Source organism: Nonomuraea sp. NPDC049269 (assembly GCF_043197155.1).
GTDB lineage: Bacteria > Actinomycetota > Actinomycetes > Streptosporangiales > Streptosporangiaceae > Nonomuraea.
Genome location: NZ_JBICSO010000007.1, coordinates 722,445 through 819,217 on the forward strand (window position 1 = coordinate 722,445; position 96,773 = coordinate 819,217).

Genomic DNA, 96,773 nt, shown 5'->3' on the forward strand with positions numbered 1-96,773 from the left:
GCACGGAGAGGGAACGGGCGGCTCGGAAGCGTGCGGCAAGCGGGTGTCCAGGCCAGAAGCGCGCAAGGGCACGGGTAGGTGAGAGGCACGTCAGGGCCGTGCGGGTAAACGGTGAGCGCGTACGAGCGGGCGAGGAAGGCGTCGCGGGCACGCGGGTGGGCGAGGAGGGCGTCGCGGGCACGCGGGTGGGCGAGGAGGGCGTCGTGGGCGCGCGGGTGGGCGAGGAGGGCGTCAGACGCGGCCTGGTGGGTGAGGAAGGTGTCAGGAGCGGGCGGGTGAGCAAGGGGTGTCTGCGTATGCGCGCGAATCTGGAGCCTGCCAGAAGGGCCGCTGCGGACCCGATGGCCAGGATGGAGACGATCAGGCTCGTTGTTGGGGAGAAGCTCAGCAGGGTGAGGGCGGTGGCCCAGGCGGCCAGACCGGGGAGAGTCAGGGACCAGGAGTGGGGGGAGGCGGGAAGGTCGTGGGGCATGTCAGACGCGTACCTTTCCCTTGATTTCCTCGTACTTCTTCGCGCCGATGCCGCTGACCTCGCGCAGCTGGTCGATGCTGGTGAAGCCGCCGTGCGTGGTACGGAAGTCGGCGATGCGGGCCGCCAGGACCTCGCCCACCCCGGGGAGTTGCTCCAGTTGGTCGGGGGTGGCCGAGTTGAGGTCGAGTGTTGTGGTGGCGGGGTCTGCTTGGGTGGGGGCGGATGGGGCGCCTATGACGATCTGTTCGCCGTCTACGAGACGTCTGGCCAGGTTGACCGAGGATGTGGCGGTGCCGCGCTGGGGTCCGCCGGCGGCTGTCACGGCGTCGGCCACTCTGGCTCCCATGGCGAGGGTGTAGAGGCCCGGCTTGCGGACCTTCCCGGTGATGTGGACGGTCACCTTGGCCGTGGGAGATGGATTGGAGGGCACCGGTGGGCTGGGGATCGGGGCGGGGAGGGGCTCCGGGGTGGGTTGGGAGCGCCACGCGATCACGCCTGCCACCACCGCGGCCAGGACAGCCAGGGCAATCAGGATGCGCAGACCTGGCTTGCCAGGGTCGAGGGAGGCGGGGGGCCTGGTGGTGACGGCCTGGCGGAAGGCTTCGAACGAGGGTGGGATGGGGGCCCAACCTGGCCTCAGGGTCGGGTCATGCGGCAGCGAAGGTGGGCCTGATCCCAGGGGCGGGTCGTGCGGGGGCAGCGGGCGATCCGACCCTGGTGGCGGGTCGTGTGGGAGCGGTGCGCGGCCTGATCCCAGAGGTGACTCAGGCGGGAGCGGGGGCCGGCCTGAGCCCATGGGCGGGTCATGCGGATCTTGGAGTGCGCCGCCGGGCAGGCTGGGGCTGGTGATGGACCGTAGGCGGGACTCGGCGATGGTCCGCTCGGCTGTCGCATCGTGGTTGCGCACGGCAGCGAAGGTACGAGACCGGCTGGGGGTCGCAGAGCGGTGAACGAGGTTCTGGGGACAACCGAGGCATGGCGGGCCAGCCTGTGGACGACATGGTGAACGGCCTGAAGGAAGTGGCGGGTGGTCAGGCGTCCGTGGTCAGTACGGCTAGTCGGCTGAGGCGACCGTCAGTCCCAGCATCCCTGGCCCCACATGTACCCCGATAACCGCCCCAACCTCCACCACCCGCATCTCCACGATCCCGGGCAGCCGCTTGGCCAGTCGTTCCGCCAGCCCCTCCGCCCGTCCCAGCGCCCCCAGGTGCTGCACCGCCACCCGCACCTCCGCCTCGCCCTCAGCGGCCGCCACCGCCAGATCCTCCAGCCGCGCGATGGCCCTGCCCGCCGTCCGTACCTTCTCCAGCAGCGTGACCCGCCCGTCCACAAGGTGCAGCAGGGGCTTGATCATCAGCGCCGAACCCACCAGCGAGGCCGCCGTCCCGATGCGCCCGCCGCGCCGCAGGTACTCCAGCGTGTCGGCGTAGAAGTACGTCCGGGTACGCGCAACGCACCGCCGGGCGGCAGCCGCCACCTCCGCGAGCGATCCGCCCGCCGCGGCCGTACGGGCGGCGGCGAGCACCGGGTAGCCGAGCCCCATGGCGATCGACCGGCTGTCGATGACCTCCACCGGCACCGGGCACTCCGCGGCGGCCAGCAGCGCGGCGGAGGCCGTACCGGAGAACTCACCCGACAGGTGGATCGAGACCACGCCCGAAGCGCCGCCGGCCGCCAGCGACGCGTAGCACGAGGCGAAGTGAGCGGGTGCGGGTCTGGAGGTGGTCGCCGACGACAGGTCTCCGGTGAATAAGTTCTCGTCGTATGACAAACCACCGGAAGTCACCTGTACAGGTACAAAAGCGACACCAGGCATCGGAGGTAGGTAAGCTGTTGAATCTGTGACCACGAGCACCGATGGCGGCATAGTCCGAGATTAACTACTGAACCGGGGTTCCACCCCGCCAGACCCGGCGCGGCTTGAGGCCGAAGGACCAGGCGAAGGCGCCCTCGTGGTCGGCGTCCCACTGGACGATGTCGGCCAGGCGGCCGGGAGCCAGGACGCCGCGGTCGGGCGCGCCCAGCACGGTGGCGCCGCCGAGCGTGGCCGCCCGCAGCGCGTCGTTGACGCTCATCCCGAACGCCGACACCGCCATCGCGATGACCAGGGACATCGAGGTGATGCCGCAGTAGCCGGGGTTGTGGTCGCTGCCGAGCGCGATCTGCACACCATGCTTGATCATCTGGCGGACCGGCGGCAGGTGGCCGCGCTGGAGCGCCGTCGCGGGGCAGACCACGGCGGGCACGCCGTAGCGGGACATGATCGCGATGTCCTCTTCGGACATGTGGTGCAGCCCGTCGGCGGAGGCGCAGCCGAGCTCGGCGGCCAGCTGGACGGCGCCGCGGCGGCTGAAGAGGCCGGCGTGGATGCGCGGCAGCAGGCCGACGTTGCGGCCCGAGGCGAGCACCCAGCGGGACTCCTCGGTGGTGAAGTGGCCCTCGTCGCAGTAGACGTCCACGCTGTCGGCACCGGCGGCGGCCGCGTCGGCGCACCAGGCGCCCACGGCCTCGACGTATTCGCGCTGCCGGCCGAAGTATTCCGGTGGCACCACGTGCGCCGCGAGGAAGGTGACGTGCACCCGCGGCATCATCGGCTCCTTCTCCAGCTCGCGCAGGAGCCGCACGTCGGCGAGCTCGCCGTCGCGGGTGAGGTGATAGCCGGTCTTGGCCTCGACGGTCGTGGTGCCGCTGAGCAGCCAGCCGCGCAGCCGCTCACGGACGCCGTTGCACAGGGTCCACGGGTCGGTGCCGCGGGTCACGGTGACGGTCGAGCCCACGCCGCCGCCCGCCGCGGTGATCGCCGACGAGGTGGAGCCGCCGGTGCGGATCGCCAGCTCGGCGTAGCGGTTGCCCGCGTAGACCGGGTGGGTGTGCGCGTCGATGAGGCCGGGCGTGACGAGTGCGCCACCCAGGTTTTCGACGTGGTCCACGTCGACGATGTCGTCAACGACACCGGGCACGCTCTGCGGCAGATCGGGCGCCCGCCCGACCCACGCGATCCGGTCGTTGTGTACGAGGATGGCCGCGTTGCTGAGAACCTCGTTGCCGGTCCAGAGGCGGCCGATATTGGTCAGAAGCCGAACGGTCACCGCATCACCGCCCCGCGGGATCCCCCAGGCGAGCACAGCACCCAGCAGCGCACGGCTGACGCCGCGCCCACTGAGTCGGCTCCGGGTCCGGACGACATGGGGGGTCTCCTGCTCTCATCCGCTATGGCTGTGCGGTGACCGTATCGCCGGACTCATGATCCGGCGATTTCAGTTCAGTTACGTTATTTCACAGGTGGGCTTGCTGTACAGGGTTATTCGGAAGAAAGCCCACTCTTCCCAACCGCCACTCGACCCCATTGAACCCCTGTGGCCCCCGCACGCGACCTCACTCACAGCAGCGATCATGCGAAACCCGCGCCATTAGTGTCGTAAGACTCGGCTTATCCTAGCAATCCCAGCGTTCAGGGACCACTGCCGCCTTTGGGCAGCCCTGCAGTGATTTTGGCGGAGCTGCCCGCTTGCGACGCCTAAGAGACGCGTTCGACAGGCTTGCCGGCCCGCTCCAGTTCCTGGAACAGGCTCGGGAGCACGCGTGCGTGCAGGATCGTGCCGTCCGCCACGTGGTCCACCGAGAGCACCTCGCCCTCCTTGTGGGCCCGCGAGATCAGGTCGCTCCTGTCGTACGGCATGAGCAACAGGACCTCGTGGTCGAGCCTGGGCAGCTCGCGTTCGATGAGCGCCATCAGCTCGGCGATGCCGGCACCGGTGCGCGCCGAGACCACGATGCTGTCGCGCTCGCGCCTGGCGATGCGGTCCAGCACTTCCTGGTCAGCCGCGTCGGCCTTGTTGATCACCACGATCTCGGGCACGTCGGAGGCGCCCTCGATGTCGGCGAAGACCTCGCGTACGGCGGCGAGCTGGCCTTCCGGATCGGGGTGCGCCCCGTCGACCACGTGCAGGATCAGGTCGGCGTCGGCGACCTCCTCCAGCGTGGAGCGGAACGCCTCGATCAGCTGGTGCGGCAGGTGGCGCACGAAGCCGACCGTGTCGGCGATCGTGAACAGCCTGCCGTCAGGCGTGTGCGCCCGGCGTACGGTCGGGTCGAGGGTGGCGAACAGCGCGTCCTCCACCAGCACTCCCGCACCGGTGATGCGGTTGAGCAGGGAGGACTTGCCGGCGTTGGTGTAACCCGCGATCGCCACGGCCGGGACCTCGCGCCGGGTGCGCCGGTGGCGCATCGTGTCGCGCGAGGTGGACATGCCGCTGATCTGGCGCCGCAGCTTGGCCATGCGCTCGCGGATGCGGCGCCGGTCCAGCTCGATCTTGGTCTCACCGGGGCCGCGGCCGCCGATGCCGACGCCGCCCGCGGCGCGTCCACCCACCTGCCTGGACAGGTTGCCACCCCAGCCGCGCAGGCGGGGCAGCAGGTATTGGAGCTGGGCCAGCTCGACCTGAGCCTTGCCCTCACGGCTCTTGGCGTGCTGCGCGAAGATGTCGAGGATCAGCGCGGTGCGGTCGATGACCTTCACCTTGACCGTCTCCTCCAGCTGGCGGAGCTGGCCAGGGGCCAGCTCGCCGTCGCAGATCACGGTGTCGGCGCCGGTCGAGTCGACCACGTCGCGGAGTTCGAGCGCCTTGCCCGAGCCGATGTAGGTGGCCGGGTCGGGCTTCTGGCGGCGCTGGATGAGGCCCTCGAGGACCTCGGAGCCCGCCGTCTCGGCCAGGAGCTTGAGCTCCAGCAGGGAGTTTTCAGCGTCTTCGGCCGTGCCTGAGGTCCAGACGCCGACCAGGACGACCCGCTCGAGCCGCAGCTGCCGGTATTCGACCTCGGAGACGTCTTGGAGTTCGGTGGAGAGGCCCGCCACGCGGCGTAGCGCCTGGCGCTCCTCGAGGTCCATCTCGCCGGTCTCGAACTCGTCGCGCGCGGAGTATTCGTGCATTCGTGTCATCTCTAATAGGCAACGTCTGAACACCGGAGTGTCTTCCCCGATGGTGACATGACATCCCTGACGCCATCACCTGGTTATCCGGGCAACACGCTCGCGTCCCCCGAGCCCGTGGTCAGCGACACCTTGTGCGGAGAGGACGGGTCCTTCTTGACCGAAACCGTCGCCTCGCCCGATCCGACCTCGGTCTTCACATCATAGGCACCGTCCGGAACGTGCAGGATGGCCTCGCCGGAGCCGCTCTCCATCTCGACGCTGTCGGGCACGGTGGCGAACTTCACCTCGACGTCGCCGGAACCGGCCTCAGCGAAGATCTTCTTGCCCCCGAGGCCGGTGGCGTCCACGTCGCCCGAGCCGGCGGACGCCTCGATCTGCCCGGTCAGCTGCCGCATCGTGATGTTGCCCGAGCCCGCGTCGGCGTCGATCTGCAGACCCTTGGGGACCTCGATCTTGTAGTCGACGCTGCAACTGCCCCAGTCCTTGTTGCAGTCGTAATACACAGAGAGCGTGTCACCGTCGACCTTGTGCTGGGCCCTCGGCTTCTCGTTGCGCCACTGGAGGGTCTCGGTGACCCGCACGGCCGCCCCGTCGTACTCCGTGATCACGGAGTCGCCGGACTCGTTCCTGACGTGCAGCTTGGCCACCTTGTCCGTGACCTGGTACGTGACGGTGTCCTGATTGGTCGGGCCACCGAGACTCTTGAGCCCGCAGCCCGTCAGCAGCAGCGCCGAGGCGAGAAGGCCGCCCGCGATCACGATTGTCTTCATGCCGCAGATCCTCGCGCGCGCAGGCCTTGGCGCACATCGGGGTTTCCCCCCGAACCCCTCCCAGGGGAACCCCCACCTTTGACCCGGGACCACCCATGAAGTAACTTCGCTTCCATAATCCAGAACTGATTTTCCACATCATGGAAGAAGGGGCTCATGGAGATCACCGGCCCGATGCTCGACCGGTTCGACGAGGTCCTCACGCCGGAGGCGCTCGCCTTCGTGGAGAGTCTCCAGCGAGAGTTCGACGCCACGCGCCAGGAGCTGCTGGAAGCCCGGCAGGTACGGCAGACGGAGCTGTCGGCGGGCGGCCGGCTCGACTTCCTGCCGGAGACCAAGGCGGTCAGGGAGGGCGACTGGAGCGTCGCGCCCCCGGCTCCGGGCCTCGAGGACCGCCGGGTCGAGATCACCGGCCCGGTCGACCGCAAGATGACGATCAACGCGCTCAACTCCGGTGCCAAGGTCTGGCTCGCCGACTTCGAGGACGCCAACTCCCCGCTCTGGGCGAACTGCGTCAGCGGCCACCTCAACCTGCGCGCCGCCCTCGACCGGACGATCGACTTCGAGACCGGTGGAAAGTCATACTCACTCAAGCCCGACGCCGAGCTGGCCACGATCGTGGTCCGGCCGCGCGGCTGGCACCTCGACGAGAAGCACGCCCTGGTGGACGGGCGGCCGGTGTCGGCCTCGCTGTTCGACTTCGGGCTCTACTTCTTCCACTGCGCCCAGCGGCAGCTGGACAAGGGCCGCGGCCCGTACTTCTACCTGCCGAAGATGGAGTCGCACCTGGAGGCGCGACTCTGGAACGAGGTGTTCGTCCGCGCGCAGGACCTGCTGGGCATCCCGCAGGGGACGATCAGGGCGACCGTGCTGATCGAGACGTACCCGGCGGCGTTCGAGATGGAGGAGATCCTCTACGAGCTGCGCGAGCACTCGGCGGGGCTCAACGCGGGCCGCTGGGACTACCTGTTCAGCGTGATCAAGAAGTTCCGCACCAGGGGCCGCGAGTTCCTGCTGCCCGAGCGCAACGCGGTCACGATGACCGCGCCGTTCATGCGCGCGTACACCGAGCTGCTGGTGCGCACCTGCCACAAGCGCGGCGCGCACGCGATCGGGGGGATGGCGGCGTTCATCCCCTCGCGGCGCGATGCCGAGGTGAACGCCATGGCCCTGGAGAAGGTGCGCGCCGACAAGACGCGCGAGTCGGGCGACGGCTTCGACGGCTCCTGGGTGGCGCACCCCGACCTGGTGCCGATCTGCCGCGAGGTGTTCGACGGCGTGCTGGGCTCGCGGCCCAACCAGCTCGACAGGACGCGCGAGGAGGTCTCGGTCTCGGCCGCCGATCTGCTGGCGGTCTCCGAGACGCCGGGCGTGATCACCGAGACCGGGCTGCGCGGCAACGTGGACGTGGCGCTGCGCTACCTGGCCGCCTGGATGGGCGGGCTCGGGGCGGTGGCGATCCACAACCTCATGGAGGACGCGGCCACGGCGGAGATCTCCCGCTCGCAGATCTGGCAGTGGATCCACAACGACATCACGCTGTCCGACACGGGCGCGACGGTGACGAAGGAGCTGGTCGAGCAGATCATCGCCGAGGAGCTGGCGAAGATCGCGGCCGAGCCCGGCTACGACGAGCGGCTGTACGAGCAGGCCACGGCGCTGTTCAAGGAGGTCGCGCTGGACGACGACTTTGCCGAATTCCTGACACTCCCGGCGTACGCCCGCATGCCGTAAAGGATGATGATAAGAAGGGGGGCGCCATGGTCGACAAGCTGCTCGACGAGCTGACGGCCGCGCTGCACGCGCTGCTGCCCGCCGACTCGGTTATCACCGACCCGGTACGCCTGCGCACCTACGAGTGCGACGGCCTGACCTACCACCGGGCCACGCCGGGCGTGGTCGTGCTGCCGGAGACCGCCGAGCAGATCTCCGGCGTGGTCCGCGCCTGCAACGACTTCGGGGTGCCGTTCGTGGCCCGCGGCTCCGGCACCGGGCTGTCGGGCGGGGCGCTCCCCCGCGAGGACGGCGTACTGATCGTCACCTCCAAGATGCGCCGCGTCCTGGAGATCGACCTGCCCAACCGCAGGGCCGTCGTGGAGCCGGGCGTCACGAACCTGGCGATCACCGAGGCCGTCCGCGACCAGGGCTATTACTACGCCCCCGACCCGTCCAGCCAGCAGATCTGCTCGATCGGCGGCAACGTGGCGGAGAACTCCGGCGGCGCCCACTGCCTGAAATACGGCTTCACGGTCAACCACATCGAAGCCTGCGAGATCGTCACCCCCGACGGTGACCTGGTGACGCTCGACCGCATGGACCCCGGCTACGACCTGCTCGGCGCGTTCATCGGCTCCGAGGGCACGCTGGGCATTGCGACCAAGATCACGGTACGGCTGAGCCGTACCCCCGAGTCCGTCATCACCGTGCTGGCCGCGTTCGAGAGCATCGAGCAGGGCGGGCAGGCCGTGTCGGCGATCATCGGCGCGGGCATCGTGCCGGCCGCGATCGAGATGATGGACGCGCTGTCCATCGAGGCGGCCGAGGCGGCGGTGTCCTGCTCCTATCCCGAGGGTGCGGGCGCGGTGCTGATCGTCGAGCTCGACGGGCCGGAGCAGGAGGTCGTCCGGCAGTTCGAGCGACTTCAGGAGATCTGCTCGGGGGCGTTCGAGCTGCGGGTGGCCGACGACCCGGCCGAGCGGGCGGCGATCTGGCGGGGCCGCAAGTCGGCGTTCGCGGCCGTCGGCCGGATCAGCCCGGCCTACATCGTGCAGGACGGCGTGGTGCCGCGCACTTCCCTGCCCAAGGTGCTGGCCGCCATCGACCGGCTGTCGCAGGAGTACGGGATCAGGGTGGCCAACGTCTTCCACGCGGGCGACGGCAACCTGCATCCACTGGTGCTGTTCGACGACGCGGAGCCGGGGGCGGGCGAGCGGGCCGAGGCGGTCTCCGGCGCGATCCTCGACCTGTGCATCGAGCACGGCGGGTCGATCACCGGTGAGCACGGGGTGGGCACGGACAAGGCGAAGTACATGCCGAAGATGTTCTCGGCGGACGATCTCGACACCATGCAGCTCGTCCGCTGCGCCTTCGACCCGAAGAGCCTGTCGAACCCGGGCAAGATCTTCCCCACTCCGCGGCTGTGCGGGGAGGTGCCCGGCGTGCGCAAGGGCGTCCATCCGCTGGTCGCCTCGGGGCAGGCGGAGCAGTTCTGATGGAGGCGCTGCGGAAGACCGGCGTGACGGTCAGGGAGGCCGGGCCGGACGACGCCGTGGGCGGGGTGCGCCCGAGCGTGGTGGCGCTGCCCGAGTCGGTCGAGGAGATCGCGGCCGTGCTGCGGGCCTGCGCCGAGCAGGACCTGGCGGTCGTGCCCGCGGGCGGCGGCACCAAGCTGCACTGGGGCCCGCCGCCCGAACGGTGTGACGTCCTGCTCGACCTGTGCTGCCTGAACGAGGTCATCGAGCACGCCGCGGGCGACCTCGTGGTGAAGGCCCAGGCCGGGGTGACGATGGACGCGCTGGCTGACGCGCTCGCCACGCAGGGCCAGGAGCTGGCGCTGGACGTGCCGTTCGCCGACGGCGCGACGGTCGGCGGCACGCTGGCCGCCGCGACGGCCGGGCCGCGTGCCTTCCGCTACGGTACGGCCCGCGACCTGCTCATCGGCATCACCGTCGTCCTGCCGGACGGGACCGTGGCCAAGTCGGGCGGTCGGGTGGTCAAGAACGTCGCGGGCTACGACCTGGGCAAGCTGTTCACCGGCTCGTACGGCACGCTGGGCGTCATCGCCGAGGCCACGTTCCGGCTGCACCCGCTGCCCGCCGACCGGCGCTATGTCGTGGCTGCGTTCGAGTCGCACGAGCGCGTCCAGGAGGTGGCCGCGCTGCTCGCCGCGTCGCAGGCCGAGCCGAGCGCGGTCGAGCTCGACTGGCCCGGTGGGGACGCGCCGTTCACCCTGGCCGCACTGGTCGAGGGCACGGCTGCCGGGCAGCGGGCGGAGGCGCTGCGCGAGGCGATGGGCGCGGGCACCGTCACGGACGAGGCGCCGGCCTGGTGGGGGCTGATCACGGACGACGAGGTCCTGCTTGAGCTGCGCTTCCCGCCGGCGCGGGCGGGCGAGGTCCTGGAGGCGGTACGCGGCACCGGGTTCGCGCTGCGCGGCTCGCCGGTCGCGGGCCGGGTCCGGCTGGAGCCCGGAGGACACGCCACAGGCTTCGCGGGTGTCGTGTCCGGCCTGCGGGAGCGCCTGGCGCCGCTGGGCGGCCGGGTGACCGTGCTGGCCGCGCCGGAGGAGAGTGTGGACCGGTGGGGACCGGTGAGCGCGCTGCCGCTGATGCGGCGGGTCAAGGAACGGTTCGACCCGGGGCGCAGGATGTCTCCCGGCCGGTTCGTGGGAGGCATCTGACATGACATCCGGCATCGACCCCAAGCTGATCAACGACTGCGTGCACTGCGGTTTCTGCCTGCCCACCTGCCCGACGTACGTGCTGTGGGGCGAGGAGATGGACTCGCCGCGCGGCCGGATCCACCTGATGAAACAGCACGTCGAGGGCACCCCGGTGACCCCGGCGATGGCCGGCCACTTCGACGCCTGCCTCGGCTGCATGGCCTGCGTCACCGCCTGCCCGTCGGGCGTCCAGTACGACCAGCTGATCGAGCAGACGCGGGCCGAGGTCGAGCGGGTCCACGTGCGCGACCCACGTGAGCGGGCGGTCAGGGAGATCGTGTTCAGCCTGTTCCCCTACCCGCGCAGGCTGCGGCTGCTGCGCCCGGGGATGTGGCTGGCCGAGCGGATGGCGCCGTTCCTGGCGCGGGTGCATCCCAGCCTCGGGGCGATGGCCGGGCTGGCGCCCAGGGTGGAGCACAGGCAGCGGCTGCCGCGGCTGGTCCGGGCCAGGGGGCCGCGCCGGGCCGTGGTCGGCATGCTCACCGGGTGCGTGCAGGGCGAGTTCTTCCCGCAGGTCAACGCGGCCACCGCGCGGGTGCTCGCGCTGGAGGGCTGCGACGTGGTCATCCCGCCAGGACAGGGCTGCTGCGGGGCGCTGAGCGTGCACTCGGGTCGCGAGGAGCAGGCCAGGCGGCTCGCGCGGCGCACGGTCAGGACGTTCACCAGGGCCGGCGTGGACACGGTCGTGGTCAACGCGGCCGGGTGCGGGTCGTCGATGAAGGAGTACGGCCGGCTGCTGGGCAGGGAGCCGGGGTTCCGGGTGCTGGACCTGTCGGAATACCTTGCCGAGCTGGGACCGGTGGCGGACCGGCATCCGCTGCCCGTGACGGTGGCCTACCACGACGCCTGCCACCTGGCCCACGCGCAGGGGATCCGGGCCCAGCCGCGCGAGCTGCTGAAGGCGATCCCGGGGCTGGACCTGCGCGAGGTGCCGGAGTCGGCCATCTGCTGCGGTTCGGCGGGCACGTACAACATCTTCCAGCCCGAGGCGGCCCGCGACCTGGGCGACAGGAAGGCCAGGTCGGTGGCCTCGACGGGCGCGGAGCTGCTGGTGTCGGCCAATCCGGGCTGCACGATGCAGATAGCCGCCGCGATGCGGCGCGGCGGCGCGCAGATCAGGGTGGCGCACACGGCCGAGGTGCTGGACGCGTCGCTGCGCGGGGTGTCCCTTTGACCGGACGGGGGTTGGGCGGGTGAGCGTGCAGTCGGTCGAGCGGGCGCTCGACGTGCTGGAGGCGCTGGCCGAGCACGGTGGTGAGGCGGGGCTGTCGGAGATCGCGGCCAAGACCGGGCTGCCGTTCGGGACGATCCACCGGCTGCTGCAGACGCTGCTGGCCCGCGGCTACGTACGTCAGGAGTCGGACCGGCGCTACGCGCTGGGCGGCGGCCTGGTGCGACTGGGTGGCATCGCCGAGAGCATGGTCGGCGTGTGGGCGCGGCCCTACCTGTCGAAGCTGGTGTCGCTGTCGGGAGAGACGGCGAACCTGGCGGTGCTGGAGGGTGACTTCATCGTCTATGTGGCGCAGGTGCCCTCGCCGCGCAGGCTGCGGATGTTCGCGGAGGTCGGCAGGCGGGTGCTGCCGCACAGCACGGCCGTGGGCAAGGTGCTGCTGGCGGGGCGGCCGGCCGATGAGGCGGTCGCGGTGTTCGTACGGACCGGCATGCCGCGCCGCACCCCGAACACGATCACCGACACCGAGGGCATGCTCACCGAGCTCGGCCGGGTCAGGGACCGGGGTTATGCGATGGACCTGGGCGAGGAGGAGCTGGGCGTGCACTGCCTGGCCGTGCCCGTGCACGACGGGAACCGGGTGGTGGCGGCCATGTCGGTGTCGGGCCCGGCGGAGCGGATCGACGCCCTCGACCGGGACGAGCTGGCCGCGGCCATGCGCAAGCTCGCGCTCGACTTCGGCGCCGAGCTCAGCCCGGTGGCCGGCGCGGGCTGACCAAGCCGGCGGATCGGCTATTACCGTTGACCGCATGTGTAGAAGCATCAAGACCCTGCGCCCGCCGTACACCGAGGACGTGACGGAAGACGACGTACGGGCGGCGGCGCTGCAGTACGTACGCAAGATCTCCGGCTTCCGCGCGCCCGCCGCGCACAACGCCGAGGCGTTCGACCGGGCGGTCGAGACGATCACCCGGGCGTCGGAGGAGTTGCTGGCGGCGCTACAGGTTCGCGGAGGGCGTTGACACGGTCGCTCTGTGCAGGAAGTGTCCCCGGTGTAACCGCATCGATCGCCAGGGGGCATCCCATGATCAGTGGGCTGTATCAGGGTAGGGACGGGGACTCGCGCCTCGAACTCCGGGTGGACGTCGACGGGGCGCGGCCCACGGGGAGGGTGAGCGGAGATCTGTTCTCCGTGGCGGGCGCGACCACGTCATACGCCGGCTCGTTCGTGGTGAACACGGCCTCGGCAACGGCCGAGGGCGCCGGGACGAAGATCACGGGGCGGGGCGCGTTCTCGTTCGACACCCCGGCGAAGGACGTGACGGTCACGATCAGCGGCACGGTGGGCACCGCCAGGATCGCCGGGCAGACCTACGAGCTGACGTTCTCCGGCCGCCACTTCCGTACCGTGCTCCTGGAGCAGGACTCGGTGGCGGGCACCCGGCCGTTCGAGAAGTACGGCACCGGGACGCTGCCCGGCCCGGCGGGCTCACCGGCGAGGGAGCTGAGCGTGGCCGCCGCCTACGACGAGGCGGGGATCCGCCTGACCGTCAACCCGCCCGGGGTGATCCCGGTCGACGGGTCGGGCGCGGACCTGGCGTGGGACGACGCCGAGCTGCATCACGCGATGACGCAGCAGTTCAGCGCGTTCGGGGAGGCTCCGGCCTGGCGGGTGTGGCTGCTGGTGGCCAGCAAGCACGTGGGCGGTTACCGGGGCATCATGTTCGACTACGACGACGCGCACCAGCGGCAGGGGTCCGCGGTCTTCTACGACGCGATCAAGGGCGACACTCCGCAGGCGCAGCGCGCGCAACTGCGTACGTACGTGCACGAACTCGGCCACGCCTTCAACCTGCTGCACTCCTGGCAGAAGAACCTGGGCAACCCACCCCAGCCGCTCGGCCCGAACGGCGGCTTCGGCGACCTGTCCTGGATGAACTACGTCCAGAACTACCAACCCGGTGGCGAGCAGGGCTACTGGGCCGCCTTCCCCTTCCAGTTCACCGACTCCGAGCTCGTCCACCTCCGTCACGGTTTCTACCGGGAGGTGGCCATGGGCGCGAACGCCTTCGGCACGGGCGCCGCCGACATCGCGCCCTTCGAACAGCCGATCGTGGACCGGTCCGGGCTGCTGCTCGAACTGCGGGCCAAGGAGTCGTTCGGCTTCGGCGAGCCCGTCGTGGTGGAGCTGAAGCTGTCCACGACCGGCGAGCCGCGCACCACGCACGGCCACCTCCATCCCGACACCGAGTTCACCCAGATCACCATCACCCAGCCGACCGGCCGGACAGTGCTGTACCGGCCGATGATGCGGCACTGCGTCGACACCTCACCCGACATCCGGCTCGACTCGGGCAACCCGGCCATGTACCGGAGCGCGTACATCGGGCACGGCCGCGACGGGCACTACTTCCAGCAGCCCGGCGAGTACCAGGTGCGCGGGCAGTACATCGCCGCCGACGGCTCACGCATCGTCTCCCCCGCGTGCCTGGTCAGGGTCCGTTACCCGGTCGGCGCGGACGATCACCGGGTGGCGGAGCTGATGCTGGGCGACGAGCAGGGCAAGCTGTTCTCGCTGCTCGGCTCCGACTCGCCGACGCTGAGCTCGGGCAACCGGGCGCTGGACGAGGTGATCGGCAGGTACGGCGGCCACCCGCTGGCCGTCTACGCCCGCATGGTCAAGGGGCTCAACGCCGAGCGCGAGTTCAAGGCGATCACCACCGACAAGCAGGTTGAGGTCCGGCCGCCGGACCTCAAACAGGGCATCGAGCAGCTCACCGCGGTGGCCCGGGACGCCAGCGTCGACAACATCACCCTGAACATGGTGATGCGCCGCCTGGCCAGAGCCGAAGCCCGCCAGGGCGACCTGGAACGGGCCAACGCGGTGATGGACAAGATGGTCGCCCTGTTCCAGTCCAAGGGGGTCAACCAGATCGTCATGGGACAGATCAGGCGCCAGGCCGAGCTCACGAAGGCGGCGCTCAGCGCGGAAGTGTGACCGGCTCGCCGCCTGAGCAGCCGATCCGTACCTCGACGTCCTCGCGCCCGTCGGCCTCGAACTCGACCTTGGCCTCCGGCCGGGGACCTGGATCGACGTCGTCGACCGAGTAGCCCTGGGCGGGGCTCCACGACCGCAGCGTCACCTGGCCGCCCGCGCAGGAGGCGATCACGGTGCCGCCGGCCGTACGGATGAACTTGCCGACATGCGGACTCACGGAGGCCGTCGGAGCGGCGGAAGCCGTCGGGGCGGCGGTCCTGGACGCCTGGACGGTGGCGGTGGCGAGAGCGGCGCGGATCTCGCCCTGGCTCAGCACCCGCCCGGACGTGCCGGTGAGCACGCCGCCGAGCAACCCGAGCACCGCCACGGCCGCGCCCGTCGCGGCGAGCGCGGTGACAGCCCAGGCCAGCACGAATCGCTTCACCGTGCCAGCTTCCCCCATCTCCGGATAAGGCCGGGTTAACGCCACGATAAGGCGGCCCTGCGCATCTCCCTGCAGCGTCTACCGTTGCCGTATATGGCTGACATCCTCCTCATCGAGGACGACGTGGCGATCCGCACGGCGCTGAGCCGCGGTCTGCGGGAGCTCGGCCACGCCGTCTCCTCCTCCCCCACGGCCCTCGACGGGTTACGGCTGGCCGTCGAGAACCGGCCCGACCTGATCGTGCTCGACCTGGGGCTGCCCGATCTCGACGGTGTGGACCTGCTGCGCATGCTGCGCGCGGTGAGCCGGGTGCCGGTGATCGTCGCCACCGCGCATGACGGGGACGCCGAGATGGTGCCGGTGCTCGACGCGGGTGCCGACGACTACGTGGTCAAGCCGTACAGCTCGGCGCAGCTCGACGCCCGGATCAGGGCCGTGCTGCGGCGCGCGGGCAACTCCGCGCCCGAGCCGCTGGAGGTCGGCGAGCTGCGCATCGACCCGCGTGCGCGGGTGGCCACGCTCGGCGGCGAGGCTCTGGACCTGACGCCGCGCGAGTTCGACGTGCTGCGTTACCTCGCCGCCCGGCCCGGCGAGGTGGTCACCAAGCGGGAGCTGCTGACCGAGGTGTGGCAGCTCCCCTACGGCGGGGCCGACAAGACCGTCGATGTGCACCTGTCGTGGCTGCGCAGGAAGCTCGGCGAGACCGCTGCGGAGCCGCGTTACCTGCACACGGTGAGAGGTGTCGGGGTCAAGCTGGTCGGACCGTCGTGAGGCGCTGGCTGGCGCTGCTGGTGGCCGCGACCACCTCGGTCGTGCTGATCGCGCTGCTGGTGCCGATGGCGTTGCTGATCCGCTCCGTGGCGGAGAACGGCGCCATGAACCGCGCCACCGCCGCCGCCGAGTCGGTCGCCGTCGCGGTCGGCGCGCCCGACCTGGAGCTCGCGGTGGCGCAGGTCTCCCGCCCCGTGACGGTGTTCCTGCCCGACGGGCGGACGCTCGGCCCGGCCGCGCCCCGCTCCGACGCGGTACGGCTGGCCATGACCGGCCGCAGCGTCACCGCCGAGGCCCCGGGCGGCAGAGAGGTGCTCGTCTCGGTGCGTTCGCCGGAGGGCACGGTGGTGATCAGGGCGTTCGCCGACAACGCGGAACTGCTGCGCGGGGTCCGCGAGGCGTGGCTGGCGCTGCTGGTGCTCGGCCTGGCGCTGGTTGTGCTGGGCATCGTCCTGGCCGACCGGCTGGCGCTCGCGGTCACCAGACCGGTCGACGGACTGGCCAAGGTCTCACACCGGCTGGCCGGTGGCGACCTGGCCGCGCGGGCCGAGCCGGGCGGGCCGCCGGAGGTGCGGTCGGTGGCGCTCGCGCTGAACCACCTGGCCGGGCGGATCGACGACCTGCTGGCCGCCGAGCGCGAGTCGGTGGCAGACCTGTCACACCGGCTGCGCACGCCCCTGACCGGTCTCAGGCTGGACGCGGAGTCGCTGCGTGACCCTGAGGAGGCGGAACGCGTCGGGGCCCGCGTTGACGCCCTGGAGCGGGCCGTGAGCGCGGTCATCACCGATGCCCGCCGCCGTGCCGCCGATCGGGAGGGCTGCGACGCGACGGCGGTCGTGCGGAAGCGGGTGCGGTTCTGGTCGGTGCTCGCGGAGGACCAGGGACGGGCCGTCGAGGTGGAACTGCCGCCCGGAGCGCTCCCGGTGGCGGTCCGCGCGGAGGAGCTCGCCGCCTGCGTGGACGCGCTGCTCGGCAACGTGTTCGCGCACACTCCCGAAGGAGCCGCCCTGTCCGTACGGCTGGCCGCCCGCCCGCCCGGAGCTGTGCTGACCATCGCCGACGAGGGCCCCGGCTTCGACCGGGCGCTCCTGGAGCGTGGCCACAGCGGGGGCGGATCCACCGGGCTCGGCCTGGACATCGCGCGGCGTACGGCCGAGGACGCGGGCGGACGGCTGTCCGTGTCATCCCCGTCCGGGGGCGGGGCGGTGGTGGAGGTGACGTTAACCGGGGCTTAGCGCGGCCTTACCGGTGATCGCGATTGCGTAGAGGCATGAACACAATCACCAAGTTCGTCGCAGCAGGTGCCGGTGCCGTCGTGCTCGTCGCGGGTGGTGGCGCCGCCTACGCCGCCGCCACGGCCACCGCTCCGAAGGTCACGGCCGAGCGGGCCATCGAGATCGCGCACAAGCAGGTCCCCGGCGCGTGGGTCAAGGAGGTCTCGTACGACGGTCGCGGGACTCGGCCTGACGTGTGGGAGGTGGGACTGGTCAAGGGCGCTGAGGACCATGACCTCGACGTCGACGCGGCCACGGGGAAGGTCCTGAGCCAGAGCACCGACCGCAAGGACGACGACCGCAAGGACGACGACGACTGACGACAAGATCCGGGCGCGCCTCCCCATCCGCGGAGAGGCGTGCCCGGATCGTCGGCACCGGTGGTCAGCAGGAGTCCAGGATGCCGTCCATGGCGTCCTTCTCACCGGTGGTCAGCCACAGGCCGTACTTCGCCTTCACGTCGATCTGCTTGACGATGTAGGTGCAGCGGTACGCCTTGCGCGGCGGCAGCCAGGTCGCGGCGTCGGAGTCGCTCTTCTGGCCGTTGAGCGGCCCGTCCACGGCCATCAGGTTCATCGGGTCGTTGGCGAACTCCTTGCGCTTGTCCGCCGTCCACTGCTGCGCGCCCTTCTGCCAGGCGTCGGACAGCGGGATCAGGTGGTCGATCTGCACGGCGGTGCTGGTGTCCTGGCCGCGCTTGAAGGTGATGGTCTTGCCGCTGTACGGGTCGTCGAGCACGCCGCTGAGGACGATGCAGTCGTGGGTGCCCGACTTGAACTTCTCGTCGTGCAGGTCACGCTTCAAGATGTCGTTGCGGGTGTCACAGCCGTTGTGGTCGACGTCCGACCAGGCCGGCCCGAACTTCTCCCGCTCGAAGCCGGTCTTCGGCGCACGGCCTTTGACGGCGAGTTTGGCCAGCTTCTTGCGGGCGTCCCCCACGTCGGCCGATGGCGCCTTGCCCGAGTCGGCTTGAGGTGTCTGCGCTTCCAGTTGCCCACATCCGGCGAGCAATCCCACTGTGGCCAAACCGGCCAAAACCACACGAAACCGCACGCTCTACCCCTTGACTTAAGTTTTAGCAAAGTCTAGGTAGAGCAATTACCCCTAAGGCACAACTTATCCCTCAAGAGTGCAAAACATCCCTTACACGGTCGGCCACCGGGCTCGGCCAGACCACGGACGGGGCTAAGAATGCGCACGTCACGGCGCCCAGCACGCTCCACCGGAGGAGCGTGCCCCTGGACAGGCCTCAGCCCGTATGACGACTGGGGCCCACTGGGCCGGCCGTAAAAAAAGATCCCGCCTGTAGAGACGGGATCGGTCACGATGGGAAAGAAAAGCGGCTACGAACGCCCGTACGAGTCCTCCAGGCGCTCGATGTCGTCCTCGTCGAAGTGGCCGAAGGCGATCTCGAGAATCCGCGTCGCCGGCCCGGACGAGCTGAGCCGGTGCGTCTGACCCTGCTGGATCAGGACCCGATCCCCCACCGCGGGCTCGATCCGCTTCCCGTCCACCTCGAACACGCACCCCGGGTCGAGCGCCACCCACAGCTCGGAGCGGTGCTCATGACGCTGCAAGCTCAGCCGCTGCCCTGGCGAGACCTCGATGATCTTGACGGTGGACACCTCGTTGAGGGTGAACCGCTCGAACCCACCCCACGGCCGCTCGTCACGGATCACAGCGGCCAGCCTGTCGATGTCCTGCATCGCCCCTCCAGGTCCCGGAAAATCACGCCATCAATCAGCGCTCAAACTACCAGGCACCACGGACCGCCAGGTCAGGTGGTGCGCCAAGTCAGGTGATGAGGATGCCGCCGTCGACGGGGAGGACGACGCCGGTGATGTACGAGGACGCGTCACTCGCCAGGAAGACCGCCGCGGCCACCAACTCCGCCGGATCCCCCACCCGTCCCATGACCACCCGCTGCGCCAGCATCCGCTCCAGATATGCGGGGTTGTACTGCTCCGTCATCTCCGAGGCGAAGAACCCCGGCTCCAGGCAGTTGACCCGGATCCCCCGCCGCCCCGTCCACTGTTGCGCCAGGTCCCGGGTCAGCCCGATCACCGCCGCCTTCGACGCACTGTAAGCGGCCTGCGGCAGCCCCGCCGTCGTCTCGCCCAGGATGCTGCCGATGTTGACGATCGACGAGCCGGGCCGCATCACCCGCGCGCACGCCTGCGCCATCCAGTAGGTGCCGTGCAGGTTGATGTCGACCACCTGCCGGAACTCCTCCGGTGTCTCCCGCAGCGCGGGCACGGCGGTGCCGACCCCGGCGTTGTTGATCAGCACGTCGACCGAGCCCATGGTCTCCACGGCCGCGGCGACCAGCGCCTGGCAGTCCTCGACCCGCGTCACGTCGGTCTTGACGGCCAGGCACCGGCGGCCGGTCTCCTCGACCAGCCGCCGCGTCTCATCCAGCCGGTCCTGCCGCCGGGCGCCGATCACGATGTCGGCCCCGGCCTCGGCCAGCCCGCGGGCGAAGGCCACGCCCAGTCCCGACGACGCGCCGGTGACGACGGCGACCTTCCCCTCGAGGCTGAACCGCTGGAGCATGCTAGAGACCGTATTCCTTGACGATCCGCTCGTGGCGCTCGACCTCCACGTCGACCTCCTTGGCCAGGTCGAGCCAGGCCAGCGGGTGCGACCACCGCTCGGTGGCGTCGTCGAGCAGCGCGTCGACCTCGGTCGCCGAGACGTCCGGCGGCACCGCGACCCAGCCGAACACCCCGGGCAGCGCCTCGCCGCCGGTCGGGTGGGTGACCGTGTAGTTCTCGTCGCTGTAGACCCACATCGGCCAGCCGCGCTCGGCCATGACCTCGGTGAACTCCGCCCAGTCCTCCTCGCTCGGCGCGGCGCCGTCGAAGAAGTAGCTGGTGTAGCCGCCGGGCCGCAGGATGCGCACCGCTGCGAACGGCGGCACGAAGTTCTGCTGCTCTTCGGGGTCGTCGGGGACCGGCTCCAGCAGCTGCGGGTCGAACACGACCAGGTCACCGGCGTTGTAGTCCATGCCGCGGGGCTGCGGCAGGGCGAGCCGGGCGGTGGCCGGGCCGGTGCGGATGGACAGGATCTGCCGCTGACCGCCGTCGGGCGCGGGGAGGATGACCCGGATGAGGCCCATCTCCTCCTCGATCGGGCCTTCGGTCGACTTGACCGGCATGCCGATCTTGGCGGTGCCCTTGCGGACGATGTCCCAGTCCTCGCTCGAGGTGGCCATGACGATCATGCGCCAGGTGTCCTCTTCGGTGATCTCGTCGATCACTTCGAGCAGCGCCTGGGCACCCTTGGCGTTCTCGTCGAGCTGCTGGGCCGCGGTGGCCACCAGGCGGCGCGCCTCGAGACCGCCGCCGGCCGCCACGGCGTGCTCGGCCGCCTCCAGCGCCTCCGGCCAGCGCTCGCGGGCGCTGTGCAGCCGCGCCAGCGCGAGGTATTGGGTGTCGTGCGGCAGCAGCGCCGCCAGCTGCTCCAGCCGCTCGTCCTGGCGGGCCTCGACGAGCAGCGTGGTCAGGGTGGAGATGTCGTCGGGCTCGGCGGCGGCGAGGTCGCCGGAGTCGACCAGCAGCTTCCAGTAGATGTCGGCGCCCGTCGCCGGGTAGCCGAGGAAGCCGAGCGTGGTGGTGTGGCGGCGGGTGGTCTCCAGGTCCTCGCCGGAGCGCGGGGCCAGCCAGCCGACCCACCGCTCGGGGTCGGCGTTGTGGCCGTCGGCGGCGTCGAAGTAGGCCACCCGCTCCTCGACCGGACCCGGCGCGGGCGGCTCGGCCGTCGCGTCGGCGGCGGCGCGCAGGGCGGCGATCCGCTCGGCCACTCCCGCGCTCTCGCGCAGCTCGGCGGCGGCCGACTGGGCCTGGTCGGCCAGCAGCCGCGCCTGCCAGACGCCCTGCCTGGCGATGGCCAGCTCACCCGCGACCAGCGAGAGCTCGAAGCGGGCGCGGTAGCCGCCCATCATGCCGAAGTAGTCGATCCACTGGCGCAGCACGCGGCCGAGCTGCCAGGTGTTGGTGATCTGCGAGGAGCCGGCCAGCTTGGCGACCGCCTGCGACCACTCCACCCACGAGTGCGGGTGCTCGCCGACCACGTCGAGGTCGGGCAGCGCGTCGACGGCCTCGGCGATGCGGCCGAGCGTGGCCAGGATCAGCGCCCGGCGTACGCCGTCGCGGTGTGCCTTGGCCACCGGGTCGTCGGCCTGGAAGTCGGCCGCGGCCTGGAGCGCGGCCAGCGCGTCCTCTCCGCGTCCGGCGGCGAGCAGCGCGCGGGCGCTCTCGGCGCCGAGCTCCCAGCTCGCCTCACGGTCGGCGGCGCGCAGCCGCTCGACGGCGGTCTCGGCGTAGGTCACGGCCTCGCCGGCCCGGCCCGCGTCGATGAGCGCGGCGATGTACTGCGTCACCAGCCCGGTGTAGGCGGGGTTGGCCGGCTGGAGGTCCTCGATGACCGCGTTGAGCGTCTCCAGGCGTTCGGCCGCGTAGCCCGGGCCGTCGGCGTTGGCCCACGCCAGCGCGAGCGCCTCGACCGCGGCCGGTGTGGCCGGGCAGTCGCGCACCTCTTCGCGCTGAGCGAACGACAGCAACTGCTCGGCGTCACCGATCGCGACGGCACCCTGCGCGCGGTCGCCCACGCGGCCGAGCAGGTGCCAGTAGCGGGCGTAGAACTCGAGCCACGGGAGCTCCAGGGCCTCCGCCTGCTGTGCGATGGCCGGAGCCATCACGTCTAGCTGGGGGTATCGCCCCTCATAGGCCTGTGCGGGCAGGTCTCCCAGCGCCATGGCGAGGCCCACATTGCCCGCCTCAGAAAGCTGCTGCTGGGTTTCACCGACCCAGGCCCAGATGTCCACGTCCATGAGCAGTCAGTCTGCCAGGTCAATGAGCGTGCCCAAAACGCAGAAGCTCGATGAGCTCGTCCGATTCGTCATTGTCCAATACCGAAAATACCGATGCCAGCAGATCATCGGTCGTGTCTTCGACCGCGGCCCGCTTCGCGACCACCTCGGGACCCGGCTTCTGGTACGGCTGCGGCCAATTGCAGAACCGCGCCATCGCCTCACCGAGCGTGTGTCCGAAAGGTGCGTCATGTTCGGCCGCCAGCATCGCCTCCAGCGGGTGGAGGCCCGCCGCGAGCACCGCGTTGGCGTGCAACCCCCCTCGCAGCTCCCGTACGACGTGCATGAGCTGCGTGGCCCGCGCGGGCGGGTCGTCGGGCAGGGGTACGGCCCGCCACCCGGCGAACAGCGGCGCCCCGGCGACCGGGGCCTGGGCGACGACCCGTTCGAGCAGTTCGGCGAGCCTGGCGCAGCCGTCGAAGTCGCCGAGCCGGCGCCGTCCCCACTCCTGGCAGGCTTCGGCGTAGCTCTCGACGGCCCGCTCGACGCTCAGCTTGCGCCCGCCGTACCAGCTCTCCTCGACGTGGGCGGCGGGGAAGAAGACCGCGACGGAGGTGACCACGTCGGCCTCGCACTCGCCGAGAACCCCGCAGCGCCCGCGGAAGTAGAACTCACGCGGGCCGAGACCGTACTCCTCGCAGCGGGTCTTGGCCTCCCTGGAGATCATGAATCCGCCGCCGTACTGGCCGATCGGGGTCTTGACCAGCACGGCCGTGGTTCTCGGGTCCGCCATGTCCAGCCCTCTCGGTTCGGGAAGTGGACCCAGGATCTCTCAGGAGAACATCATTCTGCAAGCGTCAGGGTGCCGCTCGCGAGGATCACGGCGGGGCCGGTCAGATAGCTGGTCTCCTCGTCGAGCGTGACGACGACCGTGCCGCCGGGCACCTCGATCGTCCAGGTGCCGGTTGTCTCGCCGGACAGGGCCGCGGCCGCGACGGCGGTGGCGATCGTGCCGGTGCCGCAGGAGCGGGTCTCGCCCGAGCCGCGCTCGAAGACGCGCATGACCGCGCGGCTGGCGCCGACCGCGTTGAACAGCTCGATGTTGACGCCCCTGGGGAAGACACCTGGGTCGAAACCGGGCTGGTGGGTCAGGTCGAGCTGCGCGACCGGGTCGCCGATGGAGCAGGCCAGGTGCGGGTTGCCTATGTCGACGTGGACGCCTTCGTACTCCTGCCCGGTGACGGTGGTGACGCTCGTGCCGCGGACGACGGGCTTGCCCATGTCGACGGTGACGTCGCCGTTGTCCTCGATGCGGATCCTCCGGACGCCGCCCCTGGTCGCCACGTCGAACTCGCTCTCACCGGCCAGCCCGGTCTCGACGAGGTAGCGGGCGAAGACGCGCGCGCCGTTGCCGCACATCTCGGCCATGCTGCCGTCGGCGTTGCGGTAGTCCATGAACCACTCGGCGGTGGTGGCCTGGTCGGCGACCTCGGGGCTGAGCTTGGTGCGCACCACGCGCAGGACGCCGTCGGCGCCGATCCCGGACCGCCGTTCGCAGATCGCGGCGACCAGCGCGGCGGACAGGTCGAGCTCGCCATCGGGGTCGGGGAGGATGACGAAATCGTTCTCGGTGCCGTGCCCCTTGAGAAAACGCATAGGACGATTTTATCCGGAGCCTTGGTCGGCGATTCGCGCCAGGGATCGTTCCAGCAGGTCGGGGGCGTCGTAGGGCAACCACTGGACCCGCGGGTCGCGGCGGAACCACGACTCCTGGCGGCGGGCGAAACGCCTGGTCGCCCTGACGGTCTCGGCGAACGCCTGCTCCTCTGTCCACTCGCCGTCGAGGTAGCGCGCCACCTGGGCGTACCCCAGCGCTCGGCCGGCCGTACGCCCCTCGGCCAAGCCCTGCCCGAGCAGCCCCCGCACCTCATCGACCAGGCCAGCCGCCCACATGCGCCCGACCCTGATCTCGATCCGCTCGTCGAGCTCCGGCCGGGGCACCGCCAGCCCGATCTGCACACTCGGGTAGATCGCCTCGAACGACGGCATGGTCGCGGAGAACGGGCGCCCCGAGTGCTCGATCACCTCCAGCGCGCGGACGATCCGGCGGCCGTTGCTCGGCAGGATCGCCGCCGCCGCGGCCGGATCGGCCTCTCGCAGCCGCTCGTACAGCGGTGCCGGGCCATGTTCGGCCAGCTCGGCCTCCAACCTGGCCCTGATCTCCGGGTCGGTGCCGGGGAAGTCCAGGTCGTCGATGGCCGCGCGTACGTACAGCCCGCTGCCGCCGACCAGCACGGGCGCCGCCAGCGACTCGATGAGCGACCTGGCCAGCTTCTGGTATTCGGCCACGCTGGCGGTCACCGTGACGTCCCAGATGTCGAGCAGGTGATGCGGCACCCCCCGCTGCTCGGCCAGGGAAAGCTTTGCCGTGCCTATATCCATTCCTCGATAAAGCTGCATCGAGTCGGCATTGATGCATTCGCCCCCCAGCCGGAGGGCGAGATCCACGGCTAGATCCGACTTTCCGGCTGCCGTGGGACCCACGACGGCGATGACTGGCTGCTGACGCACACCGACAAGTGTGTCAACTGTCTGGGTATGGACGAACCGCTTAGAGGTCCAGCAGTGTTGGCTGCAGGTATCCCTCGTGGGTCAGCAGCCAGCGCTTGGTCTCCACACCCTCGCCGCCGCTGAATCCGCCCAGCCCGTTGCCCGCGACCACCCGGTGGCAGGGCACCACGATCGGGATCGGGTTGGAGCCCATGATCGAACCGATGCCGCGGGCCGGCACCCGCGATCCGCTCCGCTCGGCCAGCTCGCCGTAGGTGACGGCGGTGCCGTACGGGATGCCGTGCAGGGTCTTCAGCACCTGGCGCCGCGACCCCGAGGTCAGCCGCCAGTCGATCGGGGTCTCGAAGGTACGCAGGTCACCGGCGAAGTAGGCGTTCAGCTCGGCGACGGCGAAGGCCATGCGCCCGGGATCATCCACCTCGGTCAGATCCGAGAGCCGCTCACCCGGATGCGTCCTTGCGCCCCACCCCGTGGCGGCCAGGCCGACCTCGGTCACGGCCAGCACGAACGGTCCTACCGGCGTCGGCACCTCGGCGAACGCGACCGTACCCATCATGTCCTCCCCTGGGGGATTTACTCCCGGGCATAAACACTAGGCGACTCCCGGATGGCCATGTGGCGAAGCCTCTTCAGGGCCGGGTATCCGAGTTGTTACCGTCCGAACATGCCAGCACCGACTGCCGCCGCACTGGACCGGATCCCCGGCTGGTTCTGGCCTGCCGACCAGCGCCTGTTCGCGTGGTTCCTGTCGACGGGCACGCAAGGCGATCTCCTGGAGCTCGGGACGTACCTCGGCAAGAGCGCGGTCCTGATCGGCGGGCACCTTCGTCCGGGAGAGTCGTTCACGGTCTGCGACCTGTTCGAGCTGGAGGCGCCCGACGCCGCCAACGAGGCGGAGACCAGCGGCTCCTACTCCACGCTCACCCGGGAACGGTTCGAGCAGAACTACCTGAGCGTCCACGACAGCCTGCCAGAGATCGTGCACGGGCCGACCTCGGTGATCCTGGACCACGTCAAGGCGGACTCCTGCCGGTTCGTCCACGTTGATGCCTCGCATCTCTACACCCACGTCAAGGCGGACGTCCTGGCGGCGCGGGCGGTGCTGCGGGAGGACGGGATCGTCGCCTTCGACGACTACCGCAGCGAGCACACGCCGGGCGTCGCGCTCGCGGTCTGGGAGGCGGTCGCCGGGCTCGGGCTGTCCCCGATCTGCGTCAGCTCGCAGAAGCTGTACGCCACGTGGGGCGACCCCGCGCCCGTCCAGCGGCGCCTGCTCGACTGGCTGGCCGCCACCCCCGAGCTCTGGCACACCACGGACGTGCTCGGCGAACGGGAACTCGTCCGCGTCAACCAGCGCAAGAAGCCCGCCCCGGCCGGCGACCTGGGCGAGCTGGGCCGGCTCAGCGCCGAACTCCGGCGCACGGCGGCGGACCTGAAGAAGACCGCGGCGGAATCCCGTACCGCCGTCCAGAACCTGAAGACCGCCACCAGGGAGATCAGCCTGGCCGGACCCGTCGTCCAGCGCGCGGTCCGCTGGACCCGCAGACACCTCACCCGCCGCAAAGCCCCCGTCTAGGCATCGAACGGTTTAACATCGCGCTCGTGTCATCCCGTGAACTCGTCATCCTGGGAACGTCCAGCGCGGTGCCCACGCGCCACCGAAACCACAACGGGTACCTGCTGCGCTGGGACGGCCAGGGCTACCTGTTCGACCCGGGTGAGGGCACGCAGCGGCAGATGGTGCACGCCGGGGTCAGCGCCAACGACGTCCACTGGCTGTGCCTGACGCACTTCCACGGCGACCACTGCCTGGGCGTGCCCGGCGTGGTGCAGCGCATCGCGCGCGACAAGGTCCGGCATCCCGTACGAGCCGTCTTCCCGGCCTCCGGCGCCGAATACTGGCAACGGCTCCGTCACGCCGCCGTCTTCGCCGACACCGGCGTCATCGAAGAGCAGCCGGTCAGCGGCGATCACGCCACCATCGGCCCGTTGACCGCGCGCCGCCTGTCCCACCCCGTCGAGTCCTACGGCTACCGCCTCCAGGAACCGTCCAGCCGCCGCATGCTGCCCGACAAGCTCGCATTTTTCGGTATTCGCGGACCTGAAATCAGCGAGCTCCAGCGCACCGGGTCCGTCCGCGGCATCACGCTCGACCAGTGCAGCGTCCCCAGAACCGGGCAGAGCGCCGCCGTCATCATGGACACTCGCCTGTGCGATGCCGTCTTCGAACTCGCCGCCGGCACCGACCTGCTGGTGATCGAGTCGACGTTCCTGTCCGCCGAGAGCACCCTGGCCAAGGAGTACGGCCACCTCACCGCGGCCGAGGCCGGTCAGGTCGCGGCCGAGGCGGGGGCGCGCCGTCTGGTGCTGACCCACTTCTCCGAACGCTACGGCTTCGCCGACGAACCCGCCTTCCTCGGCGAGGCACGGCGCGACTACGACGGCGAGATCATCCTGGCCCGCGATCTGATGAAGATCCCCGTGCCCCGGCGACGGCACCCGTAGGTCAGGGGACCAGCGGGCGCACTTCTTCGGCCACGAACCGTACGAAGCCTTCGAGATCGGGCTCGTCGGCCGTCGGCTGGAGCACCACGGTGTCGGCCCCGGCGTCCGCCAGCCGCTGGACGGCCTTGGCGACCGTGCCCGCGTCCCCGGCGACTCCGGCGTCCGGTTTGCCGGCGTCGCCCCAGCGCTCGAGTTCGGCCTTGAGACGTTCGGCACTGTCCGGGCCGATCGCCGTGTGGAGGCCGGCGATCAGCTCGCAATGGTCGGTGCGCCCGGCCGCCGCACGCCCCTCGTCGATCAGCCCTCGGGCCTGTCGTACCTGGTCGGGCGGGGTTCCGGCGACGAGGATGGTGCCGTCGGCGGCCTCGCCGGACAGCCGCAGCGACCGCGGCCCGATCGCACCGGCGAGCACCGGTGGCGCCGTCTCCGGCGGCCAGTCGAGGGCGACGTCGTCGAGCCGCACGTAACGGCCGTCCACGGTGACCCGCTCGCCACGCAGCAGCGCCCGTAGCGCCGCGAGGTGCTCGCGCAGCAGCGTCAGGGGCGAGTCCACCCGCGCGCCCGCCTGGGCCATCCACTCCTGAACGCCGTGACCGACACCCAGGACGACCCGCCCCGGGAACAGCCGGTACAGCGTGGCCACCTCCATCGCGGTCAGGGCGACGTTCCGCAGGGGCACCGGGAGCAGGCCGACACCGATGCGCAGCCGTTCGGTCCAGGCCAGGGCCGCGGCCGCGCTGGCGATGCCGCTCTGGGAGAAGCAGTCCTCCCAGAGCCAGAGTTCGTCCAGCCCGGCCTCCTCCGCCGCGCGGGCCACGCCGCGCATCCGTTCGGGAGGGAGCTGAGGCCGGAACACGGCGCCGAGAGCAGTCATGAGATCTGTCCTACCTGCTCCGCCCCGAACGGACAACAGGAGCTAGACCAGGATCCGGGTGAGCAGGTCGTGGAGCTGGTCGCGTTCGGCGGCGTCGAGTGGGGCGAGGAGCTCGTCCTGGATGGCTCGCGCTTCCTGTGTCAGGCGGGTGAGTTCGCGCCGTCCGGCGGCGGTGATGGTGGCGGTGACCCTGCGGCGGTCGGCGGGGTCGCGGGCGCGGTCGACGAAGCCGGGCGCAGAGAGCTCGTCCAGGACCTTGACCACGTCGCTCGGGTCGATGCCGAGCCTGGCCGACAGGTCACGCTGGGCGTGCGGCCCGAAGTCCGCCAACGCCGCCAGCACGGCCATGTGCCACATGCGCAGCCCGTCTGCCGCCAGCCGCGCGGCCAGCCGGCCTCTGGCCGCCTTCCCGGTCTTCGACAGCAGGTACGTGGTGAGTCCGAGCAGGCTCGGCGGCAGCGTTTCCATCCTCGATATTGTATGGTCGGACCCAATAATAGGTCTCGACCCACTATTTCAGGAGATTTCCGGATGGACGTGCTACATCCCCGACTGCTGGTTTCGGCGTTCGCGGAGTGCTTCGCCTTCTATGACGCGGTCCTGCCAGAGGTGCTCGGGGCGAACCTCGCGAAGGGCGGCCCGGACGGCCCCTACGCGCACTGGGACGTGGGGTCGGAGGGCGTGCTGTCGATGCTCGACCGCGGCTTCATGAGCGAGATCGCGGGCACGGGCGCCCTGCCGGCGAACGCCGTCGCACAGGACCACGTCATGCTCGTCAGCCGGGTGGCCGACGTCGACCGGGCGTACGCGATCTGCCTGGCCCACGGTGGCCGGTCGGTCGCGGAGCCCGCGGACCGGCCCGGCTGGGGCCTGCGAGCCGCGCACGTCCGTGACCCGGAGGGCAATCTGGTGGAGTTCCAGTCCTACTGAGCTACGATTGACAATACTACGTTTAACGAATTATGGTCCCAGGTCATGCCAAAGAGATCATTGGCGCTGGCGGCCCTCGCTGTCATCGTCTCCGGTTGCGGGACGGCCAGCACCGCACAGCCGTCTCCATCGGCCGCCACGGCCGGCCAGGGGCTTGGCGAGAACCAGCGAATCGAGCTGGCCAAAGCCGATTGCATGAAAGCGAATGGCTTCAAATACGTAGTGTGGATCCCTCCTGAGCTGCCCGAGACGGAGCAATCCAAAATGGCCTCCGCCCGCGACTACGAGGGCATGAAGGCGTACCGCGCCAAATACGGCTTCGGAGTGTCCGCCACGCTCGTCTACCCACCGACCGGCGAGACCGGAGCACAGGAGCACGAGCCCAAGAACCCGAACGTCGCCCTCGTCAAGGCCCTCTCGCCCGCACAGCGCCGTTCGTACGGGACCAAGTTCGAAAAATGTCAGATCGATGCGATCAAGCAGGTCACGGGCAAGGACGTGAAGTCGGCTGATGAGTGGAGCCGGTTCCGTGAACAGGCGTACGTCGCGCGCAGGAAGCGCGAGCTCAACGGCGATGCCCGGCTCACAGAACTGGCTACGGGCATGGCCGATTGCATGACCGCCAAAGGCTACCGGGTCACCTTGCACAGCCCGATAGCCATGCGGGACTGGGGGTTCACGACGTTCACCAGGGAATTGCACGAGCTCGCGAAGAAAGAAGACAAGAGCGTTCCCGACTTCGACCCGGAGTCCGGCACGGGCTACATCCCGGCGCACCTCACGGACGGCGAGAAGCGCGCCATTCTGAACCGAGAGATCAAGGCGGCGCTCGACGACCTCGAATGCGGCAAGGACTTCCACCTTGCCGCGGCAGCGAAGGATGACCAGCTCAGCACCGAGCTGACCGAGTAACGCTTCCCCTCGACCCGGTCGTTACTCGTACGGACTGCGGCCCTCGTCGATCGCTTGGATCAGGCCGCGAGCGTACTCGTACGCGGCCCGGTGCAGCCCGCCCCCGTAGCTGACCCTGGCCACGCCCAGCTCGGCCAGCCGGGCCAGATCCGGAACACCGGGCCTGAACAGCACGTTCACCGGGCCACCGACCTCGCTCACCAGGGCCCGGATCTCCTCCGCGTCACCGAGGACGATCGGGTACACGCTGTCGGCGCCGGCCTCCAGGTAGCGCCGTGCCCGCGTCACGGCCGCCTCCCGCGTCCGGTCGCCATACAGATAGGTGTCCACCCTGGCGTTGATCACGAGCCCCGGCCCGGCGGCGGCCCGCACGTCCGCCAGGAACTCGGCCTGCGCCGCCACGTCCATGAGCACATGGGTACGGGGGTCGGAGTCCTCCAGGTTGCAGCCGACGGCACCGGCCGCGAGCAGGCGTTCGACCAGCTCGGCCGGCTTCAGGCCGTACCCGCGCTCGATGTCCGCCGTCACGGGCACGTCCACGACGCGCGTGATGCGGGCCACGGCGGCCATCATCTCGGCGACGGGGGTCTCCTCGCCGTCCTCGTAGCCCAGCACCTGGGAGACGGCCGCGCTTCCGGTGGCGATCACCGGAAACCCGGCCTCCTGTACGGCCCGCGCGGACGCCGCGTCCCAGGCGTTGGGCAGCACCAGCGGGTTGCCGGGCACGTGGAGAGCCCGCAGCAGGGCGGCCTTGTCTGTGGTCATACGGCCAGCTTAGGAAGGGGGTGGCTCCCGCCAAAGGGCCAATACCACGAGGAACCACCAAACCACTTGGCCGTCAGCAACCGCTCTTCGCGCACTGCCCGATGACCTCGCCCGCCGGGCCGTCCGCCGGGTTGTCGCCCGCCGACTCCTGCGCCGGCTTGGTCGGCGAGGATGTGGGCTTCTTGCCGTTCTTGGCCGGAGGCGTGGCCGTGGTGCGTGAATCGGTGCCCGCCGCCCCCTTGTCCGTATTCGTGCTCGTCTCCGGGTCCGTGGCCGCGTCACCCATGTCGGCGGCGGGTTCGTCGGACGAGAGTCCTTCGTCAGGGGCGTCCGTCTCGGCGTCGCCCATGGACGCCTCTTCATCCTGCAGCTCGTCGGCGGCGGTCTGAGTGGGGCTCGCCTGCCCGGCTTGGCCGGTGGACGGCGCGGGCTGGGCGGGGCCGCCGGGGCCACCCGCCAGCGCGAAGCCGATGCCGCCCGCCGCGAGCACGGCGACGAGGGCCGACGCGGCGATGATGACGGTCTTCTTGTTGGTGCCGGACCTGCCATTTCTGGCGGCTCTCGGCATATCGCCCGGCCCGGTGAGGATCTCCTGGCGATCCGGTTCCATCGGATCTTGCATGGTGGTGCGACTCCCTGCGGTCGTATCGGGAAAGCTCGCCGGCTTCCGCGGGTGATGGACCACACTAGCCGCAGGAGTCGAATGCTCGCGCACCAATCACAAAGGAATCACGACTTGTCACCGCATAAAGCTATTCGCCCAGGTGGTCGTGACCGCCTGGCAGCCGCGGCAGGTGTGGCCGGGGTGATCGTCGTCGCCGCGCTCGGGGTTTTCCTGTCGCTCATGGGATCCCAAAGTCCCGAGCCAAGAAAGGGCCCGGAAAATGATCAGGAAAGCGGGCTTTCTGATCTATCAAGCATTCCTTCGCCGAGCCCGAGCCCGCCTCCGCCTCTAACTTCGGCTACGCCCCCGGACGACAGCCAGGCCGCCGCCGACACCGATGACGCCGACGCCGACGACCCAGATCCCGACGGCGGCCCGCCCCCGGAGAACGGCCCGACGCCCGAGAAGGGCCTGACGCCCAAAGTGATCGAGGCGCGCCCGCAGCCCGCGCCTTCACCGAGCCCGGGAGTGGGCGAAGCGCTGCCACCGCCCCCGCGGCGGGACAGCCCCACGCCGAGCGGACCGCCGGAGAGGTCGCGGGCACCCCGGCCCTTGCCGACCCCGCAGAAACCCACGGACACCCTGCCGGACGCACCGGCGGCCCAGGCCACCGCGCCCGGCGAGCAGACCGAAAGACACGAGCCTCCGGAACCCCTGGGGGCCAACCCGTGCGCGACCTTCTTCGACTTCCGCCGCGACTACTGCAACCGACTGCTCGACCGCCTCGGCAGATGACCTCTCGGCAGTTAGCCCCGCGACAAGTCAGGCCTCTGACAAGGCGCCCCGTGACGGGCGGCCCCGTAACAAGGGGCCCGTGACGAGGGGGGCTAAGAAGCGGAGCACGCCCCGGCTGTCGGTACGGACGGCGGGCGCCCGATGGTGGGCATGCCGAGCGAGACGCCCTTGGCCGGAGCCGGGGCGCCCTGCCGCGCCTCCCAGGCGTCGCCCGCCCGGGTACGGCGGACGGAGACCGGCCCGTCGGCCACCAGGTGGTGCGGAGCCGCGTACGTGACCTCGACCGTGACCATGTCACCGGGCCGCGGCACGTGGTCGCCGACCGCGAAGTGCACCAGCCGGTTGTCGGCGGCGCGCCCGGACAGCCGGTGCGTGGCGTCGTCCTTGCGGCCCTCGCCCTCGGCGACCAGCACCTCCAGCGTCCGGCCCACCTGCTTGCGGTTCTCCGCCCAGGAGATCTCCTCCTGGAGGGCGACCAGGCGCTCGTAACGCTCCTGGACGACCTGCTTGGGGATCTGGTCGTCCATGGTCGCCGCGGGCGTGCCGGGCCGGATGGAGTACTGGAAGGTGAAGGCGTTGGCGAAGCGGCTCTGCCGGACGACGTCGAGGGTGGCCTGGAAGTCCTCCTCCGTCTCGCCGGGGAAGCCGACGATGATGTCGGTGGAGATGGCCGCGTCCGGCATGGCGGCGCGGACCCGCTCGATGATGCCGAGGTAGCGTTCGGCCCGGTAGGAGCGGCGCATCTCCTTCAGCAGGCGCGAGGAGCCCGACTGCAGCGGCATGTGGAGCTGGTGCATGACGTTGGGCGTCTCGGCCATGGCGGCGATCACGTCGTCGGTGAAGGCGGCCGGGTGCGGCGAGGTGAAGCGGACCCGCTCCAGCCCGTCGATGTCGCCGCAGGCGCGCAGCAGCTTGCCGAACGCCAGCCGGTCGCCGAACTCGACGCCGTAGGTGTTGACGTTCTGGCCGAGCAGCGTGACCTCAAGAACGCCCTGATCCACCAATGTCTGGACTTCGGCGAGAACGTCGCCGGGCCGCCGGTCCTTCTCCTTGCCCCGCAGCGACGGCACGATGCAGAACGTACAGGTGTTGTTGCAGCCGACCGAGATCGCGACCCAGGCGGCATAAGCGGACTCGCGCTTGGTGGGCAGCGTCGAGGGGAAGACCTCGAGCGACTCCTTGAGCTCGACCTGCGCCTCGCCCTGGATGCGGGCCCGCTCCAGCAGCACCGGCAGCGCCCCGAGGTTGTGGGTGCCGAACACCACGTCGACCCACGGCGCCTTGCGGACGATCTCGCCCTGGTCCTTCTGCGCCAGGCAGCCGCCCACGGCGATCTGCATGCGGGGGTTGCTCACCTTGGCCGGTCGTAGGTGGCCGAGGTTGCCGTAGAGGCGGTTGTCGGCGTTCTCGCGCACGGCGCACGTGTTGAACACCACAACGTCGGCGGTCTCGCCGTCGGCCGCGGCCACATAACCGGCGTCCTCCAGCAGACCGGAAAGGCGCTCGGAATCGTGCACATTCATCTGGCACCCGTATGTGCGCACTTCATAGGTGCGGGCGCTCTCCTGGGTCACAGTCATCGCACGTCCAAGGGTAGTCCTTGTCCGGCTTGCGACGGTCGTAGGATTTAAAACACCAGCTTGACGGCACGATGTGATCGGATCGGTACCGCTCGGTTAGTGACCAGCGTCCTATCGACCCCTAGGTTTTGACCATGACGGAGAACGGGGACGTCACTCCACTGGTGAAGTTGGAGCACGTCAACAAGCACTTCGGGGCATTGCACGTCCTGAAGGACATCAACCTGACCGTTTCCCGTGGCGAGGTCCTGGTCGTGATCGGCCCTTCGGGTGGTGGCAAGTCCACCCTGTGCCGGGCCGTCAACCGGCTGGAGACCATCGACGGCGGGCAGATCATCTTCGACGGTCAGCCGTTGCCCGAAGAGGGCAAGGCACTGGCCAAGCTCCGCTCCGAAGTGGGCATGGTCTTCCAGTCGTTCAACCTGTTCGCCCACAAGACGATTCGCGAGAACGTCACACTGGGACCGATCAAGGTGCGCAAGAAGGCCCGTGACGCCGCGGACACGCGCGCCATGGAGCTGCTCGAACGGGTGGGCATCGCCGCGCAGGCGGACAAGTACCCGGCGCAGCTCTCCGGCGGCCAGCAGCAGCGAGTCGCGATCGCCAGGGCATTGGCCATGGACCCGAAGATGATCCTCTTCGACGAGCCGACGTCGGCGCTGGACCCGGAGATGGTCCAGGAGGTGCTCGACGTGATGATCGGGCTCGCTCGCGACGGCATGACGATGATGGTCGTCACACACGAGATGGGGTTCGCCCGAAGGGCCGCGAACCGGGTGGTGTTCATGGCCGACGGTCAGATCGTCGAAGAGAACACCCCCGACGAGTTCTTCACCAACGCCCAGACAGACCGGGCCAAGGACTTCCTCTCGAAGATCCTCACGCATTGATCCCAGTCCGCAGCAGGAAGATTGAGGTAACCACTATGCAGATGCGTCGAACTGGGGCCGTGCTCGCCGTCACGGCCATGGCGGCCGGTCTTGCCGCGTGTGGCGGTGGAGACAGCTACACCAACGTCATGGACAAGCTCAAGGGTGCCAAGGAAATCACCGTCGGCACCAAATGGGACCAGCCCAGCCTGGGTCTGAAAAAGGGTGGCGGCGATCCTGAGGGCTTCGACGTCGATGTCGCCAAGTACATCGTGAAGGAGCTGGCCGGCGGCCAGGATGTGAAGATCACGTGGAAGGAGTCGCCCTCGTCCAACCGCGAGGCGCTGCTCGCCAACGGCACCGTGGACATCATCTTCGCCACATACTCCATCACCGACGCGCGCAAGCCGAAGGTCACCTTCGGCGGTCCGTACGTCATCGTCCACCAGGACACCATGGTCCGCGCGGACGCCGCGGACATCACCAAGGCGACGGACCTGAAGGACAAGAGGATCTGCCAGGCGCAGGGCTCCAACTCCTACAAGCGGATCACCGACCCGCCGCCGGACGGCAAGCTCAACCTGCCCGCCAAGCTCGTCGGAGCCAGCAACTACTCCGAGTGCGTGCAGAAGCTCAGCGGTGGCAACCTCGACGCGGTCACCACCGACAACCTGATCCTCGCCGGCTTCGCCAGCCAGGACCCGGGCAAGTACAAGCTGCTCAACGACCCGTTCACGGACGAGAAGTACGGCATCGGCCTGAAGAAGGGCGACAAGACGACCTGCGAGGCCGTCAACAAGGCCGTCGCCAAGATGTGGCAGGACGGCACGGCCACCCAGCTCCTCACGAAGTGGTACGGCAAGACCGGCCTGGAGCTGCCCAAGGAGGCCCCACCGGCCGAGGGTTGCGCCTGATCCTCAACCTCGCGGCGGCCGGTAACCCGGCCGCCGCAGCCGTTCTCACTGGTGGAGCACGATGGACGAACTAATTCAGTACGGCCCTGACCTGGCCGTCGGGTTCCTGAACAACATTAAGCTCTCGTTGGTCATCGCGGTGTTCTCGCTGATCGTCGGCACAATCCTGGCCGCCATGCGGGTCTCACCCACCCCGGTCCTGCGGGCCGCGGGCACGATGTATGTCAACCTGGTGCGCAACACCCCGCTGACACTGGTACTCGCCTTCTGCTACCTCGGGCTCAGCGACACCCTCGGCCTGATCTTCTCCACCGAGGACCCGCTGATGAACTCGTTCTGGCTGGCCGTGCTGGGCATGTCGGCCTACACCGCGGCGTTCGTCTGCGAGGCCCTGCGGTCCGGCATCAACACGGTGCCAATGGGACAGGCGGAGGCGGCCCGCGCGATCGGGCTCACCTTCAGCCAGTCGATCACGCTCGTCATCTTCCCGCAGGCGTTCAGGGCGGTCATCGCCCCGCTGGGCAGCGTCCTGATCGCCATGATCAAGAACACGACCGTGGTGGCGGCTGCGGGTTACACCGTGGAAACCTCCAACACCATGCGGACGATCTTCGACACCACCGGCACCTCGATTCCCATCTTCCTCGGCATCGTGGCCTCGTTCCTGATACTCATCCTGCCGATCGGCTGGTACACCGGCCGACTGGCCAGGAAATTGGCGGTGGCCCGATGAGCTCGTCCGTCCTCTTCGACACACCGGGCCCGCGCGGCCGGGTGCGCAATCACCTGATCACCGGGGTCTCCGCGCTGGTCCTGCTGGCGGCCCTCGCCTGGGTGCTGCTGAAGTTCAACGAGAAGGGCCAGTTCGAGGGCAAGATCTGGGCGCCGTTCACCACCCAGGTCGTCTGGGTGGACTTCATCCTGCCCGGACTGGTGGGCACGCTCACGGCCGCTGCGCTGGGCGCGGTCTTCGCGCTGCTGTTCGGTGCGGTCTTCGGCATCGCCAGGCTCTCCGACCACCGGTGGATCAGGATTCCCGCCGCCTGGATCGTGGAGCTCTTCCGGGCGATCCCGCTGCTCCTGCTGATCTTCTTCATCTGGTTCCTGTCGCCCGACCTGTTCGGCGGCGGTGACTACGCGCTGTTCGCGATCGTGCTCGGGCTCACCCTCTACAACGGGTCGGTGCTGGCCGAGGTGGTCAGGGCGGGCATCAACTCGATCCCGAAGGGCCAGTCGGAGGCGGCGTACGCGGTCGGGCTGCGCAAGGGCGGCGTGATGCGGTTGATCCTGCTGCCGCAGGGCCTCACGGTGATGATGCCCGCGGTGGTCAGCCAGCTCGTGGTCCTGCTCAAGGACACCGCGCTGGGCTACTTCATCGTCTACGTCGACCTCCTGAACATGGGCTTCAAGACCCTGCCGTCGGTCTACCCCGGCACGAAGCTGGTGTCGGCGATCGTCATCGGCGTCATCTACATCGTCATGGCCATGGCGCTCAGCGCGTTCGCCACCTGGCTGGAAAAGCGCAGCCGCCGCAGCCGCAAGACCACGGCCAGGCCGATCGAGCCGCCGGGTGCGGTGGCGGGCCTGCCGTCAGGCCAGCCGACTCCCGACGGAGCCGTAGTGGCCTAGGGCTGAGGTCAGCAAAGCCGGTCACCGCGGTTGGACGAGTGGCGGTAGTGGGGTGGTCACCGGGCTACGGTGATCGAGCGGGGTGGTCACTGGAGTGAGGTGATCACCCCGCACTCTTGCCGATCTTCCGGCAGGATGCGTCTATGCCCTTCTGGCGCTCCCCCATCTCGACCACCGACGTCGCCCGGTCCGGCCGGCGGCTCGGCTGGCCGACCGCGCTCGACGGCCAGGTGTGGTGGACGGAGGACCGCCCTGACCAGGTCGGACGCACCACGATCATGCATCGCGCCGCCGACGGCACCTGCCGCGAGCTGCTGCCCGCACCGTGGAGCGCCCGCACCCGCGTGCACGAGTACGGAGGCCGCCCCTACGCGGTGACCCCCGAAGGCGACGTGATCTTCGCCTGCTTCGCCGACCAGCGCCTCTACCTGCTTGACCAGCGCGCAGGCGAGCCCGTCCCGCTCACTCCCGACGGCGACCGCTACGCCGACCTGCTGATCCGCGACGGCCAGATCTGGTGCGTACGCGAACGGCACACCGACGACGGGAAGGTCACCAGGGCCGTCGTCTCCGTGCTGGTCGACGGTGGCGAGACCCGCGAATGGGTCACCGGCGGCGACTTCTACGCCTCCCCCACCCTCTCCCCTGACGGGCGGCATCTCGCTTACATCACCTGGAACCATCCGCTCATGCCGTGGATCGGCACCGAGCTCCGCGTCACCCGCCTGTCCGACGGTGCCGCGTGGACCGTGCGGGGCGGCCCGTCCGAGTCCGTGCTGGCTCCCAGCTGGAAGGACGACGAGCACCTCTACCTGATCTCCGACCACTCCGGCTGGTGGAACCTCTACCAGACCGGCCTGCACGACGCCTCGCCCCAGCCGCTCCATCCCCTGGAGGAGGAGTTCGCCTGGCCGCCGTGGACGCTGGGCGGCCTGCCCTACCTCGTGCTCGGCGACGGCCGGCTCGCGGTGCTGCACGGGCGCGGCGACCTGCGGCTCGGGGTGCTCGACCCCGAGACGGGCGAACTCGCCGACCTCGACCTGCCATGTGGGGGGTGGGATCCGGCGCTGACCGCCGACGGCACCTCCGTGACCGGCATCGCGTACGGCGCCGCGGTGCCGAAGTCGGTGCTGCGCGTCGACACCGTGACCGGCCAGGCCGAGGAGCTCAGACTCGACATCGAGGAGCTGCCCGACCTCGCCTGCCTGCCGACGCCACGACCGGTGGAGGTGGGGCGCCGGGTGCATGGTTTCCTCTACCCGCCGTCCAACCCGGCCGCCGAGGACTCGGAGGACGCTCCGCCGTACGTGGTCTTCGTGCACGGCGGCCCGACGGCCCACGCGGACACGGCGCTCGACCTGGAGAAGGCGTACCTCACCTCGCGCGGCATCGGCGTGCTCGACGTCAACTACGGCGGGTCCACCGGCTACGGCCGGGCCTATCGCGATCGGCTGAAGGGGCAGTGGGGCGTCGTCGACGTCGAGGACACGATCATGGCCGCCGAATGGCTGGCGGCCGAGGGGCTGGCCGACCCCGGGCGCATCGCGGTACGCGGCCGCAGCGCGGGCGGCTGGACCGTGATGGCGGCCTGCTGCCGCTCTGACGTGTTCGCGGGGGGTGTGTCCTACTACGGCGTCAGCGCGCTGGCCCCGCTCAACGCCCACACGCACGATTTCGAGTCGCGTTACGTGGAGTGGCTGGTCGGCCCGGAGGACCCACGGCTGTACGCCGAGCGCGAGCCACTGGCGCTGGTCGGCGGCGTGTCCTGCCCGATGCTGCTGCTCCAGGGTCTCGACGATCCCGCGGTGCCGCCCGAGCAGTCGGCGGCCTTCGCCGACGCGCTGGCCGAGCGCGGTGTCTCGTGCACGTATCTGGCGTTCGAGGGCGAGTCACATGGTTTCCGGCGCACCGAGACGCGGGCCACCGCGCTGGCCGCGGAACTGGCGTTCTACCAGCAGGTTTTCAGCTGAATCTCGCTCTCGTCGTCATCTCTCACGGTTCCTTGACAGAACCGGCATCACTCGGCGGTCGCTACTCGCCAACGGTTGAATAACCGTCCTCGACACCGGGCCCTCCAAAGTGGGTTGCTCGAAAGAGCACCGTGAAAGAGCGAACGTGGGGTGCGCGTCGCGGCCACGAAGCGCACCCCACTGGCCAGCCACACATCCCATCTCGGCACGAGGGAGGGCCAGATGGCCAGCTTGCGCTATCTCAGCATTGCCGTGGTGGCGGCGGCAAGTCTGCTCGCCGCCGCATGCGCCACGGACACCGGTACGAACGGTTCCGCGCCCCCGACAGCCGCCCAGAAGCCCGGCAATCCGTTATCGGGCGGCACGCTCCGGCTGGTGGGCGGCGGCGACGTCGACCACCTCGATCCCACCAGCGCCTACTACACGGTCACCAACGGCATCCTGCGCGGTTACGCGCGCCAGCTGTTCAACCTGAACGGCGTGGCCAAGGAGGCCGAGACCACCAAGGGCTTCGCCGTCGTCCCCGACGTCGCCGCCGAGCTGCCGACGACCGCGAACGGCGGCCTCAGCGCCGACAACCTCACCTACACGATCAAGCTGCGGGACGGCGTCCAGTGGGACACCCAGCCGCCGCGGGCGGTGACCGCGGGCGACTTCGTCCGCGGCTTCAAGCGGATCTGCAACCCGGTGGCCGGAGCGGGCGCGCCCGGCTACTACACCAGCACGATCAAGGGCATGGCCGCCTACTGCGCGGCCTATGCCAAGGCGTTCGAGAAGGCCAAGCCCACGGCGGCGGCGCTGGCGGCCTTCCAGAACTCGCACGACATCGCCGGGGTCCGCGCCAAGGATGACAAGACGGTCGTGTTCACGCTGGTCCAGCCGGCGGCCGACTTCCTCAACATCCTGACGCTGAACTTCTCCTCGGCCGCCCCCCAGGAGTACGACCAATACGTACCGGACGACGCCACCTTCCGCCAGCACGTGATCTCCGACGGCCCGTACAAGATCACCCAGTATGTGGCGACCAAGTCGATCAAGCTGGAGAAGAACCCCGCCTGGACGCAGGCGGCCGACCCGATCAGGCACCAGTACGTCAACACCGTCGAGGTCAAGATGGGCGTCACCGAGCCCGACGCGGTGCAGCAGCAGCTCGAGGCGGGCAGCGCGGACCTGTCCTGGGACCTGCCGGTGCCGACCGCCCAGATCCCCCGGCTGAAGAGCGGCGACCCCGACTTCAAGATCTTCCCGGGCGCCGTGACGAACCCGTATCTCGTGTTCAACCTGCAGAGCAAGAACGAGAGCGGCGCCATGGGCAAGGTCAAGGTGCGCCAGGCCATCGAGTACGCCATCAACAAGGTGGCCATCGCCAAGATCTACGGCGGTTCCGACGTGGCGACCCCGCTGCACACGGCCATCCCACCGGGCAACATCGGCTACCAGGAGTACAACCCATACCCGACACCCGGAGACCAGGGCGACCCGGCCAAGTGCAAGCAGCTGCTCACCGAGGCGGGCTACCCGAACGGATTGACGCTCATCGGCGCGTTCCGCAACGCGGGCAACCACCCGGCCAACTTCCAGTCCTATTCGGCCGACCTGAAGCAGTGCGGGATCAACGTCAAGGGCCTGCCCGTACGGCAGGGCGACTACTACGGCGCGTTCCTGCAGAACCCGACGATCGCCAAGGACAGCAAGTGGGACATCTCGGCGCCCGGCTGGGTGCCCGACTGGTACGGCAACAACGGTCGCGCCGTCTCCCAGCCGCTGTTCCAGACCAACTGCGCCGCGGGCACGAGCAACTACGGCTGCTACAGCAACCCCAAGGTGGACGACCTCATCAAGCAGGCGCTGGCCGAGCCCGACGCGACCAAGGCGGCCGGACTCTGGCACCAGGTCGACGAGACGGTGATGGGCGACGCGGTGATCGTGCCGTTCAACAACCAGAACACGCCGATCTACAAGAGCAAGCGGGTGAAGAACGCGCTGTACCTGCCCGCCTTCCAGCTCTACGACATCACCAACCTCTGGCTTGACCCCAACTCGCCATGACGGTGCGGCGCCCCGCGGGAGTCCGCGGGGCGCTGTGAGGGAGAAACATGAGCCTGCTAGAGGTGACCGACCTGAAGGTGACCTTCCCCACCTCCGACGGCCTGGTACAGGCGGTACGGGGACTGTCGTTCACCGTCGACCGCGGCCGGACGCTGGCGATCGTCGGCGAGTCCGGGAGTGGCAAGACCGTGAGCACCCAGGCCATCCTGGGCCTCTCCCCCGGGGCCGACATCTCCGGCACCGCCCTGTTCGAAGGCGTGGACCTGCTCCAGCTCGACCGCGAGCAGCTGCGCCGCATCCGCGGGGCGGAGATCAGCGTCGTCTTCCAGGACCCGCTGACCAGCCTGCACCCGCTCTACAAGGTCGGCTGGCAGATCGAAGAGCTGTTCCGGGTCCATCAGCCCGGCACCGGCCGCGCCGAGGCCCGCAAGCGCGCGATCGAGCTGCTCGGCCTGGTCGGCATCCCCCGGCCGGACCGGCGGGTGGACGACTACCCGCACCAGTTCTCCGGCGGCATGCGGCAGCGGGCGATGATCGCCATGTCGCTGGCGCTGAACCCGAAACTCATCGTCGCCGACGAGCCGACCACCGCGCTCGACGCGACCGTCCAGGCGCAGATCCTCGAACTCATCGGCCGGGTCCAGGCCGAGTTCGACATCGCGCTCATCCTCATCACGCACGACCTCGGCGTCGTGGCGGGCATCGCCGACGAGGTGCTGGTCATGTACGCGGGGCTGGTGGCGGAGCGGGCCGACCGCCGCACCCTCTATTACCGCCCCCACCACCCCTACACCAAGGGTCTGCTGGAGTCGATCCCGGGCAGCACGGGGGCCCGCGGCGGGCGACTGCGGCCCATCCCCGGCTCTCCGCCGTCGCTGATCGACATCCCCTCGGGCTGTGCCTTCCACCCGCGCTGCCCGTACGCCATGCCGGTCTGCGCGGCCGAGCGGCCACCCCTGGCCACAGTCACGGGCGGCGGCGGGCACGCCTCGGCCTGCTGGCTGCCCCACGAGGCGGTCGGGCTCGGCCCGGAGGCCAACGCGCTGCGGCTGCGAGCGAAGGAGGCCTGATGCTCCTCGAAGTCGAGAACGTCGTCAAACACTTCCCCATCACCACCGGCATGCTGGTCAAGCAGACGGTCGGGCACGTACGGGCCGTCGACGGGGTGAGCTTCGACCTGTCGCCGGGCGAGACGCTCGGGCTGGTCGGCGAGACCGGCTGCGGCAAGTCGACCCTCGCCCGATGCGTCGCGGGCCTGCACCCCGTCACCTCGGGCCGGGTCCGCTTCGACGGCGACGACATCACGAACCTGCCCAGAGCCAGGATGCGGGCCTACCGGCGCGACATCCAGGTCATCTTCCAGGACCCCTACGGCTCGCTGAACCCGCGCAGGCGCGTCGGCTCGATCATCGCCGACCCGCTCGTGGTCCACCGGGTGAGCAGCGGCGCCGAGCTCCGCCAGACCGTGCAGGAGCTGATGGAACGGGTGGGGCTCAATCCCGAGCACTACAACCGGTTCCCGGCGGAGTTCTCCGGCGGGCAGCGGCAGCGGATCGGGGTGGCCAGGGCGCTCGCGCTGCGACCCCGGCTGATCATCTGCGACGAGCCGGTGTCGGCGCTGGACGTCTCCATCCAGGCGCAGATCCTCAACCTGCTGAAGGACCTCCAGGACGACTTCGGGCTGACGTACCTGTTCATCGCGCACGACCTGTCGGTGGTGCGGCACATCAGCGACCGGATCGCGGTCATGTACCTGGGTAAGGTCGTCGAACTCGCGGGGGCCGACGAGCTGCACGAACATCCCAGACATCCGTACACGAACGCCCTCCTTTCCGCCACGGCGGTGGCCGACCCGGACGAGGCCGAGCGGCGGCGGCGCATCATCCTCACGGGCGACGTCCCCTCACCGATCGACCCCCCGTCCGGCTGCCGCTTCCATCCCCGCTGCCCGAAGGCGCGGGACCACTGCTCGCTGGAGGAACCCCTTCTGGTGCCCCGGGACCACCTGGTGGCCTGCCACTTCCCCGTCGAGGCGGGCGAGGACCTGACCGTCGGGAGGACCGCATGACGCTGACGGAGATCCGGCCCGACGCGGTCACCGACCGGACGATCGCCGGCCGCAGCCCGTGGCAGCTCGCCTGGGCCAGGATCAGGACCGACAAGGTCGCGCTGGTCTCCGGCCTGACCGTGGTCCTGCTCTGCGCGCTGGCGCTGGCGGCCCCGCTCATCGCCGCGTGGAACGGCCACGACCCGGACGAGCAGTTTCGCGACACCGGCATCACCGCCCAGGGGCTGCCGATCGCGCCGAACGGCACGTTCTGGTTCGGCACCGACCGCCTCGGGCGCGACCTGTTCATCAGGGTCCTGTACGGCGCGCGGGTCTCGCTGCTGGTCGGCGTGGTCGCCACCGGGCTGGCGGCGCTGGTGGGCGTCGTCGTCGGCCTGCTGGCCGGCTACTACGGCGGCCTCATCGACACCGTGCTGTCCCGGCTCATGGACGTGGTGCTGTCGTTCCCGTACCTGATCTTCGCCATCGCGGTGGTGTCGATCGCCGGGCCGTCGCTGACCGCGACGATCGGGGTGATCGCCTTCTACTCGTGGGCGGCCATCGCGCGGGTCGTGCGCGGCCAGACGCTCTCGCTGAAGGAACGCGAGTACGTCGAGGCCGCCCGGTCCATCGGCTGCGGTGACCTGCGGATCATGTTCGTCGACATCCTGCCGAACCTGCTCGCTCCGGTCATCGTCCTGACCACACTCCTCGTGCCGGCGGCCATCGTCTTCGAGTCGACGCTGTCGTATCTGGGGCTCGGCATCGTGCCGCCCACCCCCTCGTGGGGCAACCTGCTCAGCGAGGCGCAGGGCTTCTACCGGGTCGCCTACTGGTACCTGGGCTTCCCCGCGGCCACCCTGCTGCTCACCACGCTCGCCTTCAACCTGGTCGGCGACGGCATCAGGGACGCCATCGACCCGCGCACGGAACGCCTGTTCAGCCGCCGTCGCCGTCGTTCCCGCTCTCCCCGTAAGGGGGCCTGATGCTCCGCAGATTCCTGCTCCGGCGAGCGCTGCTCGGCGTGCTCGTCCTGTGGCTCGTCACGCTGGGCACCTTCCTGCTGTTCTTCGTCGCCCCCAGCGATCCCGCCAGGACGCTGGCCGGTCGCCAGGCCACGCCCGAGCAGGTGGAACTCATCCGCCACAATCTCGGCCTGGACCGCCCGACCCTCGTCCAGTACCTCGACTACCTGAACCGCCTCATCCACGGCGACCTGGGCCAGTCGTACTTCTCCGGCGAATCCATCGGCAAGATCCTCTCCGAGGACTTCCCGCCGACGGCCTCGCTCGTGATCGGCGGCGCGATCCTCTGGGTCGTCATCGGCGTCGGCGCCGGAGTCCTCAGCGCCACCCGGGCGCGCTCCCTCCTGGACCGCGTCGTGACGTTCCTGGCCCTGGCCGCCGTGTCCATGCCCACGTTCGTGGTCGGCCTGCTGCTGCTGTACTTCCTGTTCTTCCAGCTCACCATGGCCGGGGCGCCGCTGCTGCCGCCGGACTCGTACGTGTCGTTCACCGACAGCCCCGGCGAATGGGCCCGCCACCTGATCCTGCCCTGGATCACCCTCGCCATGGTCCAGGCCGCCTCCTACGTACGGCTGACGCGCGGGTCGATGCTGGACACCCTCGGCGAGGACTACATCCGCACGGCCCGCGCCAAGGGTGTCCCCGAAGGCCAGGTCATCTACCGTCACGGCCTACGCGCCGCCCTGACGCCGGTGGTGACGCAACTCGGCGTCGACGTGGGCACGCTGATCGGCGGGGTGGTGGTGACGGAGTCGGTCTTCGGGCTCGGCGGCATCGGGCAGGCGGTGGTGCAGGCGTTCGTCAGCGGCGACCTGCCGGTCATCATGGGCGTCGTCGTCCTCGCCACCACCGCCGTCGTCCTGGCCAACCTCCTGGTGGACATCGCCTACGGCCTCCTGGACCCCCGCATCCGCCTGGCCTGACACCCGCACAGTGGGGGTGTGGGTCGGGCCGGGGCGGGTGTGGCTGGGGCGGAACCTCCCTCCCGCCCCGGCCACACCGCCCTCTTTGCCCATCGCCCAGCAACATCCACGGACCGGGGCCAAGAAGACGCACGTCACGGCCGCCCAGCCCCGTACACCGGAGGAGCGTGCCCCTGGACAGACCTCAGCCCCATACGGCGGGTGGCGCCCACCGTGCTCAGCCGTACAGAAAAATGATCGTGAGGCTTGTGACCTTGACCTTCAGCGGGCGAACTCGGTCGCGCGGGACTCCCGGACAACAGTGATGCGAATCTGCCCCGGATAGGTCAGCTCCTCCTCGACCTGCTTCGCCACATCCCGCGCGATCACCTGCGCCTGGATGTCGTCGATGGCGTCAGGCTTCACCATGACCCGGATCTCCCGCCCCGCCTGCATGGCGAACACCTTCTCCACCCCCTCATACGACTGCGCGATCTCCTCCAGCCGCTCCAGCCGCTTGACGTACGCCTCCAACGACTCCCGCCGCGCCCCCGGACGGCTGCCGCTGATCGCGTCGGCCGCCTGCGTGAGCACCGCCTCGACCGTGCGGACCTCGACCTCGTTGTGGTGCGCCTCGATGGCGTGCACCACGTCCTCCTGCTCGCCGTATCTGCGGGCGATCTCCGCCCCGATCAGCGCGTGACTGCCCTCGACCTCGTGCGTCAGCGCCTTGCCGATGTCGTGCAGCAGGGCGCAGCGCTTCATCAGCGGCTGGTCCATCTTGAGCTCGGCGGCCATGATCCCGGCGATGTGCGCGGACTCGATGAGGTGCTTGAGGACGTTCTGGCCGTAGGAGGTGCGGTATCGGAGCTGGCCGAGCAGCAGCGTCAGCTCGGGGTGCATGTCCGTGATGCCCAGCTCGACCAGCGCGTCCTCACCCGCCCGCGCGCAAAGGTCCTGCACCTCCGCGCGGCTGCGCTCGTGCGCCTCCTCGATGCGCTGCGGGTGGATGCGGCCGTCGAGCACCAGCTTCTCCAGCGTGAGCCGGGCAGTTTCCCGGCGCACCGGGTCAAAACACGACAACAACACCGCTTCCGGGGTGTCATCGATGATCAGGTTCACGCCGGTCGTCGACTCGAACGCCCGGATATTGCGCCCCTCACGGCCGATGATCCGGCCCTTCATCTCGTCGCCGGGCAGGTGCAGGACGCTGACCACGGACTCGGCCGTCTGCTCGGCCGCCATCCGCTGCACCGCCAGCGTCACGATCTTGGTGGCGCGCTTCTCGCCCTCCTTGCGGGCGTCGCCCTCGATCTCCCTGATGATCAGCGCGGCCTCGCGCTTGGCCTGGTTCTCGATCTCGCGTACCAGTTCGCCCTTGGCCTGCTCGCCGGTGAGCCCGGCGACGCGCTCGAGAATCACCCGCCGCTCGTCCTCGACCCGCAGCAACTCCGCCCGCCTGTCGGCCAGTTCGACCTCGGTCTCGGTCAGCTTGCGATCGCGTTCGGCCTGCCGCCTGGCCTCCTCGTCGAGCCGCTGCTCGCGCTCGGCCAGCCGCCCTTCCCTGCGTTCGAGATCGGCCCGGAGCTCCTTGAGCTCCGCCTTGAGTATCCGGCCCTCTTCTTCGACCTCGCGCCGCAACTGCGCCGCACTCTCAGCGGCGGCCGCCGACCTGCGCAGGATCTCCTCCGCGTCGGACTCGGCCTTGTCACGGATCTCCCCGGCTTCTTCACGGGCCTGTTCGATCTCCTCGTGTACGGCCTGCAACTGCTCGGGGCTCGGCTTGACCACTCGCGAACCGCCGCCTGACGTGCGACGGACGACGATGAGCAACGCGGCGATCATCCCGAACGCCAGCAGGAGCACCGCCACCGACAGCACCACGACAAGCGGCCCCATGTGCTCCCCGCCCTCCTCGCGTCGTCAAGACTCGTAACGCGCCCTCAAAACGGGAGGGGTCACATGCGCGGCGCTGATCGCCCAAACGGCACCTTCACCACGACCGATATCCAACCAAGACTGACCGGGCGTCGACTGGGATAGCCAACACCTCGCCTGCCTCGATCCTTCGAGCTCGTTCGTCCGTCAATCACCGGTATGGCAATCCGCACTGCGCGGAGTAACTCCTCACTGCCGTCGAGGTTATGCGTCCAACAAGTCACGAGCAAGCAAACGCGTCATCAAGCGTGTCTTACAGGCTTGCATCTCGCCATTCAGTCAGATTTCCAGCTTCTGACCCGAAATACCCCTCTGCACACACCTATGGACGCGCAGACATTGATCCAGCGACGGACCGGACACAGACCGGACACAGACCCAGACCGACCCGATAGCGAGCCGGACGCAGACCGCCGTGATCGATGACGGGACCTGACGCAGACCGGGGGTGACCCGGTGACGGGCCGGACGCAGGCCCGGACTGACCGGACACGGACCGGGAGTGGTCCGGCGGGCCGGCTGTGCGGGGTCAGGCGAAGTCGTCCTCGATTTCGACGCCCTCCGTCTCCAGAACCTCGCGGATGACGCGGAAGGCCAGCCCAGGGGCGTACCCCTTTCTGGCCAGCATTCCGGCAAGGCGGCGAGTGCGGACCTGGGGATCGAGGCCGCGGGTGGAGGACAGCTTGCGTTCCACGAGGCGCCGCGCCGTTTCGGCCTCCTGGTCGGGGTCGAGGCGGTCCACGGCCTCGTTGACGGTTTCGGAGTCGACACCCCGGTGGCGAAGCTCCGCCGCCAGGGCACGCTTGGCCAGCCCGCGACCGTGGTGGCGGGAGTCGACCCACGCTTCGGCGAACGCCTCGTCGTTGATCAGGCCCAGCTCGGAGAAGCGGTCGAGGACCGTCTCCGCGGCTTCGTCCGGCACATCACGCTTACGCAGCGCCTCGGCTAGCTGGGCTCGCGTCTTGGGGGCCATAGTGAGCAGACGAAGACAGATGGCCCGAGCCACCGACTCGGGATCGGCGTGGGGACTGGCCCCCGCGGCCGACTCCTCATCGGGCCCATCGGGAAGCCACCCGCCACGCCCCCGAGACCCCGCCGAACGCGCCCCTTTCCCGCCCCACCCACCTGACCGACGCCCTCTACCGGAGCGCTTTTCCCCACGCCGACCGCCCTGGTAGGAACCTTCCCCGGATGGCCCGTCGGAGTATGGGGGGTTGCCAGGATGACCGCCTTGGAAGGGCCCATCGTCGGGCTGGCCACCTGAGTAGGAATCCGCCTCGGACTGACCCCCCGGGTAGGGAGCGTCCCCGGACAGGCCGCCAGAATAGGAGGCGGCCTGGGATTGATCGCCCTGATAGGGACTGCTCCCAGGCTGGCCTCCCAGGCGAGGGCCGTCCTCAGGCTGACCGCTTTCGGTGTCCAGACCGGACGGCAGGTCGCCTGGGAATGGCACGTCGCCTTGGAGAGACGGGCTGCCTTCGGTGGACGGTGAGTTGTCTTGGGCAGGCAGCCAGGTGGGTTCCCGGGGCGTAGGTGAGAGGCGCTCGTCGGCCTGCCCACCGCCCGGCTCAGGGGTCGGCTTGTGGATCGACTCGGGAGACGAGTCGGGGCGTGCCTCAGAGGCCCCCTCAGAGGGTGGGTGAGTGGGCAGGGCGGGTGGTGGGTCAGCTGGTGGGCGGGGACGCTCGCGCCACTCGCTGAGCGACGGCCAGCCCCCCGACGACGCGCCACCGAACCGTTCCCGGCCGGACCGGTCCTGGCTAGGCCGGTCCTCGCCGGACGGCTGTCCGCCTCGGGCTGGGCTGTCCGAGGGGCGGGAGGGCCAGGTGGCTTCCGGGGCCGGAGTCCGCGGTGGGGGGTTGTCGCTGGGGTTGCGGCGCTTGCGGCGGCGGCCCGGAGGCGGGGTGGGGAGGTCGGGCCAGGCGCCCCAGTCGTGGGAGTGGGGCGCCTGCGGCGGATCCGTGTCACTCATGCGGCGACCGATCAGACGTCACCGGGCTTCGGCGTGGCGGCCTTGGCGCCGCGGCCCGAGGGAGCGGCGGCCGGGGCGGGGGGTGCCGCGGGGGCCTCGGCGGGAGCGTCGAGGCGGGGGCCAACGCCGAGCTTGTCCTTGATCTTCTTCTCGATCTCGTTGGACATGTCGGGGTGGTTCTTCAGGAAGTTGCGGGCGTTTTCCTTGCCCTGGCCGAGCTGGTCGCCCTCGTAGGTGTACCAGGCGCCGGACTTGCGGACGAAGCCGTGCTCGACGCCCATGTCGATGAGGCCGCCCTCGCGGGAGACGCCCACGCCGTAGAGGATGTCGAAGTCGGCGACCCGGAAGGGCGGGGCCATCTTGTTCTTGACGACCTTGACCCTCGTGCGGTTGCCGACCGCCTCCGTGCCGTCCTTGAGCGTCTCGATGCGGCGGATGTCGAGGCGGACCGAGGCGTAGAACTTGAGCGCCTTGCCACCGGTCGTGGTCTCGGGCGAGCCGAACATGACGCCGATCTTCTCGCGGAGCTGGTTGATGAAGATGGCGGTGGTGCCGGTGTTGCTGAGCGCGCCGGCGACCTTGCGCAGGGCCTGGGACATCAGGCGGGCCTGGAGGCCGACGTGGCTGTCGCCCATCTCGCCCTCGATTTCCGCCTTGGGAACCAGCGCGGCCACCGAGTCGATGACGATGACGTCGACGGCGCCCGACCTGATCAGCATGTCGGCGATCTCGAGCGCCTGCTCACCCGTGTCGGGCTGGGAGACGAGCAGGGCGTCGGTGTCGACACCGAGCTTCTTGGCGTATTCGGGGTCGAGGGCGTGCTCGGCGTCGATGAACGCCGCGATGCCGCCCCCGCGCTGGGCATTGGCCACCGCGTGCAGGGCAATCGTGGTCTTACCCGAGGACTCCGGGCCGTAGATCTCGACGATCCTGCCACGCGGCAACCCTCCGATGCCCAGCGCGACGTCCAGGGAGATCGAACCCGTGGGGATCACTTCGATGGGGGCTCGGACTTCGTCACCGAGGCGCATGACGGAGCCCTTGCCGAACTGCCTCTCGATCTGAGCGAGGGCGGTCTCGAGGGCCTTCTCGCGGTCGTTGATAGCCATGGGAACTCCCCCTGGAGGGTTGTGGTCCGATCAGTCGAGTGAAAGCTACGGCCTGCCACCGACAGTTTTGCGGAGTCGTTGGTTGGAGGGCGCGGCCTGGCAGGTTCCATGGTAGCCGAACGGCTGTTCGATCACATCCGGAACACGCAGTTCACGGCAGGGAAGTCAGGCTCGATCGCCGACGAAGCAGAACTCGTTGCCTTCCGGGTCGGCCATGACCTGGAAGGAGCCTTGGTCGTCGGTCACCGTCTCCCCGATCCGCGTGGCGCCCAGCCCCAGCGCCCGGGTGATGGCGGGCACGATGGCCTCGACCTCGATGTCCAGGTGCAACCGGTTCTTCATGGTCTTGTCCTCGGCAACCGGCTGGAACGCCAGCCGTACGGCTCCGGGAAGTTCGATGTGAGACCAACCCCGGGCACGATCCACCGGGTCGCCACCGAGCAGGGCGGCCCAGAAGCGGACCAGGCTCCGCGGGTCCCGGCAATCCACCACGATCTGGCCAAGGCGCGTACGCATGACGGCCAGGGTAGCGACCACGTCGAGCGGCACCGGCCGCACAACAGACATTCATAGGCAATGCGCCGTACGTGTTGTCACACCCCATGAGCTGGGGAGACTCTGAACCAGAGGCTTGGAGGCGGCGACGTGACGAGCAGCACGTACACCGGAGAACGACGCGCCCACCTGGAAGCGCTCGCCGCGTTGTTGCCCGGCCACGGGCTGGCGAGCCGCATGGTCGGCGGTGCGGAGCCGGTGCTGTGGGCGTGGTATCCCCGCACCGGCAGGCAGACGCTCGTCTTCGCCATCCCCGGGCGCCGTGGGTGGGAGTTTCTGTGGTCGCCCGGCGGTCAGGGCACCGCCGACGACCTGCCCCAGACGGTCCGAGCGCTGAAGGAGAGCATGGATCCGGGGATCTAGCGGAGCCGGGAGGAGACGTTTTCTACCTGGCAGACCGCGCGCCAGACGGTCTTGGCGCTCTCGCCGTCCGCCAGCGCCTGGTCGACCGTGCGCCCGTCGAGCGGGGCGATCACGTAGTCGCGGGCCCACGAGTCGGCGTACGACTCGCCGAAGTGGGCACGCATCCTTCTCCAGAACTCGGTCAGGCGCATCACCCAAGTATGGAACCGCGGCAAGAGTGGTAGGACACCCCCATGGCAAAGACCCCCAAGTCCTCCCCGCCCAAATCCGCCAAGTGCCGAGCCAACCGGACGAAGCGCCGTCAGCTCCGCTTAGCCCAGCGCTTAGCCGTACAACAGGAAAAATCCGAACGAGCCGAAAGGCACGCGGACATCAGGCAGGAACCTCGGGCGGGCACACCGCGGACGCGTAGAGCGTCGCGACGGTAGTTCACATCACGCGCGAGCCGTACATCTCCCCCAGATGGTCGGCGAGCAGCTCCAGCCGGGCGCCGTCGGGGTCCCTGAAGTAGATGGAGGCGCCGCTCTCGATCTGGTGCGGCACGCCGGCCATCTCCAGTTTGCCGCGCAGCCGTTCCCAGGTGGCGGGGTCGACGGAGATCGCGATGTGGTGCAGCCCGCCGAGCACCTCCTGGTAGGGGCCGAGGTCGAGGCCCGGGAAGTCGAAGAAGGCCAGCAGGTTCCCGTTGCCGATGTCGAAGAAGAAGTGGTTGGAGCCCTTGTAATCCCGGTTCTCGAAGATCTCCGTCAAGGGGAACTCAAGCAGCTCCTGGTAGAACTTGACCGTCCGCTCCACGTCCGACGACAGCAGGGCGAAGTGGTGCAGGCCGCGCGCGCTGCTCGACGGTCGGTGCGCTAATAGATAGCGCTCCCTGATGTCCTCGCGGCGGGTCTCAATGGCTGCGTAGTCGATGCCCACGATCGCTCTATGTCCGCAGCGCCCCCGCCTCAATCGCGTACCGCCGCCACAATGCGTTTTCTGTCGGTGCCGCGAGGCACTATGTGCTGGTGAGCTCGCTAGACCATTTCACCCACGGGACCAGGCAGTGGTTCGCCGGAGCGTTCGAGGCGCCCACGAGCGCGCAGGAGGGCGCGTGGGAGTCCATCGCGCGCGGCGACAACACGCTCGTGGTGGCTCCCACCGGGTCCGGCAAGACGCTGGCGGCTTTCCTGTGGTCGCTCGACCGGCTGGCCGCCGACCCCACCCGGGCAGCTCCGAAACAGGCCCATAAGGGGACCAAGGTCCTGTACGTCTCGCCGCTCAAGGCGCTAGCCGTCGACGTGGAGCGTAACCTGCGCGCCCCGCTGGCCGGGCTCAAGCAGACCGCGCGCCGGCTGGGCCTGCCGGTGCCGGACATCTCGGTGGCGATCCGCTCCGGCGACACCCCGGCCGAGGACCGCAGGCGGTTCGCCGCCAAGCCGTCCGACATCCTCATCACCACGCCGGAGTCGCTGTTCCTCCTGCTCACCAGCCAGGCGCGCGAGGCGTTGCGTGGCGTCGAGACGGTGATCGTCGACGAGGTGCACGCGGTGGCCGCCACCAAGCGCGGCGCGCACCTGGCGCTCAGCCTGGAGCGGCTCGACGCCCTGCTGGAGCGGCCCGCGCAGCGGATCGGGCTGTCGGCGACGGTGCGGCCGGTGAGTGAGGTCGCGGCGTTCCTGGGCGGGTCCCGTCCCGCGACGGTCGTGCAGCCGCCCTCCGACAAGCGCATCGAGGTCGAGGTGATCGTCCCGGTCGAGGACATGACCGAGATGGAGGGCAGGCCGGGGCCCGCCGACGGCGAGGAGCCCGAGCCGTCCAGCCGGTCGATCTGGCCGCACGTCGAGGACCGGCTGTTCGACCTGATCGAGGCCCACTCTTCGACGATCGTGTTCGCCAACTCCAGACGGCTGGCCGAACGCCTGTGCACCAGGCTCAACGAGCTGGCCTACGAGCGGGCGCAGGGGCCCGAGGCCGTCGATCTGTCGATCTGGGAGACGCCACTGCCGGGAGACCCGCCCCGGCGGCCGCCCGCCGAGATGATGGCGCAGGCCGGGGCGAGCAAGGGCGTGGTCACCGAGATCGTCCGCGCGCACCACGGCTCGGTGTCCAAGGAGGAACGGGCGCAGATCGAGGAGGCGCTCAAGTCGGGCCGGCTGCCCGCCGTGGTCGCGACGTCCAGCCTGGAGCTGGGCATCGACATGGGCGCGGTCGACCTGGTCGCCTGTGTGGAGGCGCCGCCGAGCGTGGCGAGCGGGCTGCAGCGCATCGGCCGGGCGGGTCACCAGGTGGGCGCGGTGTCCAGGGGAGTGATCTTCCCGAAATACCGCGGCGACCTGATCCAGACCGCCGTGGTGGCCGAACGCATGAAGAGCGGCCAGATCGAGGAGCTGCGCTACCCGCGTAACCCGCTCGACGTGCTGGCCCAGCAGATCGTGGCGATGACCGCGCTGGAGGAGTGGACGGTCGACGAGCTGGAGGCCGTGGTCAAACGGGCCGCCCCCTACGCGACGCTGCCGCGCACCGCGCTGGAGGCCACGCTCGACATGCTCGCGGGCCGCTACCCGAGCGAGGAGTTCGCCGAGCTGCGACCGCGTGTCGTCTGGGACCGGGTGACAGGCACGTTGCGGGGCCGTCCGGGCGCGCAGCGGCTGGCGGTGACCAACGGCGGCACGATCCCCGACCGCGGGCTGTTCGGCGTCTTCCTGGTGGGCGAGAAGGCGTCGCGGGTGGGCGAGCTGGACGAGGAGATGGTCTACGAGTCACGGGTCGGCGACGTGTTCGTGCTGGGTGCGACCTCCTGGCGGATCGAGGACATCACCACCGACCGGGTGCTCGTCTCCCCCGCGCCCGGTCAGCCGGGCAAGTTGCCGTTCTGGCACGGCGACACTCCGGGAAGACCCGCCGAGCTGGGCGAGGCGATCGGCGCGTTCCTCCGCGAACACGCCGGAAACACCTCGACCGACCGCATGCGGGCCGCCGGGCTCGACGCGTACGCCGCCGGCAACCTCCGCGCCTACCTCGACGAGCAGCGCGAGGCAACCGGCTACGTCCCCGACGACCGCACGCTCCTGGTCGAACGCTTCCACGACGAGCTCGGCGACTGGCGGGTGGTCATCCACTCCCCCTACGGCGCGCGGGTCCACGCCCCCTGGGCTCTGGCGATCAACCGGCGGCTGCGCGAGCGTTACGGCCTCGACGTGCAGGCCGTGCACTCCGACGACGGCATCGTGCTGCGGATCCCCGACACGCTGGCCGAGCCGCCCACCGACGTGGCGGCGTTCGACGCCGAGGAGATCGAGCGGATCGTCACCGAGGAGCTGGGCGGCTCGGCGATGTTCGCCTCCCGGTTCAGGGAGTGCGCGGGCCGGGCCCTGCTGCTGCCGCGCCGCGTGCCCGGCCGCCGCAGCCCGCTCTGGCAGCAGCGGCAGCGGGCCGCCCACCTGCTGGGGGTGGCGTCGCAGTACGCGTCGTTCCCGATCGTGCTGGAGACGATGCGCGAGTGCCTCCAGGACGTGTTCGACGTGCCGGGGCTGGTGCGGCTGATGCGTGACATCGCCGCGCGCCGGGTGCGGGTGGTGGAGGTGGAGACGTCGCAGGCGTCGCCGTTCGCCGCGTCGCTGCTGTTCCACTACATCGGCGCGTTCATGTACGAGGGCGACGCGCCACTGGCCGAACGCCGGGCCCAGGCGCTGGCGCTCGACACGACGCTGCTGGCCGAGCTGCTCGGCCAGGCCGACCTGCGCGAGTTGCTCGACCCCGACGTCATCTCCGACAGCGAACGCGAGCTGGCCCGGCTCGACCGGCCGTTGCGTGACGCCGAGGACCTGGCCGACCTGCTGCGCTCGCACGGGCCGCTGCTGGTGCCCGACGTGAGCGTACGCGGCGGCGATCCCGCCTGGCTGACGGAGCTCGAACGGGCCCGCCGGGCGATCAGGGTGCGGATCGCGGGCGAGGAGCAGTGGGCGGCGATCGAGGACGCGGCCCGGCTGCGCGACGCGCTGGGCGCGCCGCTGCCGGTGGGGATCCCGCACGTGTTCCTGGAGCCGGTCGCCGACCCGCTGGCCGACCTCGTGGCCCGCCATGCCCGTACGCGCGGGCCCTTCCACGCCGGCACTGCCGCCGCCAGGTTCGGGCTCGGTGTGGCCGTGGTGACCGACGCCCTGCGGCGGCTGGCGGCGGCTGGGCGGGTGGTCAGCGGGGAGTTCCGGCCGGGCGGCCGGGGCGAGGAGTGGTGCGACGCCGGTGTGCTGCGGATGCTGCGGCGCAGGTCGCTGGCCCGGCTGCGCAAGGAGGTCGAGCCCGTCGCGCCCGAGACGCTCGCGCTGTTCATGCCGGCCTGGCACGGCATCAGCGGCTCGGCCCAGGCGCCACGCGGCGCGGCCGGGTCCGCTGGTTCGGCTGGGTCGGCTCGGGCCATGGACGCGTTGATCCACAGCGTCGAGCAGCTCCAGGGCGCCGCCGTGCCCGCGTCGGCGTTGGAGACGCTGGTGCTGCCGTCGCGGGTGCCCGGCTACCACCCGGCGCTGCTCGACGAGCTGACCGCCTCGGGTGAGGTGATGTGGGCGGGCCAGGGGTCGCTCCCCGGCGGGGACGGGTGGGTGTCGCTCTACTTCGCCGACACCGCGCCGCTGCTGCTGCCCGAGCCCGGCCCGATCACGATGACGCCGCTGCACGAGCAGGTGCTCGACGTGCTGGGCGGCGGCGGGGCGCTGTTCTTCCGGGGCATCTCCGACCAGCTCGGCTCGCTCGACGACACGGCACTGGTGTCGGCGCTGTGGGATCTGGTGTGGTCGGGCCAGGTGTCCGGTGACACGCTCGCGCCGCTGCGGGCCACGCTCGGGTCGGGACGTCCCGCGCACCGGCCGGCCACCACCCGCCGGCGGCGGGCCGTGCTGCCGAGCAGGACCGGCCCGCCCACCGTGGGCGGGCGGTGGTGGCGGCTTCCCGCACCCGCCGAGGACGCCACCCAGCGGGCGCAGGCGCAGGCCGAGGTGCTGCTCGAACGGCACGGGGTGGTGACGCGGGGCGCGGTGACGTCTGAGCGGCTGCCTGGCGGGTTCACGCCGGTCTATCAGGTGTTGCGGGCTTACGAGGAGAGCGGGCGGTGCCGCCGGGGCTACTTCGTCGAGGGGCTCGGGGGCGCGCAGTTCGCGCTGCCGGGAGCGGTGGACCGGATGCGGGCCATGGCTCCGAGCATCGCGCCGACCAGCCCGGCCTCGAGCGATCCCGCGGGGACCTTCGGGCGGGCGGGCGGCGGTGACGGGAGCGCGGTGCGCAGAGCGGTCGTGCTGGCCGCCGCCGATCCGGCCAACCCCTATGGAGCGGCGCTGCCGTGGCCGGCGCATCCCGGCGAGGTGGGGCACAAGCCCGGCAGGAAGGCGGGCGCGCTGGTGGTGCTGGTGGACGGATTCCTCGTGCTGTACGTCGAGCGGGGCGGCAAGACGCTGCTGTCGTTCGCCGACGACGAGCGGCTGCGGCCGGCCGTGGACGCGCTGGCGCTGGCCGTACGGGATGGGGCGCTCGGCAAGCTGACCGTCGAGCGGGCGGACGGCACCTCGATCGGCGAGTCGCCGCTGGCCGCGGCACTGGAGGAAGCCGGGTTCCACCCGACACCCCGAGGTCTGCGGCTGCGTGCCTGACCGCACGATTCCACGACCGCCCCGGAAACCGCCGTAACTTGTATACGATTAGCCGTCAAATGACTGATCTGACACTGGGCGGCGCCCATCTCCCCCTCCGCGATCAAGTGACCGCGGAGATCCGCCGGCTCATCATCTCCGGCGAGCTCGCCCAGGGTGAACGCCTGGTCGAGGACCGGCTCGCCGCGCGGTTGGGGGTGTCGCGCAACCCGGTACGCGAGTCCATCCGGGTCCTCGCCGCCGAGGGGTTCGTGCTGGTGATCCCCCGGATCGGCGCCACCGTGGCGCGACTGTCGCCGGCGGAGGCCGAGGAGCTCTTCGACGTGCGGATGGCGATCGAGGGGCTGGCTGCCCGGCTGGCGGCGCGCAAACGTACCCCGGAGACGGCCGCGCGGCTGCGTAAGGTGCTCGACTCGGCCAAGGAGGCCGTCGAGGGCGGCCGGCTCGAACGGGTGGCCGACCTCAACACCGCCTTCCACCTGGCCGTGGGTGAGGTGGCGGGCAATTCCTACCTCAACCTGATGATGGCGCCGATGCTGCTGCGGGCCCAGTGGGTGTTCCGCCAGACCGCCGCCGTACGCGGACCGCACTCCTGGTCGGAGCACCTGAGTCTGTGCGAGGCCATCGCGGCGGGCGACGAGGACGAGGCCCAGGCCAGGGCGGTCGCGCACGTAGCCGCGGCCAGGAGGTCGTTCCTGGCTGCGGTAAAAGTCCCGAACGATTAGAAAACGCTCATATAACAACATGACTTGACGAAACACCATCGAAATCTAGGTTCTTGTATACAGTCTCCTAAAGTTCGCTCCCCCGGAGGCATCATGAGACCCAGGCTGGTCTTGACGCTCGCCGTACTCCCCATAGCTCTGGCCGCTTGCGGTGGAGGCGGTTCTGGCGGCACCCCCGTCGCCCCGTCCGTAGCCGACGCCACGGCCGACAACCGGGCCGTCAAGAGCGGCGGCACCCTGAACATCGCGCTCAACGCCGACCCCGACGCGCTCGACCCGAGCGTGTCCACCACGCTGGTGGGCCGCGAGGTGTTCGCGAGCATGTGCGAGAAGCTCTTCGACATCGACGCGCAGGCCACGCTGGTGCCGCAGCTGGCGGCCGCCCTGCCCGCCGTCTCGGACGACGGCAAGGAGGTGACCATCAAGCTGCGCGCGGGGCTGAAGTTCAACGACGGCACCGCGTTCGACGCGGAGGCGGTCAAGAAGTCGCTGGACCGCCACCGGACCTGGGAGAAGTCGGCCCGCCAGGCCGACCTGGCCGCCGTGTCGAAGGTGAGCGTGGTCGATCCGGCCACCGTCAAGCTCACACTGGCACGCGCGTTCACGCCGCTGACGGCGCAGCTCGCCGACCGCGCCGGAATGATCATGTCGCCCAAGGCGCTGGAGACGGGCGGTGACAACTTCGGCGCGAGCCCGGTGTGCGTCGGGCCGTTCAAGTTCGCGAGTCGCACCTCCGGCAGCCAGATCGTGCTGGACAAGGCGCCCGACTACTACGACGCCGCCAAGGTGAAGCTGGACAAGCTCGTATACAAAATCATCGTCGACCCGAACGTACGGGCCGCGAACCTGAAGTCCGGCGACGTCCAGGTGGCCGACCAGCTCGCCACCACCACGGTCAAGGGCGTACAGGCCGACCCGAACCTCACCGTCGTGTCCGGCGGCGGGCTCGGCTACTACGGCCTCACGATCAACACTGGCAACGCCCATGGCTCCACCGAGAAGCCGGGCCCGGTCAACACCCCGCTGGCCAAGAGCCCGCAGCTGCGCGAGGCGTTCGAACTGGCGCTGGACCGCGACCAGATCAACAAGACCGTCTACAACGGCCTGTACGAGCCCGACTGCTTCCCGCTCCCCGCCGACAGCCCCTACCGCTCGCCTTCGCTCCAGTGCGCCAAGCGCGACCTGGCCAAGGCCAAGCAGCTCGTGCAGGCCTCCGGTGTGCCGACGCCCATCCCGGTCACGATGACCACGCCCAACGACGCCACCAACCAGCGCCTGGCCCAGGTCGTCCAGCAGATGACCAAGGAGGCCGGGTTCAACGTCACCGTGCAGACGGCCGAGTTCGTCAGCACGCTGGAGCAGGGCAAGGCCGGCAAGTTCGACACCGTGCTCAACGGCTGGTCGGGCCGGGTGGACCCGGACGGCAACCTGTCGAACCTGATCACCAGCCGCGGCAGCAACAACTACAGCGGCATGTCCGACCCCGGCATCGACGACCCGATCAAGGAGGCCGCGGCGGCCACGGAGCCGGCCCAGCGTGCCGAGCTGTACGCCAAGGCGCTGCAGCGGGCGGCCGAGGTACGCGGGGTCCTGTACCTCTACCACAACAAGTACTACCTGGGCATGAACAAGACCGTCGCCGGTGTCCAGTACTTCAAGGATGGCCTGCCCCGCTTCGTCACCGCTGGGTTCGCCGGCTGATGGTCTGGTTCATCCTCCGCAGGGCGGGATCGGCGGTGATCGTGCTGTTCCTGGCCAGCATCCTGATCTTCCTCGGGATCAGGGCGCTGCCCGGGGACCCGGCCGTGGTGATGGCGGGCGAGGAGGCCTCGCCCGCGGTGGTCGAGGCGATCCGGCACGAGTTCGGCCTGGACAAGCCGCTGCCGGCGCAATACGTCGACTACGTGGGCCAGACCCTGTCCGGCAATCTCGGCCGTTCCACCCAGGACCAGTTGCCGGTGGCCGGCATCCTCGCCGAGCGGCTGCCGGTGACGCTGGAGCTGTCGGCTCTGGCGCTGCTGGTGGCGATCGTCGTGGGTGTGGGCGCGGGCATCGTGGCCGCGGTGCGGCGGGGCCGGCTGCCCGACTACGTGGCCACCGGCTTCGGCCTGGCCGGGCTGTCCGTGCCGCACTTCTGGCTGGGCCTGCTCGGCATCCTGCTGTTCGCGGTGACGCTGCGCTGGCTGCCCGCCTCCGGTTATGTCCCGTTCACCCAGGACCCCGGCCAGAACCTCCAGCGCATGATCCTGCCCGCGCTGGTGCTCGGCACCGGGTTCGCGGCGATCCTGATGCGCCAGACGCGCTCGGCCATGCTGGGCGCGCTGTCGGCCGACTACGTGCGGACCGCCCGGTCCAAGGGCCTGTCGGAGGCCAAGGTGGTGGGCGCGCACGCGCTGCGCAACAGCCTCACGACCGTGGTGACCGTCCTCGGCCTGCAACTCGGCGCGCTGATCAGCGGCGCGGTGGTGACGGAGCAGATCTTCGTCATCCCCGGTTTCGGCAAGCTGACCGTCGACGCGGTGCTCACCAGGAACTACCCCGTCATCCAGGCCGTGGTGCTGGTCACGGTGATCGGGTACGTGCTGGTCAACCTGCTGGTCGACATCGCGTACGCCTTCCTCAACCCACGCATCCGGCTGTCGGGAGGCAGGCATGACTGACGTGGCGGTCGTACCGGTGGCCACGACGGGCCGCGCCGATCGGCGCCGCAGGTTGTGGCGACGCTTCAGGCGGCGCCCGATGCCGATGGCGGGGCTGGTGCTCGTCGCCGGGTTCCTGCTGCTGGCGCTGCTCGGGCCGGGGCTCACGGGCGATCCGTCGGCGCAGGACTACAACGCGACGCTCGCGCCGCCGTCGGGGGCACACCCGCTCGGCACCGACGACCTGGGCCGGGACGCCCTGGCCAGGATCGCGCACGGCGCGCAGGTCTCGCTGCAGGCGGGGGTGCTGTCGACGCTGCTGGCCATGGTGGTCGGCATCCCGATCGGGCTGGTCGCCGGGTTCTACCGGCGCTGGCTGGACCCGGTCGTGATGCGGCTGGTCGACGTGACGCTGGCCTTCCCGTTCCTGGTGTTCGCCGTGGGCCTGGCGGCGATCATCGGGCCCTCGCTGAAGGGCGTGGTGCTGGCGCTCGGCTTCTCCCAGTTGCCGGCGGTCGTCCGGATCACCCGCGGCGAGGTGCTGGCGATCAGGGAGATGGACTACGTGGCCGCGGCCATCGCCGACGGCGCCGGCGACCGCCACATCCTGCTCCGCTACGTGCTGCCGAACTGCTCCAGCCCGCTCATCGTGCAGGCCACGGTGGCGATCCCGGCGGCGATCATCGGTGAGTCGACCCTGTCGTTCCTGGGCCTGGGGGTCCAGCCGCCGACGCCGTCGTGGGGCGTGATGCTCACCACCGCCCAGCAGTACCTCGACGTCGCGCCGTGGCTGGCGATCTGGCCGGGGCTGATGATCGCGCTGGCCACGCTCGGCTTCAACCTGCTGGGCGATGGGCTGCGTGACGTTCTCGACCCGAGGAGTGGCCGATGAGCCTGCTCGAGATCACCGACCTGACCGTCGACTTCGACACCGAGGACGGCCTGGTCCAGGCGGTCAGGGGCATCTCGCTCGAACTGGGCGAGGGCGAGATCCTGGCGCTCTGCGGCGAGTCGGGCTGCGGCAAGTCGGTCACCGCGATGTCCGTGCCGAGGCTGCTGCCGCCGGAGACGACCAGGCTGTCGGGCTCGGTCAAGCTCGACGGCCGCGAGCTGACCACGCTGCCCGAGTCGCGAATGCGGCAGATCAGGGGCAAGGACGTCTCCGTCGTCTTCCAGGAGCCGATGACCTCGCTCAACCCGTCGTTCACGGTCGGCTACCAGATCACCGAGGTGCTGCGCAGGCACGAGGGGCTCTCCCGCAGGGCCGCCGGGGCCCGCGCGGTGGAGCTGCTCGAATTGGTCGGCATCCCGCTGCCCGCCCGGCGGGTCAAGGAGTACCCGCACCAGCTCTCGGGCGGCATGCGCCAGCGGGTGATGATCGCGATCGCGGTGGCCTGCTCACCGCGGGTGCTGATCGCCGACGAGCCCACGACCGCGCTGGACGTGACGATCCAGGCGGGCGTGCTCGACGTGTTCCGCGACCTGCGCGACCGGCTCGGCACCGCGGTCATCCTGATCACCCATGACCTGGGCGTGGTCGCCGACATCGCCGACCGGGCGGTGGTCATGTACGCGGGCCGGGCCGTGGAGCAGGCGCCCGTCGCCGAGCTGTTCGCCCGGCCGCGCCATCCGTACACTCTCGGCCTGATGAACGCCCTGCCGTCGGCCGCCGTGAACGGCCGGCTCGCCGAGATCCCCGGCATGGTGCCTTCGCCGCTGACGGATCCCGACGAGTGCGCCTTCCAGGCGCGCTGCGACCGCGCGCAGCCCGACTGCCGCCTGCGACGGCCTCAGCTCGAACCTCAGCTGCTGGACGCTCATCTGGCGGCCTGCTTCCACCCGGGAGGGCAGTCGTGATCCTGGAGATCGACAATCTGGTCAAGCACTACGGCCAGGTCCGCGCCGTGGACGGCCTGTCGCTGAGCATCGGCGAGGGCGAGGTGCTGGGTCTCGTCGGCGAGTCGGGCAGCGGCAAGTCGACCGTGGGCAAGTGCGTGCTGCGGCTGACCGAGCCCACCTCGGGCGGCATCCGCCTCGACGGCCGCGACATCACCCACCTGTCGCGCCGGGCCATGCGCCCGTTGCGGAGGGATGTCCACATCGTCTTCCAGGACCCGTACTCCTCGCTCAACCCGCGCTTCACGATCGAGCAGATCGTCGGCGAGCCGCTGCTGCACCACGGGCTCGCGAGCCGGCGCGAGGCGGGCGGGCGGGTCGCCGCCATGCTGGAGCAGGTGGGGCTGCGCCCCGAGATGCGGACGCGCTTCCCGCACGAGCTGTCCGGCGGGCAGCGGCAGCGGGTGGGACTGGCCCGCGCGCTGATCCTTGAGCCCAAGCTGGTGGTGGCCGACGAGCCGGTGTCCGCGCTGGACGTGTCGGTGCAGGCGTCGGTGCTCAACCTGATCACCGACCTGCAGCGGGAGATGGGCTTCTCCTGCCTGTTCATCACCCATGACCTGTCGGTGGTGGAGTTCCTGGCCGACCGGATCGCGGTCATGTACCTGGGCAAGATCGTGGAGTCGGGGCCGACGGCCCAGATCTTCGCCGAACCCCGCCACCCCTACACGCAGGCGCTGCTGTCGGCGGCACCGGTGGCCGACCCGGTCAGGCAGCGCGAGCGGCGCCGGATCGTGCTGGGCGGCGACGTGCCGAGCCCGGTCGATCCGCCGTCCGGCTGCCGCTTCCACACCCGGTGCCCGCTGGCGTACGACGCCTGCCGTACGAGCGAGCCCGAACTGACAGACCCGCGTACGAGCGGCCATCCGGTCGCCTGCCACCTGGTCACGGCGGACCACGTGCCCGACGCGGCCGCCACCCGATGAGAGGACGCACTTTGTTCACCACCAGGCCCGAGCTGACCGGAGACTTCGGCATGGTGGCCAGCACGCACTGGCTGGCCTCCGCTACCGGCATGGGCGTACTCGAACGCGGCGGCAACGCCTTCGACGCGGCCGTCGCCGCCGGGTTCGTCCTTCAGGTGGCCGAGCCGCACCTGAACGGGCCCGGTGGCGAGGTGCCGATCCTGCTGTGGAGCCAGGAGGAGGAGCGGGTGTCGGTCGTCTGCGGGCAGGGCGTCTCCCCCGCCGCGGCCACGATCGACCGGTTCACCGGCCTCGGGCTCGACGTGGTGCCCGGCACCGGGCTGCTGGCGGCCACCGTGCCCGGGGCGTTCGGCGGCTGGATGGAGATGCTGGAGCGCTGGGGCACCTGGACGCTGGCCGACGTGCTCGAACCCGCCATCCACTACGCCACGCGCGGCGTCCCGGTGCTCGACAGGATCGCCGCCACGGTCTCGTCGGTCGAGCGGCTCTTCCTCGAGGACTGGCCGACGTCGGCCGCGACCTGGCTGCCCCACGGCAAGGTGCCTGGCGCCAAGCTGACCAATCCGGTGCTCGCCGCCACCTACCGCAGGCTCGTCTCCGAGGCGGAAGCGGCGTCGAGCACCCGCGAGGGGCAGATCGCGGCCGCCCGCGACGCCTGGTACCGGGGGTTCGTCGCCGAGGCGATCGCCGCGTTCAGCGCCGGCACCGCCTGGCGCGACAGCTCGGGCGAGGCGCACGGCGGCCTGCTCACCGGCGACGACCTGGCGGGCTGGTCGGCCTCGGTCGAGGACCCGGTCACCTTCGACTACCACGGGCACACGGTGTGCAAGACCAGGCCGTGGGGGCAGGGGCCGGTCTTCCTGCAGCAACTCGCCCTGCTGTCCGGGTTCGACCTGGACGGGATGGGGCAGCTCAGCGCCGACTACGTGCACACGGTGATCGAGAGCGCCAAGCTCGCCTTCGCCGATCGTGAGGCCTGGTACGGCGACACCGAGGTGCCGATGGCCGACCTGCTCGACGAGGAGTACAACGCCAAGCGGCGCGCCCTCATCGGCGCCGAGGCCAGTGTGGAGCTGCAGCCGGGCGCGCCCCGTGGGCGCACGCCGCGACTGCCCGCGTTCCCCGCCCCCGGCACGGTCAGCACCGCGCCGGGCATCTCGGGTGTACGGTCCGGGGTGGGCGAGCCCACGGTCGGCTCCGACGGTTCCACCCGTGGCGACACCTGCCACCTGGACGTCGTGGACCGGCACGGCAACATGGTCTCCGCCACGCCGAGCGGCGGCTGGCTGCAGAGCTCGCCCACCATTCCCGAGCTGGGCTTCTGCCTGGGCACCCGGGCGCAGATGTTCTGGCTGCAGGAGGGGCTGCCCGCCTCGCTGCGGCCGGGAACGCGGCCGCGCACCACGCTGTCGCCGTCGTTCGCGCTGCGCGACGGCAAGCCGTGGCTGGCGTTCGGCACACCCGGCGGCGACCAGCAGGACCAGTGGAGCGTGAACTTCTTCCTCTCCGTCGTCCACGGCGGGCTGAACCTGCAGGAGGCCGTCGACGCCCCCATGTTCCACTCCGAGCACTTCCCCAGCTCGTTCTACCCGCGCGGCTCCCGGCCCGGCGTCATGCACGTCGAGAACCGGGTGGACCCGGCGGTGGTCGCCGAGCTGCGGCGGCGTGGCCACCAGGTGGAGGTCCAGGGACCCTGGACGCTCGGCAGGCTCAGCGCGGTCGCACGTGACGGCGACTTCCTCAAGGCCGCCGCCAACCCGCGCGGGGCCCAGGGCTACGCGGCCGGCCGATGATCGAGCTCTCCGAGATCGCCTTCCTGGCGGGCGCGGGGCTGCTGGCCGGGGCGGTCAACGCCCTGGCCGGCGGGGGCACCCTCATCTCCTTCCCCGCGTTACTGGCGCTCGGCTATCCGAGCATCACCGCCTCGGTGACGAACGCGGTGGCGCTGTGGCCCGGCTACCTGGGCGGCGTCCTGGGCTACCGGGCCGAGCTGCGCGGGCAGCGGCGCCGGGCCACGGTCCTGTCGGCCACCGCCGTGCTCGGCGCGATCGCGGGCAGCTCGCTGCTGCTGCTCACGCCGGGACGGCTGTTCGACTCGCTGGTGCCGTGGCTGGTGGCCTTCGCCAGCCTGGCGCTGCTGGCCCAGCCTTGGCTGCGTAAGCGCTTCGAGGGCGACGGTCGGCAGGGCGCCGGCAGGCTGATCTACGTCGGGGTGTTCCTCGGCGGGTGTTACGGCGCCTACTTCAACGGCGGCATGGGGGTGCTGCTGCTGGCGGTGCTCGCGCTGTTCCTGCATGACAACCTGCATCGGGTCAACGCCGTGCGGGCCACGCTGTCGCTGGTGATCAGCACGGTGTCGGTGGTGGCGTTCTCGCTGTTCGGGCCGGTCCGGTGGGAGGCGGTGGCGGTGGTCGCGCCGGCCAGCCTGGCGGGTGGCTTCCTCGGCACCCGCGTGGCCCGGCTGATGCCTCCCGCGGTGCTGCGCGGCGTCGTGGTCGTCTTCGGGCTGGGCGTCGCCACGCTGCTCGCCCTGCGCTGAACCCGCGTGCTCTGTCAGGCGACCGTGGCCTCGATCAGGTCGTCCACGACCGCCGCCAGGTGCCCGGTGCGGTCGCGCGCCCTACGCTGCCGTTCCGCTCCGGAACCCCTGCTGACCAGCAGGTCCAGCCCTTCCTCAACGAACGCCAGGTCACCGGCCTCGTCCGTGGCATCCCGTACGTGCTCCAGCAGGCGGTCCACCATCACCGGCGCCGGCACCAGCGCCCCTTCGCGCACGTCCAGGCTGTCACCGCGCAGGCCGTCGCGGGCGGCGCGCCAGTAGGCGGCCCGCAGGACCTCCGACGGGATCGGCAGCCCGCGATCACCGCGCGCCACGTCGGCCAGCGCGGTCATGACCAGGCCGCGGATCAGCCCGATGATGGTGAGGCTGTCGCTGACGTCCAGCGGCACGTCGGCGACGCGCACCTCGACGGTCGGCAGCGTGGGCGACGGGCGCGCGTCCCAGTACACCGTCTTCGGGTCCATCAGCGCGCCCGACTGCGACAGCGCCCGCAGCGCCAGCTCGTAGTGGGCGAACGACGGGAAGTACGGCGGGGCGCCCGAGACCGGCCATCGGCCCCAGCTGATCACCCGCCACGACGCGTAGCCGGTGTCACGGCCGACGAAGAACGGCGAGTTCGCGGCCAGCGCGATCAGCGTGGGCAGCCACGGACGCAGGTGGTTGCCCACGTACACGGCGTGTTCCTCGTCGGGGACATCCACGTGCACGTGCAGGGCGCAGATGCTGAGCTCGTCCTGCAGTGCCCGGTAGAGCACCCGGCCCTGCTCGTAGCGGATGTCGTCGGTGAGCGGGCTCGGCACGACGTCACCCAGCACGGGTAGGCCGCTGGCGACCACGGCCAGCCCGCACGAGCGGGCCGCCTGCGCCACCTCCTTACGCGCGGCCCTCAGCCGCGTGCCTAACTCGCCGAGGTCGGCCGAAGGGGCGGTCCGGGCCTCGACCTGGAAACGGGTGATCTCGTGAACGACGTCTAGGACGTCCGTCGCGGCGGCCAACACCTCTGCCGCCCGGGGAGCCACGTGGCGCGACCAGGGATCGACGATGAGGTACTCCTCCTCGATCCCGATAAGAGGAGTCACATCCCTTTTATGCCCGTTTTCCGCTAGGCAAAGCGGTGTGGGCCATAGACCGCGTACGGCCTTCCCTCGGCGAGCGCCCAATACCGGTCGCCGAAGGACCAGTGCCACCACTCCGTGGGGTAGTTGACCAGGCCAACGGGCTCCAGGGCGGCGGCGAGGATCTTGCGATGGGCGCGGGCGTCGGCCGAGATGTTCGTGGCGTCCGTGTAGCAGCCGCCGTCGCTCTCCTCCGGGTTGTCGTTGACCTGGGTGCCCATGTCGTACTCGGTGCCGTCGGGCGCGCACAGCGTCAGGTCGACGGCGGCACCGGCGGTGTGCGGGGCCACATCGACCGGCGACACATACCGACTTGCCGCGATATGTGCCTCGTCAGGCGACATTTCGGGGAAAGCGGCTCGCAGCCCGTCCCGGTACTCCTCGAAGATCCGGCGCTGCGTGTCGATCGGCCGGTAACCCTCGACGATCAGCAGGTGGAAGCCGTCGGGCAGTCGCCGCTCGGCCCGCTCCAGCCGGGCCAGCAAACCGGAGCGCAGGTGGGCATAAGCGCCGCTCCGGTCGGCCATCCGCTCGTCCACCCGCAGTCGGCCGCGTACGTCCGCCAGCTCCTCGCCGTTGTCGCGCACCGGGATAGCCGCGACGCGGGGATCAGAGATCAGCACGATGTCGCTCGTCTGCTGCCACATGGGCAGAAATTCTCACACAGTGTCGGAGAAAACCTGATCTCGGGCCTGTTCCAGAGCCGCGACCAGCGCGCCGCGCAGCACCGGGTTGCCCGCCACCCCGGTCGTGACGACCTCGGGCCGGGTCGGGCAGACCCGGGCGACGGCCTCCTCGACCTTGGCGGCCAGACGTGCGCCGCCCGCCCGGCCGATGTCGCCGCTGAGCACGATCAGCCCGGGGTCGAGCACGACCGTCACTGCCGCGGCCCCCACCGCCAGGCGGGCCGCCACCTCGTCCAGGTAGCCGTCGCAGCCGTTGCGTACCTGGTCGGGGACCGTGCTGCCGAGCACGCCGTGCGCGGTGGCGAGCCCGCTCAGCGCCGGGTGCCCCACCAGCCGCTGGAACGAGCCCGACGTCGGCTGCGTCACGTCGGCGGGCAGCGGCTCGCCCGGCACGGGCAGCCAGCCGATCTCGCCCGCCGTCCCGGTGATGCCCCGGTGCAGCCGCCCGCCGAGCATGACCCCGAGCCCCTGGCCGACACCCGCCCAGATGACCACGAAGTCATCGTGTCCGACGGCGGCGCCGTAGCGGTGCTCGGCCAGCGCGACCAGGTTCACGTCATTCTCTATGATCACCGGCACGCCCAGCGTCTGGCGCAGGCTGGCCAGCACGCCGACGTGCCAGGCCGGCAGGTCGCAGGAGAAGCGCACGTCGCCACTGCCCGGATCGACCACGCCCCTGGTGCCGATCACGAAGGCGCGCAGCTGCGACAGGCTGACGCGGGCCGAGGCGCAGGCCCGCTGGACCGCGGAGTGCACGGACTTGACCGGATCCCCGTCCGCCGGGTTGACGGTGACCTCGACCACGATCTGGCCTGTGATGTCCGCCACACCCACGGTGAGGCTGTCGGGCAGCACTTCGAGCCCGGCCACGTACGCGCTGGAGGGGTTGACCGCGTACAGGGCCGCGTGCGGGCCCCTGCCTCCCGCCCGCTCCCCCGCCACCCGCACGAGCCCCCGCTCCTCCAGGCGGGCGAGTAGCTGACCTGCGGTTACCTTCGACAGTCCGGTCCGCTCCCCCAGCTCCGCACGGGTCAGCGGCCCGCCCTCCAGGAGGAGTTCGAGTGCCGTGCGGTCGTTCAACCGGCGGAGCAGCCGAGGGGTCCCGGGGTTTCGGCTCATCGACACGCTCCCTCTCGTCACGAATGGCTAACAGGCGTTTTTTTTAAGAAAGTTTCTTGTTAGTTTATCAGCAGTCGTTCGGACATTGACGATCAGCCTGGTGCGGACCGCAAGCGAGCACCCGGGAAGGGAGAACCCTGTGAGGATCGCGCAGATCACCGCCACTACGGTCACCACGGCCGCTCTGGCCCTGGGCCTGGCCGCCTGTGGTTCCGGCGAGACGCCTTCGGCCTCGCCGAGCGCGGCGGCCTCCGCCGCCGCCTCCGCGTCCGGCCCCAAGTACGCGGGCAAGGAGCTGACCTTCTGGCGCCTGGGCGACAGCAACCCCGCCGCGCAGAAGTACACCGATGAGCTGGTGGCCGCCTTCGAGCAGCAGACCGGCGCCAAGGTCAAGGTCGAGTGGATCCCGTGGCCGCAGGTGAACGACAAGTTCACCGCCGCGGCGGCCGGTGGCACCGGTCCCGATGTCACCGAGATCGGCAACGACCAGGTGCCGCTCTGGCAGAGCCAGGAGGCCCTCGAGCCCGTCACGGACATCGTGGGCTCCGGCGACCAGACGCAGATCCCGAAGAACCTGATGGGCCTGGAGACGATCGACGGCGAGACGTACGCCGTGCCGTGGGGCGGCGGCAGCCGCGCGGTGCTGTACCGCGCCGACTGGTTCAAGGAGCTCAAGATCGACGTCCCGAAGACCTGGGACGACCTGGTCGCGGCGGCCAAGAAGATCCAGACCAAGAAGGGCAAGGACGTCGACGGGTTCGCCTTCAACGGCGGCTCCGACGCCAACCACCTGCTGGGCGCCCTCGCCTGGACCGCCGGCGGCGAGTACGCCGTCAAGGAGGGCGACAAGTGGGTCGGCAAGCTGACCGACCCCGCCTTCAAGTCCGGCTTCGCCCAGTACACCGGCCTGGTCACCGACGGCCTGTCGAGCAAGTCGCGGCTCACCCAGAACACCACGGACATCCGCACCCGCTTCGCCAACAACAAGGTGGGCATGTACCTCACCGCGTCGTGGGACCTGCCGGGCATCGACGAGGACAGCAAGGGCAAGCTCAAGGGTGACAAGCTGGCCTTCTTCCCGCTGCCGTCCAAGGACGGCGGCGAGGCGCAGTCCTTCCTCGGCGGCAACGACATCGCCGTCTGGGGCTCCGCCAAGGAGAAGGACGCGGCCAAGGAGTTCGTGAAGCTGGCCTCCGGCAAGGAGTGGGGCGACAAGTACGCCAAGGACGGCGGCCTGCTCCCCGTCTACCCCGACGCCCTGGCCGCGCTGTCCAGCGACCCGGCCCAGGCGCCGTTCGCCGCCGCCTTCGCCAAGGCCAAGGCCTTCCCGGCCAGCCCGCACTGGACCGAGGCCAACGAGACCAAGGCGGTGCTGCAGAACGCGGCCCGCACCGTCATCGAGGGCAAGTCGTCGGCCGACGACGCGCTGGCCAAGGCCAACAAGGAACTCGAAGACATCCTCAACGCCACCTCCTAGCCTTATGACGAACATCTCGACGCTCGCCCGGGGTGACGGCCAGTCCGCCACCCCGCGCCGGCCGAACTCTCATCGCCCGGCCCGGGCCAGCGGGCTGCCCGCCTGGTCGGTGCCGTACGTACTGCTGATCCCCGGCCTGCTGGTGATCGGGGCGCTGCTGCTCTACCCGCTGTTCCAGGTCGGGGTCATCGCCTTCCAGAAGGTGGGCCTGGTCCAGATCAGCGGCAGGAAGCCGGCCACCTGGGTGGGCTGGGACAACTTCACCCGCATCTTCGCCAACGACATCTTCTGGTCCTCACTCCGCAACACGCTCCTCTTCGCCGTCATCGCGGTGTCGCTGACGCTGATCGTCGGAACAGCCGTGGGCACCCTGCTCAACAAGCTCGGCCGGAAGATGTCCACCTTCGTGGTGGTCGGCATCATGTTCGCCTGGGCCGTGCCTCCGGTGGCGCAGGGCATCATCTGGCGGTGGCTGTTCGACGCCGAGAGGGGCGTCATCAACTGGGCGCTGAACCTGCTGCCCGACTGGCTGTCGAAGTCGCTCTTCGGCCGGGCCGACTGGACCGGCGAGCCCTGGCTGAACGACGCGTGGTCCATCTATATGGTGCTGATCATCTGCGTCGTCTGGGCGAGCTTCCCGTTCGTGGCCGTGTCGGTGCTGGCGGGGCTCAAGGGCATCCCGGCGGAGTTGTACGAGGCGGCCCGGGTGGACGGGTCGTCGGCCTGGCGGACGTTCAGGAAGATCACCTTCCCGCTGCTCAAGCCGGTCTTCGCCGTGCTGACCGTCCTGTCGATCATCTGGGACTTCAAGGTCTTCTCCCAGCTGTACGTGCTCATGGGCGGCCCGTCGAACCGTGAGGCGTTCAACCTGTCGATCTACTCCTACGCCGAAGCGTTCCGCGCGCCGCCCAAGATGGGGTCCGGCGCGGCGATCGCCCTGGTGCTGACCGTGATCCTGCTGGCCATCACCGCGGTGTACGTCAGGCAGCTCGTCAAGCAGGAGGACATGTGACCCCGCTCGCGCGCAAGCGGCTCGGCAAGATCGCGCTGAACGCGGCCGGACTCCTGGTGTTCCTGTTCGCGATCTTCCCGGTGTACTGGATGGCCTCGACCTCGTTCAAGGCCAACGACCAGATCTTCACCACCGACTTCATCCCGTTCCCCACCCATTTCACCTTCGAGCACGTCGACCGGGTGCTGAGCGAGGGGGTGGCCGGGCACTCGATCTGGCTCTACATGCGCAACAGCGCGATCGTGGCGGTCGGCACGGTGCTCATCGGGGCGGTGTTCTCGCTGCTCGCGGCGACCGCGGTGGCCCGCTTCCGGTTCAAGGGGCGCAACACGTTCCTGATCCTGCTGCTCATCGTGCAGATGATCCCCTCCGAGGCGCTGCTCATCCCGCTGTTCCTGAGCGTCAAGCGGCTGGGCCTGTACGACCAGCTCGCCGGTCTGATCGTGGTGAACGTCGGTCTCACGCTGCCGTTCGGCATCTGGATGCTGCGTACGTTCGTCGCCGCCGTGCCCAAGTCGCTGGAGGAGGCGGCCTGGATCGACGGCGCGAGCCGGTTCACCACGTTCTGGAAGGTGCTCTTCCCCCTGGTCGCGCCCGGTCTGGTGGCCACCAGCATCTTCTCGTTCATCACCGCGTGGAACGAGCTGATCTTCGCGCTGGTCCTGATGAGCGGCTCGGACGGCTACACGATGCCCGTCGCCCTGCAGTACTTCTTCGGGCAGAAGGGCACCGACTGGGGCGCCATCATGGCCAGCTCCACGATGATGACCATCCCGGTCGTCGTCTTCTTCCTGCTGGTTCAGCGCCGCATGGTCTCCGGCCTGGTGGCCGGGGCCGTGAAGGGCTGACGACCACGGATCTCGTACGGCTCGCGTAGGCGCGTGCCGTCCTGACCGTGCCCAACTTTTACCGGGCCCAACCTTCCTGTGATGAGGAGCCATGAGTCAGAGTGATCGGGGGCTGCGCCGCCTCGCGGCCGGCACGCTGCTCGTCGCCTTCCAGGGCACCACCGCGCCCGACTGGGTGCTGCGCGAGCTCGAGAACGGCCTGGGAGGCGTCACCTTCTTCGGCTTCAACGTCGCCGACCCTGACCGGTTGCGGTCGCTGACCGCCTCCCTCCGCGCGGCCGGCGAGCCGGTCATCTCGCTGGACGAGGAGGGCGGCGACGTGACCCGCCTGGCCTACCACGTCGGCAGCCCGTACCCGGGCAACGCGGCGCTGGGCGCGGTGGACGACACCGAGCTGACGCACCGGGTCTACCGGGCGATCGGCTCGGAGCTGGCCGCCTGCGGCATCAACCTGGACATGGCGCCCGACGCCGACGTCAACACCGAGGCCGACAACCCGGTGATCGGCACCAGGTCGTTCGGCGACGATCCCGCGCTGGTGGCCAGGCACACGGTGGCCGCCGTTCAGGGCCTGCAGTCGGTGAACGTGGCCGCCTGCGTCAAGCACTTCCCCGGCCACGGCGCCACCCGGGTCGACTCGCACCTGGCCATACCCGTCGTGGACGTCACGCTCGACGTGCTGCGCGCTCGCGAGCTGGCGCCGTTCCGGGCGGCGATCGCCGCGGGGACCAAGTCGATCATGACCGCGCACGTGGCGGTGCCCTCCCTGACCGGCCGGACACCGGCCACGCTGTCGCCCGCCGCGCTGACCGAGCTGCTCAGGGGCGAGCTCGGGTACGACGGCGCGGTCATCACCGACGCGATGGACATGCACGCGATCACCAAGAGCGTCGGGCTGGCCGGTGGCGCCGTGCTCTCGCTGGCCGCGGGCTCGGACCTGATCTGCCTCGGGCCGTTGCCCACCTACGACGACGTGCGGCACATCATCGACGAGATCGTCGCCGCCGTACGGGATGGGCGGCTGCCCGCGGCCCGGCTGGAGGAGGCGGCGGCCAGGCTGGCGGCGCTGCGCGCGTGGTTCGGCTCGGCCGCTTCGCCCTCGGCCGAGCAGAACGGGGTCGGCCTGCACGCCGCCAGGCGCGCGGTGCGGCTCACAGGCGCGCCGGAGCCGCTGGTCGAGCCGCTGGTGATCGAGGTGGACACGCCGCCGACGATCGCCGTCGGCGACGTGCCCTGGGGCGTGGGGCCGTGGCTGCCCCAGGCCGAGATCATCCGGGTGAAGCCCGCGGACGCGGACGTGCCGGTGCTGCTGGCCAAGGCCACGGACCGGTCGCTGGTCGTGGTGGTCAAGGACGCGCACCGCAACGAGGCCAGCCGTGAGCTGGTCTCGGCCCTGGTGGCGGCCCGGCCCGACGCGACGGTGATCGAGATGGGGCTGCCGATCTGGCGGCCGGACAGCGCCGCCTACATCGCGACGTACGGCGCGGCCCGGGCGAACGCCCAGGCGGCCATCGAGCTGCTCACGGCTTGAGCAGAGCTGTCACGGGTTGAGCGGAGCTGTCACGGGTTGAGCGGAGCTGTCACGGGTTGAGGGGAGTTTGTCGCGGCCCGAGGCGGCGGCTCACGGCTTGAGGAGTGCCTCGCGGGCCTGGTCCAGGGCCGCGAGGACCGCGCCGCGCAGCACCGGGTTCTTGTCCGTGATCGTGGTGGTGACGACCTGGGGGCGAACCGGGCAGATGCGGGCCACGGCCTCCTCCACCCGGGTGGTGAGCGCGGTGCCGCCGGCCTGGCCCACCTCGCCCGCCAGCACGACCAGGCCGGGGTCCAGGATCACGCAGACCGCGGCCACGCCGAGCGCGAGCCGGTGCGCGATCTCGTCGAGCAACGGCTCGCCCTCGGCTCCGGCCGCCACGGCGACCTTCACGCACTGCCCGGCGCTCTCGGCCGCGAACCCGTAGCCCCTCGCGAGCTCGCACACGGCCTCGGCGCTGACCAGCGACTGCAGACCGCCCGCGAGCGAGGGCAGCCGGCCCGGCTCATTGCGGATGTCCTCGGGCAGTGGCACGCCGGGCACCGGCAGGTAGCCGATCTCACCCGCGCTGCCCGCACGGCCCCGGTGCAGCTTGCCGCCGAGCATCACCGCGAGACCGAGGCCGCGGCTGGACCAGAGCAGCACGAAGTCGTCGAGTCCCTGGGCGGCGCCGTCGGCACGCTCGGCGATCGCGGCCAGGTTGACGTCGTTCTCGATCGTCACCTCGCGTTTGAGGTCACCGGCGAGTGCCTCGTGGATGCCCTCGTGCCAGCCGGGCAGGTCGAACGAGAAGCGCACGTCGCCGCTGCGCGGATCGACCACGCCGGGGGTGCCGATGACCACGCCGCGCAGCCGGCCGATGCTGATCTTGGCGCTGCGGCAGGCCTTCATGATGGCGCCGTGCACCACCGAGACCGGGTCGTCGAGGTCGGTGGGATCGACCGTGACCTCGGCGATCGTCTGGCCGTGGATGTCGGCGACGGCCGCGGAGATCAGCTCGGGCCCCACCTCGAGCCCGGCCACGTACGCGCTGGAGGGGATCACGGAGTAGAGCGCCGCGTTGGGGCCGCGCCCGCCGGCCTGCGTGCCGACGACCTCGACCAGCCCGCGCTCCTCCAGCCTGGACAGCGTCTGGGAGGCGGTGACCTTGGACAACCCGGTCCGATCGCCGATCTGCCCCCGTGTCATCGGGCCGGTGGCCAGTAACAACTCCAACGCCGCCCGGTCGTTGATCTCCCTGAGCAGTCTGGGCACACCAGGGCGTCGCTCCACGCTGAATCCCACCGTCAAATCGAAAAGGTTGTTGGAAGTTTAGCGCCCTGGACCTTGCTTATCACCGCAGGTGAACCCGAGGATGCCTCACGACCAACTCCCGCGCGAGCGGAGCGATCACGTACTGAAACGGTAAAGGACTGTCCGCGGTGTCCGCGCAGGCCCGCGCCCGGATGACCTGCCCATTCTGGCGACCTTGCGCCTAACCACTGTTGACCAGGAGGGATAATCAACAACATGCGCCTTTCCGCTCGTGTCGACTACGCCCTCCGTGCTGCCGCCGAACTCGCCGCGGCCGGCGCCGGCCCGACCACCGTGGGCGAGCTCGCCAAAGAGCAGGACATGCCCCCCAAATACCTTGAGAACATTCTGCTGCAGATGCGCCGCGCCGGTCTCGTCCGTGGTCAGCGCGGTCCGGAAGGCGGCTACGTCCTGGCCAGGGCCGCCGCCGAGATCTCGCTCGCCGACGTCATCAGGGCAGTCGACGGCCCACTGGCCAACGTCCGCGGCGAGCGCCCCGAGCACGTCGGCTACCGGGGCCCGGCCGAGTCGCTGCAGCAGGTGTGGATCGCCCTGCGGGCCACCGAACGCGCCATCCTCGAGGAGGTCACGCTGGACCAGGTGGCCAGCGGCGCGCTCCCCGACCGCGTCCGCCAGCTCGCCGCCGACCCCGCCGCCTGGGACTGACCCGGCGCGCGCCGGGCCCGCGTGGCCCGCGCCCGGGGACTGACCGGCGCCCGCGTGGCCCGCGCCCGGGGACTGACCGGCGCCCGCGTGGCCCGCGCCCGGGGACTGACCGGCGCCCGCGTGGCCCGCACCGGGGACTGACCGGAGCCCGCGTGGCCGGCGCCGGTTCTTAAACTGGGGGCATGCCCGAAGGAGATGCCGTCTACCGTACGGCCGCGCGGCTCCGGGGCGCCCTGGACGGCCGGGTTCTCACCCGTTCGGACTTCCGTGTACCCCGGCACGCCACGGCCGACCTCAGCGGCCGGACGGTCCTCGCGAGCCTGTCACGCGGCAAGCACCTGCTCACCCGGGTCGAGGGCGGCCTGACCGTGCACACGCACCTGCGGATGGACGGGAGCTGGCGGGTGCTGCCCGCGGGCCGTCGCACCGCCCCCGGCGACCAGGTGAGGCTGGTGCTGGCCAACGAACAGTGGCAGGCGGTGGGCGTGCGGCTGGGGGTGGTGGACCTGCTGAGGACCGCCGACGAGGACCGCGTCGTGGGGCACCTGGGGCCCGACCTGCTCGGCGACGACTGGGATCCGGACGAGGCAGTGCGCCGCCTGCGCGCGGCGCCGGACCGGACGATCGGGGAGGCGCTGCTCGATCAGCGCAATCTCGCCGGGCTCGGCACCATCTATCGCGCCGAGACACTCTTCCTGCGCGGCATCTGGCCATGGCGGAAGGTCGGCGACATCGAGGACCTGGACGGGCTCGTCAGGCTCGCCCAGCGGCTCCTGGCAGCGAACAAGACGCACGCCGCCACAGTGACCACCGGCGACCGCCGTCCTGGCGGCCAGACGTGGGTGTACGGCAGGGCAGGTCGCCCCTGCCGCCGATGCGGAACGCGCATCAGTCGCGGGGAGATGGGAGCACAGCCACAGGAACGACTCGTCCTGTGGTGTGGTGACTGCCAACCGCGTTAGGCGGCCACCATGTCCTTGACTTCGGGGAACACGGAGTCGGAGATCGACCCGGGCACCGTCTCGGCAAGGGGGATGCGCTCGTGCTCCGGCGCGTCGGCAAGCACAGGAGTGGCCTGGAGCTCCGCCAGCGCGAACTGGTCGGACACCTCACGCAACACCTGCGACAGGGGAACCCCGAGGGCGCCACAGATGGACGCCAGCAGCTCCGATGACGCCTCCTTCTGACCACGCTCGACCTCGGACAGGTAGCCGAGCGAGACACGCGCCAGCGTGGACACCTCGCGAAGAGTGCGTCCCTGCCGCACCCTCAACCGCCTCAGCACGTCGCCGAGCAGCTGACGCAGCAGAATCATCTGTCGCTCCCTCCCCGGCGTGGATGGCTTCACCACCACGCCCCGCGCGGTCGGATCGTGCCGTCCGTTCTTCTTCTTCGGCTCGTACATGCTCCTCGCCGTCATCATCGGGCGTCTCCGCCCCTGCCCCGCCGCTCTGCCTTCATTGCGCAACGGCTCCTTTCGCGAAGGATCACTTCGCGAAAGCTCGTTACGTGAAGGTTCGTCACGTGACTCGTTAGGCCCGCCTGCCGGGCGCTCGGTGCTTGCAGATGGCTCACGGACCTCACTCACAGCTCCACCGTACCCGTATCAACCGACACCGCGTCAGACCGTGCCTCGGATGTTCGCTCGGGACGTAACACGGTAATCACCCGGTATGTTCCCCATTGTTCCCCTTCAGCACACTTGCCAGTAGATCAATAGCCTCGTCCACCGTCTCTACCCTGATACGTTCGCGAGACCCCTCTAGCCTCAACGGTCTCTGCCAAATTTGATCTCCCGGTCCGCTGACGGCCACATGCACGGTGCCGACGGGCTTTCCGTCCTGCGGCTCCGGACCCGCCACACCGGTCACCGCCAGGCCGTATGTCGCCTCGCACAGCCGCGCGACCCCCGTCGCCATCGCCGCCGCCACCTCCGGGTGCACGGCCCCTTCCCGCCGCAGCAACTCCTCCGGCACGGCCAGCAGCCGGTGCTTCAAATCGGTGGCGTAGGAGATGACCCCGCCCCTGAACGACTGGGAAGCCCCTGAGACCGAGGTGAACGTCGCCCCGATGAGCCCTCCGGTCAACGACTCGGCCACGGCGAGCGTGGCGGCCCGCCGTACGAGCAAGGAGAGAACCTCCGCCGCCCCAACCATGATCACTCCCCGCGCGCCCGCCTGGCCACCTGCCGTAGCTTGATGGCACGCACCACGTAGTCGACGCCCGTGGCCACCGTGACGACCAGGGCCGCGCCCATCACCACCCAGCGGACCGGGTCGAACTCGCCGGGCAGGATGTAGAGAACGATGGCCGCGATCTGCAGCACGGTCTTGACCTTGCCGCCATAGCTGGCCGGGATGACCGCGTGCCTGAGCAGCACGAATCGCAGCGCCGTGATGCCCAGCTCGCGCCCCACGATGGTGCCCGTCACCCACCACGGCAGCTCGCCGAGGATCGACAGGGACACCAGCGCCGCGCCGGTCAGCGCCTTGTCGGCGATCGGGTCGGCGATCTTCCCGAAATCGGTGATCAGCCCGTAGCGTCTGGCCAGCTCGCCGTCCAGATGGTCGGTGAGCGAGGCCACGCCGAACACCGCCAGCGCGCCCAGGCGCCAGCCCATGCCGGGCAGGAAGAGGCAGACGACGAAGAAGGGGACGAGCACCAACCGCAGGACCGTGAGGACGTTGGCGATGTTCCACGGGCTCACCACGCGGCGCTCGTCCTTGGTCATGGACCGGCCTTGATGCGCGCGATCAGGTCAACCCCCTCGGCGTCGACCACCACCGCACGCACGATCTGACCGCGGACCAGGCCGATGCCCTGGACCGTGACGGACCCGTCGACCTCGGGACCCTGGTGGGCGGCCCGGCCCTCATAGCCGCCGTCGCCCAGGTCGTCGTCGATGAGCACGTCCACCTCCGTGCCGATGCGCTCCTCCGCGCGCTGCGCGGTCAGCTCCTCCGCGAGCTCGGTCAGCACGCGCACACGATCGTCGATGACGTCCTGGCCGAGCTTGTCCGCGAAGCCGGCCGCCTCGGTGCCGTCCTCGTCGGAGTAGCCGAACACGCCGATCACGTCGAGCCTGGCCTGCTCCAGGAACCCGACCAGCTCACCGAACTCCTCCTCGGTCTCACCGGGGAAGCCGACGATGAAGTTGGAGCGCACGCCCGCCTCCGGCGCGCCCGCGCGGATGCTCTCCAGCAGCCCCAGGAAGCGCTCAGGGTCGCCGAAACGGCGCATCCGGCGCAGGACGGTGCCGCTGGCGTGCTGGAAGGACAGATCGAAGTAGGGGGCGATGCCCTCGGTGCCGGCGAGCACGTCGATCAGCCCCGGGCGCAGCTCGGCCGGCTGCAGGTAACTGGCCCGCACCCGCTCGATGCCCTCGACGGCCGCCAGCTGCGGCAGCAGCTTCTCCAGCGCCCGCAGGTCGCCCAGGTCCTTGCCGTAGGACGTGGAGTTCTCACTGACGAGGACGAGCTCGCGCACGCCCCGGTGGCCCAGCCAGTCGGCCTCGGCCAGGAGCTCCTCGGGGTCGCGCGAGACGTAGGCGCCACGGAAGGCCGGGATGGCGCAGAACGTACAGCGGCGGTCGCAGCCGGAGGCCAGCTTGAGCGAGGCCACCGGGCTCTCGTCGAGCCGTTTCCGCAGCACGCGCGGCCCGCTGGCAGGAGCCAGCCCCTCGGGCAGGTCGCCGTGGCCGGGAATGGCGGTTTTGGGCGCGCTGGCACGATCCACCGGCGAGATGGGCAGCAGGGTGCGGCGGTCTCGCGGGGTGTGCGGCTTGAGCGGTCGGCCGGCGAGCACGTCGTCGAGGCGGCCACCGATCTCGGTGTAGTCGTCGAAGGAGATGACCGCGCTGGCCTCGGGCAGAGCGTCGGCGAGCTCGTTGCCGTAGCGCTCGGCCATGCAGCCGGCGGCGACCACCTTGGCCCCGGTGTCGGCCGCGGCCAGCAGCGTGTCGATGGAGTCCTTCTTCGCCGAGTCGATGAAGCCACACGTGTTGACGACGACGACATCGGGGTCGTCGTCGCCCAGCTGCCAGCCGGCAGCCTCAAGACGCGCGGCGAGCTCCTCGGAGTCGACCTCGTTGCGCGCGCAGCCCAGAGTGATCAGCGATGCGGTTCGGCGGGATGACATGGTGAACACTACGGTATCGGGAGTTGGCCACCACCGAGCGCACGGGCTACCTCGGTTGAGCTGCGGGAGGCACGAATGAGCGGGTCACCATCTCCCCGCGAGCACCCGCACGACCCAGGTCCTTGCCGTTGACCTGCAACGACACGGCGCCCGCGTCACCGATCACGAGATGGACGCCGGTCTCGGACTTCCAGGTCGAGCTCTTGCCCGCCGCCAACGTTCCGGTGAAGAGGTTGAGTCCCTTGCCGTCGCGGACGTTCAGGTAGGACGCGCGCTTGGCTTTCACCTTGACGACGACCATTTTTTCCTTTTTATCCTTGGCGTCCTTGGCCGTCTTCCCCTTGGCGTGTGACGCTTTGGGAGCGCGCTCGCCGATCGGGGCGTTCGGCGGCACGAGGCGCGAGTCGGCGGTGCGCACCTCGTCCGACGTGCCGCCGCCGAGCACCCTGACCGCCCCGAACACCATGACGATGGCCAGCGCGACGCCCAGCGCCATCGTCCAGTTGAGGCCGCGCCGCTCGTTGATCCTGATCTTGCGCTCGGCCTGGAAGACGGCGGCGGCCCGGATGGGCGTGGCCGCCCCGCTGTGTTCTTCGTCATAGAAGTGGACGGTCGCCACGGGATCGAGTCCGACCGCCTTGGCTACGGCCCGGACGTGTCCTCGCGCGTAGAAGTCGCCACCGCACTGTGAGAAGTCGTCACGCTCGATCGCGTAGATGATCGCCTCACGAATGCGGGTGGCCTCGCTCAGTTGCGTGACTGTCAGCCCGGCGGACCGCCGGGCCTCAGCAAGCATGGCCCCTGTGCTCTGTTCCGGCATGGCAAGCGCCTTCCGCCCCACGACGTTCTGTGATGATTCACATTCAATCAGTAGTCGTCGGGCGAACGTGCATTGGGGTCATTCGCCACGCAAGTCGGCGAGCAAACCGGCGAGCTCGTCAGGCTTCACGATCACTTCGCGAGCCTTCGAACCCTCGCTGGGGCCGACCACGTTGCGACTTTCCAGCAGGTCCATGAGCCGGCCCGCCTTGGCGAAGCCGACGCGGAGCTTGCGCTGCAGCATCGAGGTCGAGCCGAACTGCGTCGTCACGATCAGCTCGGCCGCCTGGACGAGCAGGTCGAGGTCGTCACCGATGTCACCGTCGATCTCCCGCTTGGCCGGCGCCGCGGCGACGTCGTCGCGGTACTCGGCCTGCATCTGCGTCTTGCAGTGCGTGACGATCTCGGCGATCTCCTTCTCCGACACGAACGCGTTCTGGATCCGGATGGGCTTGCTGGCGCCCATCGGCAGGAACAGCGCGTCACCCTGGCCGATGAGCTTGTCGGCGCCGGGCTGGTCGAGGATGACCCGCGAGTCGGTGAGGCTCGACACGGCGAACGCCAGCCGCGAGGGCACGTTCGCCTTGATCAGGCCGGTGACCACGTCGACCGACGGCCGCTGCGTGGCGATGACCAGGTGGATGCCGGCCGCGCGGGCGAGCTGCGTGATGCGCACGATGGAGTCCTCGACGTCACGCGGGGCGACCATCATCAGGTCGGCCAGCTCGTCGACGATCACCAGCAGGTACGGGTAGGGCTGGTAGACCCGCTCGCTGCCCGGCGGCGGCTGCAGCTTCCCGGCCCGCACGGCCTTGTTGAACTCGTCGACGTGCCGGAACCCGCTGGCGGCCAAGTCGTCGTAGCGGCGGTCCATCTCCCCCACCACCCATTCGAGGGCCTCCGCGGCCTTCTTCGGGTTGGTGATGATGGGCGTGATCAGGTGAGGGATGCCCTCGTAGACCGACAGCTCCACCCGCTTGGGGTCGACGAGCACCATGCGTACCTCGTCGGGCGTGGCGCGCATCAGGATGGAGGTGATCAGGCCGTTGACGCAGACCGACTTGCCGGCGCCGGTGGCGCCCGCGATGAGCAGGTGGGGCATCTTGGCGAGGTTCGCCACGATCGTGCGCCCCTCGACGTCCTTGCCCAGTCCCACGATCATCGGGTGGTGGTCGCCCTGGGCCACCTTGGAGTTCAGCACGTCACCCAGGGAGACCAGGTCCTTGTCCGCGTTCGGGATCTCCACCCCGATCGCCGACTTCCCCGGAATCGGCGACAAGATCCTGACATCTGCCGATTTAACGGCATAAGCGATGTTCTTGGTGAGCGCCGTGACCTTCTCCACCTTGACCGCGGGCCCCAGCTCGATCTCGTAGCGGGTCACGGTCGGGCCGCGGGTGAACCCGATCACCTGCGCGTCGATGATGAACTGCTCAAGGACGCTGGTCAGCGCGTTGACGACGATGGTGTTGGCCTTGGTCTGCGGCTTGGGCGCGCTGCCCGGCTTGAGGAACTGCAGATCAGGCAGGCTGTACGGCCCGGCCTGCGGCGACAGCACCAGTTGCTCGACCTTGCGGGGCGCGGGGGTGGGCTCCGGCGGCTCGGGCTTCCTGACCGACGCCGGCGGCTCCTCCTCGTCCACCAGCCCGGGCACGATCTCGGGCGAGTGGTCGGCGCGCTTGTCCTGCTCGGAGAGCACCGGCGTGTCGAACGGCTTGATCAGCTCGCCCTTGTCGTCCACCTCGGCCTTCTTGGCCCTGGGCCGCTTCCTGACGGGCGCCGCCGCCTGATCGGCGGGCGCGTGCCGTTCGAACAGCAGGTGCTTGAGCTCGGACAGCCGCTCCGGGATGCGGTGGACGGGCGTGGCCGTGATGACCAGCACGCCGAAGCCCGACATGATCAGCAGCAGCGGGATCGTGATCCAGGCCGGCAGGATGCTCATCGGCGGCGCCGAGACGATGAACCCGATGATGCCGCCCGCCTGCGACACCCGGTCCATGCCGTCGTTGGCGGTGCCCGCCGGGTAGGGCGTGTCGTTGGCCACGTGGATGACACCGAGCACGCCGACGAGCAGCGCGCTCCACCCGATCACCATCCGTCCGGTGTCGGCGTTCTGGTCGGGGTGGCGCAGGTAGCGCCAGGCGAGCAGGCCGAGCAGCAGCGGGATCGCCCACGCCAGCGACCCGAACACGCTGTGCACGGTGACGTTGACCACACCGGAGACCGCGCTGTCGGCTCGACGCCAGGTCATCGCCGCCATCACGATGGCGCCGGCGAGCACGGACAGGCCCACCCCGTCGCGCCGGTGCGCGGGATCGAGGTCGCGCGCGTTCTTGCCGAGTGCCCGCGCCGTGCTGCCGATGCCGTTGGCGAGCAGCATCCAGAGTCCGACGATCAGTTTGCCGATCATCGTGAAGACCCAGCTGATCGGATCCGGGTGAGTCAAGGACGGCTTACGAGCCGACGTGGCCCCCTTCGCCCTCGGCCGCCCGGTCGAGCTGGATCCGCGCTTGGCGGGGGTCGAGCGGGCGGAGGTCGACCGCTTCGCCGGCCCCTTCGATGCGCTTTTCGGCGTACGGGTGGCCATGATGCCAAAGGTACGACGGAGACACCGCGCAACGCACTCAGGCTCGCCGAGGTGCGCGAAAGCTCTCCTACCCCAGGCCGCTCACAGCCGAACCGAGTCGAAGGCCGCCTGCATGTGCGCCACCAGGTCGACCAGATCCTGGACGGCGCCTCGCAAGCCCTCGTCGTCGGAGCAGGAGTCCGCCAGTTCGTCGAGCCGCGCCTCGACGGCGCCGAGGCGGTCGGCGAAGCCGGACAGCGCCTGCGCGTTCCTCGACAGCGCCGTGGCGTTCGGCAGGAGATCACTCAGCATCGCGTTCTTGCGGAACAGCTCGATGAAGACCGCGACCTTGGAGCGCACCACCCACGGATCGAACGGCTTGGCGATGTAGTCGACCGCGCCCACGGCGTAGCCGCGGAACGCGACGTCGGATCCGGGCTCGGTGCTGGTCAGGAAGATGATGGGCACGTCACGCGCCTGGTCGAACCGCTTGATGTGGGTCGCTGTCTCGAAGCCGTCCATGCCGGGCATGAGCACGTCCAGCAGCACCACCGCGAAGTCGTGCCGGAGCATCAGCTTCATGGCCTCCTGCCCCGATCTGGCCTTGAACAGTTGCTGCTGGAGCGGGCGTAAGACGGCCTCCAGCGCGACCAGACTCTCGTCCTTGTCGTCCACCAAAAGGATCTTTACCTGGCGATTCATGCGGCGCCCTCCGGGGTCCAACAGCGCGACGATGGCGGCCTTCTTCGCAACTGGGGGTAATGAAGCCCCACAGTCTGCCACTCTGAGAGTGACCGAACTGCCACATCGAGTGATGTTCTAGGACGCACAGTGGACACGACCCGCGTGTCGAGCACAGCCTTCGACGGCACCCCCCAGGCCCCCGCGGCCGCACGACGCTTCGTACGCCAGGTGCTGGGCGAATGGCAACTGAGCCACCTGGCCGAAGACGCCGTGCTGCTGACCAGCGAACTCGTCACCAACGCCGTGGTCCATGCGGGCACGGGGCTGGAGCTGACCTGCCGGCTGGACCCGAACGCCATCCCGACCAGGCTGGAGATCGAGGTCGACGACCACCACCCGACCCGGATCGTGCCGGCCCCCGACTCGCCGGCGCCCGGCGGCACGGCCACCACGGGGCGTGGCCTCGTGCTGGCGGGCATGCTCGCCGACGCCTGGGGCGTCACGTACACGGGCACCGCCAAGCGGGTCTGGTTCCGCATGGAGCTCGACAAGGCGTGCGGGCACGAGAGCGCCTCCAGGATCCCCGCTCCGGCGCCCGCCGCGATCGCGACGTCCACGGAGAGCCTGCACCTCGCGGTCGTCGTGAGCGACCACGAGGGCCGGATCGTCACCTGGAACTGTGAGGCCGAGGCACTGCTCGGCTGGCCCGCCGCCGAGGTCACCGGCAGACCGCTGGCGGAGCTGGTCGCCTGGCGCAGGCACGGCCCGTGCGCGCTGTCCCTGTCGGACACGCTCGGCCTCGGCCGCTGGCGCGGCGAGTCCAGGATGCGGCGCCTCGACGGCGGCCTGCTCCCGGTCTACATCTCCCATCTGCGCACCGACGGCCGCGCGCAGGACCGCCGGTCGATCTGGATGGTGGTCTCCAACGAGCACCGGTACGTACTGGCCTCCCCGCCCGCCTCGTTCAAGCGGGAGCCGGGCGGGCGGATCAAGGACCTGCTCGACCGCGAGATGCCGCTCGACGAGCTGCTCGACACGATCGCGCAGATCGTCCAGTTGTCCAGCGGGGGCGACGCCGCCTACGTCCTGGTGCGGGCCGAGGGCGGCAACCGGTTCGGCGTCGTGGCGGGCGCGGGGTCGACGGCGGGGCTGGTGGGCGTGGTGGCCGCCGGCGTGTTCAGCACGGAGCAGAAGGCCCCCGCGATGGTCGAGGACCTGCTGGCCGCCGACGTCGAGCTGGCTCAGCGGCTCCAGGCCCGGTCACTGGCGTGCGCGCCGCTCATCGTGGCGGGCGAGGTGACCGGCTACCTCGTGGTGACGGCCGCCGAGCCCGGCCGGTTCGACCAGGCGCTCACCGCGAGCCTGCAGCACATCGCGGACCAGGTCGCGGCGACCGTGCAACGCGAGCGACTGGCCGAGCAGGACCGGGCTCATCGGGGCCGGCTGTCGTTCCTCGCCGAGGCCGGCGAACTGCTCGCGGGCGTGCACGACGAGGAGCTGATCGCGGCCCTGACGGCTCAGCTCGTGGTGCCCAAGATCGCCACCTGGGCGGCGGTCTACCTGACCGACCTGGCGGGCATGACCAGGCTCGCGCACGTGTGGCACAGCGAGGAGCACCACAACGCCGACCTGCGCAAGGCCCTGCCCGTCATCCCGCGTTCGACGCTGGGCGAGGTGACCTGGCCAGTCGGGCCGGAGAGCGTGCTGTCGTTCCCGCTGATGACCCAGGGCCGCTCGCACGGCGCGCTGGTGATCGGGCGCATCGAGCCGACCCTGCCGCTGGAGCTGGCCGACCTGCTCGCCGACCTGTGCCGCCTGGTGGCGCTCAACCTCCACACGGCCATGCTCTACTCGCGGCAGGCGACCACGTCGCGGGTGCTGCAGCGCAGCCTGCTGCCCATGCGGGTCGCGCCGATGCCGGGGCTGGAGTCCGCGGTCGTCTACGAGCCGGCGGAAGAGGGCGCGGACGTCGGCGGCGACTTCTACGACCTGTTCGCCGTCGGCGACCACTGGTGCTTCGCCCTCGGCGACGTGTGCGGCAGCGGCCCGGAGGCCGCCGCCGTGACCGGGCTGGCCCGCCACGCCGTACGGCTGCTGGCCAAGGAGCACTACACGGTGGCCGACATCCTCGACCGGCTCAACCGGACGCTGCTCGACGAGGGCGAGGACGGCCGCTTCCTCAGCCTGCTCTGCGGCCAGCTGACGCCGCTGCCCCAGGGCGGCGCGCTGTGCACCCTGGCCTCCGCGGGCCATCCCGTGCCCCTGCTGCTGCGCGCGAACGGCGAGGTCGTGCCCGTCGCCACCTCGCAGTTGCTGCTGGGCGTCGACGGCGGCGCGCGGTTCTACACCGAGTCGTTCGAGCTGCTGCCCGAGGAGTTGCTCCTGTGCGTCACCGACGGCGTCACCGAGCGGCGCGACGGCGACCGGCTGCTCGATGACGACGACGGGCTGACCGCGATCCTGTCGGGCTGCTCGGGGCTGAGCGCGCACGCCGTGGCCGAGCGGATCCGGCAGGCGGTCGAGTCGTTCGCCTCCGAGCCGTCACATGACGACGTGGCGCTGCTGGTGCTCCGGGCCACGACCGCGCTGCGCGCGGGTCAGGCGGTGAACCTGTAGGTGGTGGTGGAGGTGCGGTTTTCGCCCGGCCTGACCACGGTCGACGGGAACCGCGGCTGGTTGGGCGAGTCGGGGAAGTGCTGCGTCTCCAGGCAGAGACCCGCGTGCGGTCCGTACGGCGTGGCGACGCCGTCGAGCATGCCACCCGCGTAGAACTGGACGCCCGGCTCGGTGGTCGTGACCTCCATGGTCAGGCCGCCGCCCGGCTCGGTCACCCGGATGCCGCCGTCGAGCACGTAGCAGTGGTCATAGCCGCCGTCGTAGCGCTCGCCCACCGCGTGCGGCGTGGTGAAGTCGAACTCCGTGCCCTTGACCGGCGTCGGCTCGCCGGTGGGGATCTTGTGCTCGTCGACGGGCAGGTAGTGCTCGGCGTCGATCTGGATCACGTGCCCGAGCACGTCGCCGCCGCCCGCGAGGTTGAAGTAGGAGTGGTTGGTGAGGTTGACGACGGTCGGCGCGTCGGTCTCGGCCGTGTAGTCGAGGCGCAGGGCGTCGTCTTCGAGCGTGTAGGTGATCGAGGCGGTCAGCGTGCCCGGGTAGCCCTGGTCGCCGTCGGGGCTGATCACCGTGAGCGTCACGGAGGAGCCGGTGGCCTCGGAGATCGTCCACACCTTGCGGTCGAAGCCGTGGTCACCGCCGTGCAGGCTGTTGGGCCCGTTGTTGAGCGGCAGGCGGTGTTCGGCTCCGTCGAGGGTGAAGCGGCCGCCGGCGATGCGGTTGCCGTACCTGCCGACGACGGCGCCGAAGTAGCGGCTGCGGGTCAGGTAATCCTCCAGCGTGGTCAGCCCGAGCACCACATTGACGCCCGAGACCTCCAGCGACTGCAGGATGGCGCCGTAACTGAGCACGCTGGCGCGCAGCCGTCCCGAGGACAGCTCGACACGCTCGACCTGTTCACCAGACGGCAGCGTTCCGAAGATCATTTGGGTGCCTTTCCCGTGGACTCGCGGACGATCAGGGCGGTCTCCAGCATCGTGGCGGCGGCGGTGGCCGCCGAGTCGACGGACTGGAGCAGCAGGTCGACGGCGATCCGGCCGGCGGCGGCGGTGGGCATGGCGATCGTCGTCAGCTTCGGGCGGCTCAGCCGGCCCGGCACGATGTCGTCCACGCCGATCACGCTGACGTCGCCGGGGACGTTCTTGCCCCGCTCGGCGAGTCCTTCGATGAGGCCGATGGCGACCAGGTCGTTGTAGGCCAGCACGCCCGTCGCGCCGGAGGCGATGACGTCGGTGGCCGCCGCCAGGCCGCCCTGCTCCGTCGGCGGGTTGGGGCCGAGGAAGACGACGTCCACGTCGTTCATCGCGGCCGCCGCCTCCTGCATCTCCTTGCTGGTCCACGACCCGCTGGGCCCGGTGACCAGCGCGAGGCGGCGGTGCCCGAGCGCGGTGAGATGCTCGACGGCCAGCCTGGCGCCACGGCCCACGTCCATGAGCACGGTCGGCAGGCCCTTGGCCCGGCGGTTCACCACGACGAAGGGCACCTCCTCGCGCAGGCGCTCTATCGTCCGGTTCGTCAGGCGCGGGCTGCACAGCAGCACGCCGTCGACCTGCTTGGTGAGGGTCTGGATCAGATCCTCCTCCACCTGCGGGTCCTCGTCGGTGTCGGCCACGAACACGTGGTAGTCGCGGAGCCTGGCCTGCGCCTGGGCAGCCTTGATCAGCGGCGGGAAGAAGGGGTTGGCGATGTCGGCCACGATGAGGCCGATGTTGTGGGTGCGGCCCGTGGTCAGCGCCCGCGCGGCGCGGTTGGGCCGGTAGCCGAGATCCTCGGCGATGGCGAGCACGCGGGTGCGTGTCTCGGGATTGACCAGGTGGGGCGCGGAGAACGCCCGGGACACCGTGGACACATGCACGCCCGACGCCTCAGCCACGTCACGAATCGTCACCGCCACGCTTGGCCTCCTCCGACCGTGCTTAGTACTTTAGTGCAATCGTTTGTATCGCTGTCAATCAGCCATTGCCGCCGGATTTTTCAGCTAAATCCCCACCATATCTCTTCATATGGGCAAACAGCCTGGCCGGAAGAGGACCGGCCGCTTGACGTTCTCCCGGCCTCGCCTCGATACTTTCTGCAACCGGTTGCCGTATCCAACGCAGGAGTGGTGAACGACCGATGACACGAACACTGGTGACCGGCAGCGCCGGTCGGCTAGGGCGCAGCGTGGTCGTCTCCTTGGCCCAGGCCGGTCATGAGGTGGTCGGCATCGACGCCGTCCCGGGCACTCCCGCCGAGGCCGCGGTCACCCTGCCCGCCGACCTGACGAACCTGGGCGAGGCGTATGACGTCATGGCCCGCTTCCGGCCCGACGCGGTGATCCACCTGGCCGCGATCGCGACCCCGTTCAGCCGTACCGACGGGCTGACCTTCCGTACCAACACCCAGCTCGCCTTCAACGTGTGCCAGGCCGCGAGCAACACCGGCGTCGGCAAGGTGGTGGTGGCCAGCAGCCCCACCGTCATCGGCTACGGCTCGCCCGGCGGCTGGGCGCCCAGTTACCTGCCCATCGACGAGGAACACCCCGTCGCGCCCTCGAACGCCTACAGCCTGTCCAAGCTCGTGGCCGAACAGACGATGGCGGCGTTCGCCCGCGGCGGCTCTCAGACGCGGTTCGCGGCGGTGCGGCCGTGCTTCGTGGTGGCTCCGGAAGACTGGGCGGGCGCTCCGACCCAGTCGGGCCACACGATCGTCGAACGGCTGGACCGGCCGGACATCGCCGGGGTCTCGCTGTTCAACTACCTCGACGCCCGGGACGCCTCCGATCTGATCGCCGTGCTTCTCGACCGCCTGCCCGACCTGCCCAACGGCGAGGTGTTCTTCGCGGGGGCGGCCGACGCGCTGGCCCGCGAGCCACTGGCGGAGGTGCTCCCCGCCGTCATCCCCTCGACCACCGCCGCGGCCGCGAACCTGACCGGGACCGCTCCCGCCTTCACCTCCGCCAAGGCCGGGCGGATGCTGGGCTGGACCCCCAAGCGCTCCTGGCGCACCGAACTGGAGACCGGATGAATCTCAGCGGAGTCCTCTTCTTCCCCGTCACCCCCTTCGACCCCGCCCACGGGCTGGCCGAGGAGGTGCTGGCCGAGCACATCAGGCGCGGGCTCGAACACCGGCCCGGCGCGGTGTTCGCGGCCTGCGGCACGGGCGAGTTCCCCGCGCTGTCCGAGTCGGAGCACGCCGCAGCCGTCCGGGTGGCCGTCGAGACCACGGCCGGCCAGGTGCCGGTGTTCGCGGGCGCCGGCGGCCCGCTCGGCTCGGCGCTCAGCCAGGCCCGCGCGGCCCGCGAGGCGGGCGCCGACGGCCTCCTGCTCATGCCCCCATACCTGGCCACGGGCACCGTCGAGGGCTTCGCCGCCTACGTACGCGCTGTCGCGGCGATCCTGCCGGTCATCATCTACCAGCGCGGCTCGGTGGCGCCGACCCCCGAGCAGGTCGTGGCGCTGGCCAGGATCCCGGGCGTGATCGGCCTCAAGGACGGCCTGGGCGACATCGACCTCATCCAGCGCACCGTGCTGGCCGTGCGCAGGGAGATCGGCGACGACTTCCGGTTCTTCAACGGGCTGCCGACGGCCGAGCTGACGATGGGCGCCTACCGCGGGATCGGCGTGGAGCTCTACTCCTCCGCCGTCTTCGCCTTCGCGCCGGAGATCGCCACCGCGTTCATGAACGGCGCCGACCACCTGCTCACCGAGTTCTACGAGCCGCTCGTCCGGCTCCGCTCCAAGGTCCCCGGCTACGCCGTCTCCCTGGTCAAGGCCGGGGTACGCCTCGGCGGCCTGGACGCGGGCCCGGTGCGCCCGCCGCTGGTCGACGCTTCTCCGGAGCACGTGGCCGAGCTCAAGGCCCTGATCGAACACGGACGGTCGCTGGCGGGCAGCTCATGATCAGCGACCTGAAAGTGAGCGCTCACACGGCCCGGCTACCCAGGCCGTGGGGTCCCGACGTGCCCGCCAACCACGTCATGGTGGTGGAGATCACGCTGGCCGACGGCCGGACGGGGACCGGGTTCTCCTGGACGCCGCAGATCGGCGCGCGGGCCGTACAGGCGTTGCTGGAGCACGACATCCGCGAGGCCGTCATCGGCCTGGACCCGCACCCCGAAGTCGTGTGGGACCGGCTCTGGCGGCACCTGCGCGAGGCGGGGCCCGGCGGGATCACCACGGTCGCGCTGGCCGGGGTGGACCTGGCGCTGTGGGATCTGCGCTGCGGCGAGCGCGGCCTGGCCGACGTGCTGGGCCGGCGCAGGGACACGGTGCCGGTGTACGGCAGCGGCGTGAACCTGCACTACTCGCTGGAGGAGCTGGTCGCCCAGGCCGGGCGGTGGAAGGCCGCGGGCTATCCCGGGATCAAGATGAAGGTGGGCCGGCCCGACCTCGCCGAGGACGTCGAGCGGGTGGCCGCGGTCCGCGAGGTCGTCGGCCCCGGCACGCTGCTGATGATCGACGCCAACCAGCGCTGGGACCTGCACCGGGCCCGCCGCGCGGTCGAGGCGCTGGCCCCGTACGACCTGCACTGGCTGGAGGAGCCGCTGCCCGCCGACGACGTCGCCGCGCACGTGGAGCTGAGGCGGTCCGTGGACGTGCCCATCGCGGTCGGCGAGAACGTCTACACCGTCTACGGCTTCCGTGACCTGCTGACGGCGGGGGCCTGCGACATCGTGCAGCCCAACGTGGTCAGGGTGGGCGGCATCACCCCGTTCCTGCGCATCACCGAGCTGGCGCGGGCCTTCGACGTGCCGGTCTACCCGCACCTGCTGCCCGACCTGTCGGCGCAGCTCGCGCTGGCCCTGCCGCTGCCGTGCATGGCCGAGGAGGTCGAGGACGCCTCGTTCGCCGCGCTGGGGCTGCTGGCCGAGCCGTACCCCGTCCACGTGAGCGACGCGAAAGTACGCGTCGGAGAGCACCGGGGGCTCGGCCTCCACTGGAGATGAGCATGCGGGTCGTACTCGCCGGAGCGCACGGATTCGGCGCCCACTACCTGAACCGGCTGCGTCGCCTGGCCGGCCAGGTCGAGCTGGCCGGCATCTGCGACGTGCGGCCGGTCTCCCCCGAAGACCTCGAGGGGCTCGGCACGCCGGAGTTCTCCGCCGACCTGCCCGAGCTGATCAAGCGGACCGGGGCGCGGATCGCGATCCTGGCCACCCCGATCCCGACGCACGCCGACCTGGCGCTGGCGGCGCTGGCGGCGGGCGCGCACGTGCTGGTGGAGAAGCCGACGGCGGCCACGCTCGCCGACTTCGAGCGGATGGAGCGGGCCGCCGCCGAGGCCGGTCTCGCCTGCCAGGTGGGCTTCCAGAGCCTCGCGTCCGCCGCCCTGCCGGAGGTGCGCCGGCTGATCGCCGAGGACACGATCGGGCCCGTGACCGGCATCGGGGTGGCGGGGGCGTGGCCGCGGCCCGCCTCCTACTTCACCCGCAGCTCCTGGTCGGGCCGGCGTCGGCTCGACGGTGTGGACATCGTGGACGGCGCGCTCACCAACCCGTTCGCGCACGCCGTCGCCACCGCCCTCGCCGTGGCGGGCGCCGAGGAACGCGGCGCGGTCACCTCGGTCGAGGCGGAGCTGTTCCACGCCAACGCCATCGAGTCGGACGACACCTCGGCCATCCGGATCCACCTGGCGGACGGGCCGCCGATCGTGGCCGCCGTGACGCTCTGCGCCACCGGCCGCGACGAGCCGTACGTGGTCGTCCACGGCGAGCGCGGCAAGATCACCTTCACGTACACGGTGGACGAGGTCCGCGTCGGCGACGGCCCCGTACGTCGCTTCCCTCGCGCCGACCTGCTGGAGAACCTCGTCGAGCACGTACGCGCCGGAGCCCCGCTGATCGTGCCGATCCACCGGACGGGGGCGTTCATGGAGGTCCTGGAGGCCATCAGGGTCGCGCCCGACCCGCTGCCGATCGCCGCGGACCACCAGGACCTTTCGGGCGAAGGACCGGCGCTGCCCGGCATCGCCCAGTTGGTCGAGACCTGCGCGGACCGGCTGGAGCTCTTCTCCGAGCTGGGCGTGAGCTGGGCCGTGCCGCTCATGGTGGCGGACCGGGTGGTGGCCGAGTACGTCACGCGGCCCGACCTGCCGATCACCGCGGCTCCGCGGCCCTACCTCCACCCGGTGCGCACGCTGGGCGGCACGGTGGTGACCGAGGTGCGGCCGGCGGACCATCCGCACCATCTCGGTGCCGGGGTGGCCGTCACGGACGTCGGCGGGCGCAACTTCTGGGGCGGGCGCACGTTCGTCAGGGACCAGGGGCCGCAATGGCTCGACGACCACGGGACGCAGCGGCACGTGTCCTTCACCGGGCGCGACGCCTCGGGCTTCGCCGAGACGCTGCTGTGGCAGCGGCCCGGCGAGGACCCGGTGGTGCGTGAGGAGCGGTCCGTGCGGGCCGTCCCGCTGTCACGGGGCTGGGCGCTGGACTTCGGCTTCACGCTGCGCAATCTCACGGGCGCGCCGCTGACGATCCAGAGCTCGGCGACCAAGGGCCGGGCCGGGGCGGGCTACGGCGGGTTCTTCTGGCGGGCGCCGGCGGCCTCGCGGGGGTTGCGGGTGTTCACCGGCGCGGCCGAGGGCGAGGAGCTGGTCCACGGCTCCCGGGAGCCGTGGCTGGCGCTGGCGGGCGAGGACTGGACGCTGGTGTTCGCCCGGGCGGGGGACGATCCGTGGTTCGTCCGGGTGGCGCAGTATCCCGGTGTGGGCACCGCGCTGGCCTGGGACACGCCGCTGGTCTTCGAGGACGAGCTGATCCGGCACGTGTCCGTGGTGGTGGCCGACGGGCGCCTGTCCGCCTCCGAGGCGGCCGAGCTGGCGCTGGAGGCCGACGGCTAGCTGCTCGTGTCGGACGGCTCGCTCTTGAGGTGGGTGGCCAGCCAGGTGAAGGCGTGCTCCTGCATGGGGACGTCGAAGGCGTGCGGGGCGTCGAAGAAGACGCCCTCGTAGCCGCCGTCCGGGTGGTGGCCCGCGATGGCCTCGTGCGCCGCGCGCATCCCGGCGAGCGGGAACAGCTGGTCCCGCTCGCCGTACAGGACCAGGAGCGGCTCGGGCGCGCGGGCGGCGACCAGCGCCGGCCAGTCGCAGACGCGCGACAGGCCGGGCGGGAAGAACATCCAGGTGTGCCCGGCGACGTAGCCGTCCAGGAGTTCGCGGTAGCTGGAGACCATCGCGGCGACGGCGACCGCGGCGACGCCGGGGTCGAACGCGCCGAGCAGCCCGGCGCGCAATCCGCCCCCTGACAACCCTACGCATCCGACCTGTCCGATATCGGGGCGCGACCGCAGGTAGGCCGCGGCGGCGAGGTCCTCGCCCGCCACCACGCCGGCCAGCGACGTGCCGAGCAGCGTGCAGTACTTCTCCAGGACGTGCTCGTGGTGCCCGGCCGCGACGTCATAGCGGTCCGCCTCGGACATGGCGGGATCGTCCGCCTGGGCGAGCACCCGCTCGGGCATGTCCGCCCGGTCGAACCGGCGGCTGCCCCAGCCGATCACGTCATGGACGAGCACGGCGAAGCCGCGCCTGGCGAGCTCGCCCGCGTAGGCGCGGCCGCCGTAGATCTGCTCGCGCAGCCGCCGCACCTCGGGCGTGGGCGGCTCGGGGCCGTCCGCGATCTTCTCCTTGCCCGCCCACTTCATGCCCGCGTGGCAGTGCAGCGCGAGCACGCCGGGCAGCCTTCCCTGCGCGTCGCGGGGCTTCAGCAGGTAGGCGTGGGTACGCGGGCCGAAGCCCACCGACCAGGAGAGCTCTTCGCCGCTGAGGTCCCGCGTCGTCCACGAGCGCTCGACCCGGACGTCTCGTGCCTCCAGGTCGAGCGTCCCGATGGCCTCGCGGGCGGCCTTCCTGAGCGCGGGGCCCGGCGCGGCGTCGGGAAACAGTCCGCGCCGGCCCTCCGCGAGCTCGACCAAGCCGGAGAACTCTCCGAGATGGCGCAGCTCACGCACCGGTCAACCCCCTACGAGGCGGGTGCCGTCGGCGGCGAGGCGGACGGGGGCGCCGGTGGCGGCCGAGCGGGTGGCGGCCACGCCGACCAGCACGCTCCGCAGTCCGTCGCGGTAGCCGGCCGGGCGCCCGAGCGGGTCGTCGCCGGGTCCGCGGAAGACGTCGTCCAGCAGCAGCCGGTCGCCGCCGCCGTGGCCGCCCGCGCCCTGCTCGATGGCGATCTCCTCGCGCTCCTGCCAGTGCCGGTGCAGGATGAGCTTCTCCCCGGCGCCGGCCAAGTGCTCCTTGCCCGCGGCGCTGGGGTCGATCGCGGCGTGCTCCGGGGTCCAGGGCCGCTCGATGACGTCCAGCTCGATCCGGCCCTCCGTGCCGTTGAACACCACGCGATAGCCCTCGTACGGGGCGTGCGCGGTGAGCGAGTAAGTGAGCATGGCCCGGTTCGCGTAGCGGACCAGGACCGACATGTTGTCGTCGATCGTCACACCCGGCCCGAAGACGTCCTGGTCGCGGATGTAGCCGTCCTCGTGCTCGGCGTCCAGATAGAGGCGCTTGAGCCGCTCATCGGTGGAGATGTCGAGGATGAAGGGGTCGGTGCCCAGGCCGGGCGCGCCCTGGCCGCGGGCGGGGCGCGGGCCCCGGGGCAGGGCCTGGCCGTAGAAGCGCAGGTCGGTCTGGGCGAAGACGAGTTCGGGCGCCGCCGCGAGCCACCAGTTGACCAGGTCGAAGTGGTGGGTGGACTTGTGGACGAGCAGCCCGCCCGAGTTGACCCGCTCGCGGTGCCAGCGCCGGAAGTAGTCGGCGCCGTGGATGGTGTCGAGCGCCCAGTCGAAGTGCACGGAGGTGACGTCGCCGATCGCGCCTTCGCTGATGAGCTTCTTGACCGCCGAGTTACGCGGCGAGTAGCGGTAGTTGAAGGTGACCACCAGCTTGCCCGGGTTGCGCTCGGCGGCGGCGGCGATGGCCTCGCAGCCTTCGACGTCGATGGTGAGGGGCTTCTCCACGATGACGTCGAGCCCGGCGTCGAGGGCGGCGACGACGTAGCGGGCGTGCGTCGCGTCCACCGTGGTGACCACGACGGCGTCGGCCAGCTCCAGCAGCTTGCCGAACTCATCGGGGCCGAAGCACGGCACCTGGTGGCCGATGCGCTCGACGTAGTAGTTCATGCGCGTCTGGTTGACGTCGCACAGGCCGGCGATCGTACCGGTGTCTCGCCAGTCGCCCAGCAGGGCGTCGACGTACATCTGCGCGCGATGGCCGAGGCCGACGAAGGCGTACCTGGTGCTCAACTTCTCTCCCCGAGTCGTGGAGTGGTGGCTGGGGGCCGGGACCCCCAGCCGGGATCGGACCTCAGCCGGCCAGAGCGGCGTTGGCCTCGGTCAGGAACTTCTGCGCGCCGGCGTCCGGCGACGTCTTGCCGAAGAGGACCTCCTCGCTGTTGCGCTTGAGGATGTCCTCCATCTGGAGCGCGCCCTTCGGCGGGGCGCTGATCGGGCTCAGCTCGCTCTTGACGTCAGCGATGAAGGTCAGCGTCTTCTGGTCGACGGGCGGCAGTTTGCCCTTGACGGCGGCGAGTACCTTGGCGTTGGTCGGCAGGCCGCGGTCGCTCAGCAGGAGCGCGGCCGCGTCCGGGTCGTTGACCATGAAGTCGATGAACTTGCCCGCTTCCGTGGCGTGCTCGGACTTGGCGGAGGCCGTGTAGAACATCGCGGGTTGCAGGAACATGCCGCCGGTGGTCGCGCCCGCGGCCTTGGGCATCCGCAACAGGGTCATCTCCTGGCCCGACGCCTTGGACAGGGCGTTGAGCTGGTTGCTCCACCACATGCCCATCGCGCCCGCGTTGGTGGCCAGCAGCGACTGCTCAGGCCCCAAGGAGATCAGCTCGGCGCTCTTCGCGGCGTCCCTGGCCCCCTTCGTCTGGATGAGCTGCTGGTGGATGGCCCACCACGCCTTCAGCGTGTCGGCGGTGATCCCGATCTTGTTGCCGTCGTAGAACTTCTCGCCGCGCTGGGCCGCGAAGATCTGCAGCCAGGCGGGGTTGTAGTTGTACTCGGCTCCGACTACGCCGCCGCCGGCCACGGTGACCTGCTTGGCCATGTTCACCCAGTCGTCCCAGGTCCACGACTTGTCGTCGGGCAGCTTCTGCTTGGCCTTCTCCAGCGCCGCCGAGTTGGCGAGCATCGAGAAGGTGTTGACGCCGGTCGGGATGGCGTACTGCTTGCCGTCGATCTGACCGCTGGTGAGCACCTGCTGGTCGAGGTCGGCGGTGGGCACCTTGCCCGACAGGTCGGCCAGGGCGTTACGGCCCGCGTACTCGCTCAGGCCGCGGATCTCGATGCTGATCACGTCAGGCGCGTCGTTGGCGGCCACCTTGGTGGCGAGCTTCTCGTAGTAGCTCTCCCAGTTGGAGAAGTCGCCTTCGACGTCGATGGTCGGGTTCTTCTCCTCGAACTTCTTGATCACCTGCTCGGTGAGCTTCTGCCGGGAGTCGCTGCCCCAGTACGAGAAGCGGAGATGGACCTTGTCGTCGGCCGACTTGCCGCCACCACTGCCGCAGCCGGCGGCGGCCGTCATCACGGCCACCGATAGCAGGGCGACTGTCCACTTCATCCTGGGCTTCACAGCACTACCTCCTGGTCAAGCGTTGGGGGGTGTTATTTCAGGCCGGTGGTCGCCACACCACGGATCAGGTACTTCTGACCGGCTAGAAAAAAGCCGAAGATCGGCCCCAGTGACACGATCGACATCGCGAACATGGGGCCCCACGACGACTCGCCACTGGAGTCTAGGAAGGAGCGGAGGGCTACTGCCACCGTTAGATTGTCGGAATTGGTCAGGTAAAGGTTCTGACTGAAGAAGTCATTCCACGTCCAGATAAAAGTGAAGATGCCGGTCGTGGCGAGGGCCGGGGTGCAGAGCGGGAGGATCACCTGGAGGAAGACCCGCCAGTAGCCCGCGCCGTCGATGGCGGCGGC

General features: G+C 70.3%; 88 protein-coding genes. 46 read left to right on the forward strand and 42 right to left on the reverse strand.

Features of this window, described 5'->3' with window-relative positions:
* Nucleotides 1–473 precede the first annotated feature (473 nt).
* The 5 genes from ACGFNP_RS38895 to ACGFNP_RS38915 all read right to left on the reverse strand — a co-directional run bounded on the left by ACGFNP_RS38895 (nt 474) and on the right by ACGFNP_RS38915 (nt 6,175).
* Complete coding sequence (locus ACGFNP_RS38895) at nt 474–965, reverse strand: ComEA family DNA-binding protein (protein WP_358336332.1); 492 nt, start codon at nt 963–965, stop codon at nt 474–476.
* 561 nt (nt 966–1,526) lie between these two features.
* Entirely contained in the window at nt 1,527–2,339 is an 813-nt protein-coding gene (locus ACGFNP_RS38900; protein ID WP_393327368.1) for a DegV family protein, read from the reverse strand.
* Between the two features lie 13 nt (nt 2,340–2,352).
* Entirely contained in the window at nt 2,353–3,561 is a 1,209-nt protein-coding gene (hutI, locus tag ACGFNP_RS38905; RefSeq protein ID WP_219527611.1) for an imidazolonepropionase, read from the reverse strand.
* 428 nt (nt 3,562–3,989) lie between these two features.
* Nucleotides 3,990–5,402 (reverse strand): GTPase HflX, encoded by a 1,413-nt coding sequence (gene hflX / locus ACGFNP_RS38910; protein WP_358336607.1) that lies wholly within the window; start codon nt 5,400–5,402, stop codon nt 3,990–3,992.
* 83 nt (nt 5,403–5,485) lie between these two features.
* Nucleotides 5,486–6,175, reverse strand: a complete 690-nt coding sequence (locus ACGFNP_RS38915) for a DUF4097 family beta strand repeat-containing protein (protein ID WP_358336326.1) — start codon at nt 6,173–6,175, stop codon at nt 5,486–5,488.
* Nucleotides 6,176–6,331: 156 nt separating this feature from the next.
* On the opposite strand from ACGFNP_RS38915, the gene aceB reads away from it, so the two are divergent.
* The 7 genes from aceB (at nt 6,332) to ACGFNP_RS38950 (ending at nt 14,785) form a co-directional block, all read left to right on the forward strand.
* A complete protein-coding gene (gene aceB / locus ACGFNP_RS38920) occupies nt 6,332–7,909 on the forward strand; it encodes a malate synthase A (protein ID WP_393327372.1) in 1,578 nt (525 codons plus the stop codon).
* Between the two features lie 26 nt (nt 7,910–7,935).
* Nucleotides 7,936–9,387, forward strand: coding sequence for an FAD-linked oxidase C-terminal domain-containing protein (locus ACGFNP_RS38925; RefSeq protein ID WP_358336320.1), 1,452 nt, complete (start codon nt 7,936–7,938; stop codon nt 9,385–9,387).
* Entirely contained in the window at nt 9,387–10,574 is a 1,188-nt protein-coding gene (locus ACGFNP_RS38930; protein WP_358336317.1) for an FAD-binding oxidoreductase, read from the forward strand. Before ACGFNP_RS38925 ends, ACGFNP_RS38930 begins: the two co-directional genes overlap by 1 nt.
* Nucleotide 10,575: 1 nt before the next feature.
* On the forward strand, nt 10,576–11,790 hold the full coding sequence (locus ACGFNP_RS38935; protein WP_393327375.1) for a (Fe-S)-binding protein: 1,215 nt from the start codon (nt 10,576–10,578) through the stop codon (nt 11,788–11,790).
* Between the two features lie 25 nt (nt 11,791–11,815).
* Nucleotides 11,816–12,562 (forward strand): IclR family transcriptional regulator, encoded by a 747-nt coding sequence (locus tag ACGFNP_RS38940; RefSeq protein WP_393327536.1) that lies wholly within the window; start codon nt 11,816–11,818, stop codon nt 12,560–12,562.
* Nucleotides 12,563–12,596: 34 nt separating this feature from the next.
* Nucleotides 12,597–12,809, forward strand: coding sequence for a DUF2277 domain-containing protein (locus ACGFNP_RS38945; protein ID WP_214638472.1), 213 nt, complete (start codon nt 12,597–12,599; stop codon nt 12,807–12,809).
* Between the two features lie 62 nt (nt 12,810–12,871).
* On the forward strand, nt 12,872–14,785 hold the full coding sequence (locus ACGFNP_RS38950) for a hypothetical protein (protein ID WP_393327378.1): 1,914 nt from the start codon (nt 12,872–12,874) through the stop codon (nt 14,783–14,785).
* Here the strand turns inward: ACGFNP_RS38950 and ACGFNP_RS38955 are convergent.
* Nucleotides 14,769–15,209, reverse strand: coding sequence for a hypothetical protein (locus tag ACGFNP_RS38955; RefSeq protein ID WP_358336304.1), 441 nt, complete (start codon nt 15,207–15,209; stop codon nt 14,769–14,771). The two genes, ACGFNP_RS38950 and ACGFNP_RS38955, sit on opposite strands and share 17 nt — an antisense overlap.
* A 93-nt stretch (nt 15,210–15,302) precedes the next feature.
* On the opposite strand from ACGFNP_RS38955, the gene ACGFNP_RS38960 reads away from it, so the two are divergent.
* The 3 genes from ACGFNP_RS38960 to ACGFNP_RS38970 are packed head-to-tail and all read left to right on the forward strand — an operon-like array spanning nt 15,303 to nt 17,574.
* The gene (locus ACGFNP_RS38960) at nt 15,303–15,980 is read left to right on the forward strand and encodes a response regulator transcription factor (protein WP_358336302.1); all 678 of its coding nucleotides are present in this window, start codon (nt 15,303–15,305) and stop codon (nt 15,978–15,980) included.
* Nucleotides 15,977–17,215, forward strand: a complete 1,239-nt coding sequence (locus ACGFNP_RS38965; RefSeq protein ID WP_393327381.1) for a sensor histidine kinase — start codon at nt 15,977–15,979, stop codon at nt 17,213–17,215. The genes ACGFNP_RS38960 and ACGFNP_RS38965 overlap by 4 nt, the downstream gene beginning before the upstream one ends.
* Nucleotides 17,216–17,250: 35 nt before the next feature.
* Nucleotides 17,251–17,574, forward strand: a complete 324-nt coding sequence (locus ACGFNP_RS38970) for a PepSY domain-containing protein (protein WP_358336296.1) — start codon at nt 17,251–17,253, stop codon at nt 17,572–17,574.
* Nucleotides 17,575–17,638: 64 nt separating this feature from the next.
* Here the strand turns inward: ACGFNP_RS38970 and ACGFNP_RS38975 are convergent, their stop codons facing one another.
* The 8 genes from ACGFNP_RS38975 to ACGFNP_RS39010 all read right to left on the reverse strand — a co-directional run bounded on the left by ACGFNP_RS38975 (nt 17,639) and on the right by ACGFNP_RS39010 (nt 25,191).
* Nucleotides 17,639–18,307: an HNH endonuclease family protein gene (locus ACGFNP_RS38975; protein ID WP_393327384.1), complete on the reverse strand. Its 669-nt coding sequence runs from the start codon at nt 18,305–18,307 to the stop codon at nt 17,639–17,641.
* Between the two features lie 290 nt (nt 18,308–18,597).
* Nucleotides 18,598–18,960 (reverse strand): phosphomannose isomerase type II C-terminal cupin domain, encoded by a 363-nt coding sequence (locus tag ACGFNP_RS38980; protein ID WP_214638474.1) that lies wholly within the window; start codon nt 18,958–18,960, stop codon nt 18,598–18,600.
* A gap of 88 nt (nt 18,961–19,048) precedes the next feature.
* Entirely contained in the window at nt 19,049–19,807 is a 759-nt protein-coding gene (locus ACGFNP_RS38985) for a glucose 1-dehydrogenase (RefSeq protein ID WP_358336290.1), read from the reverse strand.
* A 1-nt stretch (nt 19,808) separates the two neighbouring features.
* Complete coding sequence (locus ACGFNP_RS38990) at nt 19,809–22,085, reverse strand: tetratricopeptide repeat protein (RefSeq protein ID WP_358336287.1); 2,277 nt, start codon at nt 22,083–22,085, stop codon at nt 19,809–19,811.
* 19 nt (nt 22,086–22,104) lie between these two features.
* Entirely contained in the window at nt 22,105–22,857 is a 753-nt protein-coding gene (locus tag ACGFNP_RS38995) for a hypothetical protein (protein ID WP_393327388.1), read from the reverse strand.
* Nucleotides 22,858–22,907: 50 nt separating this feature from the next.
* Nucleotides 22,908–23,720 carry a diaminopimelate epimerase gene (gene dapF, locus ACGFNP_RS39000; RefSeq protein WP_393327390.1) on the reverse strand — a complete coding sequence of 271 codons (813 nt, stop codon included), beginning with the start codon at nt 23,718–23,720 and terminating at the stop codon, nt 22,908–22,910.
* 9 nt (nt 23,721–23,729) lie between these two features.
* A complete protein-coding gene (gene miaA, locus ACGFNP_RS39005; RefSeq protein ID WP_393327393.1) occupies nt 23,730–24,635 on the reverse strand; it encodes a tRNA (adenosine(37)-N6)-dimethylallyltransferase MiaA in 906 nt (301 codons plus the stop codon).
* A 40-nt stretch (nt 24,636–24,675) separates the two neighbouring features.
* Entirely contained in the window at nt 24,676–25,191 is a 516-nt protein-coding gene (locus tag ACGFNP_RS39010) for a methylated-DNA--[protein]-cysteine S-methyltransferase (RefSeq protein ID WP_358336275.1), read from the reverse strand.
* A gap of 108 nt (nt 25,192–25,299) precedes the next feature.
* On the opposite strand from ACGFNP_RS39010, the gene ACGFNP_RS39015 reads away from it, so the two are divergent.
* Nucleotides 25,300–26,211, forward strand: a complete 912-nt coding sequence (locus ACGFNP_RS39015) for a class I SAM-dependent methyltransferase (RefSeq protein ID WP_393327396.1) — start codon at nt 25,300–25,302, stop codon at nt 26,209–26,211.
* Between the two features lie 26 nt (nt 26,212–26,237).
* Entirely contained in the window at nt 26,238–27,140 is a 903-nt protein-coding gene (locus ACGFNP_RS39020; RefSeq protein WP_358336270.1) for a ribonuclease Z, read from the forward strand.
* 1 nt (nt 27,141) lies between these two features.
* On the opposite strand, the gene ACGFNP_RS39025 is transcribed toward ACGFNP_RS39020, so the two are convergent.
* Both ACGFNP_RS39025 and ACGFNP_RS39030 read right to left on the reverse strand, forming a co-directional pair.
* Nucleotides 27,142–28,014: an LLM class flavin-dependent oxidoreductase gene (locus ACGFNP_RS39025; RefSeq protein ID WP_393327399.1), complete on the reverse strand. Its 873-nt coding sequence runs from the start codon at nt 28,012–28,014 to the stop codon at nt 27,142–27,144.
* A gap of 42 nt (nt 28,015–28,056) precedes the next feature.
* Nucleotides 28,057–28,482, reverse strand: a complete 426-nt coding sequence (locus ACGFNP_RS39030; RefSeq protein WP_393327401.1) for a MarR family winged helix-turn-helix transcriptional regulator — start codon at nt 28,480–28,482, stop codon at nt 28,057–28,059.
* A 63-nt stretch (nt 28,483–28,545) separates the two neighbouring features.
* Here ACGFNP_RS39030 and ACGFNP_RS39035 point away from each other — a divergent pair, with 63 nt between their 5' ends.
* Nucleotides 28,546–28,944 (forward strand): VOC family protein, encoded by a 399-nt coding sequence (locus ACGFNP_RS39035; protein ID WP_358336261.1) that lies wholly within the window; start codon nt 28,546–28,548, stop codon nt 28,942–28,944.
* Between the two features lie 45 nt (nt 28,945–28,989).
* On the forward strand, nt 28,990–29,856 hold the full coding sequence (locus ACGFNP_RS39040) for a hypothetical protein (RefSeq protein ID WP_393327403.1): 867 nt from the start codon (nt 28,990–28,992) through the stop codon (nt 29,854–29,856).
* Between the two features lie 21 nt (nt 29,857–29,877).
* Here the strand turns inward: ACGFNP_RS39040 and ACGFNP_RS39045 are convergent, their stop codons facing one another.
* The gene (locus ACGFNP_RS39045) at nt 29,878–30,621 is read right to left on the reverse strand and encodes an isocitrate lyase/phosphoenolpyruvate mutase family protein (RefSeq protein WP_393327406.1); all 744 of its coding nucleotides are present in this window, start codon (nt 30,619–30,621) and stop codon (nt 29,878–29,880) included.
* 73 nt (nt 30,622–30,694) lie between these two features.
* The gene (locus ACGFNP_RS39050; RefSeq protein WP_393327408.1) at nt 30,695–31,231 is read right to left on the reverse strand and encodes a hypothetical protein; all 537 of its coding nucleotides are present in this window, start codon (nt 31,229–31,231) and stop codon (nt 30,695–30,697) included.
* Nucleotides 31,232–31,426: 195 nt separating this feature from the next.
* Between ACGFNP_RS39050 and ACGFNP_RS39055 the strand changes: the two genes are divergently transcribed.
* The gene (locus tag ACGFNP_RS39055; protein ID WP_393327411.1) at nt 31,427–32,020 is read left to right on the forward strand and encodes a hypothetical protein; all 594 of its coding nucleotides are present in this window, start codon (nt 31,427–31,429) and stop codon (nt 32,018–32,020) included.
* A gap of 92 nt (nt 32,021–32,112) precedes the next feature.
* Here ACGFNP_RS39055 and miaB read toward each other — a convergent pair whose 3' ends face one another.
* Nucleotides 32,113–33,600 (reverse strand): tRNA (N6-isopentenyl adenosine(37)-C2)-methylthiotransferase MiaB, encoded by a 1,488-nt coding sequence (gene miaB, locus ACGFNP_RS39060; RefSeq protein WP_393327414.1) that lies wholly within the window; start codon nt 33,598–33,600, stop codon nt 32,113–32,115.
* A gap of 134 nt (nt 33,601–33,734) precedes the next feature.
* On the opposite strand from miaB, the gene ACGFNP_RS39065 reads away from it, so the two are divergent.
* The 10 genes from ACGFNP_RS39065 to ACGFNP_RS39110 all read left to right on the forward strand — a co-directional run bounded on the left by ACGFNP_RS39065 (nt 33,735) and on the right by ACGFNP_RS39110 (nt 45,026).
* Nucleotides 33,735–34,490 (forward strand): amino acid ABC transporter ATP-binding protein, encoded by a 756-nt coding sequence (locus ACGFNP_RS39065; protein ID WP_219527635.1) that lies wholly within the window; start codon nt 33,735–33,737, stop codon nt 34,488–34,490.
* A gap of 41 nt (nt 34,491–34,531) precedes the next feature.
* Nucleotides 34,532–35,383: a glutamate ABC transporter substrate-binding protein gene (locus ACGFNP_RS39070; RefSeq protein WP_358336244.1), complete on the forward strand. Its 852-nt coding sequence runs from the start codon at nt 34,532–34,534 to the stop codon at nt 35,381–35,383.
* Between the two features lie 61 nt (nt 35,384–35,444).
* Nucleotides 35,445–36,116, forward strand: coding sequence for an amino acid ABC transporter permease (locus ACGFNP_RS39075; protein ID WP_358336241.1), 672 nt, complete (start codon nt 35,445–35,447; stop codon nt 36,114–36,116).
* A complete protein-coding gene (locus ACGFNP_RS39080; protein ID WP_393327419.1) occupies nt 36,113–37,012 on the forward strand; it encodes an amino acid ABC transporter permease in 900 nt (299 codons plus the stop codon). The genes ACGFNP_RS39075 and ACGFNP_RS39080 overlap by 4 nt, the downstream gene beginning before the upstream one ends.
* Before the next feature lie 143 nt (nt 37,013–37,155).
* Entirely contained in the window at nt 37,156–38,982 is a 1,827-nt protein-coding gene (locus ACGFNP_RS39085) for a prolyl oligopeptidase family serine peptidase (protein WP_393327422.1), read from the forward strand.
* Between the two features lie 222 nt (nt 38,983–39,204).
* The gene (locus ACGFNP_RS39090) at nt 39,205–41,031 is read left to right on the forward strand and encodes an ABC transporter substrate-binding protein (protein ID WP_393327425.1); all 1,827 of its coding nucleotides are present in this window, start codon (nt 39,205–39,207) and stop codon (nt 41,029–41,031) included.
* A 47-nt stretch (nt 41,032–41,078) separates the two neighbouring features.
* Entirely contained in the window at nt 41,079–42,101 is a 1,023-nt protein-coding gene (locus tag ACGFNP_RS39095) for an ABC transporter ATP-binding protein (protein WP_393327428.1), read from the forward strand.
* Entirely contained in the window at nt 42,101–43,099 is a 999-nt protein-coding gene (locus tag ACGFNP_RS39100) for an ABC transporter ATP-binding protein (RefSeq protein WP_393327431.1), read from the forward strand. Before ACGFNP_RS39095 ends, ACGFNP_RS39100 begins: the two co-directional genes overlap by 1 nt.
* Complete coding sequence (locus ACGFNP_RS39105) at nt 43,096–44,064, forward strand: ABC transporter permease (protein ID WP_358336226.1); 969 nt, start codon at nt 43,096–43,098, stop codon at nt 44,062–44,064. Before ACGFNP_RS39100 ends, ACGFNP_RS39105 begins: the two co-directional genes overlap by 4 nt.
* Entirely contained in the window at nt 44,064–45,026 is a 963-nt protein-coding gene (locus ACGFNP_RS39110; protein WP_358336223.1) for an ABC transporter permease, read from the forward strand. Before ACGFNP_RS39105 ends, ACGFNP_RS39110 begins: the two co-directional genes overlap by 1 nt.
* Nucleotides 45,027–45,287: 261 nt before the next feature.
* Here ACGFNP_RS39110 and rny read toward each other — a convergent pair whose 3' ends face one another.
* From rny to ACGFNP_RS39130, 4 genes are all read right to left on the reverse strand, one after another.
* Nucleotides 45,288–46,904 (reverse strand): ribonuclease Y, encoded by a 1,617-nt coding sequence (gene rny / locus ACGFNP_RS39115; RefSeq protein WP_393327436.1) that lies wholly within the window; start codon nt 46,902–46,904, stop codon nt 45,288–45,290.
* A 568-nt stretch (nt 46,905–47,472) separates the two neighbouring features.
* Complete coding sequence (recX, locus tag ACGFNP_RS39120; RefSeq protein WP_393327439.1) at nt 47,473–48,915, reverse strand: recombination regulator RecX; 1,443 nt, start codon at nt 48,913–48,915, stop codon at nt 47,473–47,475.
* Between the two features lie 11 nt (nt 48,916–48,926).
* The gene (gene recA, locus ACGFNP_RS39125) at nt 48,927–50,024 is read right to left on the reverse strand and encodes a recombinase RecA (RefSeq protein WP_358336215.1); all 1,098 of its coding nucleotides are present in this window, start codon (nt 50,022–50,024) and stop codon (nt 48,927–48,929) included.
* A gap of 165 nt (nt 50,025–50,189) precedes the next feature.
* Entirely contained in the window at nt 50,190–50,540 is a 351-nt protein-coding gene (locus ACGFNP_RS39130; protein WP_358336212.1) for a VOC family protein, read from the reverse strand.
* Nucleotides 50,541–50,669: 129 nt separating this feature from the next.
* Here ACGFNP_RS39130 and ACGFNP_RS39135 point away from each other — a divergent pair, with 129 nt between their 5' ends.
* Nucleotides 50,670–50,942, forward strand: a complete 273-nt coding sequence (locus tag ACGFNP_RS39135) for a hypothetical protein (RefSeq protein WP_358336209.1) — start codon at nt 50,670–50,672, stop codon at nt 50,940–50,942.
* Here the strand turns inward: ACGFNP_RS39135 and ACGFNP_RS39140 are convergent.
* Nucleotides 50,939–51,133: a DUF3046 domain-containing protein gene (locus ACGFNP_RS39140; RefSeq protein ID WP_214638510.1), complete on the reverse strand. Its 195-nt coding sequence runs from the start codon at nt 51,131–51,133 to the stop codon at nt 50,939–50,941. The genes ACGFNP_RS39135 and ACGFNP_RS39140 overlap by 4 nt on opposite strands.
* Before the next feature lie 238 nt (nt 51,134–51,371).
* A complete protein-coding gene (locus ACGFNP_RS39145) occupies nt 51,372–51,860 on the reverse strand; it encodes a VOC family protein (protein WP_358336206.1) in 489 nt (162 codons plus the stop codon).
* A gap of 89 nt (nt 51,861–51,949) precedes the next feature.
* Here ACGFNP_RS39145 and ACGFNP_RS39150 point away from each other — a divergent pair, with 89 nt between their 5' ends.
* The 9 genes from ACGFNP_RS39150 to ACGFNP_RS39190 all read left to right on the forward strand — a co-directional run bounded on the left by ACGFNP_RS39150 (nt 51,950) and on the right by ACGFNP_RS39190 (nt 65,288).
* Nucleotides 51,950–56,563 (forward strand): ATP-dependent helicase, encoded by a 4,614-nt coding sequence (locus ACGFNP_RS39150; protein WP_393327444.1) that lies wholly within the window; start codon nt 51,950–51,952, stop codon nt 56,561–56,563.
* Nucleotides 56,564–56,622: 59 nt separating this feature from the next.
* Nucleotides 56,623–57,288: a GntR family transcriptional regulator gene (locus ACGFNP_RS39155; protein ID WP_358336200.1), complete on the forward strand. Its 666-nt coding sequence runs from the start codon at nt 56,623–56,625 to the stop codon at nt 57,286–57,288.
* 93 nt (nt 57,289–57,381) lie between these two features.
* Nucleotides 57,382–58,989 (forward strand): ABC transporter substrate-binding protein, encoded by a 1,608-nt coding sequence (locus ACGFNP_RS39160; protein WP_358336197.1) that lies wholly within the window; start codon nt 57,382–57,384, stop codon nt 58,987–58,989.
* Nucleotides 58,989–59,948 carry an ABC transporter permease gene (locus ACGFNP_RS39165; RefSeq protein ID WP_358336194.1) on the forward strand — a complete coding sequence of 320 codons (960 nt, stop codon included), beginning with the start codon at nt 58,989–58,991 and terminating at the stop codon, nt 59,946–59,948. The genes ACGFNP_RS39160 and ACGFNP_RS39165 overlap by 1 nt, the downstream gene beginning before the upstream one ends.
* The gene (locus tag ACGFNP_RS39170; protein ID WP_393327449.1) at nt 59,941–60,819 is read left to right on the forward strand and encodes an ABC transporter permease; all 879 of its coding nucleotides are present in this window, start codon (nt 59,941–59,943) and stop codon (nt 60,817–60,819) included. The genes ACGFNP_RS39165 and ACGFNP_RS39170 overlap by 8 nt, the downstream gene beginning before the upstream one ends.
* Nucleotides 60,816–61,784, forward strand: a complete 969-nt coding sequence (locus tag ACGFNP_RS39175; protein ID WP_393327452.1) for an ABC transporter ATP-binding protein — start codon at nt 60,816–60,818, stop codon at nt 61,782–61,784. Before ACGFNP_RS39170 ends, ACGFNP_RS39175 begins: the two co-directional genes overlap by 4 nt.
* Nucleotides 61,781–62,749, forward strand: a complete 969-nt coding sequence (locus ACGFNP_RS39180; RefSeq protein WP_393327454.1) for an ABC transporter ATP-binding protein — start codon at nt 61,781–61,783, stop codon at nt 62,747–62,749. The genes ACGFNP_RS39175 and ACGFNP_RS39180 overlap by 4 nt, the downstream gene beginning before the upstream one ends.
* Nucleotides 62,746–64,542 (forward strand): gamma-glutamyltransferase family protein, encoded by a 1,797-nt coding sequence (locus ACGFNP_RS39185; RefSeq protein ID WP_393327457.1) that lies wholly within the window; start codon nt 62,746–62,748, stop codon nt 64,540–64,542. The genes ACGFNP_RS39180 and ACGFNP_RS39185 overlap by 4 nt, the downstream gene beginning before the upstream one ends.
* Nucleotides 64,539–65,288, forward strand: a complete 750-nt coding sequence (locus ACGFNP_RS39190; protein WP_393327459.1) for a sulfite exporter TauE/SafE family protein — start codon at nt 64,539–64,541, stop codon at nt 65,286–65,288. The genes ACGFNP_RS39185 and ACGFNP_RS39190 overlap by 4 nt, the downstream gene beginning before the upstream one ends.
* 14 nt (nt 65,289–65,302) lie before the next feature.
* On the opposite strand, the gene ACGFNP_RS39195 is transcribed toward ACGFNP_RS39190, so the two are convergent.
* Genes ACGFNP_RS39195 through ACGFNP_RS39205 form a run of 3 tightly spaced genes read right to left on the reverse strand, consistent with a single transcriptional unit; the run spans nt 65,303 to nt 68,229 of the window.
* The gene (locus tag ACGFNP_RS39195; RefSeq protein WP_358336176.1) at nt 65,303–66,388 is read right to left on the reverse strand and encodes a glutamate--cysteine ligase; all 1,086 of its coding nucleotides are present in this window, start codon (nt 66,386–66,388) and stop codon (nt 65,303–65,305) included.
* Nucleotides 66,389–66,411: 23 nt separating this feature from the next.
* Nucleotides 66,412–67,071 carry a M15 family metallopeptidase gene (locus ACGFNP_RS39200; protein WP_393327462.1) on the reverse strand — a complete coding sequence of 220 codons (660 nt, stop codon included), beginning with the start codon at nt 67,069–67,071 and terminating at the stop codon, nt 66,412–66,414.
* Nucleotides 67,072–67,083: 12 nt separating this feature from the next.
* The gene (locus tag ACGFNP_RS39205; protein ID WP_358336170.1) at nt 67,084–68,229 is read right to left on the reverse strand and encodes an ROK family transcriptional regulator; all 1,146 of its coding nucleotides are present in this window, start codon (nt 68,227–68,229) and stop codon (nt 67,084–67,086) included.
* A 139-nt stretch (nt 68,230–68,368) separates the two neighbouring features.
* Here ACGFNP_RS39205 and ACGFNP_RS39210 point away from each other — a divergent pair, with 139 nt between their 5' ends.
* The 4 genes from ACGFNP_RS39210 to ACGFNP_RS39225 all read left to right on the forward strand — a co-directional run bounded on the left by ACGFNP_RS39210 (nt 68,369) and on the right by ACGFNP_RS39225 (nt 73,097).
* The gene (locus ACGFNP_RS39210; RefSeq protein ID WP_358336167.1) at nt 68,369–69,706 is read left to right on the forward strand and encodes an extracellular solute-binding protein; all 1,338 of its coding nucleotides are present in this window, start codon (nt 68,369–68,371) and stop codon (nt 69,704–69,706) included.
* Nucleotides 69,707–69,710: 4 nt separating this feature from the next.
* On the forward strand, nt 69,711–70,718 hold the full coding sequence (locus tag ACGFNP_RS39215) for a sugar ABC transporter permease (RefSeq protein WP_358336164.1): 1,008 nt from the start codon (nt 69,711–69,713) through the stop codon (nt 70,716–70,718).
* Entirely contained in the window at nt 70,715–71,566 is an 852-nt protein-coding gene (locus tag ACGFNP_RS39220) for a carbohydrate ABC transporter permease (protein WP_358336161.1), read from the forward strand. The genes ACGFNP_RS39215 and ACGFNP_RS39220 overlap by 4 nt, the downstream gene beginning before the upstream one ends.
* Nucleotides 71,567–71,657: 91 nt before the next feature.
* Nucleotides 71,658–73,097 carry a glycoside hydrolase family 3 protein gene (locus ACGFNP_RS39225; RefSeq protein ID WP_358336158.1) on the forward strand — a complete coding sequence of 480 codons (1,440 nt, stop codon included), beginning with the start codon at nt 71,658–71,660 and terminating at the stop codon, nt 73,095–73,097.
* 90 nt (nt 73,098–73,187) lie between these two features.
* On the opposite strand, the gene ACGFNP_RS39230 is transcribed toward ACGFNP_RS39225, so the two are convergent.
* Nucleotides 73,188–74,369, reverse strand: a complete 1,182-nt coding sequence (locus ACGFNP_RS39230) for an ROK family transcriptional regulator (RefSeq protein WP_358336155.1) — start codon at nt 74,367–74,369, stop codon at nt 73,188–73,190.
* A gap of 237 nt (nt 74,370–74,606) precedes the next feature.
* Here ACGFNP_RS39230 and ACGFNP_RS39235 point away from each other — a divergent pair, with 237 nt between their 5' ends.
* Both ACGFNP_RS39235 and ACGFNP_RS39240 read left to right on the forward strand, forming a co-directional pair.
* Nucleotides 74,607–75,056 carry an Rrf2 family transcriptional regulator gene (locus ACGFNP_RS39235; RefSeq protein WP_214638527.1) on the forward strand — a complete coding sequence of 150 codons (450 nt, stop codon included), beginning with the start codon at nt 74,607–74,609 and terminating at the stop codon, nt 75,054–75,056.
* A gap of 182 nt (nt 75,057–75,238) precedes the next feature.
* Nucleotides 75,239–76,018, forward strand: a complete 780-nt coding sequence (locus ACGFNP_RS39240) for a DNA-formamidopyrimidine glycosylase family protein (RefSeq protein WP_393327467.1) — start codon at nt 75,239–75,241, stop codon at nt 76,016–76,018.
* On the opposite strand, the gene ACGFNP_RS39245 is transcribed toward ACGFNP_RS39240, so the two are convergent.
* The 7 genes from ACGFNP_RS39245 to ACGFNP_RS39275 form a co-directional block, all read right to left on the reverse strand.
* A complete protein-coding gene (locus tag ACGFNP_RS39245) occupies nt 76,015–76,371 on the reverse strand; it encodes a helix-turn-helix domain-containing protein (RefSeq protein WP_214638529.1) in 357 nt (118 codons plus the stop codon). The genes ACGFNP_RS39240 and ACGFNP_RS39245 overlap by 4 nt on opposite strands.
* 349 nt (nt 76,372–76,720) lie before the next feature.
* Nucleotides 76,721–77,212, reverse strand: a complete 492-nt coding sequence (locus ACGFNP_RS39250; RefSeq protein ID WP_358336149.1) for a nicotinamide-nucleotide amidohydrolase family protein — start codon at nt 77,210–77,212, stop codon at nt 76,721–76,723.
* A gap of 2 nt (nt 77,213–77,214) precedes the next feature.
* Nucleotides 77,215–77,787, reverse strand: coding sequence for a CDP-diacylglycerol--glycerol-3-phosphate 3-phosphatidyltransferase (gene pgsA, locus ACGFNP_RS39255; protein WP_358336146.1), 573 nt, complete (start codon nt 77,785–77,787; stop codon nt 77,215–77,217).
* On the reverse strand, nt 77,784–79,193 hold the full coding sequence (gene rimO / locus ACGFNP_RS39260; protein ID WP_358336142.1) for a 30S ribosomal protein S12 methylthiotransferase RimO: 1,410 nt from the start codon (nt 79,191–79,193) through the stop codon (nt 77,784–77,786). Before rimO ends, pgsA begins: the two co-directional genes overlap by 4 nt.
* Nucleotides 79,194–79,239: 46 nt before the next feature.
* Nucleotides 79,240–80,013 (reverse strand): helix-turn-helix domain-containing protein, encoded by a 774-nt coding sequence (locus ACGFNP_RS39265; protein ID WP_358336139.1) that lies wholly within the window; start codon nt 80,011–80,013, stop codon nt 79,240–79,242.
* 78 nt (nt 80,014–80,091) lie between these two features.
* Nucleotides 80,092–82,599 carry a DNA translocase FtsK 4TM domain-containing protein gene (locus tag ACGFNP_RS39270; RefSeq protein ID WP_358336136.1) on the reverse strand — a complete coding sequence of 836 codons (2,508 nt, stop codon included), beginning with the start codon at nt 82,597–82,599 and terminating at the stop codon, nt 80,092–80,094.
* A gap of 81 nt (nt 82,600–82,680) precedes the next feature.
* Complete coding sequence (locus ACGFNP_RS39275; RefSeq protein WP_358336133.1) at nt 82,681–83,280, reverse strand: response regulator; 600 nt, start codon at nt 83,278–83,280, stop codon at nt 82,681–82,683.
* Nucleotides 83,281–83,409: 129 nt separating this feature from the next.
* Here ACGFNP_RS39275 and ACGFNP_RS39280 point away from each other — a divergent pair, with 129 nt between their 5' ends.
* Nucleotides 83,410–85,878 (forward strand): SpoIIE family protein phosphatase, encoded by a 2,469-nt coding sequence (locus ACGFNP_RS39280; RefSeq protein WP_358336130.1) that lies wholly within the window; start codon nt 83,410–83,412, stop codon nt 85,876–85,878.
* On the opposite strand, the gene ACGFNP_RS39285 is transcribed toward ACGFNP_RS39280, so the two are convergent.
* Together ACGFNP_RS39285 and ACGFNP_RS39290 are read right to left on the reverse strand one after the other, a co-directional pair.
* A complete protein-coding gene (locus ACGFNP_RS39285; RefSeq protein WP_393327472.1) occupies nt 85,860–86,801 on the reverse strand; it encodes an aldose epimerase family protein in 942 nt (313 codons plus the stop codon). The two genes, ACGFNP_RS39280 and ACGFNP_RS39285, sit on opposite strands and share 19 nt — an antisense overlap.
* Complete coding sequence (locus ACGFNP_RS39290) at nt 86,798–87,769, reverse strand: LacI family DNA-binding transcriptional regulator (protein ID WP_393327474.1); 972 nt, start codon at nt 87,767–87,769, stop codon at nt 86,798–86,800. Before ACGFNP_RS39290 ends, ACGFNP_RS39285 begins: the two co-directional genes overlap by 4 nt.
* A gap of 221 nt (nt 87,770–87,990) precedes the next feature.
* Here ACGFNP_RS39290 and ACGFNP_RS39295 point away from each other — a divergent pair, with 221 nt between their 5' ends.
* From ACGFNP_RS39295 to ACGFNP_RS39310, 4 genes are read left to right on the forward strand one after another with little or no spacing between them, the layout of a single operon-like run.
* On the forward strand, nt 87,991–88,881 hold the full coding sequence (locus tag ACGFNP_RS39295; RefSeq protein ID WP_393327477.1) for an NAD-dependent epimerase/dehydratase family protein: 891 nt from the start codon (nt 87,991–87,993) through the stop codon (nt 88,879–88,881).
* Nucleotides 88,878–89,756 (forward strand): 5-dehydro-4-deoxyglucarate dehydratase, encoded by an 879-nt coding sequence (locus tag ACGFNP_RS39300; protein WP_358336118.1) that lies wholly within the window; start codon nt 88,878–88,880, stop codon nt 89,754–89,756. Before ACGFNP_RS39295 ends, ACGFNP_RS39300 begins: the two co-directional genes overlap by 4 nt.
* Nucleotides 89,753–90,802 carry a mandelate racemase/muconate lactonizing enzyme family protein gene (locus tag ACGFNP_RS39305; RefSeq protein WP_393327481.1) on the forward strand — a complete coding sequence of 350 codons (1,050 nt, stop codon included), beginning with the start codon at nt 89,753–89,755 and terminating at the stop codon, nt 90,800–90,802. Before ACGFNP_RS39300 ends, ACGFNP_RS39305 begins: the two co-directional genes overlap by 4 nt.
* 2 nt (nt 90,803–90,804) lie before the next feature.
* Nucleotides 90,805–92,697 (forward strand): DUF6807 family protein, encoded by a 1,893-nt coding sequence (locus ACGFNP_RS39310; RefSeq protein WP_393327484.1) that lies wholly within the window; start codon nt 90,805–90,807, stop codon nt 92,695–92,697.
* Here ACGFNP_RS39310 and ACGFNP_RS39315 read toward each other — a convergent pair.
* The 4 genes from ACGFNP_RS39315 to ACGFNP_RS39330 form a co-directional block, all read right to left on the reverse strand.
* On the reverse strand, nt 92,694–93,803 hold the full coding sequence (locus ACGFNP_RS39315; RefSeq protein ID WP_393327486.1) for a hypothetical protein: 1,110 nt from the start codon (nt 93,801–93,803) through the stop codon (nt 92,694–92,696). The two genes, ACGFNP_RS39310 and ACGFNP_RS39315, sit on opposite strands and share 4 nt — an antisense overlap.
* Before the next feature lie 3 nt (nt 93,804–93,806).
* Nucleotides 93,807–95,087: a Gfo/Idh/MocA family oxidoreductase gene (locus ACGFNP_RS39320; protein WP_358336107.1), complete on the reverse strand. Its 1,281-nt coding sequence runs from the start codon at nt 95,085–95,087 to the stop codon at nt 93,807–93,809.
* A gap of 61 nt (nt 95,088–95,148) precedes the next feature.
* Nucleotides 95,149–96,408: an extracellular solute-binding protein gene (locus ACGFNP_RS39325; RefSeq protein WP_358336105.1), complete on the reverse strand. Its 1,260-nt coding sequence runs from the start codon at nt 96,406–96,408 to the stop codon at nt 95,149–95,151.
* Between the two features lie 44 nt (nt 96,409–96,452).
* Nucleotides 96,453–96,773 (reverse strand): ABC transporter permease subunit (locus tag ACGFNP_RS39330; RefSeq protein ID WP_358336102.1); only part of this gene is annotated, 321 nt, incomplete at its 5' end.

What these genes read in the sequence shown, in the direction of transcription:
- ACGFNP_RS38900 (WP_393327368.1), bottom strand. Translation starts at nt 2,339, where the DNA reads ATGCCGCCATCGGTGCTCGTGGTCACAGATTCAACAGCTTACCTACCT.
- hflX (WP_358336607.1), bottom strand. Translation starts at nt 5,402, where the DNA reads ATGCACGAATACTCCGCGCGCGACGAGTTCGAGACCGGCGAGATGGAC.
- ACGFNP_RS38915 (WP_358336326.1), bottom strand. Translation starts at nt 6,175, where the DNA reads ATGAAGACAATCGTGATCGCGGGCGGCCTTCTCGCCTCGGCGCTGCTG.
- aceB (WP_393327372.1), top strand. Translation starts at nt 6,332, where the DNA reads ATGGAGATCACCGGCCCGATGCTCGACCGGTTCGACGAGGTCCTCACG.
- ACGFNP_RS38925 (WP_358336320.1), top strand. Translation starts at nt 7,936, where the DNA reads ATGGTCGACAAGCTGCTCGACGAGCTGACGGCCGCGCTGCACGCGCTG.
- ACGFNP_RS38930 (WP_358336317.1), top strand. Translation starts at nt 9,387, where the DNA reads ATGGAGGCGCTGCGGAAGACCGGCGTGACGGTCAGGGAGGCCGGGCCG.
- ACGFNP_RS38935 (WP_393327375.1), top strand. Translation starts at nt 10,576, where the DNA reads ATGACATCCGGCATCGACCCCAAGCTGATCAACGACTGCGTGCACTGC.
- ACGFNP_RS38945 (WP_214638472.1), top strand. Translation starts at nt 12,597, where the DNA reads ATGTGTAGAAGCATCAAGACCCTGCGCCCGCCGTACACCGAGGACGTG.
- ACGFNP_RS38950 (WP_393327378.1), top strand. Translation starts at nt 12,872, where the DNA reads ATGATCAGTGGGCTGTATCAGGGTAGGGACGGGGACTCGCGCCTCGAA.
- ACGFNP_RS38960 (WP_358336302.1), top strand. Translation starts at nt 15,303, where the DNA reads ATGGCTGACATCCTCCTCATCGAGGACGACGTGGCGATCCGCACGGCG.
- ACGFNP_RS38970 (WP_358336296.1), top strand. Translation starts at nt 17,251, where the DNA reads ATGAACACAATCACCAAGTTCGTCGCAGCAGGTGCCGGTGCCGTCGTG.
- ACGFNP_RS38980 (WP_214638474.1), bottom strand. Translation starts at nt 18,960, where the DNA reads ATGCAGGACATCGACAGGCTGGCCGCTGTGATCCGTGACGAGCGGCCG.
- ACGFNP_RS38985 (WP_358336290.1), bottom strand. Translation starts at nt 19,807, where the DNA reads ATGCTCCAGCGGTTCAGCCTCGAGGGGAAGGTCGCCGTCGTCACCGGC.
- ACGFNP_RS38990 (WP_358336287.1), bottom strand. Translation starts at nt 22,085, where the DNA reads ATGGACGTGGACATCTGGGCCTGGGTCGGTGAAACCCAGCAGCAGCTT.
- ACGFNP_RS38995 (WP_393327388.1), bottom strand. Translation starts at nt 22,857, where the DNA reads ATGGCGGACCCGAGAACCACGGCCGTGCTGGTCAAGACCCCGATCGGC.
- dapF (WP_393327390.1), bottom strand. Translation starts at nt 23,720, where the DNA reads ATGCGTTTTCTCAAGGGGCACGGCACCGAGAACGATTTCGTCATCCTC.
- ACGFNP_RS39010 (WP_358336275.1), bottom strand. Translation starts at nt 25,191, where the DNA reads ATGATGGGTACGGTCGCGTTCGCCGAGGTGCCGACGCCGGTAGGACCG.
- ACGFNP_RS39015 (WP_393327396.1), top strand. Translation starts at nt 25,300, where the DNA reads ATGCCAGCACCGACTGCCGCCGCACTGGACCGGATCCCCGGCTGGTTC.
- ACGFNP_RS39025 (WP_393327399.1), bottom strand. Translation starts at nt 28,014, where the DNA reads ATGACTGCTCTCGGCGCCGTGTTCCGGCCTCAGCTCCCTCCCGAACGG.
- ACGFNP_RS39030 (WP_393327401.1), bottom strand. Translation starts at nt 28,482, where the DNA reads ATGGAAACGCTGCCGCCGAGCCTGCTCGGACTCACCACGTACCTGCTG.
- ACGFNP_RS39035 (WP_358336261.1), top strand. Translation starts at nt 28,546, where the DNA reads ATGGACGTGCTACATCCCCGACTGCTGGTTTCGGCGTTCGCGGAGTGC.
- ACGFNP_RS39040 (WP_393327403.1), top strand. Translation starts at nt 28,990, where the DNA reads ATGCCAAAGAGATCATTGGCGCTGGCGGCCCTCGCTGTCATCGTCTCC.
- ACGFNP_RS39045 (WP_393327406.1), bottom strand. Translation starts at nt 30,621, where the DNA reads ATGACCACAGACAAGGCCGCCCTGCTGCGGGCTCTCCACGTGCCCGGC.
- ACGFNP_RS39050 (WP_393327408.1), bottom strand. Translation starts at nt 31,231, where the DNA reads ATGGAACCGGATCGCCAGGAGATCCTCACCGGGCCGGGCGATATGCCG.
- miaB (WP_393327414.1), bottom strand. Translation starts at nt 33,600, where the DNA reads ATGACTGTGACCCAGGAGAGCGCCCGCACCTATGAAGTGCGCACATAC.
- ACGFNP_RS39065 (WP_219527635.1), top strand. Translation starts at nt 33,735, where the DNA reads ATGACGGAGAACGGGGACGTCACTCCACTGGTGAAGTTGGAGCACGTC.
- ACGFNP_RS39070 (WP_358336244.1), top strand. Translation starts at nt 34,532, where the DNA reads ATGCGTCGAACTGGGGCCGTGCTCGCCGTCACGGCCATGGCGGCCGGT.
- ACGFNP_RS39075 (WP_358336241.1), top strand. Translation starts at nt 35,445, where the DNA reads ATGGACGAACTAATTCAGTACGGCCCTGACCTGGCCGTCGGGTTCCTG.
- ACGFNP_RS39080 (WP_393327419.1), top strand. Translation starts at nt 36,113, where the DNA reads ATGAGCTCGTCCGTCCTCTTCGACACACCGGGCCCGCGCGGCCGGGTG.
- ACGFNP_RS39085 (WP_393327422.1), top strand. Translation starts at nt 37,156, where the DNA reads ATGCCCTTCTGGCGCTCCCCCATCTCGACCACCGACGTCGCCCGGTCC.
- ACGFNP_RS39090 (WP_393327425.1), top strand. Translation starts at nt 39,205, where the DNA reads ATGGCCAGCTTGCGCTATCTCAGCATTGCCGTGGTGGCGGCGGCAAGT.
- ACGFNP_RS39095 (WP_393327428.1), top strand. Translation starts at nt 41,079, where the DNA reads ATGAGCCTGCTAGAGGTGACCGACCTGAAGGTGACCTTCCCCACCTCC.
- ACGFNP_RS39100 (WP_393327431.1), top strand. Translation starts at nt 42,101, where the DNA reads ATGCTCCTCGAAGTCGAGAACGTCGTCAAACACTTCCCCATCACCACC.
- ACGFNP_RS39105 (WP_358336226.1), top strand. Translation starts at nt 43,096, where the DNA reads ATGACGCTGACGGAGATCCGGCCCGACGCGGTCACCGACCGGACGATC.
- ACGFNP_RS39110 (WP_358336223.1), top strand. Translation starts at nt 44,064, where the DNA reads ATGCTCCGCAGATTCCTGCTCCGGCGAGCGCTGCTCGGCGTGCTCGTC.
- rny (WP_393327436.1), bottom strand. Translation starts at nt 46,904, where the DNA reads ATGGGGCCGCTTGTCGTGGTGCTGTCGGTGGCGGTGCTCCTGCTGGCG.
- recX (WP_393327439.1), bottom strand. Translation starts at nt 48,915, where the DNA reads ATGAGTGACACGGATCCGCCGCAGGCGCCCCACTCCCACGACTGGGGC.
- recA (WP_358336215.1), bottom strand. Translation starts at nt 50,024, where the DNA reads ATGGCTATCAACGACCGCGAGAAGGCCCTCGAGACCGCCCTCGCTCAG.
- ACGFNP_RS39130 (WP_358336212.1), bottom strand. Translation starts at nt 50,540, where the DNA reads ATGCGTACGCGCCTTGGCCAGATCGTGGTGGATTGCCGGGACCCGCGG.
- ACGFNP_RS39140 (WP_214638510.1), bottom strand. Translation starts at nt 51,133, where the DNA reads ATGCGCCTGACCGAGTTCTGGAGAAGGATGCGTGCCCACTTCGGCGAG.
- ACGFNP_RS39155 (WP_358336200.1), top strand. Translation starts at nt 56,623, where the DNA reads ATGACTGATCTGACACTGGGCGGCGCCCATCTCCCCCTCCGCGATCAA.
- ACGFNP_RS39160 (WP_358336197.1), top strand. Translation starts at nt 57,382, where the DNA reads ATGAGACCCAGGCTGGTCTTGACGCTCGCCGTACTCCCCATAGCTCTG.
- ACGFNP_RS39165 (WP_358336194.1), top strand. Translation starts at nt 58,989, where the DNA reads ATGGTCTGGTTCATCCTCCGCAGGGCGGGATCGGCGGTGATCGTGCTG.
- ACGFNP_RS39170 (WP_393327449.1), top strand. Translation starts at nt 59,941, where the DNA reads ATGACTGACGTGGCGGTCGTACCGGTGGCCACGACGGGCCGCGCCGAT.
- ACGFNP_RS39175 (WP_393327452.1), top strand. Translation starts at nt 60,816, where the DNA reads ATGAGCCTGCTCGAGATCACCGACCTGACCGTCGACTTCGACACCGAG.
- ACGFNP_RS39185 (WP_393327457.1), top strand. Translation starts at nt 62,746, where the DNA reads ATGAGAGGACGCACTTTGTTCACCACCAGGCCCGAGCTGACCGGAGAC.
- ACGFNP_RS39190 (WP_393327459.1), top strand. Translation starts at nt 64,539, where the DNA reads ATGATCGAGCTCTCCGAGATCGCCTTCCTGGCGGGCGCGGGGCTGCTG.
- ACGFNP_RS39200 (WP_393327462.1), bottom strand. Translation starts at nt 67,071, where the DNA reads ATGTGGCAGCAGACGAGCGACATCGTGCTGATCTCTGATCCCCGCGTC.
- ACGFNP_RS39205 (WP_358336170.1), bottom strand. Translation starts at nt 68,229, where the DNA reads ATGAGCCGAAACCCCGGGACCCCTCGGCTGCTCCGCCGGTTGAACGAC.
- ACGFNP_RS39215 (WP_358336164.1), top strand. Translation starts at nt 69,711, where the DNA reads ATGACGAACATCTCGACGCTCGCCCGGGGTGACGGCCAGTCCGCCACC.
- ACGFNP_RS39225 (WP_358336158.1), top strand. Translation starts at nt 71,658, where the DNA reads ATGAGTCAGAGTGATCGGGGGCTGCGCCGCCTCGCGGCCGGCACGCTG.
- ACGFNP_RS39235 (WP_214638527.1), top strand. Translation starts at nt 74,607, where the DNA reads ATGCGCCTTTCCGCTCGTGTCGACTACGCCCTCCGTGCTGCCGCCGAA.
- ACGFNP_RS39240 (WP_393327467.1), top strand. Translation starts at nt 75,239, where the DNA reads ATGCCCGAAGGAGATGCCGTCTACCGTACGGCCGCGCGGCTCCGGGGC.
- ACGFNP_RS39245 (WP_214638529.1), bottom strand. Translation starts at nt 76,371, where the DNA reads ATGATTCTGCTGCGTCAGCTGCTCGGCGACGTGCTGAGGCGGTTGAGG.
- ACGFNP_RS39250 (WP_358336149.1), bottom strand. Translation starts at nt 77,212, where the DNA reads ATGGTTGGGGCGGCGGAGGTTCTCTCCTTGCTCGTACGGCGGGCCGCC.
- pgsA (WP_358336146.1), bottom strand. Translation starts at nt 77,787, where the DNA reads ATGACCAAGGACGAGCGCCGCGTGGTGAGCCCGTGGAACATCGCCAAC.
- rimO (WP_358336142.1), bottom strand. Translation starts at nt 79,193, where the DNA reads ATGTCATCCCGCCGAACCGCATCGCTGATCACTCTGGGCTGCGCGCGC.
- ACGFNP_RS39265 (WP_358336139.1), bottom strand. Translation starts at nt 80,013, where the DNA reads ATGCCGGAACAGAGCACAGGGGCCATGCTTGCTGAGGCCCGGCGGTCC.
- ACGFNP_RS39270 (WP_358336136.1), bottom strand. Translation starts at nt 82,599, where the DNA reads ATGGCCACCCGTACGCCGAAAAGCGCATCGAAGGGGCCGGCGAAGCGG.
- ACGFNP_RS39275 (WP_358336133.1), bottom strand. Translation starts at nt 83,280, where the DNA reads ATGAATCGCCAGGTAAAGATCCTTTTGGTGGACGACAAGGACGAGAGT.
- ACGFNP_RS39285 (WP_393327472.1), bottom strand. Translation starts at nt 86,801, where the DNA reads ATGATCTTCGGAACGCTGCCGTCTGGTGAACAGGTCGAGCGTGTCGAG.
- ACGFNP_RS39295 (WP_393327477.1), top strand. Translation starts at nt 87,991, where the DNA reads ATGACACGAACACTGGTGACCGGCAGCGCCGGTCGGCTAGGGCGCAGC.
- ACGFNP_RS39300 (WP_358336118.1), top strand. Translation starts at nt 88,878, where the DNA reads ATGAATCTCAGCGGAGTCCTCTTCTTCCCCGTCACCCCCTTCGACCCC.
- ACGFNP_RS39305 (WP_393327481.1), top strand. Translation starts at nt 89,753, where the DNA reads ATGATCAGCGACCTGAAAGTGAGCGCTCACACGGCCCGGCTACCCAGG.
- ACGFNP_RS39310 (WP_393327484.1), top strand. Translation starts at nt 90,805, where the DNA reads ATGCGGGTCGTACTCGCCGGAGCGCACGGATTCGGCGCCCACTACCTG.
- ACGFNP_RS39325 (WP_358336105.1), bottom strand. Translation starts at nt 96,408, where the DNA reads ATGAAGTGGACAGTCGCCCTGCTATCGGTGGCCGTGATGACGGCCGCC.